We start from the raw sequence: 115,343 nt of genomic DNA, 5'->3' as shown, positions 1-115,343 counted from the left end.
AAAGAGCCGCGCGCTGGTGGATGTGTATGCGGAGCTGGGGCGCTCGGTGTTTTTGGAGGTGTTTGGGGACCCGGTGCGGAATGAGCGGGGTTGGGAGGTGGTGGAGTTGGAGGAAATTAGCAAGAAAATTACGGATGGCACTCATCAATCTCCAACGTTCCTCAGTGAAGGGATTCCTTTTCTATTTGTATCTAACGTTAAAAACAACTCAATTTCCTTCCAAACCTCTAAGTACATATCAATAGAAGAACATGAAGATTTGTACAAAAGAACGCCAATAGAGATTGGCGATATTTTAGTGACTACAGTTGGCTCTTACGGAAACGTCGCCGCTGTAGCATCCAATGAAAAGTTCATGTTTCAGCGACATGTAGGTTATGTGAAACCGGATCACAGTATAGTCAAATACGAGTTTTTAGTTAGTGCTCTACAGTCAGATTTTGTTCAAAACCAAATGCACAGAGTTGTCAAAGGAGTTGCTCAAAAAACCCTAAATCTAAAAGAACTAAAAAAACTCCAAATCCCACTCCCGCCCCTCCCCCTCCAAACCCGTTTTGCGGCCATGGTGGCCAACATAGAGGGCCAGCGGCGGTTGGCGGAGCGGCAGTTGGAGGCGGCGGAGGCGATGTTTGGTGGGGTGTTGCAGGGGACTTTTGAGGGGTAAGGTGGGCAAGGTTAAAGGGTAAAGCAGCCAAAATTCCAAAGTTAAAGTGGGGAAGGGTAAAGTTCTAAAGTCATCGTACTTAAGGGGAAAGCGAGAGCGGCGGAACAAAAATATAAGTTCAGGGGTTTCATAAATCCTGACAATTGTTATATTGCAGGTGATACCATAACAATAGGAGCAACAGGACATGAAGAAACCAGAAAAACAAACCAAGGTCGATAACCCTTTGGTTTTCAGCAACGAAAAAACAGAAGTGCTTCACGAAGCTTTCAGCCGTTTTTCTGAAGTCATGGATGAATACCTGGAGCAACACCCGGAATCACAACAGGAAATAGCCAGCCTGAAGGCAGCTTTAAAGAAGAAGTACACCGAGCAAAAATTAGCCTATTTTTTAGAAGACCGCCTATCTTATATGGGTGAATACCTCAATAAGGCACTCGGATATGCTTTGGACAGAGATCAGCTGCCTACCGCCGCAGCTGCTGATGAAACCCAACTATTCTATCTGAAAAGCTCAAAGCGATTTACGTTAAACCGCTAAACTTCTTCATAAATGAGCGATGAACCTAAACACCCCTCTGAGGAAAATGAGGGGCAACTTCCCCAGGCTCCTGAACGGAAAATGCAAACAATTTTGCAGGAGTTAGAGGTCATGGCCCTAAGAAAAGGAGGTACAGGCAATTCCGGATTAGACCTAAGCAACTTATCGGAGCAGCAGATGAACAGTTTGCTCAGCTTACTGGAAAAAAATGAGGACAACGCATTCAAATTCCACGATAAACGCCTTGACGTAGCCCGGGATATAGAGTTGAAAAAGATAGAATCAACAACTATCAATCAACGTACTATTCGGATTGCACTCATCATCATTCTGATTGCGGTACCCGTAATTTCTCTGCTCATTCTCTTTTTCAAGGATCAGTTCTTTATCCCCTGGCTTACATTTTTAACCGGCATTCTTGGCGGTTTAGGGTTAAGCAAAGTCCCAAGATTCCTGCTGAAGCAACCTGACAGCAACCCCATTATTGAAACAGGAGAGAAAGACAAATAAGGGTACTTCTCTTGATAGGCCATTCCTAATGCCGTAGTTTTCAAACCTGTTTGACTACCTGAAGGCAGGCGATACGCTGGAGGCGTTTTTGTATGACTTCCCCTCTGTCCGTAAGGAACAGATGGTAGAATTGCTTACTTTTTTTGAGAACTTTTTCCAGCTAAGCGTCAATAGCCATGACAACCATTTTGCTTGATGAGAACCTGCCTGCGCCGCTAAAAAAAGATTTTTCAGATGCGTTTCTGGTATTTACGGTTTACGACAAAGGTTGGCAATCCAAGAAGAACGGAGCGCTCTTGCAGGCGATAGATGAAGAAGGTATAGATTTTTTGATGAAGCTAGCGGGAGAGAAACTATAAGCCTACTCTACGGAATCAAACTGCTGGCGATTCTCCGCTTCCAGAAGCTGTCTTAACTCTACTAAATCTTGGTATTTAGTGTAATCAAATACCGATTTGGCATATTTGTAATAATCCTTTGGGGAGAAGCCTGGTAAATATTTGCACAGACTCTTCATAAAGTCTTTGCCTTGGAAGTAAACCAAAAACTGCTCCTCAGCAAAAAAGTGATCGTCAAAAAGCGCTAAAAATTCATCAAATATCCTGTCAAACTCCTCTTTTGTCCAGGCTTTTATTTTGCCTATGCTCTCCTGAATTTGTTCAAACCCCATTTCGCGGCAGAAGTCTTCTGATAAATCTTCCGGCAAGGTTCCACTTTTACCTGGAACGATATTTGTGCCGAAGTCAGTGGGTACGCGCATTTGGCCCAAGGTATGCCGGGCTGCTTGAAAAAACTTAATATCCTTGGCAGCATGCAGGTACTGATCTTTTAGGTCGTCACTGTTCCAAGACTTTCCCTCGGAGTAGGCTTTTATACAATCATAGGCCAGTAAATAGTTTTCTATCGTTGTCCTGTAACTGTAATAAACATAACTACCATCATTTTGGAGCGATTCTGTGTCTGGTACAGGTGCATCGAAGTCTCTATCGCGAAAGAAAATCTTAAACTTTGATTTAGCAACACCAGCTTCATATACCTGAATAGCACTTTTCGCTCCACGTTTACCTCCTATCGGCACTATTAAAACCCCTAACCCATCTACTACTTTTTCCAAGATATCAAAATCGTGGCTTCCTGCTTTTCCCTCGCAGTACACTTTGATAATATCACTCATGGCAGACGGATTATTTGCTCTTCTTCAAACATGGAGGTCACACTTTCAGAATGAGTGGTCAAGATAAACTGATTATTTTTTCCCAATTTACTTAATGACCTAACAAAAGCTTGCTGAAGTGGTGGATGCAGATGAAGTTCTACCTCATCAATAATTATGATAGAGTTATTGATATTCCAGCGTGCAAAATCAAGCAAAATGGGAAATATAGCTCGCTCACCAGCGGACATTTCTGATATCTCGTACTGATTAATACCATCGTACAAAAAAAAGTCAGGCGCACTAGCCTTCTCAAATGCGTCAAAGTTTGGTGCAGCCCCTACAAAGGATCGTTTCGGGAAAACAGTTTTATACAATTTGTGCAGCGCATCGTAAAAATCAAATTGCCCCCCCTTTAAATCGCGTTTACCTTCTTTAATAGCTATATGGAAAGAGTATGCACTCGCTAAAAAAGACCTCATCCAATCCAGCTGAGGCTTTTCAACATCAAACGTATTTGAGATACTGTACGAAGTTCGCTGTTCTGTATACCAATATATATCCCCGACCCGATTAAAGAGTTCGTTTTTCTGCTCCGCATACTTGGTTAGTCTTTTTGCAAACTGATAACCGCTAAACTGATAGTATGCATTTGACCCCAAATCAGTATTAACCTTTTGCCGATTGTGATCATAAGCTAAGGTGATTTCCAAATTTTCTGCGGGCACCCCTAGTTGCACTCCCTTTTCTATGAGCTCCTGAGCATAAGATTTCGTGGCCGCCACTTCCTCTTCGGTAAATTGGTAAGTACACTTGATATTTAGAGGAAATCTCCCTGACTGGATATGGCTATGATCAAAGCCTGGCCAATCAAGAGATTCGGCAGAAAAATGCTCCCTGGTCGCTGTTGCGGTCACAAGCACTATTGCCTGAAGCAATGAAGACTTACCTGATCCATTATTACCTACAATCAGCGTTACGTCCGAACCATCGTATTGATTATGATCCCAGAAATCAAAAGATTGCTGATTGACAAATTTTTTAAAACTACTTATTTCTACCTTGGATACTCTCATAAGCCAAATTTGGACACATAAAGATACAGACTCTTATCTCAAAACCCTAGATTAAAATCACCCAGAAAGGGTATAGCGCCAAACTTCCCTTTAATGTAGTTGCGCTCGTAGCTTTCATTTTCCCGGCTTTTATTCTGCAACCCATTACTTTTATTTATATTCCCGTCTCTAAACAGCAGGACATCTATGGACTCCAACTTCCAATTCCTCCGTGAGGGCTGGCCCGAAGTATTCCAAAACGCACAGCAGGCCGAAGCCCACGGCATCACCGCGCCCGTTACCTCTGTCTTCTACAGCCGCCTGACGCTGGAGCTGATGGTCAACTGGCTGTACGAAAATGACGAGGAGTTGGAAGCGCCTTATGATACGGCCCTCTCCTCCCGTATGTACGAGCGGACCTTCCGGGAGATTTTGCCACCGAGCATGTACAAAGAGCTGCACATCATCCGCAAGGAGGGTAATAATGCCGTGCATACCGGCAAAACCTCTCAGTACAAAGCGCTGGCCATGCTCAAGTACCTGCACCGCTTCCTGGGCTGGTGCGCCCGCCTGTACAGCGAAGAGCGGCCTGAGGTACCGACCTTCGAAGACCACTTTATACCCGCCAAAGGCACGGCAGAGAAAAGCAGGGCACAGTTGGAGCGCATGCAACTGCAGGTGGAGGAACGGGTGGAGGAGCTGCAAAAGGAACGCCGCCGCCGGCTGCAGGCCGAAGAGGAAGCCGCCCGCCTGAAAGCGCAGCTGGAAGCCCTGCAGGCCATCAAATCCCAGAATAAAGCCGCAGGCAACGTGCTGCCGCCACCGCCAATGAGCGAAAAGGAAACCCGTGAAATCTTCATCGATGTGTTGCTCCGGGAAGCCGGCTGGGATATTGATGCACCGAATGTGCGGGAGTACCCGGTAGAGGGCCTGCCCGTGGCGGTCAACAAAACAGGGCGGGGCAATGCCGACTATGTCCTCTGGGGCCAAAATGGTAAGCCACTGGCGGTCATTGAAGCCAAGCGCACGAGCAAAGAGGCCTATCAGGGGCAGCATCAGGCAGAACTCTATGCCAACTGCCTGGAGCGTATGCACGGGCAACGGCCGATTATCTTTTTCACCAATGGCTACGAAAACTGGATCTGGGATGACACCTTCTACAGTGCCCGCCCAATTTCCGGTTTTCTGACCCGGGAGGAACTGCAACTGCTTATAGACCGGCGGCAAAGCCGACAGGATATACGTACACTCAGGCCCAATACCGAAATTGCCGGGCGCCATTATCAGATGGAAGGCATTCAGCGCGTTATGGAAACCTTTGCGAAGGAAGCCGATGGCCAACTGCGGGGCGGCAAACGCGCTGCACTGATCGTGATGGCAACCGGAGCGGGCAAAACCAGGACGGCGGCGGCAATCGTAGAGCTGCTATCCAAAGCCAACTGGGTCAAACGGGTACTCTTCCTGGCCGACCGCAGTGCGCTGGTCAAACAGGCGAAGAAAGCTTTTAAACAACATACGCCTCACCTCAGCGCCATCGACCTTACGCAGGAAAAGGAAGAAACGGACACCCGTCTTGTTTTCTCCACCTACCCTACGATGATGAACCGTATAGATGGTGCCCGCAGCGGAGACGCCCGTTTGTTTACGCCCGGCCACTTCGACCTCATTATCGTGGACGAGGCCCACCGCTCGGTTTACCAGAAATACAATGCCATCTTTGAGTACTTCGACGCGCTGCTGCTGGGCCTGACCGCTACTCCCAAAGATCAGGCAGATAAAGACACCTACGAGCTGTTTGACTGCGAAGTGCGCAACCCCACCTTCTCCTACGATATCGAGGAAGCCGTCCGCGATGGCTATCTGGTGCCGCCCCGGGGCGAAAAGGTCAACCTTGGATTTGTCCGCCGGGGCATCCACTACAATGACCTTTCCGAAGAAGAGCAGGCTGAATACGAGTCCACTTTTCGGGATGAGGCCGGGGAAGTCCCGGAGCACATCGACGCTTCCGCCATCAACAGCTGGCTGTACAACCATGATACCATTGATAAAGTCATTGACCACCTCATGCAGAAGGGGCAACGGGTAGCCGGTGGGGACAAGATGGGCAAGAGTATCATTTTCGCCAAGAACCACAAACACGCCAAGCTCATCGAGCAGCGGTTTGACAAACTGTACCCACAGTACGGCAGCAAATTTTGCCGGGTGATCGACAATTACGACCGCTTTGCGCAGCAGCTTATCGAAGACCTCTCGGACATCAACAAGTACCCGCAAATTGCCGTTTCGGTGGATATGCTCGATACCGGCATCGACATCCCCGAGCTGCTCAATCTGGTCTTTTTCAAGCCGGTCTACTCCCGCGCCAAGTACTGGCAGATGGTGGGCCGAGGTACCCGCCTGTGTCCTGATTTGTTTGCGCCCGGTGAGGACAAGGCGTTTTTCTACATTTTCGACTTTTGTGGCAACCTGGAGTTCTTTGAGCACAATCCGGACGGGCTGCAAACCAAAGTGCCGCTGCGCCTCTCACACCGTATTTTCCAGGCCCGCTTGCAACTGGCACAGCTGATCAAACAGCAGGACCCTGCCGACACTTTCCGGCAGGAACAACTTGACTTTTGCCATAGTGCCGTCAGTGCCCTCTATGCGCAACGGGACCACTTCCGCATACAGATGAAGCTGGGCGAAATCGACCCACTGCGTGACCGCGCCCAATGGAATGATCTGGGCGACAGCGAGATTGAGCAGATTACTAACTCCCTTGGTCCGCTCATTGAACTGGACGACCCGGATGAAGCCGCCAAACGCTTTGACCTGCTGATGCATGAGCTTTATGCCCTGCGCATCAGTGGCGATGAGGCACAGGAACCCTACCTGCGCAAAATACAGCGCCTGGCCGGTCAACTGGCCGGCATGCACAATATCCCTGCCATACAAAAGGCCATGCCCCACATTCAGCGGGCGCAGGATGCTGCCTTTTTACAGGAAGCCACGCTGCCGGAGCTGGAAAGCATACGCAAAGCCCTGCGCGGGCTGCTGCACATCATCCCCCGGCGGGAACGGAAGGTCTACGAAACGAACTTTAAGGATCAGATCGACGGAACAGAGGCGGCAGAAGTGCTGCGGGGTATCGAATCCATGGACAACTACCGGCAGCGCGTGGAACGCTATGTCAGAGAAAACAGGGAACACATTGCCATCCAAAAACTCCGCACCAATCAACCGATCACAGCCGCTGAGCTACAGGAGCTGGAGCGCCTGCTCTTTGAAGACGACCCGGTGGCCCGGGAAGCCCTCGAAAAGGAACTGGGCGATCAACCCCTTGGCGCATTCATCCGCAGCCTCGTGGGGCTCGACACCAGGGCTGCCAAGGAAGCCTTCGCAGATTTGCTCCACCAAAGCCAACTCCGCGCGGATCAAATGACCTTCCTCAACCGCCTGATCGACTACCTGGCGGTCAACGGCACGATCCAAAAACGGATGCTGATGCAACCACCCTTTACCGACCTGCACGACATGGGCATCTTCGGCATTTTTGATGATGATGCGGAGCGGGCGAAAATCATCCGTATTATCGATGCGATCAACCGGAATGCGGAGGCGGGGTAAGCAGTATAAAAGAGCAGGCGCAGGCCACAGTTACTGCTGAGCAACCCACACCTACCCTCCACATCCTCCCTTAATGCCGGTGCCCCGGCTCATAAATCAGCCGGATAAACGTACTCAGCCGCTGGTTTTCCCGTTCTACGGGGATGCCGGCCACAATACCGACCAGCAAGTTGTCGGCCAGCCCAACCCGCATCTGCGGGCGGATGACCATATCGAAATCGCCCCGCTTAAATTCCTGATTGAACTCCACACCAATGAAATTCCGGGTGCCGGTAATCATGTAATGGAAGTTGAAGTTGGCTTGCCAGGATTGATGCATATCCATGCCATGAATCGCCTCCAGGACCGGGCCGGTATACAGCAGGGTGTGGTAGTGCGTCCCCCACCGCTTAGCCATCACCAAAAAGGGGTTAAAAATGTGCCCTTTGAGCATAGACGTGCTTCCGTACATCGAAAATTCCGGCAATTCGAATTCATGGATGTAGCCCAGGGCCATAGAGGTACTTTTCTCCTCACTGACCAAAAAGGTGTACTGGGCAGCCATTTTCAGGCTATTCAGGCGGCTGCCGGGCGCAGACATGCCCTCCTCTATCGGAAAATGAAAGGTGAAGGGCAATTCTACTTCCAGCCCAAGCCGGTCAACCGGGGCCCATTCGTACTCCACCAATGCTTCGTAGGTGTCAAAAACCTGATTATCGGTCAGGCCTAAGCCTACGTTCCATTCCTTTTCGCCCTTGCGCGCGCCCAGGTCTCTGATCAGATCGATGTAGAGGGGCTCAGCGTGCAGGACTTTGGGGCGCAAGCCGCCGCTTTCCACTTCGAGAACGTAAAGGCTGTCCTGCTCAGCAGGGGTTTGTGCAAAAAGTAGTACGGGCAGGCAGCATGCACTAAGTAGTGGGGCAAAAACAAAATGCACAACTTTCGGAAAGCTTTTGCCCCAACATCGTGCAAAACCCGTCCTTTGGCTGATTTTGCACGACCTTGGAACAAAATCAGTTGTGCATTTTGTTTTTCGAGAAGCCCTAAGTAGCGCCTGAGTTATCAAATATTTCATAATTGTATAGTTGGGGCATAGCACAGGCTGTCCAGCTTATGCTATACCAAATGGAGCAATATACCGACGACGAAGTAGTTTGGGACCAACCATGACTTCGTGTCGGCATATACTCGTGCGTCGGGTTTGTGCCTTACGCCCAAACCTCTCCGTTCCGAGTATAATTGAAAAGCCTTCAGTTGCTGCAAAGCAGAACTGAGGTAATGAGAATGAGTATACTTCGCTGCATATTACAGCGGCGTTCAGGCAGGAAAGTCCGGAGGAGGGGTCGGGGGCGTTTGCCAGATGTCCTTGGGCGGCTGCATCCTGAGCAAAGCCCATTGGTTAGAGGTGCATTGGTCAGGAAACGCCATGGCCAGGCTATCGGAAAACAGCAATACATCAAGGCTGCTATACTTTTTCAACAGCGTTTTACCAGCGTCATCATCATCGTACTCTTTGAAAAAATCTTCGTATTGCAGGACACGCTCCACGAAAACTTCCAGTACGCTCTCCATTTCATTATAAGAGAGGTCTTCCGCCACAGCATCAGAATAGAGGTCAGGCGGGTCTATCATCCCATTCAGGAAGACAGCTGCCAAAAAGACGATTAGCCCTCTGAGCAACCTGCTATTTCTAAGTTCTCTGATGATCATGGAATGTATTGATGCCGCAAAGATAACTGAATCCGGACAGTAATATTATCTGATTGGGAAATAAACACCCCTCCGACTTTCTTCACAACATCCAAAAGGCATACCCAAGAGCAGCCACAAGCATCACACCAAAACCTAATGTTGACTTTTTCCGCATCGTGCTATTCCCAAAAGCTAAGCAAAAGCCATACTTGACCAGTGTATTGGAAAACGCTGCCAGCACCGTGGCTACAGCTGCCACATCCAGGCGCTGCTGTCCATTTCCGTACTCCGACATAGATACGGTGATCGCATCCACATCCGCAAAACCGGAGACAGCAGCAGCCCAGTACACTCCGGTATCGCCAAGGTGAGTAGAAGCATAACCCACGCCCAGCTGAATAGCAGTATAGATCAGCGCAAAGACCGCGGCTTCCCGAAAATTGAGGGGGTTTCCCCGTTCAGGGGGGGCGGAGAGCGTTTCTTGCTGTGCTGTACGGAACAGGTATGCACTGATGAGCACTCCAATCAGGCCCAGCGCCAAAATCGGGGGAGCCAGTGCAAGGAACAACGTCCAATTCAACAAAGCGGGCCATACCAGCAGGCGCGGAAACATAATCGAGGATGCCAATACAACCGCCCCGGCTTCCCGGCTCCCGCTGCCTTTACCTTCCCCCACCCGGCGGGAGAAGTACCAGGCGGTTGCCGTGCTTGATGCTAGTCCACCCAGGACGCCTGTCAGGAAGGTGGAACGTTCCGCAAAGAACCGGCTCAGGAAATAGCCGGCAAAATTTAAAGTGAGAAAGATAGAGAGGATCAGTCCCGTCTTGTAGGCATTGAAAAAACCATAAGGTCCAATATTCTGATCCGGGAGCAGAGGCAACACCAGAGCGGTAACCAGTAAAAACTGAAGGATAGACAGGAACTCTTCCTTTGAAAGTGCTCCGGCGAGATTGTGGAGCCGGATTTTAAGCGTAAGCAGGGCTGTTACCGCAATCGCGATACCAACACTTAGATAGGCATGCCCTAATTGTACCATCCCTCCCAGTACAAATACCAATATCAGGGAGAACTCGGTGGTGGTGCCGCTTACAGTAGACTGTGCCCGCAGGAAAGAAATGGCGACAATTGTGAATACCCCCATCAGAACCCCGAAAAAAGCCCAAACAGAAAGGGCTGCTCCCATGAAAACACCAAGGTACCCTAATACTGCGACAATGGGAAAAGTACGGATACCGGCAAACAGGTGCTTTCCTTCCTTTAGCTGATAAGCCTGCTCACGTTCAAGCCCTAGTAACAGCCCAATTCCCAGGACGATTAGCAGGGATTGAAATTGCCGGAGCAGTTCAATATCTAAATTCAGTGGTTCCATTCGCATTTTTTTTGCCGGGAGTATCAATAGCCCAGGGTGCTCTGACCACCATAGTTTCAAACGGAGGTCAAACTCTTGAATGCAATCCGTTATCAGCTGCTGCGCAAACTTGAAAAAAAGCTTTCACACAGCCCAATTTAGCCGCCTCGTGTCACCGAAAGGAAAGGAATCATGCCCTCCGCCCTTACTCCCCCACCTCAATAGCCATCCCAAAAGTATCCTCCGCAAAGGTGCCCTCGTCGTACACCAGATTGCCATTGACGAAAGTCTTGAGGACCTTATTGTGGAAAGTGGTGCCTTCCAGAGGCGACCAGCCGCACTTGTACAGGATGTTGTCTTTAGCGACCGTCCAGGATTGGTTCAGGTCCACTAGCGTCAGGTCGGCGTAGTAGCCTTCGCGGATGTAGCCGCGCTTGTACATCCGGTAGAGGCGGGCCGGGCTGTGGCACATCTTCTCGGCGATTTTCTCCAGCGAAATCTTGCCCTGATAGTGGAACTCCAGCATGCAGTTGAGGGTGTGTTGTACCATGGGCGCACCTGACATAGACTGGAAGTAGGGCTTCTGCTTTTCTTCCAGGGTATGGGGTGCGTGGTCGGTGGTTATGAGGTCGATTCGGTCATCGAGCAGGGCCTGCAGCAGGCCTTCCTTATCTTTTTTGGTCTTGATGGCCGGGTTCCACTTGATGAGGACGCCCAGGCGCTCGTAGTCCTCATCGGAAAACCAGAGGTGGTGCACGGAGACTTCCGTGGTGATTTTCTTCTCTTCCAGCGGGATGTCGTTGCGGAACAGGTGGGTTTCTGCCTCGGTGGTCAGGTGCAGGATGTGCAGGCGGGCACCGTGCTTCTCCGCCAGGCCGATGGCGCGCTCGGTGGCTTCGTAGCAGGCTTGTGTGCTGCGGATGATGGGGTGGAACTTCACCGGTACGTCATCGCCGTACATTTCCCGGTACTTTTCCTCGTTTTGCTCCACGATCTGCTCCTTCTCTGAGTGGATAGCGATGATGGATTTGCAATTGGCGAAAAGCTTCTCCATCGTCTCCGGGTTGTCCGCCAGCAGGTTGCCCTTTTTGGTGAAGTACAGCCCGTCGTCGGAAACGCCCATCAGCTTGGTGGTATCGGTTTTGATCACTTCATCCAGGTTGTCACCATTGACACCGAGGAAAAAGGAGTAATTGGCCAGGGACTTTTTGGAAGCGATCTCGTACTTCTCATTCAGGCGCTCCATCGTCAGGGTATTGGGGATGGTGTTGGGCATGTCGATGAAGGAAGTGACGCCGCCGGCCACCGCCGCCTTGCTTTCGGTGTGCAGATCAGCTTTGTGGGTTGCGCCCGGGTCCCGGAAATGCACCTGCCCGTCGATAATGCCCGGGAAGAGGTGCTTGCCGGTGCCGTCGATGACTTTATCGTCCGGCTCTGCTTCTATCTTTCCTATTTTAGCAATGCGCCCCTCTGATAAGAGTACATCCGCAATAACTGTTTTTCCTTCGTTTACGATAGTTGAGCCCTTGATTAAAATCCGCTGGTTCATGGTTTATGTTTTGTTCGGTTCGATGATCTTTGAATTTTGGCACCCGCTTTTGAGGCTACCGCCTAAAACTACGAAAATACTAAACATTGGGACAAACCCCTCCCCTGCCAGTGTGTATGACAAAGGTTGCTGGGGTAGAGCTTCCCGCTCTGCTCCAGCTTATCCAAGATTTTTGGGCAATGCACCAAAGTAGGCTAACAGCAAATGCTGCCAGGCTAATCAAAAAGTGCAATTTGTTGTGCACACCCCTCTGCCTTTCCGGAAACAGTCCCCAAGCCCCGCCGGGCTACCGGCCAAAATGATCACAGTATTTTAGTAATTTTTAAAACCTAAGAAATTTCTGAATGAGTAAAATAAAAATTTAGACTTTAAAACTACATCTGCCACCAGATATACCCTCCTGCCACCAGCAAAATCAAGGCAAACCCGATAGAAGACTACTGGCGCAAACGGCCATTTCCAAAAGCCAGGCAGAAGCCATATTTAACGAATGTATTCGAAATGGTTACCAGGACGATGACCGCTCCGGCAACCCGAAAGTGATTACCTGCTGGCGGGTAGCATCTAGTTATTCCGTACTTTGCCTATTGTCCCTTTCCTGCAAATTGGAGGCGGAGGCAACAGGGCCGCTCCGTGCCATTCTTACCGGAAAGCACAGGACACCCCAACGGCGTTACAACCGTACTTTCAAATCATCCATTTATCGAAAACAGAAAAAACCTGAACATGACAGCCACCGATCAATTCTCCCATGTTGATTATCTGTGGGATGAACAAAAAGCCGCAGCGCTGGAAGGCGACGAAGTAGGCTTATTCCTCTACCGCTCTAATATTCTTGGTGCAGACTTGCGGATCACCAACTTCGGAGGGGGCAATACCAGCTGCAAAACCATCGAAAAAGACCCGCTGACCGGTGAAGAGGTAGAGGTGATGTGGGTAAAAGGTTCCGGTGGTGATATTGGCACCCTGACCCGCTCAGGCATTGCCGGCCTGTATACGAGCCGCCTGCGTGACTTAAAGAACGTTTACCGGGGCATTGAGCATGAAGATGAGATGGTCGGGCTGTTTTACCACTGCCTGTACGACCTCGATAGCCGGGCCCCGTCTATTGATACCCCTCTGCACGGGCTACTGCCTTTCAAGCACATCGACCACCTGCACCCCGATGCCCTGATCGCAGTAGCTGCTGCGGAAGACAGTGAAGCCGTCACCAAAGAAATATGGGGGGACACCATGGGCTGGGTGCCCTGGCAGCGCCCCGGGTTTGACCTCGGGCTGCAACTGGAAAAATGCCTGAATGAAAACCCCGGCATCCGGGGTATTGTACTGGGTAGCCACGGCTTATTCACCTGGGGAGACACCTCCTACGAGTGCTATATGAACAGCCTGGAAGTTATTGAACAGGCCTCCCGTTACATCGGCGAGCGCGAGGGCAAAGACCGCCAGGTATTTGGCGGGGCCCGTATGGAAAGCCTGCCTGATGCCGACCGTAAAAAGCAGGCCGCAAAAATGGCGCCCATCCTACGAGGGCTGTGCTCCAGCCATAAGCGCATGATTGGGCACTTCACCGATGATGAGCGGGTGCTGCAATTCATCAATAGCCACGACCTGGACAAGCTGGCACCGCTGGGCACCTCCTGCCCTGATCACTTCCTGCGCACCAAGATCAAACCACTGGTGCTGGAAATGCCATCAGATGCCGACCTCTCCAACCCGGAGGCCATCAAAACGCAACTGGAACCGGCCTTTGAGCAGTACCGCAAAGACTACGCTGAATACTACGAAAGCTGCAAACACCCCGACAGCCCTGCGATGCGCGACCCCAACCCGGTCGTCATCCTTTACCCGGGTGTGGGCATGTTCACCTTTGCCAAAAACAAACAGACCGCACGGGTGGCCAGCGAATTCTACATCAATGCCATCAATGTGATGCGGGGAGCGGAGGCGATTTCCTCCTACACCGCACTGCCCCGTCAGGAAGCCTTCAATATCGAATACTGGCTGCTTGAAGAGGATAAGCTAAAGCGGCAACCGCCGGAACAACCCCTTTCCCGCCGGGTAGCCCTCATCACCGGAGGCGGAGGTGGCATTGGCCGGGCCATTGCAGAGAAGCTGGCTGCTGAGGGTGCCAATGTAGTGCTGACTGACCTGAAAAAAGACCGTTTGGAAGAAGCCAATCAGGCCTTCGGGCGGGATATTTCCGCTATCGCAACCTGTGATGTAGCCGATGCCAATTCCGTAACGGAAGCCTTTAACAAGGCCTGCCTGGCCTTTGGCGGGGTAGACATCGTGGTACATAGTGCCGGGCTGGCAATTTCCAAATCTATAGAAGAAACAGAACTTGCAGACTGGGACCTGTTGCAAAATGTACTGGCCAAAGGACAGTTCCTCCTGACCAAAGCCGGGGCGAAGGTCATGAAAACCCAAGGCTTTGGCGGTGATATCATCAACATCGCCAGCAAGAACGGATTGGTCTCCGGGCCCAAAAACATCGCCTACGGCACTGCCAAAGCTGCACAACAGCACATGAGCCGCCTCGCCGCGGCAGAACTCGCCGCCGATGGCATCCGCGTCAATACGGTCAACCCCGATGGCGTCATCGTCGGCAGTAAAATATGGGAAGGCGACTGGGCAGAGGGCCGCGCCAAAGCCTACGGTATTAAGGTGGAAGACTTACCTGCCCACTACGCCAACCGCAACCTGCTGAAGCAGATTATCCGTCCGGAAGATATTGCCAACGGCGTGTTTGCTTTTGTGGGTATTCTGGATAAAAGTACCGGAAATACCTTAAATGTGGATGGAGGGATGCCAGGTGCTTTCACACGATAAAGGAAGAGGAAAAAGGAATTTTGAGTTACAATTTGGTTTTATTTGGCTAGGGCTGTGGGAGTGCACCTGTTTTCAAGGTGCATTCCCCACTTTTTCAAACGGACAAAGCAGGGAAGATGAAATTGGAAGCGACACAACTGGCAGCACAGAATGCCCCTTATCTGGACACACATGATCGATCATGGGATATCCTCAGGCAACAAATGGAAAGCAAGGGCCTGAATACCAAAGCCTTGCTACAGCAATTGAGTGATTTGCAAATTGCCATCCCCAGCTGGGCCCTGGGGGCAGGCGGCACCCGCTTTGGCCGATTTTCCTTCGGGGGCGAACCGGCAAACCTTGAGCAAAAAATAGCAGACGTGGGGCTTTTGCACGCCCTTAGCCGCTCGGCCGGGTCCATCTCCCTGCACATCCCCTGGGATATACCGGAAGATCCTGCCGCCATCCGCGAGCTGGCGGCTATTCACGAGTTAACCTTTGATGCCGTGAACTCCAATACCTTTCAGGATCAGCCCGGGCAGGCGCAGAGTTATAAATTTGGCTCCCTTTGCCACCACAGCGCGGAAGTACGGGCGCAGGCCATTGAGCACAACCTGGAAGTCATTCGCATAGGGCAAACCCTGGGCTCCAAAAGCATCACCGTATGGCTGGCTGATGGCGCTTCCTTCCCCGGGCAGCACAGCCTGAGGGGCGCCCTGCAACGCACGCAGGACAGCCTGCAGGCCATCTACCGGGACATGCCGGAGGACTGGCGCATGTTTATCGAATACAAGCCTTACGAGCCCAACTTTTACAGTACAGTGATCGCCGACTGGGGCACCTCCCTGATGCTGGCCGAAGGCTGCGGCCCAAACGCCTATACCCTGGTCGACCTCGGTCACCACCTGCCCAATACCAATATCGAGCAGATCGTCGCCACCCTGATGATGAAGGGCAAGCTGGGCGGCTTCCACTTCAACGACAGCAAGTACGGGGACGATGACCTGACAGTGGGCAGCATCAAGCCTTATCAGCTGTTCCTGATTTTCAACGAATTGGTCTATGGCATGGCCAACAATACTGTCAATAATCCGCCCCTGGCCTGGATGATCGATGCCAGCCACAACCTAAAAGACCCACTGGAAGACCTCCTGCAAAGCCTGGAGGCGATCCGGATCGCCTACGCACAAGCACTATTGGTGGATCAGGAGGCGCTGGCAGATGCGCAGGCGCGTCAGGACGTAACGGAAGCCCAGGAAATCCTGCAGGATGCCTTCCGGACTGACGTGCGCCCGCTGGTACGCGAGGCCCGCTGGCAGGATGGAGGTGCCCTCTACCCTATTCAGGCTTACCGCGAGCTGGGCATACGGGAGCAACTGATTGAGCAGCGCGGCATGCATACCATAGCTACCGGACTTTAACCCACTGCTATGGACGTCACTGCAATTTTCGACATCGGCAAGACCAATAAAAAATTCTTCCTTTTTGATTCGGCATTCCGGGAGGTCCACCGCGTCTATTCCCGTTTTGAAGAAACCAAAGATGACGACGGGGACGCCTGCGATGACCTGCAGCGCCTCACCGAATGGATGAGGGACACCTTCGCAGAAGCCCTGGCTGACCCCCGCTTCAACATCCGCCGCCTCAACTTCTCGACCTACGGGGCCAGCTTTGTCCATATTGATGAAGGCGGAAAGCCAGTCACCCCACTGTACAACTACCTCAAGCCTATGCCGGAAGGGATGCTGCAACCATTCATGGAGCAGTACGGCCCCTCAGCAGCCTGGCAGGCACAGACCGCCTCTCCCCTGATGGGCATGCTCAACTCCGGGCTGCAGCTGTACTGGCTGAAGTATCAAAAGCCGGAGGAGTTTGCCAGAATCCGCTGGTCCCTGCACTTTTCGCAGTACTGTGCCTACCTCTTTTCCGGAAAGGCGCTGACCGAATACACGAGCCTTGGCTGCCATACCGGACTGTGGCACTTTAAAGAAAAAGACTACCACCGCTGGGTGTACAAAGAAGACCTGGACCACCTGATGCCCCCCCTCTGCCCAACCACCACGGCCACGGCTGTACGCTTCGGCGAACAGGAGGTGATGGTCGGTGTTGGGATACACGACAGTTCAGCCGCCCTGCTGCCCTATATCCTAGCTAATGAGGAGCCTTTCCTGCTGTTGTCGACTGGCACCTGGAGTATTGCCCTCAATGCTTTCAGCACCCAATTGCCGGACGAGGACGACCTGGCCAATGACTGCCTGAACTTCCTCCGGGTGGATGGCATGCCGGTACGGGCAGCGCGCCTGTTTTTAGGCAATGAGTACAAAATCTGGGCCCATAAGCTGGCACAGCATTATGGCAAGCCCTACGAAACGCACCGGAATGTGGCCTTCGACCCGGGGATTCACCAACAGCTGCAAAGCCTTACCGAGCCGGTTTTCCAATGGGAAAGCATCCGCCGCCCCGGAGAAGCAACCCGACATTCAATGGAAACGCCCCTCTCTCGCTTCGGCTCCTACGAGGCCGCCTATCATCAGCTGATGCGGGAGCTGGCACAGGCCCAATGCCAAAGCCTGAAGCGGGCACAGGGCCAATCGGATATCCGAAAGTTGTATATTGACGGAGGGTTTGTGGATAATGCTATTTTCCTGAGGTATCTCGCAGAAGCGCTGCCGGGGTATTCCATAACAACAACCGAGTCGCCTTTGGGCTCTGCCCTGGGCGCCGCCATGGCCATACACAACCGGGTAGTAGATCCGGAATTTATCCTCGACCATTTTTCGCCACAGCTACAAAAGCCGATAACGACGTGAAGATCGCTTTATTCATCCCCTGCTACATTGATCAGTTCTACCCTCAGGTGGGCATTGCGACCCTGGAGCTGCTGGAAAAACTGGGCTGTACCGTACATTTCCCGGAAGGTCAGACCTGTTGCGGGCAACCGATGGCCAATACCGGTTGTGAGCGGGATGCCATTCCTACTTACGAGCATTATGTAAAGACCTTTAGCGGTTACGATTATGTGGTTACGCCCTCGGGCAGCTGCGCCTACCATGTGCGCAAGCATTATGACATCATTGAGCAAACCGGCGCGGTTCAGCACTTGCGAAAGCGTACCCTGGACCTGTCGGAATTCCTGCTCGATGTATTGAAAGTGGAACACCTGGACGCCTGTTTCCCGGCAAAAGTAGGGCTACACCAAAGTTGCCATGGGCTACGGGGGCTACGGCTGGGGCCGGGCAGTGAAAGAAACCTCAATGCCCCTTCCGCTCTGCACACTTTGCTAAGCATGGTGGACGGCGTGGAAATCGCCGAACTGGAACGGGCAGACGAGTGCTGTGGCTTCGGCGGCACCTTTGCCATCAATGAGCCCGACATCTCCGCTAAGATGGGTAAAGACCGCATTGCCGATCATGCCCGGGCGGGCGTGGAGGTAATCACCGCCGGCGATATGTCCTGCCTGATGCACCTCGAAGGCATCCTGAGGCGGCAGGGCAGCCCCATCCAAGTGAAGCATATTGCAGAAATCCTGAACACCAAAGCATGAAAGAACACGCGACCAAAGCCGCCGCATTTATCAAAGACGAAGCCCGTACCGACTGGCACGACGAGTCGCTCTGGTTTGTGCGCTCCAAGCGGGACAAAGCGGCCCACGGCATTCCGGAATGGGAACAGTTGCGGGAGCTGGCGTCTCAGATCAAGGACCACACCCTGTCCCGCCTCGATGAATACCTGGAGGCGTTTGAAGCCAAAGCAAAGGAAAATGGCGTGACGGTGCATTGGGCAGCCGATGCTGCGGAGCACAATCGAATCGTGCACTCCATTTTGCAGGAACATAACGCCCGCCGCATCGTCAAAAGTAAGTCTATGCTGACGGAAGAGTGCGGGCTGAATGAGTTCCTGGAAGAACAGGATATGGAGGTCATCGATACCGACCTGGGCGAGCGCATTATCCAACTGAAGGAAGAGCCGCCCAGCCACATTGTGATGCCCGCCATCCACTTGAAAAAGGAGGAGGTGGGCGAGCTTTTTCATCAAAAATTACAAACCAAAAAAGGCGCGACCGACCCTCAATACCTGACCGAAGCCGCCCGGCAACACCTGCGGCAATCTTTTCTGCAAGCCGACGCCGCCATCACAGGTGTCAACTTTGCCATAGCCGAAACCGGCGGGGTTGTGGTCTGCACCAATGAGGGCAATGCGGATATGGGCACCCACCTTGCCCCTCTGCAAATCCACTGCATGGGCATTGAGAAAATCCTGCCCAAAGCGGAGCACCTGGGAGTCTTCACACGTTTGCTGGCGCGCAGTGCCACGGGGCAGCCGTCGACGATTTTCACCTCCCACCACCACAAGGCCAAGGAAGGCGGCGCTATGCATATTGTTATTGTGGACAATGGCCGTACCACGCAGTTGGGCCGCCCCGACTTCCGTAATTCCCTGAAGTGCATCCGCTGCGGGGCCTGCATGAATACCTGCCCCATCTACCGGCGCAGCGGCGGGCACAGCTACGACTCCACCGTGCCCGGGCCGATCGGGTCTATTCTCACGCCCGGTATAGACCTGAAGAAATACAGCGGGCTGCCGTTTGCCTCTACGCTCTGCGGCTCCTGCTCCGATGTCTGCCCGGTCAAGATTGACATACACGAACAGCTTTACAAATGGCGGCAAATCATCGCCGAAGAGGGCCACCTGCCAACAGCTAAAAAGCAGAGCATGGTCATGGCAGGCAAAGTCCTCTCCCGACCCGGGTGGTATAAAATGGCAGGCAAGTCTGCCCGCTGGGTAACCCGGTGGCTGCCCCGCCCCCTGATTTACAACCCACTAAATACCTGGGGCAAGGCCAGAGAGCTGCCCGAAGCGCCCAAGGAAAGTTTCCAGGAGTGGTACCGCAAAAACCGATCTGCATCATGAGCAAAGCCCATATTCTAAAAGCGATACAAGCTGCCAAGCCTGTCCCCTGCCCCCTACCTGTTGTGCCGGTTTTTGAAGCTGAAACTCCACCAACAAGGGAGATTTTCGGGAGCGTTGCAGCACAGTCGGGTAGCCGGGTAGTAAGGGCCGAAGATTTCGTAGGACTGGCAACAGCCGTGCGGACCATATACCCCAAAGACATCAGTATTGCGACCCCATTACGAGCCATTCAAAGTGATATTGACTTACAGCAGGCATCCCCTGCGGACCTGAACGGTGTAGATGTCGCTGTCATCCCAGCTCAGCTGGGCGTAGCCGAAAACGGAGCCGTTTGGGTGACCGAAGCTGACTGTGTACACCGGGTGCTGCCTTTTATAGCCCAACACCTGGTATTGGTGCTGCCGGAAGACCGCATCGTCCGCAATATGCACGAGGCCTACGCTCAAATTAAGATTGACGATACGGGCTTTGGCGTCTTCATCGCCGGCCCTTCCAAAACTGCTGATATTGAACAATCGCTGGTCATCGGTGCGCAGGGCGCCCGCAGCCTGACCATTATCCTAATCTGAGACTTATGCTAAAACGATTTACGGCTAAACTAAAGAGCGTTCAGGAGTACGAACGGGAGTCCATCCCCGCCTCCAAGCTAAAATCCACCCGCAGTTTCCTCGGTATGTACGCCGGAGAGCATACGGCGGGTACGGAATTTGTGATCGGCCCGCTGTTTGTAGCCCACGGGGCGAGTGCAGTCGACCTGATCTGGGGGCTGTTGCTGGGCAATTTACTGGCGGTGCTGAGCTGGGCATTCCTCTGCGCCCCTATTGCTGTGAAGGAGCGGATTACCCTGTACTACAAGTTGGAAAAAATCTGCGGTAAAGGCCTGACTACCGTTTATAACCTCGTCAATGCCCTGATGTTCTGCTTCCTGGCTGGCTCTATGATTGCGGTGGCTGCTACTGCCGTCGGTATCCCCTTCGATATTCCCATGCCACAGCTCACCGACTGGATGCCGGGCAGTGTGTCCTGGGTCATTACCGTAGTGGCCGTTGGCATTGTCACCACCCTAATCGCTACCCTGGGTTACGAGCAGGTCAGCCGTTTTGCCAATATCGCTGCCCCCTGGATGATCCTGGTTTTCCTGGCTGCAGCACTGGCGGTGCTACCTGAGCTGGGCGTCAACAGTATCGGTGATTTCTGGCCGGTAGCGGAGACAAAAATATGGACAGGCATACCCATGGAAGGGCAGTCGAAATTTACGTTCTGGCACATTCTGTTCTTTGCCTGGTTTTGCAATATGGCTATGCACATCGGTATGGCAGATATGTCCATCTTCCGGTATGCACGCAGTTGGAAAGCGGGCTTCACTTCAGCAGCGGGCATGTACGTGGGGCACTACATCGCATGGCTGGCTTCCGGCATTTTGTACGCTGTGTTTCTGCAGCAAAGCCAAAACAGCCTGGAATTTGCGCCCGGGCCGGTGGCCTACTACGCAGTGGGCATCACCGGAGCCATTTGTGTGATTATCGCCGGCTGGACCACAGCCAATCCAACGATTTACCGGGCAGGGCTGGCGGTACAGGCGGTTATCCCCAAATCCCAGACCTGGAAGGTGACGATCATCGTGGGGCTGGTCACGACCACTGCGGCCTGCTTTCCGGCTTTGGTGATGAAGCTGCTCGATTTTGTTGCCCTCTACGGCCTGATCCTGATGCCGATGGGGGCGATTATTTTCATCGATTACCACCTCTTCCCCCGCCTGAAGCTCACAAGCGAACGGGCCCTGGCTACCGGACAAAACATCAACTGGGCGGCAGCGGGCACCTGGGGCATCACCCTTACCGCCTGCCTGCTGATTAATCAGTACTTCGGGGTGGAGATTTTCTTCCTCGGGCTGCCCGGGTGGTTTATCGCTGTGCTGCTGTACACCGGCTTCAGCTACCTGCTCAAACCCTCTGCTTCACTCCAACCTAAACTATCATGAAAAACCTTCTAATCCCAATTATTGCCGTTGCCGGGCTGGGGCTGACGCTCATCCCTGCCCTGCTCGTATTTGCCAATCAGATGGAGGCGCCGTTGCAAAAGCAGCTCATGGCACTGGGTATGGTGCTTTGGTTTACGGCCGGGCCGGTTTGGATGCGGAGGAGGCGGGGTTAAGGTTTCATCTCCCTTGGATCAACGGGTTGCAGAATGACAACAACGCTCCATTATAAGCTTTTCTGGCATTATTGAGTTAGAAATAGTAAATTAGGAATTCAAATGAATAGACTTGATGGGTCGAGCCCTACCATCTGGCAGAAATTGCATAAACGAACTTTCTTTTATTTAAAGAGGTTGCACACATAAAGCATAGAACATGGAACTTAAGCTCAATATTGATTATCAGGAGCTTGTAGAACTTATTAAACAACTCCCCGCTAATCAGATCAGGAAGCTAAAAAATGAGCTGACCCTAATCACGGAAGATCATCCGATAGAAGATAGAATGACTGATTTTCAGGAGTTCCTGATGAAGGGGCCAGTGATGGATGAAGATCAATTCCAGGTTTTTCTCTCTAACAGAAAACACTTCAACGCATGGCGAATGAAGTAATTTGCCTGGATTCATCAATATTAATTGACTACTTCAGAAAGAGCAAAAAAGAGAACTCTTTCTTCTTCGAATTGTCTAACCGATACTCTTCTTTTGCCGTTTCTGTAATCACAGAGTTTGAAATACTGAGCGGAAGCAATCATAAACAAAAAGACTTTTGGAATCGGTTTTTCCACCAAATTCTTGTGATCCCATTTGATCATAAATCGAATAAAGAAGCCATCAAAATTTTTCATGATCTAAAAAGACAACGTAAATTGATTGACCTCCCAGACCTATTCATTGGTGCCACCGCCAAAGCCCATAATTTAAAACTCGCTACCCTTAACGAAAAAGACTTTTCACGCATTTCTGGTCTGGAAATACTATCCAAAAAGAAAAAATAAGCCAGCTCGCCACAAATATTGACTTTTTTCTTTCATTATTTCACTCCCTTAAAAGCCCATCCTCCAAGGCCGGAATCCGATGCTTTTCCAAATGACTCGGGCGGTAAGCCCGATCAAACAGCTCCGCCAACTGCTGTACGACCTCAGGGTAATCCTTAGCCATATTTTGCTGCTCAGCAGGGTCTTTTCCGAGGTGGTAAAGCTCCAGCGTGGCCGGCTCTTCACCGATCAGGTGCCGGCGCAGCAGCTTCCAGTCACCCATGCGTACCGCCGCTTGTCCACCGTAACCGGGGAATGCCCAGATGAGGGCGTCGTGCGCTTTTTGGGTGCCTTGTTGCAGCAGGGTAGGCAGCAAGCTGATGCCATCGGTCCCGCCTTCCACTTCAAAACCCAGCAGATCGGCAACTGTAGCCAGAAAATCGTAGTGGGCAGAGGGATGCACAGTGGAAGTGCCAGCCGGAATATACCCGGGCCAGGTGGCAATCATGGGCACCCGGATGCCGCCCTCGTACAGATAGGCTTTGCCTCTGCCCTTCGTACCCTCAAAGGGCGCAGCACTATCGAAGAAAACCGGGTCGGCACCACCGGCGAAGGTCGGCCCGTTGTCAGAGGTAAAGACGATCAGGGTGTTGTCGTACTGCCCGGTGGCTTTCAGATGGGCTACGAGTTTCCCTACATTTTCGTCGAGGTAAGAAATCATGGCGGCGTAAGTCGCCCGCGGATAGCGGCTGGGGAAATAGCCTTTGCCTGTGTAGGGCTCCTCTTCTCCAAATTTATCGACGTAGTAGTCCACCCAACGCTGCGGGGCCTGCAGGGCCACGTGCGGAATAGGCGTTGCCCAGTACAAAAAGAAGGGTTGATCCTGCTGCTGCACAAACCCCATCATTTCCTCAAACATGACATCCGGTGCATAATCTGCAAGCTGATAAGGGGCGTAACTCGATGCATCATAAGGATCGGCACCTTGCGGTAAAGGCGTATGTGGCGCCACGGTGTCATTGCGCAGGTATACGCGCGACTCATTTTTGTACAAATGCACCGGATAGTAAGTATGCGCCTGCCGCTGACAATTGTAGCCGAAGAAGAAGTCAAACCCCATTTTGTTGGGTGTGCTGGCTGAACCGGGGTTGCCCAGCCCCCATTTGCCCACCATCCCGGTCGCATAACCCTCTGCTTTAAGGTAGTGGGCCAAAGTCCGGGTGTCCGCAGGCATCGCCCGTTGCCCTTCCAGTACGGAATCGCGGAGCATCGCCCGGTAATTCCATACATCGCCACGGGCTTTGCCTTCATCGTTATTGCGAATATAGGCATGGCCCGCATGCTGTCCCGTGAGCAGCATATAACGGGCGGGCGCACAAACCGGCGCACTGCTGTAGTGGTCGGTGAAACGCATGCCCTCCCGGGCCAAAGCGTCAATATTTGGGGTTTCGATTTTTTCCTGCCCGTAGGCGCCCAGCTCGCCGTAGCCGAGGTCGTCAGCGAGGATGTAGATGATGTTGGGAGGAGTGGGAGTCAGGGTATCTTGAGCACCGAGTACAGGTATCACACCCAGCAAAAGGGTCAATCCAATCAGGCAGGCTTTGAGCATAACAAACGGCTCTTTTTGATTTGCAGGAATCTACCCTCTAAAGTAACAGCGCCAGGCTAGTTTTGGGTAAAATCATCCGATCATGAAAAAATTAGCCACAAGGCTTTTGTTTTCGTCCTTTCCGCCCCTGCATTTTGCTGCACAGGCCATGTGGTTTTTTACATTGACGGATCAGCTGATCCAAACGGAAATGTACCGGGATATTGATACAGAGCCGCAGCTGCCCGATGATATTTTCAACCCTGATCAGCTGCAGGAAGCGACCTGGTACTGATCAGGGTTACCGCCCCCAATACGCCATCATCAAAATTGCCCCGGCCGTGCCATCCATCGTAGGCTCATTAGTGGAATAATCCCCGATATCATCGTGGTAAACGACATAAGGGTTTTGAAAAGCCGCAAACTCATCCGGCTCGTTGAGCTTCAGTCCACGCAGTGATCCGAAAATCGTTGCATAGACCGGCCCGTCCAGCAGCCCACCGGGCACTTCCTCCCGGGTGAGCGCCCAAACGCTTGTGTGCACATCCAAGGGATACTCTCCATGAGCAGGCAGACTGGTAAACATGGAAGTACCCCAGGGGTTCCGCCCCATCAGCCAGTCGCGCTGCTGCACGAGCAGGTCGTGGTAGCGGTAGTCGCCTGTCATGTCTTCGTACAGGATGATTTGGGTGATGAGGGCAGTCACCAGGTTGTTGGAGCACCAGATGAAAGGCACCCCTACCCCATAGGCATTGGATTGTGCCCGCTCCAGCGTATGCTCTATGCCACTACGGTAGTAGCCTGCCAGCGTATCCTGAAAGGCTTCATCCACCAGGTCGTAAAGCGCATAGTGCCCCATATTGACGAAAGGGTAATACCGGTAATGCGCCGCCGTATCCAGTGGCATCCAGGATACGGTACCAGCCTGCCGGGCGTAGGCTTTCGCTTCTTCCAAATAGGCTTTCTCGCCAGTCAGGCGATAGAGTTCAGCAGCCCCCCACTCCATGTCATCGGCCCAGGTATCTTCGCTGTAGCGGTAAGGGGCTCCGTAGGAATTACCCTGCTGAAAGCCTTCTTTTGACCGCCCCAGGGCGTAGAGCGACCGGGCGGCCTGAGCGCATTTGTCGGAATAGGCACTGTCTGCTGACACCTTGGGCCAGAGCCTTGCTGCCATCGCCATAGCTGCCGCGCTCCGCCCCGCCAGGTTGGCAACGCCAGTAGCCTGACTTTTGTACTCCCGCAGCCCCTGTGGCTCACCCGTGGCGAAATAGGCAACCCGGTAGCTATTGGCGCCCCAGCCGTAGTCGGAGTTGTCCTGATCGGGCATCTTCCAGCCCCGGTGGTCGCGGTCGTCCGCTACCTGATGGAACAGCTGATCGGGTGCAGGGTGTAGCTTGTGTATCCAGTCCAGGCCCCAGCGGGCTTCGTCCAACACATCCGGGATGTTGTTCGGGCCGGGCTGCCCATGGGCATTTACCTTATCGGCGAAAGCCTCCGGGTACAATTCCCAGGCTTTGAGCATGTGCGCGGTGGCGTAGCTCCCGGTGATGAGGTACTTCAGCTGATCACCGGCATCGTGCCAACCGCCGGATACATCTACGAAAGTGGAATCCGGCATGGGCCCGAACATCGCCCGCCCGTCGCGCTGATGGCAGACCATATCCAGATGGGGGTTGTAACCGCACCGCTGCTGCCGCATAAAAATCAGCAGGGTATCCGCGTAGCTTCCGTAAGCTTCCGCACTAATTTGAAAAGGTACGGACTGCGCCTTGCCGTCTGCTGTAGCGAGGTAGTACCAGCCGGGTTTTTCTACTTTCGTGAAATCGGCTTGCCAGTAGTAAGGGAAAGTGCCCCATCCGTCCGCTTCAACGGTCTCGGGAGCCAGCTCTGATATTACCGCTCCGGTCTGCTGCGCGATAAGCTGAAGTACGGGCGTCTTCATACTATGGCTAAACACAATCGCCTGCTTGGTTTCCGAAGGCAGATACCCCGTTTGGTTGATCCGGATATGATAATCCTGAGCAGAGGCAACCAGGCACAGGCACCACCCGGCCAAAAGGAGGAAAAGTCGGTACATGGGTCAGTCGTTTTGAAAGAGTTCCTGCAAAGTTACCAACCGGTAGCCACGCTCCCGCAGCTCACCAATCAGCGCCTCCAAATGTAGGTAAAATTTGTCAGCCCGGTCCGGATCAGTGCCAATGTGGAGGAGCAATAAAAAGCCATTTAATCCATTCGCCTGCGCTGCCTCATAGTCCAGAATACTTTGGAAAATCTGCGCACTGCTCCGGTAGTTAGGCATATCCGGCGTGGTGTAATCGGCATGCGAGAGGGTGCCATAGGTCATATTGATAAGTTGCAGGCCGGCATCCGCTGTCCACTGCACGATGCTGTCGTTGTACCACTCGTAGGGGGGCAGAAACCAGGGCGCTTCCAGGCGGGCGATGCCCAGCTTTTCCATTTTGACGTAGTTGGCATTCAGATCACGGAGGAAGCTATCACGGGTCACGAGCAGGCTGTCCTGCTCCGACCAGGGCGCATATAGCAAATGGTGATCAGAATGCGCACCGAGGTAATGCCTATCAGCTTTGAGCAGCTGCACCAATGGCGCGTACCGCTCGTAAAAGATACCTGTAAAGAAGAAACTGCCGGGCACCTCCTGCTCGCGTAGTACCTGCCGTATGTGGTCGCCACCATCGGCATATTCATGCCCGGTAAAGATCAGTGCCATTTGAGGCTTGGTGGTGTCGCCCCGGGTAAGGGCTGTGGGCTGCGCCTGCACAGGAACCAGCAAAAAAGAAAGCCCGATCCATAGGGCAGCAACGGGCAAAACATTCCAAAGCGTCCGGCAATTGAAGATTGGCATTTCAGGTCGCGGTTGGTCAGAGGCAGTAAGATAAGGCATCTTCCCCTACTCCACCAAAAAATGCCCCAAACAGTGGGAGACACCATTCAGGGCAAATTCCATCCAACCTTATTTCTTTTCCTTACCGGCTGGCCAGTTGCTGAGTGAGTGCTTTCAGCTCAGGGTACTGCGCCTGGGTAGATTTGGCTTTTTCAAGGTGTAGGCCAGCTTTTTGGGTGTTGCCCATACGGGTGTAAATTTTAGCCAGCACCCGGTTGACATCAATATTGGCGGGGCGCTTCTCATATTCGCCCAGCGCATAGGTCAGGGCTTTTTGGTGGTCCTCTGCCAGATCAGAATACAGGTTGGCGTACTCCAGGCTCATATCATGGCCACTATCCGTATCTTCCTGCAGCATCACCCATAGCTCGTCCATCGTTTGCTGATAGTCTGCTTCACGGCCAGTGGACTTGTAAATTTCCGCCAGCTGTTCGTAGAAGCCGAACTCGGGGATTGCGGTACAGGCTTCTTTCAGCAGCTGTTCAGCTTTTTCATAATGACCTGCTTCGGCTTCCAGGTTAGCCAGCGCGGCGATGGCAAAAGGATAATTCGGGCGCTCCGCCAGTATTTGCTGATAGGTCTGCCGGGCGGCAGTGGTTTTGTCGTAGCGCTCGTACATTTCGCCCAGCGTCAGCCTTGCCCAGGCGGTGGCTTCGTAACCGGGGTAGCCCGCTTCTACAGCCAGTTGCATGGCTTCAAATGCGCCCTCTACCTGACCATGGATTTCCCGCAGGTAAGCCACCCGGGCGTAAGAACGCATGTCCGGCCGGATGCTGACCATTTTGTCTGCCATAGCCACAGCGGCTTCGTATCGCCCCAGCTCCACGTTGGCATCTACGAGTGCTCCGTAAATCTGAGCATTATAAGGGTTAAGCTTTACAGCTGCTTCTGCTGTTTCCAACGCCTGCCGAAAATCATGCAGCGACAGCTCCACGCTTGCCCGAGTCGCAAGTTTCCGGAAACGGATATCCTTATCGGGATGGTCTGCCGGAATTTCAGCCAGGGTCGCCAGAGCCGCCGGATAGTAATGCCCATGCTCACCGGTTACCCGCGCTTCATTGATGAAAAGGTGAGCCATTTTAATCCGGGCTTCGGCTTCATTTTCTTTTTGGATGGCATTGCGCAGGCTGACATATTGATTCTGAACGGTTTCCCATTCCTTGCCATTACGCAGGGCTTCATTGCGGTCTAAGAGGCTAGGCACTTCTACAGTAGTAGCGTTTTTTTGATCTTCTTTAGGTTGGGGCGCTAGCTGGCAATTGGTGATTAGGAGGGCCAGCAGGGCTAAAATGAATAAGGAGTTGATAGATTTCATGTCATTGTATTTTTTTTGGAAAAGAGGTGTGCGGGGCTGTCCACCCCACACACGATCTCAAAATCAGAGTGGTCTTCGAAAAAATTCAAAGATCCCCCAGCTACTAATTCGTCTTCACCAGTTTGATAATCTGTAGCGTTTCACCACTACCGGAAACAGCTCTGGCGAAGTAGACGCCCTCAGGATACTGTCCGGCCTGCCAGTCCACCGTATAGGTACCTGCTTCCTGTGGCTGATCAACTAAAGTGGCCAGCTGCCTGCCGTTGACATCATACAGGCTGATGTTGATTTGCTGCGGAGCTTCCAGGCGGTACTGAAGGGTAGTTTGCCCCTGGAAAGGATTAGGCGCTGCCGCCATCATTTGCACCTGTCCGGTCGTATTTGTTGTAAGGTTCAGGGCAGAGGCCTGAGGCCCCGGGCTGGTCAGTCCGGCTATCGTACCACTACATTCTCCATCCCCTGCAAAAGGCATGGCGAGATAAGGGAATTCCGGACGGAAGGGCTTGTCGTTGGCTTCCACACCTGTAGTGTAGGTCAGCACGCCCAGCAGATCATCCGTTACCGGGTTGGGGTCGCCGGCAGTGTAGTCATCGTACCAAAGGCCAATAGCGGCCAGCACGACACCGGAAACCGCCTGCAGTTCGATGCGCGTCACATCATCCTCCAGTCGCCGTCCGTTGGGGAAGCCATCCATATTGGGGATGAATTCCAGGTCAGCGGTACCGTTGTAGGTGGGGTCGGTCAGCCCAAGAACGGCAGCCTGAATGAGCCCCAGTGAACTGAATGCCGGATTATCACGCGGGGTAGCCGGCACCGCCATATTCAACCGGAGCATATCTCCCCCATTGGGTAGGAAATTATTAACAAAAGGCTTGCCTGCTGCCAGCGGATTCCCCTCTTTGCCCGTAGCTAACTGATAGGGCGGGAAGTTGGGTACTCCGGTGTGAAAGGCCGGCCATAGGTCGACCGAGCGGGGCATACCAGGACCGGGCAGCAGCAAAGTACCAAAGATATCGTCGTCCAGTGCAGTCCCTTCTACCGCAGCGGTCCCCTTCAATGGGAACAGACCGTCCTGACCATTACCGAAGTCAAAAGACTGCAGGGCATTGCGCTGAATGCGCAGTGGGCCAAAGGCAGGTACGGCACCTCCAAACAGGCTATCATCCATATACAGCGCCAGTTCCGGATTGTAGAAGTAGTTGTCCAGCAGGGTATCTTCCAACTCCTGATAAGGAGTCAGTGCATTCCAGTAATCTTTCATACCTATTGGAATCACCGCTTCATTGGTCAGCGGCATACCCAGGCGGGAAACTTGCACCCAGTCGCCATCGTAAGATTCGCTGCCGGGTTCGAGTGTACGGATCTGCGGGCGGCTGGCCGAAGCCCACACGCCAATCACGTAGTTGGGGTCCAGGATATTCTCCGGGCTGCGGGGCGCACCTTTCTTAAGCAAGAACTGGATCGGGATCTCCAGCGCAATCGCACTGGTGTTCAAACAAGCCAGCCCATCGCGTGGATCGCCCATCTGCCGGGGCGCGTCACCGAGGTCGAAGATACCGCCAAGGTCTACAAAGAAAGGGTCATCCACTGGTCCGGCGAAAATTTTCTCCCCGGTGTGGGCAGAACGCACTGCGTCTTCGAAGAGCTCGGCGTAGTCGGCATTTAAGCCTACCGGAGAAGAGATGGACCGCTCACCAACATTATTAGGCGGCACCTTGCCATTCACAAGTATAGGAATGAAGCCGCCTCCGTTAATACTTTTCTCTACGGTATAGCGGGTCATGAGGTTTTCCTGCCCAAGCCGGATGTTGAAAAAAGTACTCGGGTCTTCATTCTTTTTCTCAAAGGTGAAGCGATAGACAATTTCATCACCTGGACGGCTGGCATCATTGTCGATGTGGATTTCGTACCGGATGTTTTCACCGAATTGATAGTAATTCGGCCCGCCGTGCGGCAATTGCATAGGTACATAGGTCGCAATCAGCACAATATTGCGCGGATTGTCGGGGCTTCGGAAAGCGTACACATCCACATTATCCGCTAGTGGGTCATTGGAGATGAGAGGAGCTTCCCGGTGGCTGGAAGCCTGCAATGCTTCGCTTCCGCAAAACAGGAGCAAAAGCACTGCCGTGAATATCAATTTGAATCTATGGTGTAACATAAAAGTTTTTTTGAATGAGTGAATGGGCTTTTACTGGTCCGTTTCCGTACCGCGCCAGGGCGCTGCCAGATAAGGGAAGGAATTGGTAAATGGCTTATCGTTTTCCTCCACCCCGGTCGAGTAGGTAAGCACGCCGAGCAAGTCGTCTGTCACGGGATTCGGGTCACCGGCCGTGTAGTCGTCGTACCAAAGGCCAATGGCAGCTAACGCAACGCCAGCAACAGCCTGCAGCTCAATGCGGGTCACATCGTCCTCCAGGCGGCGCCCGTTAGGGAAGCCATCCATATTGGGGATGAACTCCAGGTCAGCAGTGCCATTATAGGTTGGGTCGGTCAAACCGGCCACCGCAGCCGCTACGATTCCCATAGGGCTAAAGTCGGCACTCGCCCGGTCTGTCACCGGAACCGCCATATTCAGACGGAGCATATCGCCACCATTGGGCAGGAAGTTGTTGATAAAGGGCTTGCCCTCCGCCAATGGGTTGCCTTCCTTGCCTGTTGCCAGTTGGTAAGGCACCACGTTGGGCACTCCCGTATGGAAAATGGGCCAAAGGTCGACCGACCGGGGCAGGCCCGGGCCTGGGAGCAGCAGCTCACCAAAGACCTGATCATCCAGTGCAGTACCGGCTACTGCTGCCGTACCTTTAATGGAAAAGAGCCCATCCTGCCCGTTTCCAAAGTCAAATCGCTGGAGGGAGTTGCGCTGTATACGCAGGGGTGCAAAAGCTGGGACGGCTGGGCCAAACTGGTCATCATCCATGTACAATGCCAGTTCGGGATTGTAGAAAAACGGGTCCAAAATAGTATCGGTAATCTCTTCGTAAGGCGTCAGGGAATTCCAGTAATCCTTCATACCAATAGGAATGACCACCTCATTAGTGAGGGGCATGCCCAGGCGGGATACCTGAATCCAGTCACCGCTGTCCTCGGGCGCTTCGCCCATCATACCTAACGTACGTACGGCGGGGCGGCTCGCAGATGCCCATACACCAATCACGTAATTCGGGTCCAGAATATTGGCAGGGGTATCCGGTGCACCATCCTTCAGGAGCATTTCGATTGGCACCTGAATGGCAATGGTATGCACATTAAATTCGCCCAGCCCATCTCTGGACGGGCCGTTCTGGCGAGGGGCATTGCCCAGATCAAAAATACCGCCAAGGTCGACGAAGAAAGGATCGTCTACCGGACCGCAGAACACCTGTTCTCCGTCCGGTGTTTGAGTGATCGCCTCGCTCATCAGGCTGGCATAGGTAGCCCCCAGACCAACACCGCTTTCAATAGAGCGCGGTCCAATATCATTTGGCGGCACTACGCCTCCAGTCACGATGGCCTGAAAGGTGGCGCCCCCGTCCATACTCCGCTCCATGGTATAAGTGGTCTTGAGGTTTTGCTGCCCCAGCCGGATATTGAAGAACGTTGTCGGGTCTTCGTTGACCTTTTGGAAAGTAAACCGGTAGATGATCTCATCACCGGGCATGCCTGCATCATTATCGATATGGATTTCATACCGGATGTTCTCCCCAAAAGTATAGTAATTGGGGCCACCGTGGGGCAGTTCTGCCGGGATGTAGTTGGCAATGATGGTAATCGTGTTAGGGTTGTCGGGGCTTCTGAAAGCGTAAACGTCCGTATTATCTGCCAGCGGATCGTTTGCAATCAGCGGAGCTTCACGATGGCTCGATGCCAGCAGGTCGCTACCGAGCAGCAGGCACAGCAAAGCGCAAACCGCAAGTCTAAATACATTCATACTGTCTGATTTAGGTGAGAAAATTAAAGCATCACGAACCGGACAAGCAATACAGTGGCTAGCCGGAAGTTGCCATTATACCGGCACCCCGGTCAACCCAGGTGGGTCTGCAGCTGTCTTTTTATCGTGATTTCAGTAGTACTTACGGAAGGTGGTGCCGTACCGGATTGAAACCCTTAGGATTTTTTTAAGATTTCTTTCCGAGCTTTTGTAAATTGAAGTTCAACAACGCTAATCATGCCCGTAGAAATCACCGATATCTTCTACCCTAAAGACCGCCCGGAGTGGCGGCAGTGGCTGGAAGCTCACCACACCTCCAAAACCGAAATCTGGTTGCGACGATTCAAAAAAGCCACCGGAAAGCCCTGCATCACCTACGATGAGCTGGTGGAAGAATGCCTCTGCTTCGGCTGGATAGACGGAGTGGTGAAAAAGCTGGATGAGGAGAGCAACGTGCAGCGCATCACCCCCCGCCGTAAAAAGAAAACGTTTCTCTCAGAGCTCAACCGGCAGCGGGTATGGAAACTGCAACTGGAAGGCTTGATGACACCTGCCGGCATTGCCCCCATCGAAGACCAAATCGGCCACCCGGATGATCCCTGGGACATCCCAGATTGGGTGGAAGCCCAACTGCGCGAAGACGAGGAGGTCTGGGCCAACTTCCAGTCCTTTCCCCTACTCTATCAGCGCCTGAAAATCGGCTGGATCAAAGAGTGCGGGGAACGGCGGCGGGAGGAGGCGCAGAAGCGGCTGAACTGGCTGATCAAGAATACGAAAAAGGGGAAGAGGTATGGGACGGTGCCGATTGTGGAGTAATGCAATAGCCCGCCTGTCAGTTCGCCCCCGATAGCTATCAGGGATCAAAGTCGCCAACAAGCTTGAAGCAAAGAGCAACCTACGTAACATTGCTTTTGTGTTGCCAAAACACTTTCTTCAATCATCGCTGTGCCGTTTGCGCCTGTGGCGCCGTGCTCAACACATAGGGACATAGGATACGTAGCTTCACAATGACGCACACTATGTGGTCCTATGTGCCTTTGTGTTGCCAAAACACTTTCTTCAATCATCGCTGTGCCGTTGGCGTCTGTGGCGCCGTGCTTAACACATAAATACGTAGGTTCACAATGACGTACACTATGTGGTCCTTTGTGCCTTTGTGTTGCCAAAACACTTTCTTCAATCATCGCTGTGCCGTTGGCGTCTGTGGCGCCGTGCTTAACACATAGGGACATAGGACACATAGGCTTTGCTATTACTGTCCTCTTGGAACTGGGTACCTGGGTGTTGCCAAAAACCATTTTTCAACCATCCCTGTGCTGTTGGCGTCTGCGGCGCCGTGCTTAACACATAAATACGTAGGTTCACAATGACGCACACTATGTGGACCTATGTGCCTTTGTGTTGCCAAAACTCACTCCTATATGCTTTCACCTCCTTACTTTCACTCCTCCGGTAACAACCTAAAGTATTCATTCACAAAAGTCTTCTGCCCCTGACGGACTATGTTCTCACAAGTGAAGTTAATGAGTAACGACTTAGGCACTTTAAGCAGCCTGCTGTAGGTCATCACCTGAGCCTCGAATATGGGCAGCATCTCCAACACCGCCTTAAGCTCAACCACCAGGCAATCTTCCACCAGCAGATCGCACCTCAAATCCGCCTTCACAATTTTACCCTTATAGTTTACAGGAACCTGCTGTTGCTGAGTCACTTTAATACCTCTTAGCTGCAGCTCATGCACCATACAAGCCTCATAAACACTTTCCAGTAAGCCCGGCCCAATTTCCCGATGCACTTCAATAGCTGCTCCGATCACCTCATAAGTCAATTTATCGAGATAATCTTTGGTCAGTTGCTTTTTCATAGTCTCAGATTTATGGTTAATGAATTCGCATTTTTCATTTAACTCTATCTTACCTATGCACCCTACATCCTTCTGAATCTTCCTTTAGAAGACATAAGTACAAAGTTAGCATCCACTATGTGCCCTATGTGCCTATGTGTTTTCTAATCCACGCCACCCTCACTATGCGCCCCTATTTCCAGTCTGGCTTTACCCGGGAGCCTCAAGCCTCCAAACAATACCTATATTCTGCCAGCAGCCTGCAAGAATATAGCAACATGACGGACGGCTGGATAAAATCTCTCAAAACCACGATTGAGTGTCCTCTTAAAAATTTCTGCTGCCGTATAAAAATAAAAGAAATGAAGTAATAAGGTACCGGTTCCGCCTGGCAATCAGTAGTATTGAAACAGGAAAAGCCTAAGCTAAAAAAAGCACTGCCCCACCCCAAACGGGATGAGGCAGCCTTGACATTTTCGGAAGCTTACTTATCGTATGACGTTCAGCTTCCCGATTCCCCTTACTTCTTGATTGTTTTCCATTATGCGGTATACGTACAGCCCGGCCTGCAGGTGTGCAGGAAGGTTACAGGATACAATTTGCCCCTGCAGCCCGCTTACGGGCCAGATGGCGACCTGACGTCCGAGAGCGTCCACAAGCTCCAGCGCGCCATTTTGGATGGTGGTGGGTAACTCCACAGATAGCGCCTCCCCAGCAACTATGGGATTGGGAAATGCTTTCGCCTGCAGTGGTTCCGCCGTTGGCTCTGAGGTAGAACTGATCAACTGAGTAATGTCATCTGAGATGGTGAAGGAAGTGATTTCGCCATTGGCGTCCACCCCGATATTGGCAGCCGTACGGGGTAAGCCCTTGGCGTAAATGAAATAACGGGTGGTGATTTGACTTTCCCCCTGTGTGAGACCGAATGCATCAAGCATCAGTTGAGGAGCAGGCTGACCGCCTAATGTATAATTATTGACTGTAATCCGGTCCCGCTTAATCAACAACCCCTCGATACTAACCGGCTCCTGATCTGATCCTTCCGGATTAGGCAGGATAACGGTGCCATAACCGGCAACCTCATAACTAACGCTGTCCTGTATGGTCTGCCCGGCAGGTACGTTTTGCAGTCCGAAGCCCGCAACGGTCACCAAAAAGTCTACATTGTAAGTTTCTGAGTGGGTCCATGAATCCCCAAAATTAAGCGGAAATTTCAGGACATCCCTTCGTTGATTATACTGAATAACCAATTCAAGGATTGTAAGATTGTCCGTGTCCATTCCCGTAACAGTGCTCAGAGGAACGGTAACCTGCTCTCCAATACTTCCCCAACTACCATAACCACTATCATCAATCGAATTGTAGTTGAGCCCGGTCTGTACGCCCAGCCCGCCCAATAATGTGGCGAATGAAGGCTCAGTGATATTGGCCTGCGGAAATAGCGGGCTCGAAGGCTCTTCATAATCTGCTGTAAAACTCCCATCAAGCGACAGACCACTGAAATCCCAGACTACGCCTTCGCCTATTTCTGGTACAGATGCGCCGGTATGATCCAAATACCAGGCCTTCGTCTGCATACCCGCCTCCAGGGTGAAGTCCTGGCGCTCGATGGTGATCTGTGCGTGTGCCAGAGCACCCAAAAACAGTAGCGCAAATGTTGTAATAATTAGTCTCATCGGTAATATTTTTTTAGTGAGAAGACGGTTGTTTTGCAATCTGTCCTACTCCCACCTTAAGTAAACAAATAGGTCTTTTTGTGCAGTCCCAGACAAACGACTGGGGTAAAACAAGGTAGCTACCAAAATCAAAAAACTGATGAGACAAAGGTGAGGTAAAGTGCGGGAGGAGAGGTATCAAAAACCGATCATATCCTATCAAAAACCGATCAAAACCCTTTTGAATGCTAGCTTTTCGGCTGGTTCTTCGAAAAACTGCCAGGCGTTTCCCCGTATTTATCCTTAAAGCATTTGATGAAATAAGCAGTGCTGCTGAAGCCGGTTTGAAAGGCAATTTCGGCCACGGTCCCGCTCTGCTGCCGCAGCAGGTCGGCCGCGCGTTGCAATCGGATGGACTGAATGAATTGATTGGTGGACTGATTGACCAGCGCCCGAAGCTTTCGGTTGAGCTGAGGCCGGCTCAGACCAATTTCCCGGGAGAGGACATCCACACTGAACTGCTCATCATCAAGGTGGCTCTCCACAATGGCTAGCGCTTTTTCCAGAAACTCCTGATCGATGGAATTGACAGCGACTTCTTCCGGTTTAAGTTCCACAGCTGCGGCAAAGCGCTGCCGAAGCTGTTGCCGTAGCTGAATAAGGTTATGAATCCGTACCCGCAGCTCTTCGGCATCGAAGGGCTTAGCCAGGTAATCGTCCGCACCGGTGCGCAGCCCCTGTAGTTTTTCCTCCTGCTCGGCTTTAGCGGTCAGCAGGATAACAGGGATATGGCTCGTGCGCACATCCCCCTTTAAGGCAGCGCACACTTCATAACCATTTTTACGGGGCATCATCACATCGCTCACGATAAGGTCGGGCATATATTCCCGGGCTTTGTCAATGCCCAATTGCCCGTCCCCGGCTTCAATAATCTTAAACGCCGTATCCAAACGCTGCCGGATAAATGCCCGGACTTCATCATTGTCCTCGATCAGCAGTACAGTAGCCTCTGGTTGGGTGGAGGTGGAGGCGCGCAGGTTGGTCGGCTTTTCTGTTGTCTGTATAGAAGCCTTAAATGCAATGCCTGACTCCACAGGTGCCTCCACCCGCTCCTCTGCCCGCAAGTGCCCGCTTCCCAACGGCAGGAAAACCCGGAAAGTAGACCCCTCCCCTTCCCGGCTTTCCAGTTCGATGCGGCCCTGATGCAAACGGACAAGTTCGCGGCTAAGTGCCAGCCCCACACCGGTGCCCACTTCAGGGGACGCCGACACCTGGAAAAACCGGTCGAAGACTTTATCCTGCTGCAACCATGGTATGCCGGGCCCTGTATCCGACACACTGAGGCATAATTCCTGTCCAAGCTGAGATAAGGCTACACTAACGCTGCCTCCGGAAGGCGTAAATTTCAAGGCATTGGAAAGTAAATTATTGACCACCTTTTCCAGTTTGCCCGCTTCGTAGTACAAATGAACCGAAGGCTGTTCACTCTTGAAGGAAAGATGGATTTGCCGGTCCTCTGCCAGGGATTCAAAGGCGAAGACCAGGCTGTACACCAGAGGGACGACATCCTGTTGGCTGGCTCTCAGCTCCATTTTTCCTGCTTCCAGCCTGGATAACTCCAGGAGCTCATTTACCAGATGAAGCTGGTTATTGGCATTGCGTAAAGCAATCTCCATCAACTGTCGTTCCCTTGGCTCCGGATTCCCTTCCAGCAATTGCTGCAAAGGCCCCATCATGAGAGTCAGTGGCGTGCGGAACTCATGGGAAAGATTGGTAAAAAACCTGGTCTTCAGGGCGCTGAGCTCTTCAAACTGTTCTTTCTTTTTGCGTAGCGTAGTGACCCGTTCAAATAAAATGAAAAACAGGAATCCGGAAAAGAACAACAGTCCAACCTGAAAACTGTACCGCAGCCCAAACACCCCGGAAAGTATATTTGAATTGTCCAACAGGAACAACATTCCGCCGACAAACAGAATAACGAAAGGCCACATCAGAGTGCGGGCTGTGCTTTGACCTTTCCTGGCCAGGCGGGCGACTGGAAAGATGCTCAGCAGCGCCCAGAGCCCGAGACACATATCGGTGATCACCCGGGCAATCTGCAAGTCATTGAGTACTAAAATAAGCAGATAAGGCGATACCGCTGTCCATCCGGAAAACCAGGCGTACACTTTATAATACCGCGGCATTTGTTGTCGCATCTGGAGGAAATCAGTCGCAAACAGCCCGGCGAACACCACAATACCAGATAGCGCAAATAAGATCATGGGTAAAGGGTCCGTCAGTTTTGGAAATTGCGCCAACAGACCAAGGAGCCCATACCGGTCAGCAAAATAGAGCGCTGCACTCAGCATCAGACCAGAATAAAACAAAAAGACACGCTCCCGGAAAATCCACGCCATTAGCCCCCCCAGAATCGCAAGCAATACCAGCAAACCAGAATAGAATGCCTGCCAGGAGAGCCGGTCAATCATTTTATTCACCGTTGGCAATACCGGATAAACAGACAGATGACGGTAGTGAGCCTCTGGCGTCTCTTCATAAAAGTAGGCTTGAAAGAAAAGCGTTTGAGTTTCCCCGGGATCGATGCTAATCCATAAATAATGGTATGGGGAAGGCAGGCGATCCCTCCTATCCGTTACAAAACGGCTGTTGAACTGCTCATCAATAAGGGTGCTATCCTGTACCACAAAAAGGCGAACGGCATCTGCATACATACAAAAACTCAAAGCCGCACGTAGGGTATGATCGGTGGCATTCAACAGCCGGATAGCAGACCATGAGCCGTCAGCCGTAACTTCCTGCCCGCTGTTCAAATAGGGTTGCAGTAAAGCCAGTGCTTCCACCGCATCAGGGAAGCTATACAGGGTGTCTTTCAAATCCACCTCTGCTTCTACAGCTCTTTCCATCTGAAAAAGAGGGATATCCTGCCCTGCCAGCCCGTGGCCGAGGGCTACACAGGCGACAAGGACGGCCACAACTTTAATACGAAATGAGCCTGACAGAAATGCCTTGCTCTCTTTTTTTGCAACCATGGTGCAAAAGTACGGTTTTCAGGAGTAACTCTCCTTAATTTAACGCTCCTGCATTACGAGCAGATCCTGATTTTCAGCCTGTCTTCTTGCGCTGATGATAAGAACGGCGCAGAATCTGCCCCGCTACAGCAGGTATAAAACGATTGGCAAAACCATTCAGCTTTCCCAGCAGGGTAAAAATACGCCTGGCCTCGCGCCTTTCAATCATCCGGATGATACGGGCAGCAACTACCCCAACGGGTTCCTGCTTGACAAAATCGCGGGATGGTTGCGGTATAAGCACTCCATCTTTATCATAAATGGCTTTTTGAGGATCGTTTTCGGTGAACCCAACGAAGGCAATGCCTACATGAACACCATGCTGCTCCTCTTCCACCCTGAGGGCTTCGGATAATGTTTTGAGCGCAACTTTGGAAGCACTGTACACCGCATGCCCCGGAATACCCCGGAAAGCAGCAATGCTCGACACAAAGAAAACCGTACCCCGGCTTTCACGAAGGTGAGGTAAAGACTGCTGTGTCACATACACACTGCCCAGGTAATTCACTTCTGTCACTTTGCGAAAAACGTCAGACGAAAGCTCACTTACATCTCCTTCTGCTGAAATACCGGCATTGTTAACCACTACATCAAGCTGCCCAAAGTGGTTAAGCGTTTCGGCCACCAAACGGGCACAATCTTCGGGCTTGGAAACATCACCGGGAATACCTGCAAGCTCCTCATATCCCTGCTTCTGAAAAGCCTCTAGCGTTTGCGAAAGACGACCAGCATCACGCGCATTGAGCACCACACGGGCTCCTTCTGCAAGTAGTTGTGCAGCCAGCTCCCGCCCAATACCAATACTCGACCCGGTAATGAGAACGACTTTATTTTTCCAATCCATCAATGGTCCTTTTCTTACAACCCCAACTTACAAGATAGCTCGTTGTATTGACAAAAATAGGAAGATTCGTGAACTATGCGCCCTACTACTCCCTAAGCACCACCAAAGGCAACCGGACAACTTCTTCTTTATGCCGCACCTCCACCCAGTAAAAACCCTGTGGCAGCCCCTGCAGGGGCAATTGGCGCTCCCGGTCAGAACGCACTACAGACAGCGTTTGCAGGCACTGTCCCTGAGCCGTAAGGATACGGACTACCGCCGGGACTGCCGGGCCGGATAAGGTGCAAAAACTCCGGGCGGGATTGGGCGCCAGAGACCACCCACCGCTCTCTACGGTCTCCGACAGCTGCGTGAGGATACTGATTTCGTAGCGGACCAGGCTATCGCAACCGGCATGGCTGAGATAGGCCTCCGTTATGGCCGTATCGCCTTGTATAAGCACTCCTTCCCACCAGCCGGCCTCTGCCAGCCCGACTTCCACCACGGTGGTATCCTGTAGGGTCAATACATCGACATGATGCCAAACGACGCTATCCCGTAAGGGCGCCACAAAGCGCTCTTCCAGAATGGTATCTGCATATAGCGCCTGCCCCAGGTAAACCGCTCCCGGGCAAAGGCTGGCATACACCACGGAAGCCAATACCGGCTTTTCAATCTGATGGGTTACCGTGTTGGTAATGACGGGAGGGTTGAAATCGAAATAAATGCCCGCCCGGTTTTCAATGAGGGCAGCAGGAAGAATGCCGGCAAGAGGCTGAATGGAAAAGGCAAAAAATCCATGGCTCTCCGGCTCATTGCTGGTGCTGTCGGGCAGCAAAATCTCCGGATATTCGACCACCAATATCCGATCCGGCAATAAATGCCACTGATGCTCATGCGAACCACCCTCCGCCCGGAATGTGCTCAGATCAAGCTCAGGCGATAGGGTATCCCGAATGGTCACGTTCCGGGCCATATCGGTACCTACATTCTGAAAGTGAATGGTGTACTGCAGTTCTTGTTCTGCGGGGATGAGGTGGTCGGGGCCAAACCCTCGGGGATAGGCTTCTTTTACATTGGGGTCATAAGCTCCTATGACCGGTCGGCATTGCTCTGCTTCAAAGACACTCCCGTTGTCGTTGGGAAAGGCCGTTACCAGACCGGTATCCAGAGGCGCCAGGCAGCCTTGTGCTAAAAGTCGGATTGGTTCGGGTGAGGGGTGCCCTTCCGGCTGCGCAGCTTCCAACAGATAGGCGGTGGAATCGGCAGGCGCAGCAAGCAAGATGGATTCCCCCGGCAATACTTCAAGCCCTCCACTCTGCAAAAGCACAATATCATCATTAACGATGTTGAGCTCGTAAGGCACAGGGATGCTCACCGGGCCAAAGCCGGTATTTTCGATTTTCCACTTCAGGCTGTCCTGCTCACAGCGGTAAGTCGCCCGGAGATTGCCCCCTTCCCAATCGGTCAAGCCAGGCGCGCATAAGGTATCCGGGCTGATACGTGCCTGATAGCAGAGCACCTCGCCCAGAATCATTTGTTCGCAGTTCGGCTCCATTTGAACCACTACCTCACCTTCTGCCTCCACCTCAATAGTGCCCAGCTCAAAAGTCAGGGACGTATCGGTTTGCATACTCCAGGGCACAGAGGCAGATACCGGTGTCATCCGGCTATCAAAAAAAAGCTGAATCACCACGGAGTCCGCAGATATCGTGCCAGCGTTATTATAATGCAGCACTATATTGGAGTTGAAGCACTGCCGGACCGGACTTAGCGCCATATTCAGTTCCATGAGGGGGCAGGAAACGGTTGGTGACACGGCGAAATTTACCTCGTGCGGCCCGGTGCCTTGCAGCATAGTATCGGCCGGACAAGCCTGCCAGTAGTCATTGGGCAGTACCGGAGCAAGCGTGTAAGCAGTAGTGTCATCGGGCAGATAGCCGGCGTAGTAGCCCGTGGCGGTGGGTGTGAGCACCTGTTGGGGGCCGTCCTGTCCTTCCAACAGCAGTTGCCCATCGGGGAGCCCTGGCCAATCCGTACTGAAAGTACAGGTGAGGGCTGTATCCCAGACCATTTGCCCCTGTACCAGTTGCTGAGTGGAGAAGTTGGGCTGATAGGCCATAATCTCCTGACTACCGGTGATCAATTCAGGGGTGCCATCGCCATTTAGGTCTGCCCGGCAGGCATTCTGATATAAAGCCGGGGGCAGGTAATGATCAAAGGGCGATGGCAGGAAAGGGGTGGAGATAAAACCCGTTGCCCCTACATTAAAGGAGAAACCTTCCCCGGTCACATAATCCGGCAAGCTGTCTGTGTTGAGCCTTTCCTCAGTGATTATGTAAGTGTTTCCAGCATAACCACGCTCCAATGCGGGCGTAAATGCCTGCTGAACCGTATCATAAGACACCATTCCCAGCACCCCCTGAATGCCTTGAATAACGTACCGCCCACGCAAATCCTGCCGCCCATCCATGTCATAGTCCCCGGCAAACAAATGGTCTACGCCAAACATGCCCCCGATTTCCTGCAAATCGCTAAACTGACCACTCGCCCCCTGTTGGAGGGCAAAAAATGTCCCATCATTTAGACGGAGTACAAGGTCTGCATCCTCATCCTGATCAAGATCATCCATCAGAATGCCGGAATACACATAAGCGGCCCCGAATTGGCCCGGAATGACCACCTGAGGGGACAGGCTGCCTCCGTTGCTCCATCCATTCCATAGCACCACCACTCCACTCTCGCGCGTGAGCAGCGCTACATCCTGATCACCATCCCCATCGATATCAGCGACATCAAAATGATGCCCCTGTCGAAGTTCAAACTGTGGAAAAGACAGCGTATCCCCCGTGCTGCTGTTCCAAATCACCGGCAACCAATTCACAGCACCGGAGGAGACCGTTCCTATACCATCTGGCAAACCATCTGTATCAAAGGCTGTAAACTCAAAAAAACCAAGCCCGGCCGGAGCATCCCACAGTGAAACCGGCGTTTCAAAATTTTGACCTGCACCTTCGTTACGCAACCAGGCGATGCCTGTATCATCGCAAAACATTAGATCGGTTTGCCCATCTGAATCCCAATCCCAGGGCAGGATGTCCCGCAGGAACGACGTAGTACGGTTGAGCGAGGCGGGTGAAGTCTGGCTGTTTAAAGGGCCCGTTCTCCAAAAGATTGGAACAGAACCGGACAACAGGTCATTATCGTCGCCGTAGGTAAGCAAATCGGCTATGCCGTCTCCATTGAGATCAGCTGAAACCAGTTTAACGCCGGTTGGAGTATCATCAATCAGATTATTGGTGAAGCCAAGCTGACCGTTCGGCATGCGCTCCATCCAGACATAGCCCAGGTTTTGCTGATAGGCAATAAGGTCCGTGTCCCCATCTTGGTCTGCATCCGCCATCGTGTGGGCAATCATACCAGAAGTTTCTCCGCTTTGCCAAAAAATCTGGGCCTCCCCCCAGGGTGCTAATTGAAGGTAAGCCGTATACGCCCGGTCGTAGGCGCCGTGACCAGTGTGGGAATAGACCGCATCGGGGAAGCCATTACCTGTGACGTCCACGACTGACATATCACATTCAAACCAGGCATGTTTGTCAGGTTCAGACTCCAAAAAGCTCCGATACAGGGCGCTATACCCCTCTCCTGTCCATTCCAAAACATGCAGGGTCAGTTCCGTACTTTCTGAGGTGTGATAATTTTCCAACATTAAAATATCCAGGTCACCATCCTGATCGATATCTGCCAGCTCCATGTCCACTAAAGAAGGGTGATGTACCACATCGCTGTAAGCCAGTCCGGGTGAGAAAGGCTGACCACTGCCAGCACTGAGGTTTATCCATATCACATTCGCATCCAGCCCAACGACCACATCCGGCCAGCCATCTGCGTTGACATCACCGACTTTAAAACGCTCGTAAGGCTTTACCGGGCCGTACTCGTAAGACTCATTGCTGCCCGGCTGCAGATGCCCCGAGCCATCGTTGGCCCAATACGGTACCGTTTCCCGCGCGCGATAGGCATCCACGACGTCCAGGTCGCCATCCTGATCCATATCTACCAGCTCAAACTCCCCCTGAAAGTTGCGGTTGACGGCCCAAACCGAATCACCATACAAACGCGGCCAGGACAGGTGGCCTTGTCCGTCCAGATTCTCAAAAACGGCAATGTGCCCGTCCCAGCCATTACAGGTCGCTACCACATCCTCATCCCCGTCACCGTCCATATCCCCGGTTTTCACCACCAGGAGATCGAAGCGGTCCATTATTACCTGCACGTTCTCCCGCTCCAGTTGGGCGTGTAAATTCCAGCAGATCATCCCTGCCAAGAGGCTAAGTAAGGCTCTTTTTGTGTAGCGTACCATCATGATATTCTTTTTCATGCTGCTAAAATGCAGGTATTGAGAGGGTGCTGCAAGAACAATTTATACTATTTATACAAGCTTTAAATTATCTTTACAATTGATTTTCAATTTTTTAAACCATAAAAACTACAAATTGAAACGCCCGGTTGCCTTCCAGCTTTTGCAAAGTTTCCGTTCTTCAGAGATTCAGTTATTCCATGTTTTTCTGGAAAGCCCTGCCTTCAACCGCAGGCAGGAGATGCCCCTGCTGCTGGATTACTGGCGGCAAAACAAGGCCGAACCACCGGACGCCCAGGCCATTTTCAAAGCAGCATGCCCCGGGCAGCCCTTTCGGAAGCAAGATTACTATCTGCTGCTTAGCCGTTTTCACAAACTGGCCGAACAGTTCCTGGCCTGGCAGGCTTTTCAGCAAAATGAGCAGGCGCAGTACACCCACCTGCTGCAAGCGCTGCACCAACGGCAGCAACGGACTCTGTTTAAGCGCAGTTTGAAAAAGGCGCGCAGCCTCAAAAAACCTCAGGACAACCACGCTGCCGACAGTCTGCACTTCACCTACCATCTGGAGCGGGAGCAATATGACTTTGTCGACAGCCACGACCGTAGCAAGCCGACCAACTTGCAACAGGCCACTGATTTGCTCGATGCCTATTACTTTGCGGAGAAGCTGAGGCAAGCTTGCCTGGCACATGCCCGCTCGGTCATCAACCAGGAGACTTACAAAATCGGCATGATCCCTGCTATTGAAGCGGAAATTAAAAAACGGCCCAGCCTCTTGGAGCATCCGGCAGTACTACTCTACCATGCCTGCTACCAGGCCGTGGTGGTAACGGGCGCACAGCGTAGTTTCCAGTTGCTGCGGCAATACATCAGGGTGTATAAAAAAGGGTTTCCCAGACAGGAAATCCGGGATTTGTATTTACTGGCGATTAACTACTGCATCCGGGCCCTTAATTTTGGGGATACCGCCTTTGCACAGGAAGCCTTGCAGCTCTATAAGGAAAGCCTGAAGGAAGGTTACCTGCTAGAAGATGGTTACCTTCCCGAATCCACCTTCAGCAATATGGTGTCCCTGGCCCTTAAACTTGAGTATTATGAATGGGTGGAGGCGTTTATCGGTAACCATTCCGACAAACTAAAACCGGCTTTCCGGGAGTCTTTGCCCTGGTATACTTCTGCAAAACTGGCTTACGAACTTGGGGATACCGACCGTGTACTGCAGCTCTGCGCAAAAATCGAGGCCCGGCAGCCTTTCCTTTACCTGGGCACCAAAACCCTGCAACTTAAGGTACTTTGCGAACAGGAAGAGTGGGATGCCGTAGACAGCCTGCTGGAAAGTATGCGGGTGTACCTGCAACGGCATAAAGATGTGGGCTATCACAGGGAGCACTATCTGCTGCTGCTTCAGTTTACCCGCCGGTTGCTTGGCCTTATACCCGGCAACCTAAGCAAGATATTTGAGCTCGCTGCTGAGGTGGAAACTACCAAAAACTTCCGGGAAAAACCCTGGATGCTACGACAGATTAGTAAGAAAGTAAAGAGATAAAGTAGTATTACTATTAATTGAGTAGGGTAAAGTAGAAGGATGCATCCTTCTACTTTATCCCTCTCACAGAACCGTGCGTACGGGCCTCGTACACGGCTCCTGTTAAATCTTATTCATAGTATTGATGCAACGTGTTGGTTTTCACCCGCTCCATGTCGTACAAGTGCAGGTTATTAAACCACTCATTAGGCAGCGCCATGTGGACCAGTTTGCAGCTCGCGTTGCGCCAGCGGGCCATAGAGATTTTCTCAAAACTCCCTTTGTAACCCATCCGTCGTAACTGTTTATGCAAGCCTTTCCAGCTTTTCCACTCGCGCATTTGCTTCATCCGCAGGCGGCGGCGTATCCAGCTCATTAAATTACGGAACAGGCGCTTGACTTGCCCAATGCGGAAGTAGTTGGCAAAACCCCGCAATAGCATCGACAGCTCCCCTATCTGGTGCTCTAAGTTACGCCCGGAGTTGCGTGGGGTCAGCTTGCGGACTTTGTCCTTAAACCTCTTCACGCTCTTTGGGTGTATGCGCGCACCCCGCCGGCTGATGATAAAACCCAGGTACGCTATGCCTTCCCATATCGTTGTGAGGTGCGTCTTCTTTACGTTGACCGTAAGTTTTAGCTCCTCTTCCAGATATTGGGCGGCTATAGACCGATACCTCCCAGCTTCACTGCGCGTGTAGCCGAAGATCAGTATATCGTCTGCGTACCTTACTATCCGGATGCCTTGACTTTTCATGTACTGGTCAAAATTGTCCAAATAGATATTCATCAGCAGCGGGGAGATTACTCCGCCTTGCGGGCTGCCAGCTTCCGCAGGGTAATACGCACCTTCGTCCATAACTCCCGTTTCAAGTATTTGGCGGACCAGTGACAAAACACTGCCGTCGCTTACTTTAGCCCCCACCCCTGCCAGTATCAAGCCGTGGTCCAGCGTGTCGAAGCACTTCGACAAGTCCATGTCAACGACATGAGCCAGCCCCCACTTGTTACTGAAACGCTCTGCCTTCGCCACTGCATGGGCGCAGCTGCGCCCGGGGCGGTAGCCGTAGCTCGATGGGTGGAAGCCCGGCTCGAAAATGGGCTGTAGGATGTTGAGCAGTGCTTGCTGCACCACCCGGTCGCGTACCGTCGGTATGCCTAATGGGCGCTCGCTGCCGTCAGGCTTCGGGATATACACCCGTTTTACTGCCTGCGGGCGGTACGCCTTCGTCCTGAGTTCTTTTTCCAAACGGCGCAGCTCTGACACCCTCTTCTCATCGAAGTCGGTGATACGCACTCCGTCTACTCCGGCAGCACCCCGGTTCGCCTTTACCTTCTGGTAGGCTTCCATGAGGTTCTTCCAGCTGTACACTTTGTCGTATAGGCTGTACCATTTTCGCATAAAAAAAAACCTTTGTACGTTGCAGCTTCTCTGAGCTCCAGGAGGTGCAATTAAGGCAGGCTGTTTGTTCTGGCGGGAGGCAGGGCGTTTCTAGCTCTATGGCAATCTACCCTGTCTGGCTCCACCGTACTCAACGCTCGTGCGGATTATTGGTCAGGCTGGGCTCGTCACCGCCTTCCCATAATTCCTCATCGGGGTCCCACCGACGATTGTCTTCACTTGTACCTTAACGACCCCTTGGAGGGAGACGCTTTGATTTAACTTCGCCCCTTCGCAGCTTACCAGCACTTTTGGCGCTGATAAGTCAAGTTGACTAGCTTTGCGGTCAGCCATCGCAACTTGTCCTCCAAGTTTTATCCTCCACCCTGTTACCAGAGCTTCAAAGGCTCGGAGTTTAAAACTACTACGGGCTCATCTGCCACCTGCTGGCGTATGGCTGCTGCCTCGTCTTGCGACTTGTTAGCTGCTTGTCCAAAAAAAAAAATCCCGGACACCCCAACAGGCTTCCATGGTTAAGCAAACTTTCCTGTATGGGACCCCGTCCGTTTTAACGTGGCAGGTTATCCGGCTTTTGGGCTTTCCCACTTTTTGCAAGGTTACCCACCTGCCGCGCCACTCCCGGTTCGCTCCCGCTACGTGCCCCATACTTGCTAAGGCTTCCTTCCCACCCTACCGTTGCCAGTAACGCAGTTGCCTTCGCATTGGCTTCCCGCCGATTAGGCGCCAGGGCTTCTTTCAGCCCTTCGGAAATGTTTGCATGCCATGCAAACAAAAACCGGGTACCCAAATAATCGGGCACCCGGCGGCATTATCATTCACTAAATACTCTATCTTAGAACAGACCAAAACGGATGCCCAGGTTTAGGGCCAACCCATTAATGTCGCTGCTTTGAATGTTGACCAGCTCGTTGGCCGGGTTACTGTACTCGTAATCCAAACCTGAAGTAAAGCGGTAAGACGCACCTGCAAACAGGCGGGCATTTTTGATCAGGTTAACTTCAGCCTGTACGCCCGGCTCTATAAAAAAGAAGTAGTCCTCGCCAAAGGGATCCTCGCTGAAATCCAAGTCTCTCTTGTAGTCCATAGAGGCTTCTCCACCGCCAATCGTCAGCGGAAAGCTAAAGTGTACAAGGTTATCAGGATTGAGAATGTACTCTGCGCGCACACCACCGTAGCGCAGGTCGAGGTAAAGGCGGTCGTCCATTTCCATCTCAGGGGTAAACTCATTGAGGGTCGTATAGAAAGCCGCGCCCAGCGCAAAACGCTTGTTGAAAATCACTCCGGCACTGCCCTGAAAACTGTGCACCGTTTGACCGGCAGCCTGCGTGAGCTGATAGCCCGGCGCTACGTAAAACCCGATCTCAGCGCTACCGCCACCATTACCAAAGAGTGTCTTGGGAGCGTTATCTTGTGCGTTAACAACAAACAGGCTGCAGAGCAGCATAGCGAAAGTGAAAAACGTGTACTTCATTGCGTTTAACTAGTTTAGCTTTTGTTTATAATAGCAAAACTACTCCATAGACAACTCATACTTTGATTGGTTCAGGGGGCGATAAAAAAATTCAACTTTTTTTATCACCTTTCCGGCTTAGTGAGGGTGTTTTCGAAACGCCGGCCTTTTTTCGAGCTGATCTTCAGGGCTTTAACTTTATTGGTTTTGCCAGGGCGTTTATGTATCACAAAACCATCGTACAGCATCCCATCTACCGTATAGGCCCGGTACCGGATTTCCTTCTCCATGACCTCTATTACCTGAAAAAGCTGCGTATTCTCAGCCGCCCGGTCCATCCACGGCTGCTCGGTAATGGAATACATCTTTGGGCCACTTACAGAGACGACATAAACCACCTTTGAATCATTCTCATAGGGATTCGTACCAGTGATCAGCCCTTGTCCGCGGGCGTAGGAATGATCGTGTCCCTGCAGTACGAGGTCTACCTGATACTGATCAAGCAGGGGCTTCCAAAGCTGCTGTACCTCCTCACACTGCCGGTCACCGGAAGGAGAAATAACCGGATGGTGAAAGGTGACGATCGTCCACTGGTTGGAGTTATCTTCGAGCACGTCAGCGAGCCAGTCCGCTTGTCTTTCAAAATCGGCATTCGAATCCATGGAGATGATCCTTGCGCCCTGATAGTCCACATAGAAGCACCGGTCTTCCAGCCCTTCCGGCCCGTTGTCCGGGAAGTTGAACTGTGCGCCCCAAAACGGGGAGATGCCTACCTTGCGCTTTTCGGCATTTTTGATGTATTCGTGGTTGCCCGGAGGCACCACCACCGGCATAGAGCGGTGAATAAAGCCGCCCGCCTGAAACCATTCGCCCCACTCGTAGTCGTTTTGGCTGTGATTGATAAGGTCTCCGGCGTGCAGTACCCAATCCGCCTGTGGTGCTTCCCGGTAGGCGGCACGTATCGCTCTTGACCAATGCTCATGCAAATCGTTTTGAGCATCGCCCAGATATAAAAAGGTGAAAGGCTCCGGCCCCGCCGAGGCTGTGCGAAACTGCACCCACTCGCTCCAGTAATCGCCGGCACCTACCCGGTAAGCATACAGAGTGGCCGGTTGGAGGTCCGTAAAGGTGACCTTATGATAGGCCGCCCGGGCAAACTCGGAAACCAAGAGCTCAGTTGCTGCCTGATAATCCTTTTCATACTCGTCAAACTCCGGAGAAGGATCTGCCAGCGCGATTTCAGCGAAAGCAGTCCGCACCTCCGCCCGGGTACGCCAGGTGACCGTTACTGAGGTGGCAGGGTCGGTAGCAGGCGTGAGTAAGATACGGTCAGGCCACCACTGCGGCTCGTAGCGAATTTGCAAATGCTCAGGGGGCAGGTTCTTCTCCGGAGGCTGCGCAAGACTCAACAGGGAGAGCATAGATACCCAAACGAGGAGGATTACTTTCTTCATCAGTCTTTTTGTTTTGTCGCTTCGCAAAGGTGGGAAGCCCTGCCCATTTGCGTTGGCAATGAGGTTGCACATGCTGGTAGACAGGTTACCTGTTACCCGGAATTAGGTAAGCTGCTTAGCTCATTACCCTGTTTTAGGTAACCTCTACCTAAAATTTTCAATGCCGCATTTTGCCTAACAAACGGTATTGAACCCTTCCCGGGCATGCGCTTACTTTGCAGAAGTCAATTTATTTAAATCTAGTCTAAATAAAAGCCATGCGAATACCTTTACTCCTCTTCGGCCTGATCGCCGTTGCATCAAGCCTGAATGCACAGCAGTTTCGGGAAGTCACCTGTGGGCCGAATTATACCTTATCCACTTATTTTAAATTTGGGAATCAAGAGAGCATCAGCCTGGAGCACAATGCCTGGGACATTGCCTTTACCGCACAGGGCCTGCAGGATGCAGGCATCTTTCTCAATGAAGCGGCGGGGCTGGAAGGCACAGAGCTGGAATTATTCCTGATCCCCGGTGCTGAATTCGCCGACAATATCGACCTCACGCAGCTGGGCGAACGGCTCCTCAATGATGAAACCAACTGGACCAGCGGAGGTGCTTTCAACCAAATGCGCGACCCCGGCAATCCGCTGGACTATGGCTGGGGGCAATACGATCCGGCCACGCAGTCTGTCGAGGGGCAAGCCCTTTTTGTGCTCAAACTGCGCAATGAGACTTTCAAAAAACTGGAAATCAGCAGCCTGGATGGTACTACCTACCACTTCCGCTATGCGAATCTGAACGGCAGCGATGAACAGTCTCATACCCTTAACAAAGCAGACTTTCCGGATAACGATTTAGTATACTGGTCATTCAGCAGTAATGCTGTGGTGGACTTTATCCCTAAGGCAGGTGACTGGGACTTGCTTTTCACCCGCTACTCCACCCCATTGGATGATAATGAAGGGAGTACCCTCAACTATCTGCTCACCGGTACCCTTTCCGGTCCTGGCGTGGAGGTCGCTCAGGTCGATGGCATCGACCCTGCTACCGTTACCTTTGAAGGGTACGAAGATTCCCTGAGCACCGACCTCGACATCATCGGCCATGACTGGAAGAACTTTGACCTGGGCACCTTTTCCTGGGCACTGCCTGTCGACCGCGTTTACTTTGTCAAAGCGGCCAACGGCGAAGTCTGGAAACTGGTCTTCATCGACTTTGAAGGGTCGAGCACCGGCAATATCGTCTTCCAGGAAACCAATATGGGCGTCGTCAATACTGTTAATCATACCCTGTTTGAAGACATAAGTGTATTTCCTAATCCTGCCCGGGAGAGTGCTACCATTGCACTGACGCTAAAACAAGCGGCCCCGGTACAGCTAAATGTGTTCAATGCCACCGGACAGTCCGTTTGGTCGGCGGTAAGTGAAGAGCCTGCCGGTTTTCAAACGGTAAGCATTCCGGTAAGCCACCTGCCCGCCGGCACCTACTGGCTGCAGGTGCAAACGCCCGGCACGGCACCGATCTCCCAACCCTTAATCGTAGCCCCATGAACCGGTTTCTAATCCATTTTCTGGGTATACTTACCCTGGGGCTAAGCCTGAATGCTTGTCAAAACGCCCCGTCCGCGACCGAAGAAGCCACACAGGAGGCTTCCTATGAGCGCCTCGTCTCTCTTTCCGGCAGCGTGACAGAACTGCTGTACGAGCTGGAGCAGGGCGATAAAATCGTAGGCGTTGACGTGACGAGTACTTACCCGGCGGACAAGGTAACCGAACTGCCCAAACTGGGGCATGTGCGTCAGCTCAACGTGGAAGCGCTGCTTAGCCTGCAGCCCGACCTGGTACTGGCGGAACGGACGGATGAAGCCTCTGCCGCCCTGCAGCAACTGGAAGCGGCAGGCGTAGAAGTCCTTTGGCTCGACGGTTCATTTACGCTGGATAAACCCCTGGCGCAAGCTGAACAGATCAGCGAAAAGCTGGGGCTCAACGAGGAACTCGAAAGCCTGCGGAAAACCTACGAAACCGACAAAGCCAAGCTGCAGCAAGCCCGGAAGGCGATGGAGGGCATCCCCAAAGTGCTTTTCATCTACGCCCGCGGTAAGGGCAGCCTGATGGTGGCTGGGAAAAACACCGCCGCCTCCGCTATGATTGAACTGGCGGGTGGGCAGAATGCCGTGCAGTCCTTTGAAGGCTTCCGCGCCCTATCCGCAGAAGGCCTGATGGAGGCACAGCCCGAGGTATTGCTGCTGTTCGACAGCGGCTTGCAGAGCCTGGGCGGCGTGGAAGGCCTGCTGCAAATCCCCGGGCTTGCGCAAACACCGGCGGGGCAGAGGGGTCATATCATTGGCATGGATGGCTTATACCTGCTGGGCTTTACCCCACGGGCTGCCCGTGCAGCGGCGGATTTATCCGGGCGGCTGCAAGCGTTGCCGGATGCCTACACGCTGAATTAAGAAATCATGATACAAAGCCTACCCAAATACCGCTCGCTGTCCCGTTTGCTGTCGCCTTCTGTGCTGACGCTGTTGCTGGCCATTTCTGCGCTCTGCGCCCTGCTAATCGGGGCGTACAGCCTGCCGGTACAGCAGGTCGGGCTGGTGGTGGGCGAACGGTTGTTTGGTCTGGAAGCCGGCTTGCCACAGACCCTGAGCTATCTGGTCTGGGACATCCGCCTGCCGCGCATCCTGCTGAGTGTATTCGTAGGCGGCGGGCTCGCCATTGCCGGGGCAGCGGTGCAGGGGCTCTTCCGCAATCCACTGGCCGACCCGGCGCTGATTGGCGTGACGAGCGGGGCGATGGTGTTTGCGGTAGCAGGCATTCTCTTTTCTGCCTCCGTTTTGGGCGCGATTGGCAGCTGGCTGGGTTACGCTACAGTCACCGTGATGGCGTTCACCGGCAGCCTGCTGACCACCTTCCTGGTCTACTGGCTGGCGAGCAGCAAGGGCTACACCTCCGTAGTGACGATGCTGCTGGCGGGCGTGGCCATCACAGCCCTGGGCGGTGCCCTTACCGGGCTGATGACCTACTTCTCTGACGAGGATGAGCTGCGCGATATCACCTTCTGGACACTGGGCAGCCTGGGCGGGGCCAACTGGCAGATGGTCGCGCTGCTGGTGCCGCTGGTACTCCTGCCTGCCTTTATCCTCTGGCGGCAGTCGAGCCAACTCGACCTGCTGTTACTAGGCGAGCGGGAAGCGGCCTACACCGGCGTGAATACGCAGCGCACCAAATGGATCGTCATCGGCTGCGCCGCCCTGATTGTAGGGGCCTGCGTGGCGGTGAGTGGGGTGATTGCCTTTGTGGCGCTGGTCGTCCCTCACCTGGTAAGACTGATACAGGGGCCGCGCCACCGCAGTTTGCTCTTGGGCTCCGCCCTGCTCGGCGGGTTGTTGATGGTCTGGGCGGATACCGCAGCCCGCACGCTGATTGCACCCGCTGAATTGCCAATTGGTATCCTGACGGCTCTGCTCGGTGCGCCGTTTTTTATCTGGCTATTGCTCAAAACCAAACGCAGCTTATGATCGAAGCAAACCACATCGGAGTACGGAAGTCAGGCCGCTGGATTCTGCGGAAAGCAGGGGTACAGGTACGTGCCGGAGAACTCGTAGCGCTCATCGGTGCCAACGGGGCCGGCAAATCGACCCTGCTGAAAGCCGTGGCGGGAGAGGTTACGCCGGATGAAGGTGCGGTAAGCATCAACAGCAAAATTTTGGCAGACTGGCCGGCTGCCGGGTTGGCAAAAGTCCGGGCTGTGCTCAGCCAATCAGTCCAACTGCCCTTCTCCATGCCCGTGATCGACCTGGTGGAAATGGGGCGCTATCCGTATCAGGGGCAGGAACCGGGCGGGCGCACCCGGGAGATTGCCCGGCTTTGCCTCAAACAGGTGGGACTGAGCGGGTATGATGACCGGGACATCCGCACGCTTTCCGGTGGAGAACAACAGCGGGCGCAGCTGGCGCGGGTACTGGCGCAAGTGCACCGGGAGAGCGAGTCCGGTGAGCGTTTTTTACTGCTCGATGAGCCCACCGCCAGTCAGGATATTGCGCAAAAGCAGCAATTGCTCAGCCTTTTGCGAAAGCTGGCGGATGAGGCAGGCCTTGGCATACTCACGATCCTCCACGACCTCAACCTGGCGATGCAGTACGCCGACCGGGTAGTGCTGCTGCGCGGCGGGCATTTGCTGAAAAGCGGCCCACCCGAAACGGTGCTCACCCCCGAGGGGATTGCACAGGGGTTTGGGCTTAAAGCCCGGGTGGTGCGGACGCCGGGAGAAGCCTTGCCACATATTCTCACCTGCCCTACGGCGGTGGATCTTTTTCAAAATGAAGAAACAGCTATACCATGAAGACAACAACAAGCATTAATCCGGAACTACAGGCGCGATATGAAGCGCTGAAGTCAGAACAGCCCAAATTGCGCATCCGCAATGCAGCAGAGGCGCTGGGCGTAAGCGAAATGGAATTACTCGAGCTGCAATTGGGCAGCACCGCCACGCGCCTCAGCGGGGGCTGGCAGAGCCTGCTGCAGGAGGTGGAAAGCCTCGGCCATGTGATGGCACTTACGCGCAATGAATACGTTGTGCATGAACGTAAAGGCGTATACCACAACGTCTCCTTTATGCACGACGGCAAGATGGGCGTGGCAGTCAATCCCGATATCGACCTGCGGCTGTTCATGTGGGAATGGGAATACGGCTATGCGGTGGAAGTGCCTAGCCGGGGCAAAGTGCTGCACAGCTTGCAGTTTTTCAATCAACGCGGAGCGGCAGTCCATAAAATATACCTGACCAATAAGTCGGACAAAGCCGCCTACGATGCATTAGTCACCAAGTACCGGGCGGGAGACCAAGGTACGCCTGCAACCGTAGACCATAGCCCGCAAGCAGCGCCTACGGTGATCCCGGACTCGGAAATCGACGTGGCCGCTTTTCAGGAAGAATGGCGCAAGCTGCAGGACACGCATGATTTCTTCCCCCTGCTGAAAAAGTACGAGCTGCAACGGACACAGGCCCTGCGCCTGGCGCCGGAAGGCTTTACCCAAAAGGTGCCCAACGAAGCAGTGGTTAAAGTGCTGGAAGCGGCGGCAGAAAATGAAGTGCCGATTATGGTCTTCGTCAACAGCCCCGGCTGCATTCAAATCCATACCGGGCCGGTGAAAAAGCTGATCCCGATGGAGCAGTGGTTCAATGTGATGGACCCGGACTTCAACCTGCACCTCAACCTGGAGGGCATCGCGGAGAGCTGGGTGGTGAAAAAGCCGACCAAGGATGGCATCGTTACCGGCCTGGAAGTGTACGATGCACAGGGTGAGCTCATCGTGTACTTCTTTGGCAAGCGCAAGCCCGGTATTCCGGAGCTGGAAAGCTGGCGGGAGATTATAGATGAGAAGTTCGACCCTGCCTGCTTGCGCATGGCAGGCAGGTCCGCTGGAGTCGAAGCCACTATTTAAGTTTGAGTTACTATTGTACGACCCCAATGGGGTCGACTATCCGTAAAAACAGCTTTCATCTTTTAATTGACGCCGTAGGTGTCACACTTACCTGAAGAAAAGAAGAGCAAATGGATAATGTTCGATGGTCAAGCAATCGCGAAGTAACCTACAAGAGCACATGAGGACGATATTTTTTGTTTGTTGTTTCTTCATTACGATTGGTACTTGCACCCCGCTGCATAGCCAAGCTTCGCTGCCACCCGATTCATCGCTTTGGGCGCTGCAGTTGCATGATGTAATCGTGACGGCGCAGTACGCGCCCACCGACAGCCGCAACGCCGTGCACGATGTGATCACCATACGGGAGGAAGTGATTGAGCAGCGGGGCGCTACCAATCTGGAACAGCTGCTGCAGCAGGAAGCCAACATCCGCATCCGGCAGGATATGGTACTGGGCAGCAGTATGAGCCTGCTGGGTATCGACGGGCAGAACGTCAAAATTATGGTGGACGGCGTTCCCGTGATCGGCCGGCAGGATGGCAATATCGACCTGAGTCAGCTCAACCTCAACAACATCGAGCGGGTGGAGATCGTAGAGGGCCCGATGTCGGTCAGCTACGGTACGGATGCCCTGGGCGGCGTCATCAACCTGATCACCAAAAAATCGCAGCTCAACCGCTACGACCTGAACCTCACGAGTCAGGTGGAAGCCCGGGGCGAGAACCGCTACGCTGCTGCCTTCGGTGCCCGCCTGACCGATGATCTTACCCTGCGCCTCAACGGCGGCTACGATGTGTTCGGCGGCTTTAGTGAAAACGACAGCCTCCGCTCCGTGCTTTGGAACCCCAGGGAGCAGTGGTTTGCGGATGCCTACCTCGGCTACCGGCTGGACGACAAGCGCAAGCTGTTTTACACCGGCAGCTTCTTCGATGAGGAAGTGCAGAACTTGGGCAACATCCGCCGCCCGCAGTTCAAGCCCTACGCTTTTGACGACTTTTACCTGACCCGGCGCATCAACCACAGCCTGGCCTACGAAGGGCAAGTCGGGAAAAACTACTACCTGCAAGCCACCACCGGCTACAACCAATTCCGCCGCTACAAGCGCACCCTGCGCACTAATTTTGAGGAAAACGAGCAGCTTGAAGTACCCGGCATGCAGGACACCGCCCGCTTCTCCGGCGCCATGCTACGCGCCACCTTCGCCAGTCAGTACGCCGAAAGCCCACTGAATTTTCAGGTAGGCGTGGACCTGCGGTACGATGACGCGACGGGCCTACGCATACAAGACAGCCTGAGCAGCCGGGAAGGCTTTTCGCAAATTGGCGACTACGCGGCATTCGGCAGCCTGCGCTATCAGCCATGGGAAGCGCTGACCGCAGAAGCCGGGCTGCGCTACGCTTACAATACCCGCTACGAAGCCCCGCTCGTGCCTTCCTTCCACCTGAAGTACCGGCTGAATGAGCAGTGGGCCCTACGCGGCTCCTACAGCCAAGGCTTCCGCAGCCCGGACTTGAAGGAGTTGTTTTTCGAATTTATCGATATCAACCACTTCATCCTCGGCAACCCGAACCTACGGGCGGAGCGCTCGGACAATCTGCAGCTAGGCCTGTTCTACGAGCAGCGCGGGGACGACTGGCGCCTCAAGGGCAAAATCAAAGGCTTCTACAACGACATCCGCGATAAGATTGAGCTGTTTGAGTACATTGAGACCGACGAAGGCATCGCCCCGGCGATTGACACCTCTACACTACGCTTTGCTTACTTCAATCAGGCGGTGTACAAAACGCAGGGCGTCAACTTCTCGCTCAGCTACAGCACGCCCCGGCTGGAACTGTCTGCCAATGCCTCCACTATCGGCTACTACAATCCGGCGAGCGAGGACTTGCCGGAGCTGGATGCGTTCACCTACGCTATGGAGTACAGCGGCAGCGCCACCTACCGCTGGCTGAAGGCGGGCTTCAGTGCTTCTCTTTTCGTGCGCGTCAATGACCGGCAAGTCAATTTCTTCCCCACCACGGATGCGGAGGGCAACACCATTGCCGGGCAGCGCATACAAGATGGCTTTACGATGGCAGACTTTACCCTCACCAAATCCTTCTGGAAAGAGCGCATCGACCTGACGCTGGGTGCCCGCAACCTACTCGATGTACGGCGGGCCAACATACAGGGCGCAGCGAGCGGCGGGGCGCACAGCGGTGGCACCGGCAGCGCGCCGGTGAGCCCGGGCCGGAATGTGTTTGTGCGGATGATGGTGGATTTCGGGTGGAGGTAAAACAAACAGGAAACAGTATGAAATGCAAAACCGAGGTGCTGCTAATGAACGGCAGCATGAGCGTCGGGCAATGTACCGGCTGTAAACGGGTGGGCGTCCACTTCAACAACTTGCTGGCGGGCTTCAGCCAATCCGAGTTTAAGCGCTGGGCGGAATGGCTGCTGCATATTGAGTTTGCGCCCAACTCCAGCTTGTTTCACGACGGACAGTTCTGCATCATCCTGGATACGGGCAAGGCTAACTTACAATTTACATTTACGGAAAGTGAGTTTAATGTTTTTCGGGATGGAATTGCGGAGGCGCTGTTGCAGATGCGTGTGCGGGAGTTGATGGCGGGAGAGTAATAGACTCTGCCTATGAGAAAATGGGGGAATGAACAATCCGGTGTTTGGTAAAATATTCAGAAATATTTGGAACTCTGCGGGGGGGGGGTATGTTTATAAGTAATCCTTAAACAGGTCAACATATGATTTGACCTACTTGCGCCTTTTTTCAATTTATGGACTGGGCGGAAGGCTTGTATATCGTCACGATAAGCAAGAATAAAGAAATACTGCACCGCCGCAAAGTAATGCTTACTAAGTAAATTGTTTAACAGAGCACGTGTAATAGACTACATTATTGCACGTGCTTAATTTTTTCCATCATGCGCTTTTTCAATAGTCCGTGGGGAAAATGACGCATAGGCATAAAAAAGGGGAAAGTTGTAATTTGGGAGTTCCTACACACTCAAACCAACTTTGCCCCTATGAGCGTCAAAGCACTCACGGAACAAATATTACGAAAAATTTCTACAAATAACCGTTGGCAATACCGATTTATGCTGCACTTGTTTCCATTATGGCTAGCTGTGCGAGGCCGGTACAACTTCACCAACCTTTCGCGCTGGGGCGAATACGGGGAAGATACCTACCGTCAGAACTTCGCCCGCCCCTTCGGTTGGCTGGAGTTCAATGCTGAGCTGGCTTCGCAGCAGCTTGGGCAGCACTTGGCTATTGCTTTTGACCCTTGCTTTGTACCAAAGAGCGGCAAGCATACAGCGGGTATAGGCTACTTCTACTCTGGCTGCGCCGGCCGCGAGCTGCGCGGCCTGGAGTTTTCGGGTATAGCTGCTGTGGACCTGGCGGACAAAGCAGCCCTCCATCTCGAAGCCGTCCAGACAGTAGGCCTGAAAGAGGGGGAATCGCAGCTTGCTTTCTATGCCCGTATCCTTTGTGAGCGCAAAGAAGCCCTGTTGAGGCTTTCCAAGTATGTCACTGCGGATGCCTATTTCGCCAGGGAGCCTTTCGTGGATACGCTGCTTGGCGAAGGTTTCCAACTGATCACCCGCCTGCGCAAGGATGCAAGGCTGCGCTACCTTTATAATGGGCCAAGGCTGAAAAGAAGAAGGGGGCGCCCTAAAACATATGACGGCCGGATCAATCCTTATGCCCTTCGCGAAGACCATTTCACGCCATGCGCACAAGCAGAAGACGGTTCGTGGGTTGCTTACCAGGCCACTGTAAATGTACAGTCTTGGAAGCGCAACGCTAAAGTTGTCATCGTACATCACTTGGACGATCAGGGGCAAGTAAAATCCGCGAAGATTTATGCCTGCACCGATACGGGCATGGATGGCGCAGAGGTACTGCACGCTTATCAGTGCCGCTTTCAGATTGAGTTCCTGTACAGGGATGGCAAGCAACATGCAGGGCTGGCCCACTGCCAGGCACGCAGTCCGCAAAAGCTGCACTTCCATCTCAACACGGCCCTCACAGCCGTATCGCTTGCTAAAGCAGCATACTACCTCAGCGCCCCGCCGCAGGAACGCAAAGCGTTTTCTATGGCAGACGTTAAAACCCAGTATGCCAACGATTTATTGCTGGACCGATTTATTGCCACGTTCGGCATCGGCGCACAGCTTTCAAAAATTAATTCCATCCGCGAGCGCTTCAGGGCTATAGGCAAAATTGCAGCCTGATTTGCCACGGACTATTGGCTTTTTAATATCTCTTATTCTGATTTTGCTTTATACGGTTTTTGGAAAGGCTCAGGCTACTTTTAATCAATCGATAAACTTCGATAGTGGTTTTTGGAATAATGCGATAGATTTAGCTTTGTCAGAAGACGGAATTGTCGTCACTGGCGAATATGCTCAAATTATTGATAGCCAAACTATAAGAGTGCCTGGTAATGTTCTTTTCTTCGAAATTGGAGGTGCACTTGACGAAGTATTGCCTCTGGATTTAATATCAGCCCCGGGATTTAATATAAACCGTGCAAGGTTCCCCAGTGGCAACCTTGCAGTTTCAGATAGCGCAACCTTCATTGTAGGAAAGGTATATGGTGAAAATAATAAATTAGCCATATTCTCAATTCAATCCGGGATTAGTCCTGTCGATACTTTCTTGATCGATATGGCTGAAGACTATATCATACGACCAGAAGGTTTACTCTCTTATGATGGCAGTCTTTTTGTCCACGGAGGAATATGGAAAATCGGTGAGGCTACCTCTCGTGGGATCATCCTTAGAATCGATATTACCAACAAGGAAGTTGTCTGGCAGAAAGAATTTAGCTACTCTGATATTTCGCAAAATAGCTGCAATGATCTTCAGCCAACCATTGATGGACATTTGATTTTTTCAAACTATCATACATATGGAGCAGGCACAGCTACGGTTGAAGGTTATGAGCTTTATAAAATAAATTCATCTGGTGAAACTATAGGAGTGTATGAATATGTAGATAATAATGGGCTAGCGCCTGGTCGATTGTTAAGTTCGGCAGAGGGTGCAGTTTATTATCTCACTAAGTATCACCCAGAGGATGTTTGGGCGCCAAAAGACGGCTGGATTAACAAATTAAGCCCCAATATGGAGGAAGTGGAATGGCGTACCCCCTTGCCGTCAGAACCGTTTTCTAACAATTGGAAGTACAAAGCACTGGACTTTATCGAGGCTGCTAATGGTGATATTATTTTTTGTGGCGAGGCAACCGGCGGTGGCTGGCATCCGGACGATAGCCACAACGGCTTCATTGCCCGTATCAGCCCCGGTGGGGAATTAAAATGGACCAAGATATACCGACACCCCAATGTAGATGCACTACCAGTTGATGAATTTGGTCTTTACCGGCAGGGGAAGCTAAACAAAGTTATAGAGACCCCTACCGGTCAAATCATTGCCTGCGGACACGCCAGGTATTCCCCTTTCCAACTTAGTGCCATACAGGACTTGGAGCTGTCATCCAGGCTTTGGCTGCTTGCTGTAGATGCGAATGGTTGCTTAGCTGGAGAGGAGTGCCAGGATGTTATCGTATTGGACGGTGCCAATACAGCTTTACCGATATTTGATATCGGCACCCGCTGGACCTACGAAGTAGAGACTGCTTCTGGAGGCCCGGCGAAGAGCGTCAGCTTCGAAACTTATGAAATTGTGGATACCGCAACAGTAGGCGGGCAGACTGCTTTTGCAGTAGAAGAAGGCTCAACGGGCAATCTTCAGTACCTGCGGCAGGAGGGCAGCTTAGTCTACCTCTGGGACGCTGATCTGGAAATGTACCAATTGAATTATGACTTTTCAGTCAATAGTCAGTATGGTACGCAATGGACCAGTCAGTGCAGCAGCGGAGGGGGAATTGCGATGATAGAAGTGGATAGCGTCACGCAGGAAACCGTAATGGGGGATACGCTGCCGGTACAACATTTACGCATAGAAAATAATGGCACGATTGAAGGAGACCTGCTTACCAACGTATACGCTGGTATAGGGCAGCAATCGGGTGGGCTACGTCTGCCCCTGGGCTATGGATTGTGCGACCCGGTCCGGGAAGTCACTCAGCTTCGCTGCTTTGAAAATGACAGCTTGCAATATAACTTTGTTGGCTACTCTTGTGATAGTACTTTTGTCATCACTTCCACCTCAGAAGTCACGCAGGGCGCGATCAACATCTTTCCCAACCCATCCTCCGGTCTTATTAATATTGAAGGGGCTCCGCCTTCTGCACCCTACGAGCTGTACGCAGTCGATGGGCGGCTCGTACAAAGCGGAGTCATCAGCGGCAGGCAGCTATTTATAGAGCGCCCCGGTATATACTGGCTTAAAGTAAGCACTGGCAAACACTGGGAAATTGTAAGGGTGGCTGTATTGTAACCGGTCGCTTGGCAAATCAAAGTTGCCGGAGCGTGAATTTGGAGAGCAGGCGTTTTAACCCCTTTACTTTTTCCCACAGCAATGCTTATACTTTCGCCCACTTTGGCAGGGGCATGGCTCATTGCGCCCTATCTTAGTTTTGCTTTTTGAGGGGGATTGCACCGGGGGAGACAAAGGTTTATCTGCCGGCTCTTTTTCAGGAACCATGCCACCGGACTGCATTAGGATTTCCATCATTTTTCGAGCATACGGATCCTGAGCCATTTTTTCCAGCTCCATTCTGTCTTTCTGGCTGGGCTGCCGGAATTTTTTACGCTCATAATACGAGCCATCATAAGCCTCGGAGATATTTTTTGGCAATGGATTGAGGTCGGCCTCATCGCGAGGTGTATCGAATAACTCGATAATTTCCGCCCATTTGCCAACCACATCTTTCGATACGGCCCCTTCCTGATAGAGCGGTTCTATGACTGGCAACAGTTCTTTCAGGCTGAGTTCGCCGGCCGATGCTGTCATCCAGGCTATTAGGTCAGAATCAATGAGGGCTTTGTCGTCTATGTTAAGCTTGTAGTGCTCGAAGATGCTTCCGAACCAAGCGCTCACTTCCGCCAAACGCTCCATATTATGCCAGGCTATTTGAGCAACGGTAGCGTTCACCATTATTTTAGAGTGGGGGGAAACATATCTTTCCTGCATAAATTGCTGCAATTGGGGCAGCTGGCCAGAGGCGATGCGGAAAAGGCAAGGGAAAATGAAGGACTCTGCTTCTTCTCCAAACCAAAAATCCAGGAAATCTTCCTCCTGGCGCAAAACATCAAGCACGACCGGAAGGCAGTCTTCGTCGCCATATATCCCCAGGAAATGAAAGGCGTGGGGCATGAAACTGACTTGATCCTCTTGCCATACCTCCCATTTTCTGCTTTGCCGCTCAAAATACTTGTATCGCCGCAGGCCGTCTTCCAAAACCCGTTTCAGATCCTGCACCAGTGTAGTTTTCGGCAGTGCAGCTATGGCGCTTATGTTTGCCTTGGGTAATGCTTCCAGATCATAGCGGTAGAAAGCCTCCATTTCGGGGTGGTGAAATACCGGGGCTTCATTTACCTGCGGATAAGGGGCAGTAACGCGGGTTTTCGCTTTGCGCTTGTTGCGCTGCGCCTCCTTCATCTTTTGCATGTTTACCATCATCTTTTTACCCAAGATGTACTCGGTAACGCTTTCCGTAATGGAATGCTCAGGGTCTATTTCCAAAAGGATGCCATGCCGATCTTCCGCGCCTTCAATATCTCCTTCTTCGAGCAGCAACAGGACAGCAGACTGGTAATAATTCATCACTTCGCTAACATGGAAGACTTTGCGTTCAGGGTACAAATCCTGAAGCAGCAAGCGCTCCCCCATCAAATGCCGTGCGGCAGCCGTATCTTTTTTTTCTTGTACCAGACGGTTCGATTCATTGGTAATTCCAAACAGGTAGTTGGGGTGGTTTTTGCGGAGTTCACGGAGCAGGCGCCTGGCTCTAAGGCGCTTGCCACACATCATATATAGCGTGTAGAGGTGGTTTTGGGCCCGTGGTAAATGCGGGCATCTCCTTACAAGCTCTTTCAGCGGCTTGATTGCCTTCGGGTTACCCGCTACGACCTCTGGGTAGAGTGCATTCATTATTTCTGCCTCTTCGTCGGTGATGCTGGAGTCTCCCATGACGTCGTGCTCCACTGCATAAGGGATGAGTGGGTGGGGGTAAGTAAAGCGGGTCTTGTTCATTGGCATAGCGGATGGGTTGCGTATTCAGGCACAAATTTACAAAATGAGCATCGGTTATCATGCCGTACCGCCCCTTTTGTTCCGGGCAGAAAGCCTGCAACTGGTGCATGGGTTTCCTGGGTTTTGGGGGCGGGTGAGGTTACAGGGGGCAGGTGGACATAGAAATCTTTGACAAAACGGTTATCCCCATCAGAACCTAATGCTCCTGATCCGGATAAATCAGGAGGAAGCTGACTTCGCTAAAATGCCTGGACAGATACCTCGGCAGGCGTTTCATCCACGATTGATAGGAGATAGTACGTTCCCGGGCCTGCACAATGACGAAGAGGTCATCAGGGCCTACCTCCCTGCCTAAAATGAGGATATCCTCCCAATCGCTAAATACCTGCGTGTGGACCTCTACTACGGGTTTATCGTGTTGGGCAAGCTCGGTGATGCGGGCAATTGTATCTGCTGGACCTGCGAAGTGCAAGGTCCCGGTGGTTTGATTGGCAAGGGTCTTCAGCGTCTTCAGCCAATGCGGGAAATGCAGCTCCAGCTCAGCATTTTCAGGGACAATCACGAAGATTTTCTCCAGTGTATTCAGCGGAATAAGCAGGCGGGTAACCAGTACCTCCCTGAAACAATTGAGCAGGATGTAATCCAGCACCGTGCCAAACAGATGGTCTTTAGGATGGTAATCGCCATGCCAGCCTACGATGACCCGCGTGATCATCATCTCCTTGATGGTACGGACGATGCCGCTGCCCGGGCTGACATCTATGCGGGTAATAGGCTCTAGCAGGGTATCGGTAGCGGCAGCATACCTGACGGCTTTTTCCAGTTGTTTTTTGGTTTCCAGGATACGGCTGCTGGCAGAGGCATCGTCGTTGATCACGGATAAGGGGTAGACCGGCTGCCGGGAGCCGGGCGGGGTAATCATAACGGCAAGGTCAACCAGGGGCATGATGTTAGCCGGGTTGGCAACCGGAACGAGCAGGCGCTCCTCGGCCAATTCCTCTTCCGGGACTTCATCGGCCTGCAGCACGGCCAGTTTGCGGCCGGCCGATTCCACTACAAACGAGCTGACCATGCAGGTAACCAGGATCATGATGATGATTCCATTGAGCACATCATCATTGATGAACCCGAGCTCATAGCCTACTAATGCTGCCGCCAGCGTTGAAGCGGCCTGAGCTACACTTAGACCGAACATAACGCCCTGCTCTTCTTTGCGGTAACCGTAAATCCGGGCTGTAAGGTAGGCCGGCAACCACTTCAGAGATATGGAGAGCGCTGCAATAACCCCGACGGCAATCAGGGCAGTTTTGCCTTTGAGGAAGATGCTGAAATCGGAGAGCATCCCCACATGGATCAGGAAAAAGGGAATAAACAGTGCGCTGCCCACAAAGTCGATCCGGTTCATGAGCGGAGAGGTGCCGGGCACAAGGCGGTTGATAGCCAGCCCGGCGAGGAATGCACCGATAATTGGCTCTACGCCGGCAAGCTTCGCGCCGAAAGAAGCAGCAAAAACAAAAGAGAGCACAAAAATATACTGGGAAGCGCCCTCGCTTTCCACATTGCGGAAAAACCAACGCACCACCCGCGGGCCAATCTCCACGACCACATAAACAAAAATGGACAGCGATACCAGTAGCCCAAGCCAAAACCCTGCCCCCAGGTCGCCCTCCACCGAGCTGGCAATGACGGCCAGTACCAGAAGCGCCAGAATGTTGACCACCAGCGTGCCGCCCAGCGTGACCGTCACCACTTCATTCCTGACCAGGTCGAGCCGGCTGACAATAGAGTAAGCGACCAGGGTGTGAGAAGCAAACATGCTGGCCAGCAACAGCGCAGAGGGCCAGCTCAAGTCGAGCAGGTACCAAACGCCTATAGCGCCAAACACTTGTGGGATCGCAAAAGAAAGCAGGCCGAAAACCATCCCTTTCTTCCGGGTTTTCTTGAATTCGTTCAGGTCTACCTCTAAGCCTGCCTGAAACATGATATACAGCAGGCCTACCGTACCAAAGAGCTCTATCGCATAACTTTTTTCCAATACGTGGAAGCCATTGGGCCCCAGTAGCGCACCGGATAGGATCATCCCGATAATCCCCGGCACCTTAAACCGCTGCAACAGCCTGGGTGCCAAAAAGATAACAAACAGCACTATGGCAAATACCATTACCGGGTCGGTGATGGGCAGATGGAAATACTGCGTGAATTGTTCCATAGGCAGAATGGCTTTGTTTATCCTTCTCCAGGCAAATGCACCTGTCTAGAGCTTGTTCCTGCCACCATTTCTTTGGCTTTCAGAATAAACTTTGTTCGGGCATGCGCTCCGTTCCGTTTTTTCCAATGGAATGACCTGTCTGGAGGCGTATTTGTTGGGGCAAATTAGATCAGATTTTTCACTTTTTTGCTACTCAAGTCTGCCTGCCATAACCTTTGCGTTGTAAACCAGTACTTTATAGCTTGTTGGGACTTTAGCCCCGTTCCGGGGAGCGGGACTAAAATCCCAACAAACGCTTACTCCATGCTTTTCAAATATTTATAAAGATCACTATCGGTGGAGAGGATCACGGTGGTGGAGGTATCGAATGTATTCACGAAAGTTTCCATACTTTTTACGAAGCTGTACAGTTCTACTGACCGGCTGGATTTGTTGTAGGCCTCAGCATAGATGCGGGCAGCTCTCGTTACTCGATGCCCTCTTTACCTCCACGAGTGCGGTTTGTGTTACAGGCCTGATCGTAGTGGATACCGGCTCTTTCTTTGCGCCTTTCGGGCAATTTGTCATTGCTGCGCTGATTCAGATCGGAGGGATTGGCATCATGACCGTCACCAGTTATTTCAGCTATTTTTTTAAAGGCCGGGCAAGTTATGAAGACCAATTGCTGCTGAAAGCCCTGACTTATGCCGGAAAAATCAGCGATGTGTTCAATAGCCTGAAACGGGTACTCCTCCTCACCTTCACGATAGAGCTGGCTGGCATCATCATCATCTTTTTCACCATAGACAGCGATCATTTCGACAACTTGGGGCAGCAGCTCTTTTTTTCAGTCTTTCACGGTATTTCCGCTTTTTGCAATGCCGGTTTCTCGACTTTAGAAAACAACCTTTATGAACCCTTTGTCCGTTTCAACTACCCCCTGCAGCTCACTGTAGCGGCGTTGTTCATTCTTGGTGGGCTGGGCTTCCCTATCACGTCCAACTTCCTCAAGTTCCTGAGCTATAAAATGAAGCGCAACCTGCTGCGTTTAGAAACCGCCTATACCCCCTGGATGCTCAACATCAACTCCAGGATCGTACTGGCCACTACCGTCATTCTGCTTGCTGCCGGCACCCTGCTCTTTTATGCTTTTGAATACAACAACACCCTGGCCGAACATCAGGGCGCGGGGAAGTGGGTAGCGGCTTTCTTTGGCGCAGCCACCCCACGCACGGCAGGCTTCAATACGATTGACACCACCGCCCTAAACCTCAATACGATAATGATTGTATTTTTGCTCATGTGGATTGGCGCCTCCCCGGGCTCTACGGGCGGCGGTATCAAGACCACTACAGTTGCCGTCGGGGCCCTGAATTTAATGAGCCTGGCCAAGGGGAAAGAGCGTATTGAAATCTTTCGCCGGGAAATTTCCCCCCTCTCGGTCCGCCGTGCTTTCGCCATCATGCTTTTGTCACTAATCGTTATCGGGGCAGCCGTATTCCTGATTGCCTCCTTTGACCCGGACAAAGGGCTGCTGCCAATCGCTTTTGAGTGCTTTTCGGCCTACAGCACCGTAGGGCTTAGCCTTGGCATAACCGGCACGATGAGCGAGCAAAGCAAGATTGTGCTCATCGTACTGATGTTTGCCGGCCGTGTGGGCATGCTGACTATTCTCGCGGCCCTGATGCACAGGCACAGACATTATAAATACCGATATCCAACAGAAGACATCCTCATCAACTAAGCATAAATTAACTATGAAATACATTATTATAGGCTTAGGCTACTTTGGAGCCTCCCTGGCCGAGAAGCTCACCCGTACCGGCAATGAAGTGATAGGAGTAGACCACAAAATGGACAAGGTGGAGCTATTGAAAGAGAAAATCTCTCATACCATTTGCCTCGATGCCACCGATGAACAGGCGGTCTCCCACTTACCCCTGAAAGAGACGGACGTGGTCATGGTATGCATCGGTGAAAATGAAGGCGCTAATATCCTGGCTACGGCGATTATGAAACAAGCCAAAGTAAAACGCCTGATCAGCCGGGCCGTTTCTGCGCTTCATCAAACCGTCCTGCAGGCCATGCATGTAGACGAGATTATACACCCGGAAGAAGAAACCGCAGAACGCTGGGCGAAAAAACTCAATATGCACGGCGTAATCGACTCTTACGAACTGACCGGAGATTTTTCCATCGTGGAAGCCGAAGTCCCAAAAGCCCTTGATGGCCTAACCTTACAGGAGGCCGACCTCAATGACAAATACAGCGTGGTGGTGCTCACGCTAATCACAATGGAGGAAAAAGAAAACGACTTGGGCGTCAAAGCCCCCGTGCCCCATACCGAAGGGGTTGCGAACTCGAAAACACGACTGACGGCCGGCGCCATTATGGTCCTTTATGGCAAAAGTAAAGACATTGGGGCGTTTCTTGGGCAAAATTAGGCGCGTGTTGGGACTTTTGCCTTCTAGTCGAAAACTGACATTTTTTGGGGTAGACGACCTGCCTGCCAAACGGGTTTGCCAGGCAGGCAGGGGCACGAAAACCGGCGTTTAGCCTGAGTTAAATAGCCCTTCCCGCAGTTTGCGGGAAGGATTTTTGGGACGAAGTAGAAGCAAACCTGCCTGCGTGTCGAACACTTCGGTCTCCGGTGGCCTAAGCCCACAGGCGACGAGACACAGGCAGAGAAGTGTTCCGGTGCACCGGGACAGACCGATTACTAAAGTCCCAACACGCTCGTATGTTTGTGATATAGGACAAAGTTCAATGAAACGGCTCTTTCTATCAATATCAATACTGCTCTTAGCAACAAGCTTATGGTCACAAAGTGATTATGAAAATTCAGTGTTTGAGGGAGCGGGAATCAGGGGAATTGCTTACTCAGGAGTGATCAAGCAGCTGGAAGAATATGGGATAGTAGACGATATCAGGAAAATAGGAGAAACTTCAGCAGGAGCAATAACAGCTATGATGTTATCGATTGGTTACAATTCGGAAGAGATATATGAGATCATTTCAGAAACCCGCTTTCAAAAATTCAACAAAGGGGGGGTTGGGGTATTTGGTGGAATACACAGAATAAAAAAGAGGTACGGCTGGTATAAAAGTGAAAGATTTGAAAAATGGCTTGAAGAAATAATAGCGTCAAAAACAGGCAATCCGGATATAACGTTCGGAGAACTGAAGGAAAGAGGTTTTAAAGCGCTTTATGTAACAGGGACAAGTTTGAATAAGCAAGAACTCATCATATTCAGTCCTGCGACATATCCGCTAATGAAAATAAAAGACGCCATTTAAGTGTCAATGTCGATACCCCTATATTTTGAGGCGAACTTTATAGATGACGAAGGGCGGTTGTTTAAAAACCCGTATGATAAGAAAGGGTTAGACATAGTGGTGGATGGCGGAATCATAGGAAATTTCCCTATAGCCATATTTGATGAATATGCGATGGATTCTACGGGTGAGGAATACAGGGTTTACAATCCGCGAACACTAGCAGCCTGTCGGAGAGGCGCTCAATGGTCTGCGAACGGCAAATATTATTCTGCACTTCGTTGCTCATCAGTCACTTAGCTCAGGCTATGTTCCTTCTTCGTGCCTTGTTCAGAACAATATTTGCTCGCTCTCGCCGCATCAGCACATCTCCGACAGGCTGCTAGGGATAAGAATAGATTCAGATGATCAAATAAAGAATGATGAACAAGGGGTCGGGCTGATAGACCAGGAAATCAGTACTTTGAAAGAGTATATTGAAGCATTTTATGTGCTAACTCTAGAGAACCTGAACCGGAGCCAAATTTCTGCTGAAGATTGGGAAAGGACAATATCCGTGTCATCAGTAGGAATTAGCCCAAGAATAAAGAGATTGAAAACGGAAGAGAAAGAGCGGTTAATGAATAGTGGCGAAAAAGCAGTCATAAAATATTTTAACCGGCAAAAGGAATAGCTGCCCGCAAACATCTGCATGTTCAGGGAGCTGTTACACAACAAGCACCCGGCATTCGGATTTGCCCAATTCTTGTCATTTCCTCATTATAAATGGCGATCCGCCAACAAGTTGCTCACCGCAAAGTTGATTCGGTATCTACTCAGCTTGCTAAGCTGTAACCATTTTTTACCAAATCAATCCATTATGAACAACCCATTACTTTTTCCCAATCCGAACAAGACCCTAAGCCGGAGCTTACTGCTCTGGCTATTCGCTTTTTGGGGTGTGCTGTCCACCCCTTTGCTGGGTTCGGAGCTTAACCCATCCGCAAACAGCGCCAGCGATTGCCCGGCCGAAGCAGCACAGGTCGAAGCCGTAGAGGTCGGCTGTATTGCCGGAACGCTGGACCTGGAAGCAACGGTAATTGCAGAACCGGTGATCCCCCACCATTTTGAACAAATCTTTCTGCTGGCCAGTGGCGCCAATCGAACCATTATTGCGCTCAATGACCAACCCCAGTTTACCATCGATGAAGCAGGAGAATACAGCATTCATTCGCTGGTGTACCGCCCGTCTTCTTTCAATCCCAACAATATCAGTTTGGGCGATCTCCGGGTGGCCGAACTGGTGCTGTTCTTTGAACAAGGTGGAGGCGTACTCTGTGGCGCATTAGATACTCAGGGCGCTGGTTTTCACATTGGTGCCTGCCCTTGCGATGCAGAAGCAGGAACACTCAATGCTGCCGGCGTTTGTTTTGACAACAACCTCGCGGAAATTAAGTCGGCTCCGAGTGGCGATGCGGTCATCCCTGCTGGCTTTGAGATCATCTATGTCCTGACCTCAGGGAATGACCTGCTTATCGAAGGTGTCAATGAGACACCTGAATTCATTGTCAGCACCGATAAAAACTACCGCATTCACCCCCTGGTTTACGACCCTTCTACTTTGGATTTGAGTATTGTGGAGATCGGCGTCACCACCGGTTTTGAGGTCAATAGCCTTCTGCTGCAAGGCAATGGCAGCATTTGTGCTTCTCTGAATGTGGAAGGCACACAGTTTAACTTCAGGGGATGCGATGCCTGCCTGGCCAATGCAGGCACGCTCGTAGCTGATTCTGACAACTGCCTCGACGGAGCAGCTGAGCTGATTGCCTCAGAAGACACCGCACCGAATGTACCGGCCGGGTTCGAAGTCCTCTACGTCCTCACTTCCGGCAACGGCCTCGTTATTCAGGACGTTAACGATACGCCTCAGTTTACCGTGGCAGAGACCGGGCTGTTCACCATTCATACCCTTGTGTACGACCCGGCGACACTCGACCTCAGCATCGTAGAATTTGGTGTGACTACCGGCGTGGATGTCAACAACCTGCTCATTCAGGGCGGAGGCGATATTTGCGCTTCCCTGCTCGTGGCAGGCGCGCAGTTCCAAGTCGAAGAATGCCCCTGTACAGCGGACGCAGGCACCCTGACCGCCGACAGCGACAATTGCCTCGATGGAGACGCAGCGCTCGTAGCGGCTGAAGACACAGCGCCGAATGTACCGGCCGGTTACGAAGTGATCTACGTGCTCACCTCCGGCAACGGCCTCGTTATTCAGGACGTTAATGCTACTCCTGAGTTCACGGTGACGGATACCGGGCTGTATACAATCCACACCCTAGTGTACAACCCACTGACCCTCGACCTCAGCATCGTGGAATTCGGCGTGACCACTGGCGTGGATGTCAATAACCTGCTCATTCAGGGCGGCGGTGATATTTGCGCTTCCCTGCTCGTGGCTGGCGCACAGTTCCAGGTCGAAGCGTGCTGCACAGCGGACGCAGGCACCCTCTTGGCTGATTCTGACAACTGCCTCGACGGAGAAGCTGAGCTGATTGCCTCAGAAGACACCGCACCGAATGTACCGGCCGGGTTCGAAGTCCTCTACGTCCTCACTTCCGGCAACGACCTCGTTATCCAGGACGTTAACGATACGCCTCAGTTTACCGTGGCAGAGACCGGGCTGTTCACCATTCATACCCTTGTGTACGACCCGGCGACACTCGACCTCAGCATTGTGGAATTTGGCGTGACTACCGGCGTGGATGTCAACAACCTGCTCATTCAGGGCGGGGGCGATATTTGCGCTTCCCTGCTCGTGGCAGGCGCGCAGTTCCAGGTCGAAGAATGCCCCTGTACAGCGGACGCAGGCACCCTGACCGCCGACAGCGACAATTGCCTAGACGGGGACGCAGCGCTCGTAGCGGCTGAAGACACAGCGCCGAATGTACCGGCCGGTTATGAAGTGATCTACGTGCTCACCTCCGGCAACGGCCTCGTTATTCAGGACGTTAATGCTACTCCTGAGTTCACGGTGACGGATACCGGGCTGTATACCATCCACACACTTGTGTACAACCCACTGACCCTCGACCTCAGCATCGTGGAATTCGGCGTGACCACTGGCGTGGATGTCAATAACCTGCTCATTCAGGGTGGCGGTGATATTTGCGCTTCCCTGCTCGTGGCTGGCGCACAGTTCCAGGTCGAAGCGTGCTGCACAGCGGACGCAGGCTCCCTCTTGGCTGATTCTGACAACTGCCTCGACGGAGAAGCCGAACTGATTGCATCAGAAGACACCGCACCGAATGTACCGGCCGGGTTCGAAGTCCTCTACGTCCTCACTTCCGGCAACGGCCTCGTTATTCAGGACGTTAACGATACGCCTCAGTTTACCGTGGCAGAGACCGGGCTGTTCACCATTCATACCCTTGTGTACGACCCAGCGACACTCGACCTCAGCATTGTGGAATTTGGCGTGACTACCGGCGTGGATGTCAACAACCTGCTCATTCAGGGCGGGGGCGATATTTGCGCTTCCCTGCTCGTGGCGGGCGCGCAGTTCCAGGTCGAAGAATGCCCCTGTACAGCGGACGCAGGCACCCTGACCGCCGACAGCGACAATTGCCTAGACGGGGACGCAGCGCTCGTAGCGACTGAAGACACAACGCCGAATGTACCGGCCGGTTATGAAGTGATCTACGTGCTCACCTCCGGCAACGGCCTCGTTATTCAGGACGTTAACGCTACTCCTGAGTTCACGGTGACGGACACCGGGCTATATACCATTCACACACTTGTGTACAACCCACTGACCCTCGACCTAAGCATCGTGGAATTCGGCGTGACCACCGGCGTGGATGTCAATAACCTGCTCATTCAGGGCGGAGGTGATATTTGCGCTTCCCTGCTCGTGGCAGGCGCGCAGTTCCAGGTCGAAGAATGCCCCTGTACAGCGGAGGCAGGCACCCTGATTGCCGATTCTGATAATTGCCTGGATGGCACTGCGGAATTAACTGCGGTTGAAGGCCAAGCGCCGGTTATTCCTAATGGCTATGAGCGACTATTTGTGCTGACTTCAGGAACAGACCTTGTCATTGAGGCGGTCAATACCGATCCAACCTTTACGATTGAAGAAACAGGGCTGTTTACCATTCACACCCTGATCTACAATCCATTGACCCTCGACTTGTCGATCGTGGAATTTGGCGTGACGACCGGGGTTGACGTGAACGGCTTATTGGTGCAGGGCGGTGGTGATATTTGTGCCGCTCTGGACGTCGCCGGGGCAGCATTCCAGGTAGAGCCATGCCCCACCCTGTTGGAGAAAGCCCCCTACCCTAATCCGGTTTCCGATCAGCTGTATGTTCCCGTAGCCGACTGGATGATTGGTTCGGATTTGACCATTCACCTCAATGATGCCAATGGCAAGCTTGTACGTGAAATTAAGGTTGAGGAAGCCAATGCGTTGGAAGTGATTGATATGCGACAGATGACGCCGGGTGGATATACCCTTGTGGTTTACCATTCCGATGGTACCCGAGGCATGGTTCGCCGTATTATCAAAATGTAGTCGTGATTAAAAAGATGTTTCTTCAGCAGCCTCCGCTACGCAGCGGGGGCTGCTGTTTTTTGGGGGGAATGCACAAGCGTACAGGACGGCATCGCCGCTGATCATCTGGTTTCTAATTTCCCCAATGTTCTTTACGCGTTTTTCCTGTCTTTGAAGCATTTTCGATCTTCGGAAAAGCGATCTGATCAGGCATTAAGACCACCTGCTGCTTGACTATCTGTCCGGCAACCGGTATATTTAAGCGATGGCGAAGCGCAAAGAACAACATACCGGCATGCACCCCACATTGGAGCAGCCCAGGTACTTCCCTGATCTGCACGCATCTCTTAGTGTGTACACCCGTGATTGGCTGGCGCCCCGCCTTCCCGAGCGTTACACTATTTCTGTGGAGCGCGGGCTGTCCATGACGGATGAATCCGGAGCCGCTAAGCAATACCGCCCGGATGCCAGTATTGACCGGGCCGAATCGCCTGAAGCGCCCTACACAGATGCCATAGTGGTGCAACCACCTTCTTTCTCCGTAGAGGTTTTAGGCCAACCCCAACGGTATGTAGCCATACGGGACAAAGATGAAAGTTTGGTCACGACCATTGAAATCCTTTCTCCTGCCAATAAAACGGGGGACGGCTACGAGGATTTCCGCCGTAAGCAGGAGCAGCTTGCCGGGAAGTGCATTCATCTGGTGGAAATTGATTTACTGAAACAGGGGAAGCGCCGCTGGCGGGACGAGCGGGTGGATAAGTCCGATTATGTGATGACGGTGCAGCGCGCCGGTAACAGTATTGCCAACGTCTGGGCAACTGCTCTTGGAGAAACACTGCCTGCCATTCCCATCCCCCTGCTTGCTCCGGATGCGGATGTGCCGCTGCCGTTGGAGTATATCTTGCAGGAATACCTGAAGAAGAGTGGGCTGGGGGGGCGGCTGGGATAGTACAGTACGACATCACAAGTTGTTTCCAGATGAATACGATTAGTAATAAGTTTGGCAGTTAGCCATTCTGATTTTTTCAAAACACAACCTCTATCTAAACCCTTTTATTATGAATTTAAAGAAGTGCATCTCACTGTGTTTACTCCTTTCTCTTCTATTAATGGCCTGTGACCTCAATATTGATGATGAAAACGAGGAGCTGATCGTAATTCTGGATGAATTACCGGAAGCCCATATTGTGACCGAAAATGGATTTGATTGCAATGAATACAAGCTTATAGATTTTATCGAAAATGACGAGTCCGTGCGGTTCTTAGAGGTGGTCGGAGATATCATTTACTATACAAATTTCGATCATCAGATTAAAGCCTATTCAATACCTCTGGGAACTACTGAATTGCTTGCCGAGACTCAATATGTTGCAGAAATGAACAGACAGGAGAACAGCCTACACTTCTGTACCTGGTCTGGCATTTTCTCAGTAGAGAGCGATGATACAGATTCCTTTCAAAAAATATCAGAATACTCTTGCAGCAGCTTAGAGCAAACAGTAGACAACGGCCTATTCTTCACCGGGTTTAACAGCAGCCCGGAACTGTCAATGACGACGGCGAGCCACATTTATAAAGTGGTATCCATGGACAGCGTTGTACAAATTACAGTAGACAAGGAAGAGTGGATATCAATATTTAAAGTACTCAAAAACAACGAGATCATAGCATTTAATCGTAACAATACGGATGCAATATATCATTATAATAGCGCTGGTGAAATCATAAATATCTTTGATAGTTCTAATTCCGGACTAAATGCAGGACACCATGATTCCCATATATGGACAACTACTGAGGATGATCGATTGGTTGCAGTTTTAAAAAATGGAGTGGGCTTTCCCGATATACTTGAGTGGGATTACGGTTCATCCACATGGTACGATTACGTAAACAAAGAGGATTTTGAATTTGAAAGCGAGCGCCAATGGAAGTTGGCGGACTTCATGGCTCCCTTATACAGTGATGTGGAATTAAAGAATGGGGTTTTGTACGTAGCTACCACCCTTAGTGGCTGCAGAGGAATTCAAAAAATTGATTTAACCAGCGTAGGGCAAACCTTGACTATTGAGGATATTACAATCGTAAAGGATTCAAAGCTGAATGCTATTGGCCACTGTGTGCAGGGCATCAATTTTGATGTGGATAGGAACAGGTTCATTATCTACAGTCAAAAAGGGCTAATGATTGTCAGTAATTGCAACTAAAACCGATGGTTTACTCCCTGAGGATTAAGCGAAACCGGATACTTTACCTTTTCTTCATTATCTCTACGATCGCACTTGGGCTGGTATCAAGGGCTGCATTTATTCCTGAACTTATCTACTCCTATTTAGGGGATGTGTTTTATGCATTAATGATTTTCTGGATATTCGGCTTTCTATTTCCGAGAATGAGCTCGAAGAAAGTCGCGTTGATAAGCATACTGACCTGTTTTTTGATTGAATTCAGCCAGCTGTATCAGGCAGAATGGATCAATGAAATCAGAAAAACCAGGCTGGGAGGCCTAATCCTGGGCTTTGGGTTTCTGTGGAGTGATTTGGTCAGTTATGCGGTTGGGGGGATGATGGGTTTAGGCTTGGAGTATGTGTTGGAAAAGAGCGGGAGAACCGATTAGGGTGATAGCTTAAAAGGTGGATATGTTGAGAGCCGTTGTGAAATGAACGCAATATTGCAATATCACTTTCAAAGAAAGATTGAACTCAGAAAGCATTATTCCCCGCTGCACCATCCAGGCGAGGTTTGGCTATTCGGGCTCGATAAATACTTTGAGGCATAAATCATTGAAGTCGATAGCCTGCCACTTATATAGAAGCGGCAGGCTATGACCCGTTTCAGCAAAGTAGCCGTAAATATCGTCCACTTCGCTAAGAATCTAAAAACTAATATTTACAGAAACATACCCGTTCCGACCCCGGGCAAGGATAGGCGCATTCGTGCCCCGCACCGACCGGTTGAGGTGCTCATAGTAGGCTTCGTCCAGCAGGTTGTTAACACCGGCGCTCAGTCGGAAAGCCTCTGTGAACTGATAAGCCAGCTTGAGGTCAATCAAAGAAAACGCAGGGGTTCCCGTTTCTCCAAACTCCGAGGATACCCGGTTTTGCTCCAGCACATGCCGGAAAGAGACTTCTGGCTGTAGTTTCTCCCCGAAATAGGCGCCCTGAAGCGCGTAGCGGAAGTCCAGCGGTGCGATCTCGGGCAGCGGCTCGTCCCGTTCCATATCCTGCGCATAGGTATATGCGATAGACATCTGGTGCTGAAGCCCTGCCATCAGCTGCTGTGTCCAGTTGGCTTCAAAACCCGTTTTAAAGGCCTCTTCGATGTTGATGAATTGCCGTACACCCGGGCTCATGGGCAGCCGAGGGGAAAGCGTGGGGTCAATAACGGAGGAAATATAGTCCTGCAAATACCCGGCAAACACATCGACCTTAAGGGCCGTAACCTCCGTGTGCCACTCGAAGGTCAGGTCAGCCTGGTAGTTGACCTCCGGTGAAAGCTGTGGGTTGCCCAGCATTTCAAAGGGGTCTATTCCTACGGGGAAGTAGTTGATGAAGCGCTCGGTAAGGCTGCCGCTGCGCTGTGCCCGCCCGAGGAATAAGCCCATTTTTGCCTCCCCGCTGATTTGCCGGCTGGCTCCAAGGCTAAAATTGGAGTTGAACTGCGTGGTCTCTGTATCCGTATACACTTCCGTAAATTCCGGGCTGGCCTCTTCAACCGAAGCGGTATTCAGCTCCAGCCGGGTAGAGAGTACCAGTTGGTAGGCGCCCAGCCGCTGCTGGTATTCTCCAAACAGGCCTGCTTTGGCGATTTGGCCATCCTGCCAGGCATCGTCTTCGAAAGTCCGCCCTGCATTTGGCCCCATCAGGAATTCGCGCACCCGGATGCCAGAAGCACCTTCCACCCGCAGGTCAGCACCGGTATACAGCCTGGCATTTTTCAACTGCCACAGCCCCTCAGTGCGGCCGCCGTAATTATAGGTCGTAGCCGCAGTCTCCGCATTCAGCATTCTGGGATCAAGCGGTTTGAGGAGGTTGTCCATCAGGTGATCCACGAACGAGCCGAATACAGTGGTGTTCCAGGACTGCAGGGCACCCTCCTCAAAGCGGATATCGTGGCGGGCATTGAACATCCAGGTATCGTCTTCGCGCAAATCCATGGGCAGGGCCGGGAAGTCGGCATCCCGGGCGATATTGTACAGGCCCGAAATCCGCAATTGCTGATTGCCGGCAAGCTTCAGGCCCAGATTAGCGCCGAAACTACCTCGCTGGAAGTCAGACTGCACCGTAGATCCATCTCCGGCGGTGTAGTCATTACCCTGCGACCATGCGGCAAACAGCCCAAGGTCGTAGCGCTTCCCGGAAAACCCGAGCTGGCTTTCGCCCCGGAGCACTTCACCATTCCCCTCATAACCTGAGGAAAACCGCCCGTAAATATCTGCCTCCTCGGTAAAGCGGAGGTTGGTGGGCACAAAGTTGATGGTTGCTCCAAAACCCGTACCGTAGCGCAGGGCGTGCGGCCCCTTGAGGACTTCGATACGGTCCATCATATTGGGCGCCATTTGGCTGGTAGGCGGGTCCATGCGGTTGGGGCAGGCAGCGGTAGCGCTCTGAGCACCGTTGAGTACCACATTGAGCTGGTCGTACTTGAAACCACGCAGCACCGGGTCGAAGCCGTAGTTGCCGGCTTTTTGTATGCTGCTCATACCTGCCGTTTGCGACAGGATGGCAGCTGCGTCGTGCTGCATGTAGTCCTGATAGCCCAGGTCTACCTCATCAGCAGGCTGCTGCCCGGGGCGCACCGCAATGACGGTAACCGGGTAGAGTTGTTGCGATTCGCGGCGCCGGTAGTACGCACCAGCCTTGGCCATCTCCTGCACAGCAACAGGCGATAATTCCCAACGGCCGTAGCTGAGGTGGGACAGGTACATGGTCTCTCCCTCCCGCAGTGTAAAAGTGATGGCTCCGTTTTCATCAGAAGTGCCCGACTGCTGCCCGTACTCAAAAGTTAGCCCGGTAATGGGCTGAGAAGTGTCTTCGTCCAGAAAGCGGATCTTCTCGGTTGACTGAGCGTACACGCTGACACTGAGCATGAAACTAGCTGCCAGCAGTAAAACGAATTTATTTTGAATTTTCATGTTGTGTTGTTTTTTGCTTTTTAAGACCATGTTGGGACTTTAGTAATTGGTCTGCAAATGTCCCTTTTTTGCTAATACTTCGTTACAGAACCGGGCTTCATGGCGCTGCTATGATCCCGAACCTGTGCCTCGTCTAAGCAAAAAATGAATCATTTTCGACTAAAAGACCTAAATCCCAACATGGTCTAGGAATTATTCCTCCATGCAAGCGCCCACAATGCGATGGAATACCTCGTGCAGCGCATTGAGGCCTTTGGTGATGGCTTCATCGCTGCCGCCATTTTTAACCAGCTTATGCAATGCGGCACTGTCCTTGCGCAGTGCCTTTAGGTTGTCTTGGACACCTGTCTCATCAAATCTTGCAGGTATATGGCCTTTGGCCAGGCGCTTTGCCGCTGCTGCCAATTCACCAGACCGGGATTTGATGGGCTGTAAATCACCTTCCTCCAGAGGGTGAAAAGTTGCGGCCATGATATTGTGGAATTCATCCAGCGTCTCCCAAACGATAAAAGGGTGGCTTGAAATACCATATTGCTCGCTGACAGCTTCCCAATTGACAGCATTCCAAACGGCCTCCAGGTAATCGCCGCGCCTATTCTGGTATTTCAGGTAGTAGGCATGCTCCCATACGTCTATACCCAGGATGGGATAACCGGACTGATCGGCTACCTGCCTCATCATGGGGTTGTCCTGATTGGCGGTGGAGGTAACAAATAGCCGGCCTTCCGCATCAGCAGCCAGCCAGGCCCAACCGGAGCCAAAACGCGTTTTTGCAGCCTTCAGCATGGTTTCTTTTAGACCTTCCATGCTGCCAAAGTGCTTTTGAATGGCCTCCATTAAATTGGGAGATGGTTCAGTATCTGCTGAAGGGGCCAGGATTTTCCAAAATAAACTGTGATTGTAATGCCCTCCACCGTTATTACGCAGGGCAGTATCGGATGGAGCCAACCGCCGCATCAACTGCCGGAGGGGCAGTTCTGCGTACGGAGTCCCCTTTACTGCTGTGTTAAGCTTGCGGACATAGCCTGCGTGGTGCCTGGCATGGTGTATTTCCATTGTGCGGGCATCGATGTAAGGCTCAAGTGCATCGTAGGCATACCCTAGTTCAGGGAGTTTAAATGGGTCATCAGGTGAGAACAGCCTAGTCTGGGCAACAAGGCTTGCCCAACCTGAAGGGAAAAGAATCGCGGCACCGGCTAACAGCCCGCTTTGTTTGAGAAATGTTCTTTTATGCATGGTAATCATGTGTTTTAGTTTACAATAGGATCAAGGGCAGGGGCATACTCTTCCCTGAGCAGTTTGTCAATATCCTCCATAAATTGACCGACAGATGCAGCGTCGGTCCCATCGCAGTAAGCCCGGACGTGCCGGTTGGCATCCACGAGAATGATTAGGCCGCTGTGGTCAAAGCCGCCAGGGGCTTCAGCGTCGACCTTAGCCGTGCTAAAGTAGTCATCCGCCATCTCGTAGATTTCATCATGCAACCCCGTGACAAAGTGCCATTTTTCTGTTTTCACCCCCAGATTAGAAGCGTACCGCCTGAGATGCCCCACGGTATCCCTTCTGACATCTATGGAGTGTGAAAGCAGTAAGACCCGGGAGTCCTGCTCGTACTTATTATACAGCCGGAGCATCTGCTTTTTTACCTTGGGGCAAATAGTGGGGCAGGAAGTAAAGAAGAAGTCTGCCAGATAGACCTTGTCCTGAAAAGTCGCATTTGTCACCCATTGACTGTCCTGATTGACAAAACGGAAATCGGCGATCTCGTGAAAAACGGTATCTCCTCCTACCGTGTATTTATTGCCTAAGACAGGAAGAGGGCCCTCCTGCCCGCCTTCACAGGCAGACAGAAAGGGCCCGGTCACAAGTAGTATGAAAAGGCGCAATTGGTTCATTGTACTGTTGTTGAGGGTTGATAAGCTTCTGCCTCAGCTATACTTTTCAACATCAGCGCTTTTACAGCCTCGATGCGCTGAAGCTCTTTGGCCACGTAGGCTTTTGCTTTCGGCTCCGGCATTTTCATCACATCAGACTCATGCCGGAGGTTGTGCATCCATTCCCACATTGCATCTTCAGCTTTGGTTAGCTCCAATACCATTGAGCGGGCGGTGGTATCTCCTTTCAGCTGTTTTTTCAGGCGGGCGATGTTGCTCATTTTGGGCATGACCTCGTCGTGCACAGCCATCATCGCTGACCAGTCATCGGAAAGGCTGCTGCCTTCTTGCTGAGGCGCTTTTGCGCAGGCAGCGAGCATCGACAGGAGCATGATGCCCCACATCATTTGGAATGTTGTACGCATATTATTCAGTTTGATTGCCAAAAGGTTGATACGGCTTACCCTATGACATTTAGTTGTATAAAAAAATAGACAGCCAAGCTTGCCAAGCCAATGAAGGCATACAATGCCGCAAGCTGAAAACGGTCAAAATTTCGGTGTCCGAAAAGAAAGAACAGCGGGAAACCCAGAACCGCGTAAACAGCTCTGCCCAGCCGGCTGTACAAGTCCTGAGCCCATACTGCCCGGACCGGCTCAGGGTAAGGCTGATTGAGCATGGCATACCGATAACGGCGGGCTACGCTATACATTCGAACGGCCTGGTACAAAAGCAATAATTCGAGTATGATGCTCACCGCAATACCCGCTTTTGTGAGGAGCGGCAGCTCCATCAAGTAATTGATAAAACCCATTGTGTTTTAGTTTTTACCGCTTCACCACAGACTGCACAAACCTGCCTTGACAATAACATCAATGTTTACAATAGGAATACCATGGCATTACAGGACATCTGCCTGCTGCCGTGAGCGGTTCAGCGAAACCAATAAAAATTCAGGAGTGATGGTAAGGTCAGGCTCGGGGAGGCTTGAAGATTGAGGCTGCGTAGAGCCGGTGGTGAAGATTTTCGGTGAAGATAACAGGCAAGGGCTGCCCGTCCCGTACTGCAATTATTGCAGCGCAGCAGAAGCCTTCGGGAAAGAAAGGTGTAATTGGCCGCAGGTCTTCTACCACGGGCAGGGGAGCTTGAGCCCCGTCATCCGCAGAAGACTCTGCAATGATGTCATTGACATAGCATTTGCCGCTGCACATCAGTACAGGCTCGTCGATATTGACGCAATAGGTATTTGTGATGTGCTCTTTGTTGAGTTCATAACAGCCGTAAATGATGCTCAGCCGAAGTGCGGGCACAACGGCAAGGAGGCATAATATCGATATAAGGGCTATTCTGTACATCTTAATTACAAAAATAGGCATAAAGCTTTACACTGGCAAGCACAAGGATGGAAGAGTTTGTCAGGGGATTGTTATACCGATCGGGGCCCGCCGGGAACAAATTTGATACTGATTTTGACACCACAAAAATGGCCGTTATGAAATACATTTTGCGTTAGACGATACAGGCTCAAAAATCACTGGCTAACTTTAACTATCAAATAGCCATTATTAATAAAAATCCTTCTGCTCCATGACCCACATGAATTTCTGCTTATCCAGCCTGAAGTTCCGCTCGTTGCGCCGCAGCACCAATTCAAGGGAGTCTGCACCCGAGATCCCCTGCCATACAAACTGATGGTCTCCTCTCGGCTCAACCCGGCCTTCAAAAATAGCGGTAGTATCAAAGCTCGGCTTGATGGTCAAATTCATCGTGCTGTCTAATGAAAAATTGACCTTTCGGAAGTTGGAGGTACCACTCGTAATATGCCCGTAACCGAACCCTGCGGATCGCCTTGGGCTCACCACAATCCGGTTCCAGCGGGTGGTGTCTTCTCCGTTTCTTTTAAAGCTGTCCACGTCGAAAGCGCCTTCAATGGCTAATGATGGACGCTCTTTGCCGCTTTTGTAATAATCATAGTCTTGATAAAACCCATAAGCAAATGTGTATCCTAAAAAGGCGACTTTAAGCCCGATCCGAAGATACTTTTGCCAGGGTTTATCAAAATAGGGCGGTATTTCAACAGGCTCGGTTGGGCGGTTGGACAGGAAGTCAATCAGGCGCTTGCCGTACTCCAAAAGCAGGTACAAAATGATCAAAATCAGGAAAAAAGAGAACAGCTTGACCGGAACCCCGTAAAACAGGTTGAGCAGAAACACATTCCCCATCACGCCCAGCAATACGAATAACCCCAGTAGCAGAGTCCGGCGAAACACTATGAGCAGTCCGCCTAGAACCTCCATGAAACCTCCGAAAAACTGATAGGGCGCAGAATACCCCAAATACATCCAGGTGAAACGCATGGGCGTGAACTCCCCCAAGGGTGTCGAAAACTGCGCAAGGGAAGGATAGGGCATTTGCAGGACAAACAACTTTGAAATGCCATAGCTGAACATAATCATGGCCAGATAGTACCGTAATCCAATCTTCAGAACCGTATTGAGCTGCCGATAGCTCTGCCGTCTCCGGTCCAGTGCTGTCCAGATCAGCGTGATCAGCAAACTTACGCTGAGGTAAGCCACATTCAGCATCCAGTCATCGAGCGTATCGCCACTACCGGTTGGTGGATGTTCCCAACGGGGCGGATCATGCCATTTCAAGATGTTGTTTTGGACAAAGAAGGAGGGATAGTAGTAAAATTTATACAGATATCTGCCAAGAACGGGAATGAAAGACCAAAGGGCCATCTTTAGGACGAAGTATACGAAGATGAACCGGAAAGCAATGCGCTGACCGATCCCCCAGGGCTTGGCATCTTGTTGTTCTTGGTTTTTCATGTTTCTATAGTTTATGACTGTCAGATTTCAGATAGTAGTCCCTTAAAACTGCTCCCTTTCCTGCTTCTTAATAGCCAACTTGAGCCGGAATACCTTATAACCCCATCATCAGATCCAACCTTCTGATCAGCCCTCCCAGATGAGCGGTATAAAACACAATGAACGTATTGGAAACCAGCAGAACCAACAGCAGCGGAGAAAGGAACGAGGCGGGCTTTTCCTCTTGCAGGATACTGGACCATCCCATAATCCCCAGTAGCCCGGCAATCACCTGAATCACAAATGCGATCCTCCCCCAAAGTGCATGGTCCTCTACCTGATCCTGAGGGTAAGGCGCTAAAACCTGCTTCGCCCAGTCTGCCGTTTCCGGCCCCGTAAAGTAGGCTATTGCTGAAAGGGCAGCCAAAATGATCAGCCCGCTGTAGGAATCCTTCCACAACTTATCATCCGTGGGGCTTTTCCTGTGTAAAAAGACGCGATACGCCAGCCAGGGTGTCCCGATTACGGTAAGGTGCACAATAACGATATGTATCCAGTTGAAGATCATCTGCATTCCATATTTAGGGGCCGGTTCTCTTGCAAACAGCCTATTCAGCACCTGTCCTTATCGCTTCTTTAGGGTCGATTCCCTGATCCACCTTATCATAATCCAGTGTGGAACCGCCCATGCTATGAGGAATGAGATACACTACCGTCATCACCAGCGCAGCCCCTAATACTGCTGCCCGGCTGATGTTCTCCTTCTTTTTGGGCTTGAAACCAATAATGGCCAGCGCCAAAGCCCAGACCACCCACATAATGAGCATTTTATTATCCGTGAAGTCTCCTCCAAATGGGAAGCCCGTCCAGTATTCGCCAAATGCACTTTTTTGTACCAAAGGCCCCAGGATCATCCCCCCAACGGTCATAGCGGAGAACGCGACTACCGTCCATCGGCGCATGGTACCGGGATCCAGAACCGCACTTAGTCCGGCCCGGATACCAAAAATGATCACAATAATCATCAAGGTGACGTGAGGTACCAGAATAAAGTCAGAAACAGGGTCTTTATACCGCAGCACGATCCGGTCTTCTCCCTCTTCAGGAATAGTAAACGGCTTGCCATTAATGGAGCCGGTGATGAAGTATTCCATTTTACCGGCAGCAGGCTGTACCGGTAAGGGGGCCACGAACCGGCCGTCCTCCAACTGGAAATCCAGCTTAGTTATGGCATCCTCCGTCTGATAGCGCTTATAATTCAGCGTAGCTTCGTAATTCGCCCCTTCAAAGTAGGGCAGTTCAATCTTAGCCCCATCGGTGGTTTCGTGAGAACGCAGCAATTTGTATTTGTAGGCTTCCCCGGCATGCTCCAGGTATCCCTTATACTCGTAAGTAGGCCCGGTGCTCCTTTGGTAAATCATGGCAGCCAAGGCCAAAAAAATAGCTAATACCCAAATCAGTACTTTCTTTATCATCGCTTTCCGATGGTCTTTTTAATTTTTAAAATCTTATTATTCCATGGCTTTCAGAATAGGGATTTGGATTGAGCTATCACCATACCATTTTATCTCTAATGGCTCTATTGCATCCGCTATCGTTTCCTCGCTCACATCCTTTCCTGTCCCGTAATTAATCTGCCAGTAAGGGCTTTTATTCACCCCCAGGGTAATTACTAAGCGGCTTCCTTTGCTCATTTGCTTTGCAGTGATGTATGACGTATTTATCTTTACAGTTTCTTTTTCATCAGGAGTCAGCAATTGCCGTTGGGTACGGTCATTGGCATAGCTGGCTCTTTGCAAAGCACTAAACCCACTTTCTGTAAATAAGGCAAAGTACCGGCCGTCGGGCATCATTTCATACGCTCTGATCACTATATCAAAGTCTTTCTTGTTTATGGCGACCTGGAGAGAAGCTATAAAGGATCCACTCCATATCGTAGGCTCCTCAAGAGGGTCAGAGATGAAACTTATCGAAGTATTGAGGTCGGTATTAATGGAGTCCCGGATCACTTTAAACTCAAACTCGGTAGCATCGCTACGGTCGGCTAAATCTACTTCTTGCTCCACATACTCTGCACTAGGTTGTGGACTTAGGGTATAGGCATCATTAGATCTGGTAGGGTTAAAATAGAAGGTCAGGGTATCGGTAGCCATCCCGCTTAAGGTAGATGTGTGCTGCCATTGGTTGGTTCCCATTACCTGGTAATTTACTTTATCCCTAAGTATTTGAGGTTTTTCACCCTTTTTCAGCACATAGTCAAACCACTCAACGGACAGATTTCTGAAATTAAGGGAGGTGGCAACCGAATCAACCTGATATCCCCCCACTTCTTTATTTGGGTAAAGCTGCGCACCACCGTGGGTATAAGGTCCAATCACCAGATAATGGGTAGCATTGGGGTTGTGCATATGGTGCTGCTTGTAATAGTACATAGCGCCCATTTGGTCATCATCAAAATACCCGGTAGTGGTCAAAACGGGAATATCAATTTCTGAAAAATCCGTTTTGCAGGGGACCATACTTTGCCAGAAGGCATCATAAGAGGGGTGGTCCAGCCAGCGTTGAAAAATATCACTTGGTTGCCCTTCAAGGCTGTCCAGGGAACGGAAAGAGGTGCCTTGTTCATACCATGTTTTAAAGAGCGTATTCCATTTATTAGTGTTAGAAAAATCCGGATAATCAGTTGTGGGATTGTTGGTCACATAACGAATCCAGCGCAGCATGTAGCTCATAAACACATTGCCATTCATCGGATAATCGATACCAGGCCCTACAGCCACCTGCGGCATTATGGTTTTTAATGCAGGGTGTAGCCGCTTCGTTGCCGACCATTGCGCAAAGCCCAGATAACTGCCGCCGACCATGCCTACTTCTCCATTGCTCCATTCCTGCTTGCTGATCCAGTCGATGACATCATAGGCATCCTGCCCATCATGCTCAAAAGGCTCTGTTAGTGCCTCGCTTTTTCCCTTTCCCCGTGTATTGGCCACCGTACAAGCATAACCTTCCGCAGCGTATATTTTTGCTCTTCCCACATCGCGATTTGCATCTGCATAAATATTAAAAATAAAAATAGTGGGGAGGGGCCCTTCCGATGCTCTTTCTCTAACAACAAAGGCCTGTAATGGACTGCCGTCTTTCGTTTCAATCATCACGCTGTCCACCACAAACCTTTTTTCATCTTCTTCGGCTACCACTTGCTGCATGATATCCAGGGCCTGCATATACACCTGCTGAAAGTTGTAAACACGAATCAGCTGTATAGCCTCTATCAACTGCAGCGTATCCTTAGATCCATACTGTGCCTTGATCCCTTTTAGCGCCTCGTTAAACTGTTCAACGGAAAGACGCGTATTGGCTGAAACCACCTCCTGCGAGGCTATATTCAAATCCAGATATCCGGCTCTGAAAATAGCTTCAAAAATCTGGCGAAAGGGCCCTGAACTTTTGCTTTGCTGTTTTGCTTCTGCAAAAGCTTCAAATTGGAAGTAAATACCCCGGTTAAAATCCTCGTTAAAACTCAGTCTTAGAGAATCAATCAATGTGGTCGCCCTACCGTACTGTTCGGCTGCCAGGGGAAGATGAAACCTGTTGCCAAGCGATATCGCCACAGCTCCACTTTCATGAGCCTCATATACCTGCCTGGCTAATGCTGGTATTCCTGCAGCCAAGGCGATACTGTCTGAATAGGTCTGTTTTGGAAAGTAAAATTCCTGAGCAAATGTGGTGGTTACTGAGACAACAGTAATCAGTAATGCGATAATATTTTTCATACGCCTGCATTAATAGAGGTGCTAACATAGCATCTCCTAGAATTTAGTTTTTCCGGTTGTTTTTAAAGGACTTATCCGGATAGTCCGGAACAGGCGGGACTGCTCTTGGATCCTCGGCGATCTTCTCTTGCAACAGCTTGATAGCTGCGTCCAGCTGCGCATCTTTCCCGTTAAAAGTTTCGTGCGGCAGATTATCCACTTCAATATCAGGTTCAAACCCATGCCCCTCTACCAGCCACGTCCCTTCCGGGCCATAAACACCGTTCATAGGCGCAGTCATCACCCCCTTGTCGGTCAGTTTATTACGCTGATTCAGCCAGATTTGGCCACCCCAAGTTCGTTTACCGATTACCGTTCCCAATCCAAGTCGCCTGATGCCGATTAAGAAAGCTTCTCCACTAGAGCCTGTTCTTTCATTGGCCAGAACCACGATGTGCCCTCTGAAGGAGTTGTCCATCCTCCATTTGGGTTCACCTGTTCTGTCCTTTAGATACATGAAGGGCTGCCTGAGTAATTTCTCCAGAATAATCGCATCGGTATAGCCTCCGTCATTGAAGCGTGCATCAATGATTAAGCCTTTTTTATCAATGATGGGGAAAAACTCCCGGTAGAAATGTCCAATATCCCAGTCGGTCATTGCATTCATATGTAGGTACCCAATTTGGTCATCGCTTACTTTTTCCACCTTCAGGCGGTTGCTGTATTCCCAGTCCATGGTCCTTAACCAGTAAGCGCTACCTCTGGGCTTGACGATGACATCTTGGCTTGTATTTCCTCTTTTGATGGTCAACCTGACTTGCTTTCCGGCCTGGTTGCGCAGCAATGCCCCCAAATCAACCGCCGATAAGGCCTCTCTTCCGTTTACCTTTGTAATGATATCGCCCTCCTGAATATCAAGATAGGGGCCTTTCAATGGAGACCTCCAATCGCCAAAATCATAGTAGTCCGGGTCGCCCTGATAGATGTAGTCAATTCGGTATCCTCCATTGGCCTCGTCCCGGCTTGTATGCGCGCCCAAACTGGCCACGCCAATATATTGATCATCGCTGGGCATATCGCCGCCACTTGCCCCTGCATGTAATACCGATAACTCCCCAACTAAGCGCGCCAATACTTGATTCAATTCATTCCTGGTGGTCACACGATCGACTAATGGCAGGTACTTTTCATACATAGCCTCCCAATCTACGCCGTGCATATTCTTGTCATAGAAGTAATCCCGCTCCATCCGCCAGGCATCTTTGTACAATTGTTTCCAGTCTTCCCTCGGGTCGATAGAAAATTTACACCCGCTAAAATCAATCTTGCCCTCTTTTAAATTTACGCTCCCCGTTCCGGCATCAACCATATAGTAAGAACCTCCTTTCGCAATGAGTATTTTCTCCCCATTCTGGCTCAATTCAAACCCACTGATTTCCGAAGCCATATCTGCCAGCTTGGCGTCTTCGTTCGTAATTTTGACCACTTTGAGGTGAGATTTGGCGTTGGAACCGGTTTCTTCCGTCAACAGATAGAGGGCCTTATCATTGACTTCCAGATTCTTATAGTTGCCTTCAGGTACAGGCACCTTAATGTTCCTAGATTGAATACTTTCTTTGTCGATTGAAACGACCAACGTGTCCGTGGCAGCCTCATCCTCCTTGTTTTCATCCATCAGCTCGTCCTTTTCCCGGAAGGGAGACCGGTAGCTTTTCTTCAAAGGGACATGATAAACACTTTCGCTTTTGTCCCAGTAAACGCCACCCAGTCTTGCATCCCGGGGAGACCCCATCAGGGTTTGAAAGCCCCGGTCAGAAAGGAAATAAATGAATTTACCGTCCGGGCTCCACGCTACGCTATAGTTGTTAGACCTATCGGTGGTCAGGTCGAAAAGAGAACCATCATTCACGTTATACACCTTGATTTGGTACATCCGATTGGAAGCCCTTTGCACAAATGCCAGCCATTGATTATCCGGTGACCACGAAAAATCCCGGATGCCTTGCTGATTGGTGGATATTAATTTGCTGGCTCCGGTACTTACGTTGAGCACGTACATGTTATTTTCGAGATCGTCATAAGCGATCCATTTGCCATCCGAAGAGGGCTCGCCCTTGTATCGCAGGCGTTTACCGTCCATGGTTAATTCTTCAACCTCACCAGTTCCATCGGCTGAAAGCTGAACAAACTCCAACTCCCCACTTTCGTCAGACAAGGAGATAATATGCGCTCCATCGTGGGAAAAGACGGCATCACGGTATCTGATAACGGCCTCCTCTTCAGTAAGAGGAATGGTCCTCCCCACTTCAAGGGGGACAGTAAAGAGCCGGCCTCTTGCGGTAACTATAACTTTGTCACCCTTTGGGCTAGGATGCACTGATGCGATATAAGAAGAGGGGGCTTCCACCCAGGTTTCTCCCAAGTGTTCCAAATCAGAAGCTAAGCGGATGTCAATTTTATCGTATTCGCCGGAAGCAATATCCAGTAGCCAAAGGTCAGCAGCATGTTGGTAGACAATCTTCCCATTGTCCAGATTAGCAGACCGTACATCAAACTCGGCATGCTTGGTATGCTGTTTCAGGTTTTTCCCGTCAGCATCCATCGACCAGATATTCTGTATGCCATCCCGGTCGGTGATGAAATAAACCCTGCCCTCGTGCCACATAGGGTTGAAACTTTCACCCAAGTGGCCTGTGGTTAGTTTTACCGCCTCATGTTGCCCGTCAAATTTCCATATTTGCTGCGCTGTACCGCCTTCGTATCGTTTGATATTTTCATTATAGCCGGGAAGATGCGTAAAGAACCAAGTGCCGGCTTCATTTTGTATACCGTGGTAAGCGGAGGCCAATGGCACTACAGCCTTCTGTTTTGTATCCAAATCAAGTGTTACCAACTGCGATTGCCCATTGGGTAGCTTGCTAAATTCGCCTGAGCTGTAAATGATGTTCCCGCCTGGTGTCCAGCCTACCACTTTTGAGCCTTCCGAATAGGTCCATCGCGTAGGCACCCCACCCTCCAAAGGCAGGGTGTATACTTCCATAGGCCCCTCGTAAGTAGCAGAATAGGCAATGGTTTTCCCATCCGGAGATATTACGGGATTGTGCTCTTCCTCTGCATGGGTGGTCAGGCGCTGAGCCAGCCCGCCGCTGCTGGAAACTTTCCAAACGTCTCCTTCGGCAACAAAGACGATGGTATTTTGATGGATATCAGGATGTTGGTAGTACCCCTTAACCCCCTGGGCTTGCAAGCGAGCTAAACCAATGAATAGAACCAGTATCGTGGTAAAAAGTAGCTTCAATTGCATGCTTGTGTATTTTAAAATCAGTATTTTGAAACTTATCCTTTCCGCAACCGCCAAACACCAATCCCACCAATAAGCACCGTGTACAGCACCAGCACCAGCCAGCTTCTGCCCGGTACCTGCCCGGCGTAATTCGGATTAGGGCCTACCGTCTGACGGAGTACCTGGAATTTTTCGGCATCCACCGGTTCTTTTGCCAAAGCGAACGCCAATAACTGCACCACCTTAGCCTTTACAGCTGCACTGATATCCGCATTGAAAGCCAGGTAAGCAGCCGAGCTATTGCCGGCAACTGCATCCAGCCCCATCTGCATGGCATAGGCCGGATTGTACCAGGCTGACTGCCGTGCCAGGCGCTCCCGGCCCGCTTCGGTGGCAACCGCCTCCGCCGCCGCTGCTTCGTTGAGCAGGAGCCCGGCCGCATCGTAGTAGTGACGGTCAATGAGGGGGTCACGCACGGTATCCTGAACGTAGGCACTGTGGCGGGCTTCCGGAAAGACCTCAAAAAGCTGAGGCTCCAGTTCTTCCGCTTCTTTTTCGTAGAGGGCATAGCGGTCTGCCCGCTGTGCATCGGTTATTTCGGTGCTGTAATCGTGCGGGTACTGCGCCTGCCCCCACAAATTGGCGGCAGCCGGCAGTAAAATGCTGACCACCATCCATAAAACGGCGAGGGTGAGGGCGTTGAAAGAAAGGCCTTGCCGCATGGACAGGACAAGCAATATTATCCCGCTCCAGAACAGCAGGTACAACCCGCTCAGCAACAATCCGAGCCAAAGCGACAGCCCCCAGCTGCCGGCTGCCCAGGCTGCCATTAGCCACAAAACCGCCGTTGCAGCGAATGCAAGGCTCCATTGAAAACCCACACGAAGACCTGCCCAGGCAGCCAGGCTACCCGCTTGCAGGCGTATTAGCGGCAACATGCCTTCGTCCCGCTCGTAGCCCAGGATGTCGAAACTCAGTAGCAGCAACAGCAAGGGGCTGAGGAAGACCAGCACAAAGGCCAGGTCGAAATGCCCCGCCATCAGCTGCTCCGGATTGATTAGCTCGGGTTTGTTGCGGGTATCGAAAGGGCTGCTGAAGCGGGAAATGCGGGCGTAATTGGAACGCGTGTCTGAAACGCCAAGGCTCACCACCGCCAAAGGGGCTGGGGTTTTGCAGAAGTAACTGCCGGTATACCAGGAAGCCCAGAGGGGCTGTTGTATATCCACCCATGCACGGTCTTCCGGCCCTTTGACACCCTCTGCATACCAAGCCAGCGCTTGTTCTGCCATCTCTTTTTCTTCCAACTCCACTTTATCTATTGCAACAGCCCACTTTTGTACGTATTGCTGGCCGGAAAAAACGGCATAAGCACCCAGTGCGAGGTAGACGATAATAGCCGACCAGCGCATTGGAGAACGCCGCAGCTGCACCCATTCCATGGTCAAAATACCTTTGATATTCATAGGTCCGAGGGTTTTAGTTCTGGTCTAATACAGATAGGTTTCGGGAAAAGGCGACTAAGCCTACGGCTCCCAACAGCCAGGCCAAAAGCACGACGATCTCCGGCCAGCGGTTGGCAAGCGACCAGCTGAGCCCGGGGCGCTCGTAGGTATAGTCCTCCATGGATTGGAAAAACGCGGCTTCTGCTTTCCAACTCCATTCGCCGGTTTTTGAGCCTCCGTAGGCGTGTTCATCATTCAGCGCTTTGACCCAGCCCCGCCGGTAATCTTCTACCGACTGCTGAAAGTGGAGGTGATCGTACAGGCTTGTGCCGGCTAGTGCCATGCTCAGGTTGCGTACGGCCAGGAAGGGTGCCAGAGCGGAGGCCCACTGAATGACCCTGTTTTGTTGTTGTACAGTCTGGTAATAATCGCCGAAGTGCTTATCCCACACCTGATTGCCGTACTCCTCATCCGCCTGCATGACGATGCCGTCAAAATTGATGGGCAATTGTTCTATGGAATCTACTTCGTATTCTAACAACACCTTTTCCTCCAGTGCCTTGCGGCGCTCATCGGAAGGGTTGTGCCCATCCAGCCCTTTTTTGCGGTCTTCCCGCATCTGCTCTTCAAATACAATCCGGCTGGGCAGGGGGTACAGGCTTTGGCCCAGTTGTGCCGCCAATTTGGGCAAGATAAAAACCCAAAGCAGCCAGCCGCCAAGCAATACCGCCAATGCGCTACTGCTCCGCCTTGCTCTGGCGGAAACATAAACCGAGAGCAGAGCGGCCAGCAGGTAATACAGCGCATAGGCGAGCATGAACAGCGCAAAGGTATCCCACGCCATCTGCCCGCCGTAGAGGATTGCCATGATCAACACCGTTACCAGCAACAAGCCCAGGCTAATGATCCAGTAAGCCAGGGCTTTGCCGGCCATCAATTGCCGGAAGGATGCGCCCTGAAGCACCAGCATTTTTAGTGTGCCGGTTTCCCGCTCCCGGGCGATGCTGCCAAAAGCCAGAAAGATCAGCAGCAGAGGCACAATAGCCTGCAAGACCAGGGCGGGCTGAAATGCACTGAACCGCACCAGAGAAGAGCTGCGGGAAGCTTCCGCGTAGAGAGCTTCATTGGCCACGTGGCCTTCCACTTTCAGTACATCGCCAGTAAAGGGCTGTACGCCGGCATCCAGCATGCGGAGCAGCCCGAGCGGTCGGTAGGCGTAGGTGCCAAAGTGAGCAGCACTGTGGGGGTTGTAGGCGCCCAGGCTGTCCCACTCCGCCCCTGCTTTTGCAGCAGCCTGCTCACGGGCATCCGCCAGATGCGTGTAAGTCCCCTGGCCTGACCAGGCAGAAAGCAGCAAGAGCAAGGCAGTAAAACCCGCCAGCAATTGTACCCGGCGGTCGCGCAGGCTCCCTTTTAACTCATTACTAAGGATCAGTCGTACCATGGGTTAGGACATTTGTTGGAGGTAAAGGGATTCCAAATCGGTGTGGCCAATTTCAGAAGGCTGTAATTCCTGCAGTAGCTGACCCGACCGCATAATTCCAATCCGGGTAGCTGTCTCTTTAGCCCGGAACAGGTCGTGGGTAGCCATCAGTACCGCCATGCCCTGCTCGCTGAGCTGCGTCAGCAGCCGGGCAAATTCATTACTGGCTTTGGGGTCCAGCCCGGAGGTTGGCTCATCGAGCAGCATCGCTTTGGCTTCTTTGGCCAGCGCAATGGCAATACCGGTTTTCTGCCGCATGCCTTTGGAGTAGTGGCGGGCGTGTTTGTGGAAAGCTTCCGGCTCCAGCCCGGCCTGCGCCAGGAATTGCTCCAGGGCGGCTGTGCTATACTTCTGCCCGGACAGCGCTGAAAAATATGCCAGGTTTTCTATGCCGCTCAGGTGTGGGTAGAGCTGTATATTCTCCGGTATATAGGCGATACCGGCGCGTGCTGCCTGTGGATCTCCAGATACGGGCTTTCCGTTGATGCGGGCTTCTCCCTCGTCCGGCGCCAGAAAGTGGAGGAACAGGTTGATCGTGGTGGTTTTCCCGGCGCCGTTGGCACCCAACAGGGCGTAAATTTCACCGGGTGCCACGGACAGGTTCAGCTGCCGAAGGGCGGGCTGGCCGTTGAAGGATTTGCTGAGGTTGAAGGCTTCTATCATAGCAGTTGATTATTAATAGTACTGGAATTCGCCTTTAGTTGGTGACGTTTATTTGAAAATCCACTGGCTCAGCCACATTCCGAACGCCATCGTGAGCACGTACGGTGCGTTTTTCAATCCACGACTTCTGCATCTTCCAGGATATAGTTTAGGTAATCAAAATCATCACGATTCAGCTTCAGCCGTCCCCGGAAAACCGTTGTTTCATCCATATCGAAATGGCGCTTTTCTCCGTCTTTAAGTAAAACGTCCATCACGGTTTCCGGACCGGCGCCTCCGCAAAAGAAGCATTGTTTGTAGGGATTGGCTGACAGTACAGTAAAGGGAGCGTCGGGGTCACCCATCGGGATAACGTAGCCCTTAATCTGTACCGGCTGCCCTTCCAGCGCCTGCACTGCTTCGCTGAAATTGGGTATAGGCACTTCCGCTTGTAATTCCCCACTGAATTCCCAGTCAAAAGTGACCTGAGCCAAAATTTTCCAGCTTAGCAGCAGATAGCCATCTTCCCAGTTGGAGGCTATACTGTCTTTCGGCGTTTTGGCGGCAACTTTTGGCGTTTCATTTAATTCGGAAACCGGCCAGGCATCTAAGCCACGCCTTACATTGGTCTTATCTCTTTCCGGTCGGGAGCAAGCCACAATCAAAGGCAGCAATAACCAACAATAATCAGATGTGCTAATACTCATCTGTCGTACTTTCCACTTGGCAAAGGCGGCACTGCCGGTGGTTGTACAAGTGCAGCCCAATCAACGTAAAAGCCCCCACGTACATAAAGGCGTGGCTCAGGATATGAAGGTCAAGGGTTTCCGAAAGGATTACTGCAGCGATAACAGACCAGGCTGCCCACATCCCCCACTTTACCCAGTTAGCAACCACCTGCTTCGAGGTGTAGCGTATGGCTACGAAGGCCAACAACAAAAACAGCCAGTCCAAAACAGCCCAATACCAGGGCAATCCTGACTCGCCGACCGCGTGATGCCCATAGTGGGCAGAGGCCTGGGCGGCAAAAAGTAATGGCGTTACCGCGCAATGTACTGCGCATAAGCTGCTTGCCCATACGCCAATGATATCTGAATTTATTTTTTGAAGCGATAACGCCATATTGATACTAGTTTTTGAAAGCAATGACTAAAAATTCCGCTGTGGTTTCACCTGTATTGGACAGGCTGTGCGTACAGGCTTCGTGCCAGTGGGCTTGCCCGGCCTCAATTACCAGACCGGCCAGTTATCCTCAAATGCTTTTCCCATTTCCCAATCTTTTACCTCCTCATCCGTTAACAGGCATTCGGAAAGCGCCGAGCGGATTTGCTGCTCATCCATGTCCTGCCCAATCAGTACCAACTCTGTTTTGCGATCACCCCAGTCTGCATCCCAGCGGCTTTCGATAAATTCCTTGTTCTCCACAAAAACCGGGTGATTGATCCTCTGGCTGTAGGGCATGCTCGACCACCATACCCCGGCCTTTTCAGCGCGTAGTGAGCCCCCGGCCTGGCTCCAGTTCATGGCATCATCCGGGCGGGAGGCGATCCAGAACAAGCCTTTGCTCCGAACGACCGTGGCGGGCCAGTCGCGGTTGAGGTATTGCCAGAAGCGCTCCGGGTGGAAGGGGCGGCGCTCCCGGAAGACAAAAGAGGAGATCCCGTACTCTTCGGTTTCGGGGGTATGTTCCTCGTACAGCTCTTTGATCCAGCCGGCAGACTGACTGGTGCGCTCGTAGTCAAAAAGCCTGGTATTCAGGATTTCTGAGGGGGCGACTTTACTGTGCTGCGTGCGGATGATTTTGGCATCCGCGTTGAACTTACGGATGAGCGCCTCAAGCTCCTGCGCTTGCTCTTCCGTTACCAAATCCGTCTTGTTGAGCAAAATGACGTTGGCAAACTCAAGCTGATCTACCAAAAGATTGACGATGGTGCGCTGATCAGATGGGTCATCATTGAGCTCGCGGGAGAATATGGTATCTACACTGCCAAAGTCCCGATGGAAGTTGAAAGCATCTACCACGGTAACCAACGTATCCAGCTCACTAACTTCTGACAAATTGACCTTTAGCTCTTCACTATCGAAGAAGAAGGTCTGTGCGACGGGCAGCGGCTCAGAAATCCCCGTGCTTTCAATCAGCAAATAATCAAAACGCCCTTCCTGTGCCAGCTTGGCGACCTCCTCAATCAGGTCTTCCCGCAGGGTGCAGCAAATGCAGCCGTTGCTCATTTCCACCAGCTTCTCCTCGGTGCGGGAGAGGGTATTGCCTTCCTCTACCAGGCGGGCATCCACGTTTACCTCGCTCATATCATTGACGATCACCGCGACTTTTAGTCCTTCCTTATTGTGAAGGACATGATTGAGCAGGGTGGTTTTGCCTGCGCCCAGGAAGCCGCTGAGAACTGTAACTGGTAATTTTTGCATAATCCGTTTTTAAGAAAAGTTAAATGCTCCTCCGGTGTCGATACGCAGCAGCAAGCGGGACTCCCCGGATTGCTGCACTGCCGGGCTGCGGTGGAGGGCTGCACCGTATTGGCTTTGCTCATGCAGCGCCCCTTTGATCAGTAAAACCTCGCCGGTACCTGCCTGAAACACTCCATCGGGATCTTTGACCATTTCTTCGTTTGTCCCCTTTGCCACTTTCTGGTGGTCAATCGCATCGGGGCGTACCCATAGCGTCCCCGGGCCGTGATAAGTGCACAGCAACCGCAGGGTATTGATGTCGGTGTGAAAGCGGCGGCACATGTCTTTCTGTACTTTTCCGAAGAAGAGCCGCAAAGGCTGGTTCTCCATCAATTCAGCAAACCAGGTAGCCTGACTCAGCACCTCTGCCTTGAGCAAGGGGTGGATATCAGCCTGTTCTACCTGTGCGGGAAGCTCTTCCACCGGCCCCGAGAAACGGAAGCTCTCCCAACTGCTGTTGAGCAGATCAAGTGAAGCTTCGCTCAGTGCTGCAGGGAGCGCCCTGCGCCAGATGCCAGCCTGGTATTCCGGTTGATGGATGGACTGCAATTCAGCACGGTTTTCGCTCTGCAGGCAGCCTGTAATTGACACGGTTTCATTGAGCATGGACAATAGGTTTAATTAATGCAACGTTGTTGCAAAAGTAGAAATCAATTCCCATATTTGCAACGATGTTGCATAAAAGAACGAGAGCATGCTAAATCGCTACTGCTTTACACTGCTGATTTGCCTAACCGTCTTTTTGGCGAATGCACAGGAAAATATCGACTGGAAACTGCTGTCAAAGGTGAAGTTCAGGACTGACTACATTGAAGATTTGGGGGCTTACTACATGAAGCCCAAATTCAGCAAAGAGGTAGAGGCTTACCAAGGAAAGGAGGTCATACTTTCGGGCTATTTCATCCCGTTCAATGAGCAGAAAATGTTTTTCATATTGTCCCGTTATCCATTATCTTCCTGCTACTTTTGCGGGGCAGCCGGGCCGGAGTCAGTGGTGGAGCTGCAACTTAAACCCGAGGCGGTGCAACGTTTCCGCATGGATGAGCAACTGGCCTTTAAAGGCACACTTGATTTGAACATACACGATCTCGACCATTGCAATTATATATTAAAAAACGCAGAACCTTACGAGCCATGAGGAACACCATATTTTTCTTTCTACTCCTGACTTTAGCTGCCTGCGCATCCGGTGAGCCAACTGACCCGAAGCTCGAAGAAGCGGCCAGCCTTCATGAACAAGGGATGAAAGCGGAGGAGGCTCTGCGTCCAATGATCGAAAGCCTGGAGCAGCAAGCTAACCAGATTAATATTCAAGGCCGTGAACTGACCGATCAGGAGCAGGCATTTGCTAAATCCGTAAGTACGCTTAAGCAGCGCTATGAACAGTGGAAAGAGGAGCGGATAGAAGTACCCGGCTATGAACACGCTCACCATGATCACGACCACGACCATGGTCACGACCACACCCACGGTAAAAAAATGCCGGAAGCCACCCCGGACCATATGCTGAATATTCAGCGGGAGAGTTTGGACAGTATTTTGGTGCTGAAGGAAGAGGCAGAAGCTTTGCTTAAACCTTAAGTTAAAGGCCATTTAGCATACTAAGTTTTACCACTCCACACGCCACCCCATCATCAAACCCATAGCTTCCGGGCGAAAAAGACTGCCCTGTACCAACCCACCCGGCTGAGTCATAAAACGGCGGTAGCCGCCCCGGACAAACAACCGCCCGAATCGCGCAGGTGGCAAAAGCACTTGCCCCTCCAGGCGTACCGCCCATCCTGTCTGGTATTGGGTGTTGGCGTCCACCAGTTCATAGCCCTCGACCAGGTAGCCGCCCGAATGCCAGGAAGACAAATTGAAGTCGACTCCGGCTTTACCTTCCAGTTGCCAGCCGGCTGCTGACCAGGTCCTGCCGAGTAGTACAGGTATCGACCAGGAGCGGAAGGTACTGTGCTGCTGTATATTGACCCGCCGGATGCCGGGTATGGAATCAGTGGTGGAAGTAAATTCTTCTCCGGTGATGGTATTCCGGAAAATGGTATCCACGGTATTGGGCTGATACAGCTGTATGGGGAAAGCTTCCTGCAAACGCTCCCGCTGTACCAGTTCTTCCATTTCGATGCCGGCCCAAAGGATGTAAGGGCGTTGCGGAAGTGCGTACCCTATCCGAAGGCTTGCGGCAAGCCCGCTTAGTGGGTCAATGGTGGTATTGGGCAATTTCGCACTGTAAATATCCGGGTTCAGATTGAAGGTAACCCCTATCCCGGCTTCCACGATCCAGGGGTGGCGAGCAGCCTGTATTTTCCGCACTTCCGGATATGGGGTAGTTGAATCGAGGCTGATTACCGCTTGCGGGGGTAACACTTCAATTTGACTTAACAGCTCTGGTTCGGACAGGTTATTCCGTATTTTTTCAGTTGAGGCCACCCCACTATCTTTGATTTCGTTCGAAGGACCGCTTGTTGTTGAGGCTGCCTGTGACTTGGATGGCTCTGTGGCCTTTATCTCAGTGCTTCCCGGTAAAGCAACCGGTATATTTGTATCAGCTTTAACTTTCGGGTTATTCATTGGGGAGAGAGTACCCATATCTTTGGCTACCGGCATTTCCTCCGGCACCTCCGCCGCAGTTTCAGCTATAGCTGAATTTCCACCTACGGACTGCCCGGGCACCGGGAAATAGCCCAACTCAGTTGTACCACCAAACAGGCTAAAGTAGCCGATAGTCAACATCGCTAATAAACCAACCGGCAGCCACCACCAGAAAAGCAGTCGCCGGCGTTTCTTCTGCTCCAGACCTGCCCTGATGTTTGGCCCCATCTGCTCCCAGCTCAGTCCCGCAGGGATTTCTGTTGCTTTGTGCCGGCCCAGCTTGTCGTTAAGCCCGCCTTTTTGATCAAATGTTTCCATAATGACCCTTTATTTTTTGTGCTTCCAACGCTTCTCTCAATAGTTTTTTAGCGCGTGACAATTGCGACCGTGACCCTACCGGGCTAATATCCAGCATCTTACCAATCTCCTCGTGGCTGTACCCGTCTACCACATAAAGGTTGAACACCGTGCGGGCGCCTGCCGGCAATTGGGCAATTAGTTCAAGCAGATACTCCGCATCAAAGTGCGATAGGTCGATGGTCGTCGTGCGGTCTGTTCGTTCCGAAATCATAAGTTCTTCCGCCCGAAGCCGCTGTTGTTTGCGTTGGAAAGCTATAGTTTTATGAATCGCTAATCCTCGAATCCAGTGGTGTAAATCCCCTTTCTTGGGGTCAAATCGTTCCAGCCCCTGAAATACCGCGATGAAAACATCCTGAATAAGGTCACTTTCTTCAGCCTGCCTCACACCAAACCTGCGCACGATAGACAGCACGTACGGCAGATATTGCTCGTAGAGCTGCTGCTGTGCCCGGGCATTGCCCTTCCGGCATTTTTTGATGAGGCTGTCGGTATTCATGGGCGCTCCTTATTCGCAGTCTTCGTAGGGCATGCTGAAGGAAGCCGTGTACTCTCCGACATAGATATGCCCACCACAGGGCAAATGGTTACCCATAGGTCCGTCTATTCTAAAAAAGTCCCCAGTAAAGGTCCCACTGATTTCCGTCTCGGTAATTTCCGTAATCGTTAATTCTGCATTTTGGTACTCACAACCACTACCAGCAGGTACTTGGCTGAGTAATACCGTAGGTTGCCCATCGACCTCCGCAACAAGACCGACCTGCCAGAGGTATGGCTCATCTTCAAAGATGTAAAACTCTACCATGAAAAAGTTATCACCATCGGAACTTATACTATATGCACCTCCCCCATTACACGTAATTGTGCCGGAGGTTAATGCATAGTAGGTAAAGCTATCTACCCCAATGAAGCGCCTTGCCATTCCCTCAGAAACAAAGATTTCTTCTTCCTGAGCTTTCAGAGCAAGGCCTTGTTGGAACTCTACCTCAGCGGGCATAACCTCCTCGGGGATATCAATGGTTTCATTGAAATTTTCCCGCTCGCAGTTGGTCAGCGTAAAAAATGCCACTAAGCAAAAACAGATTGTAATTCGTTGCATGATCATTGTTTTTGCTTATCTATTGTGATGTGGTGATGGAAACGTTGCAACCGTACTTAACTTTTTTTCAATTCTTTTTAAGCCAGGGCTGTAAAGGCACTGACTATCAAACAATTACGGCATCAATCATTTCCGTGAATTTTAAAGGGCAAAATGGAATTCCAGCTCTTTTGTTGCAGGAAAATCGATATTTCACCACTGCCCGCACAAGAAAGTTGGGTATATATTTTGAAAAATGATTTTTACATAGCAATATTGCAATGTTAAAAAATTGAAACACTATGGGGCTTACCAAAACTGAGGGCTACACACAAGCGCAAATCGAGCTGGCCACCGTTGCCAAAGTGCTGGGCCACCCGGCGCGTGTTGCCATCGTGCAGCATTTGCTGGAAATCAACGCCTGTATCGGCAACGATCTGATGGACGTACTGCCCCTCTCCCAGCCTACCATCTCCCGCCACTTATCGGAGCTGAAAAAAGTCGGCATCATACAGGGCACCATCGAAGGCTCAAGCATGAACTACTGCATCAATGCCCACCGCTGGCGCGAAATCCGTCAGATGCTGGGCGGGCTGCTAGGCATGGAGCCGGGTGAGCAGTGCTGCTGAAACAAGTACCCGTTTTGCCAAGATGAATAAATAACCCTAAAAATTAATATTGCAATATTGCAATAAAGTTATCTTTAAATCACCAATTCCTTTTCACTATGACCGTTTCTGAATTTAAAACACACCTTCAATCCGTTGACCAACTGATTTTCCAACAGCCTAACGGGCAGGTCGTACCGCTGCATTTTCACATCACAGAGATGGGGCTGACCACCAAGCACTTTGTTGACTGCGGCGGCACTACCCGCACGGAGGCGCACGCCAGCCTGCAAATTTGGGTGGCCGAGGACTATGACCACCGGTTAAGCCCGGATAAGCTGATCGGCATTATCGATATGGCCACTCCCCTGCTACAGGCTCAAAACCCGGAGGTAGAGGTTGAATACCAAACCGACACCATCGGCCGGTATGCGCTGGACTTCAAACAGGGGAAATTTGTGCTGATGCCAAAGCAGACCGACTGCCTGGCAAAGGAAACGTGCGGGATAAGCATGGAGGCTTTACCGTTGGCCATAAATACATCGGATTGTGCACCGGGCAGTGGCTGCTGCTAAAATTCAAAATTGAAGACGACCATGGGTTTATTACCAAAACTGAAGGCTTACGCCGAATCGCTGTTGCAGGAAGCTCAACAGGTACCGGACGAACGGAAAGCGCTGCTACAACAACTTGCGGATTATCTGGTGCAGTCAAAAGGTACGCCGGTGAAACTAAATTTCATCTGCACCCATAATTCCCGCCGCAGCCATATCGCTCAGATTTGGGCGGCCGCCGGAGCAGCGTACTTTGGTATCCCGGGCGTAGAGACCTACTCAGGCGGCACAGAGGCCACGGCTTTCAATCCAAGGGCGGTGGCGGCGCTGCAACGGACTGGCTTCAAAATTGACAGCCCCGGCGGGGAGAATCCGCATTATCAGGTTGCTTTCGCGGAAACGCAGGCCCCACTGATCTGCTACTCCAAGACTTTTGATGCGCCGGTCAATCCTCAATCCGGGTTTGCAGCCATCATGACCTGCTCGGATGCCGACCAGAACTGTCCTTTTATCCCGGGAGCAGCTTTCCGCCTGCCGCTAACCTACGATGACCCTAAGGCTGCCGATGGCACACCGGAGGAAACGGCCCGATACGACGAGCGCGTCCGGCAGATTGGACGGGAAATCCTGCACGCTATGCAATTGGCAGCTCAAAAAATGAAATCCGCATGACTTCAAAAAGCATCACCAAGCCCCGCAAAAGCCTTTCCTTCCTTGACCGCTACCTGACGCTTTGGATTTTTCTGGCCATGGCAGTGGGTGTCGGGTTGGGCTACTTTTTGCCTGGTACAGCCGATTTAGTCAATTCCTTTTCCCGGGGTAGCACCAATATCCCAATCGCCATCGGCCTCATTTTGATGATGTACCCGCCTTTAGCGAAAGTCAACTACCGCATGCTGCCAAAGGTCTTCCGCAATGTGAAGATACTGGGTTTGTCCTTGTTCCTCAACTGGATCGTGGGACCTATACTCATGTTCATACTGGCCATCATCTTCCTACGCGACTATCCGGAGTATATGACCGGGCTCATCCTCATCGGGCTGGCGCGCTGCATTGCGATGGTGATTGTTTGGAACGACCTGGCGGAAGGCAGCCGGGAATATGGGGCCGGGCTGGTTGCATTGAACAGCATTTTCCAGGTCTTCTTCTACAGCTTTTACGCCTGGCTGTTCATTACGGTTTTGCCTCCGGTATTGGGCTTTGAAGGGGCGATTGTGAATATCTCCATCGCCACTGTAGCGAAAAGCGTAGCCATCTACCTGGGCATCCCCTTCCTGGCGGGGCTGCTGAGCCGCGTGCTGCTGGTACGAGCCAAAGGGGAAGAATGGTACCAACATCAGTTTGTGCCCGTGATTTCGCCCATAACCCTCATCGCCCTGCTGTTTACGATTGTAGTCATGTTCAGCCTCAAGGGCGAACTGATCGTGGAGATACCCATGGACGTAGTACGCATTGCAATTCCACTGCTGATTTACTTCGCCCTGATTTTCCTCATCAGTTTTTTTGTAGGAAAATGGCTGGGCGCGGACTACCCCCGCAACGCTGCGGTCGCCTTTACTGCAGCAGGCAACAACTTTGAGCTGGCGATTGCCGTAGCGATCGCGGTCTTCGGGCTGAATTCCGGGCAGGCCTTTGCCGGGGTGATCGGTCCGCTGGTGGAAGTGCCGGCTTTGATTGGATTGGTGAATGTGGCGTTTTGGCTGCGGCGGCGGTATTACACTACCTGAGTGCGCCGGGCATCAAAACTTTTGAAAAGAAGCAAGCGCCGTCATTAAACCAAATCCCACTTCGTTCACTTAATTGCGTGAGTACCAACCTAATCCTCACCCGAAAAACCCAACGGCCATGCATTTCCCCTTATTGCAAGACCTGCTCATCTTCATGGGCTTCTCGGCAATTGTTGTTTATGCACTGCAGCGCATTCGGCTGCCTTCCATACTGGGCTTTTTGGTGACCGGAATACTGATCGGGCCGCATGGGTTGGGGCTGGTGAGCGAATCCGAGCAGATTGAGCTTATTTCGGAGATTGGGGTCATCCTGCTGCTCTTTGTCATCGGTATGGAATTGTCCATCAAGCATCTGGTATCCATTAAAAATACCGTTTTCATTGGAGGTTCCTTACAGGTTGGACTCACGGTACTGGTGGCAGGCTCCGGGTACTACTTTTTAGGTAATAGCTGGGAAGAATCGCTTTTTGTTGGGTTTCTGTTCTCGCTTTCCAGTACTGCTATTGTTCTAAAAGTGCTGCAGGACCGCAACGAAATGTCGGCTCCACAGGGTCGGAATGCCCTTGCTATCCTCATCTTCCAGGATATCATCGTGGTGCCAATGATGCTGTTCACTCCAATTATTGCCGGTCAGGGGGGCGATGTCACTGGAAGTATCTTAATGCTTCTGCTCAAGACCGCCGTGGTCATCCTGATTACGATTTTGAGCGCCCGCTACCTGGTCCCCCGGCTGATGCACGGTATTGCGAAAACGGACAGTCAGGAACTATTCCTGATTACCACGATCACCATCTGTTTTGCGGTGGCTTTCCTGACCGCTGAAGCCGGGCTCTCACTGGCGCTGGGGGCGTTTCTGGCCGGACTGGTCATCTCGGAGTCCGAGTACAGCCATCAAGCTACAAGTGTGATCCTGCCTTTCCGGGAGCTGTTTACGAGTTTCTTTTTCATCTCCGTGGGCATGTTGCTCGATCTGCAGTTCTTCTGGGCTAATATCGGCATCGTAATGCTGATTGTAGTTGCCGTATTTTTCATCAAGTCTATCATCGCTGCTTTGGCGATTGCAGTGCTGAAGTATCCACCCCGGACTTTTCTGCTTACGGGCTTAGCGCTATTCCAGGTTGGCGAATTTGCCTTTATCCTTTCAAAAGTGGGTATTCAATATGACTTGCTGGACCCCGAAACCAATCAGTACTTCCTGGCCGTCTCCATCGTCTCCATGCTGCTAACGCCATTCGTCATCATTTTCTCTGAGCGCATCGCCTTTGGCGTGATGAAGTTCCGCCCGATTGAGGCATGGGACAGAAAGATGGTGGCTTCAAAGGAGCAGGATCATTCCGTAGCCACAGACCAACTCCACAACCACCTGGTTATCATCGGCTACGGCATAAATGGAAGCAACCTGGCGAGGGCAGCCGAATTCAGCGATATTCCCTACGTAGCTGTGGAAATGAACGCGGAAACCGTCAAAGCAGAACAGAAAAAAGGCGTACCCATACTCTATGGAGACGCCCGGCAGGACCATATCATGGAGGCGGTGAATATCCCTAAAGCCCGAGTTGTCGTTATCGCGATTTCAGATCCCGAGGGAACAAAAGTGGTCGTCCAAAATATCCGGATGGTCAGCCAGTCTGTACACCTTATCGTCAGGACGCGCTTCGTCAAGGAAATCCCCGAGCTCATCGCCCTGGGCGCAGATGATGTTATACCCGAAGAATTTGAGACTTCAATCGAAATCTTCTCCCGTACCCTCCATTACTTCCTCATCCCGGAGGACGATATCGGGCACTTTGCCGAGATTACCCGCTCGAATAACTACGGTCTTTTTCAGAATAAGAAAAGTATCCCCCGGACCTTCCGCCCCGGCAAATACCCGGAATTTGATATTACCTGCCTGAAGGTACGGACAGACAACCGGCGGATCGTAGGTAAAACGTTAAGTGAACTTGACGTAAGGAACCAATATGGTATTAACATCCTTGGGTTATCCCGAAAAGACAAGCTCATTACCAATAGCGGGCCGGATGAAATCCTGTTGCAACGGGATATCCTGTATGTAACTGGTAAACAGGAGAGTATCGATCAGTTTAGGAAGGTGATCGAGTAAAAAATTAATACATTCAGTGTTTTTCCGCTTCAGTCCTTGCAAAAATCTATCGTTTATCGTAGTTTTACGATGAAACGAATTAAAGAGCATGAAAGTACTAGCAGAGCAGCCCATTTCTGAAAATGCCAACCAGGAGCTGGCCCGGTTTGCCAAGGCATTAGGGCACCCTACCCGGCTGCAAATCCTGCAATTGCTGGATTCTCAGGCCTGCTGCTTTACCGGTGACCTGGTTGAAGTTATTCCCGCGGCACAGTCTACCATTTCCCAGCATCTGCGGGAGCTTAAAAATGCAGGACTGATACAGGGCGAGATCAATCCGCCACGGGTGAAGTACTGCATCAACAAGGAGAATTGGCGGAAAGCCAAACTGCTTTTCACCCATTTCTTTGAAGAATAAAACTTTTTTTACCTCCATTTATCGTCAATCGACGATAAACTATAAACAATAAAAAACATGAAAACCATCAAAATTTTGGGTACCGGCTGTCCCAAGTGCAAACAAACTGAAGCTATCGTCCGCAAAGCAGTCTCCGATCTGGGCGCTGATGCTGACATTCAAAAAGTGGAAGACATTCAGGATATTATGCAGTACAATATCCTGAGCACCCCTGCGGTGGTAATCGACGAGGTGGTGCAAATTAAAGGGCGTGTACCCACGGCTGCTGAATTAGAAGCACTTTTAAAGGCCTAATCTATGTTCACCTGGATAGAATGGCTGGCAGATCGGCTGATTTTTGGCCTGCTGGGGCTCGCACCGGACACTCATCTGGGAGAAGCCCTGCATTTTTTCGTGTACGACACCGTCAAAATTCTGCTGCTGCTATTCCTCATCACCTTCATTATGGGCATTGTGAATGCCTACTTTCCGGTAGAGCGGCTACGTAGCTTTCTGCAGCGCAACCGCCTGTTCGGACTAGAGTACCTGTTAGCCTCCATTTTTGGAGCGGTGACACCGTTTTGCTCCTGTTCGTCCGTCCCTCTGTTCATCGGATTTGTACGGGGTGGCATACCGATTGGCGTCACCTTTGCCTTTCTCATCACCTCTCCCTTGGTCAATGAAGTTGCCCTGGCGTTATTCCTGGGCATGTTCGGGCTCGAAACGACGCTGATTTACGCCGGCTCCGGTATTTTGCTGGGTGCGGTCGGTGGATGGGTACTCGGAAGGCTGGGCGTAGAACGCTACCTCAGTGACTGGGTGCAAAAAATGGCAGAGCAGCCGGTGCTGACAGGGGATTTCGAAGAAAACGGGCAGACTTTCCGACAGCGCCTGCCTGGCATCACACAGGAGGCCCTGAGCATCGTACGCGGAGTCCTCCTTTACGTTATTGTTGGTATTGGCATCGGTGCAGCTATGCATGGTTATGTCCCGGAAGGCTTCTTTGAGCAATACCTGGGCGGAGGGCAATGGTGGACGGTACCATTGGCTGTCATTCTTGCTGTGCCTATGTACGCAAATGCTGCCGGTATTGTACCCGTTATTCAGGTCTTCGTAGCCAAAGGGATACCCTTAGGCACGGCGATAGCCTTCATGATGGGCACAATCGGGCTTTCACTGCCGGAAGCCACCTTGCTCAAAAAGGTAATGACCATGAAACTGATCCTGATCTTTTTCGGGGTGGTGACCACCTTTATCATCTTATCCGGACTCTTATTCAATCTGATTCTATAAACAAACAAAAGTTAAATCCGACATGAAGTACTTATCTAATCTATTCGCCATTACACTACTTTTTGGTTTCTCAGCCTGCAACAGCAACGCACAGACCAATTCCGAGGCCAATACCCAAAAGGCCGCCGTTGTGGAAGTCATCGACTTTCATAACACCCACCGTTGCATGACCTGTCAAACCATCGAAGACAAAACCAAAGCGGCTTTACAGGAAAAATTCCCCGAAGCTATAGCGGAAGGTAAGCTGGTCTTCAAAACCGTAAATGTTGACCTGGAAGAAAACTATGACATCGCTGCCGACTTTGAAGCGGCTGGCACTGCCTTATTTGTCCACACCCGTAAAAACGCAACAAGCCAAAAAACGGACCTGACCAATTTCGCTTTCATGAATGCCACGAGTGACAATGGCAAATTTGAGACGGGGCTAATCGAAGAGGTAGAAAAAGCACTGCAAAAACTGTAAACAAACTCAAATCCCCAATTTATGGAATGGCTCAATGAGCTGGCACAGCATAGTGAAGCCCCTTTTTGGGCAGCCTTCGCGCTGGGGCTGCTGACTGCAGTAAGCCCTTGTCCGTTAGCTACCAACATCACGGCTACGGCTTATATCTCCAAAAACTTAGAAAGTAAACGAGCCGTACTCTGGAGCGGTGTGTTATATACCCTGGGGCGTGGCATCAGCTATACGGCTATCGGCCTGGCGCTGTTTTGGGGCGCAAGCAAGTTTCACCTGGCCCGCTTCTTTCAGTCCAACGGAGAACTGTACCTTGCGCCTATCCTGATTATTGTCGGCTTGGTCATGCTTGGGGTCATCAAACTGGACTTCCTTGGCAAAACCAATTTTACCGAGCGGTTCACCGAGCGGTTCAAAGACAAGGGCGCGCTTGGCGCGTTGGTGCTCGGCATTCTGTTTGCGCTGGCATTCTGCCCCTATAGCGGTGCGCTATACTTCGGCATGCTTGTACCTATGAGCATTAGTCAGGCTTCCGGGCTATACTTACCCATCGTATTCGCTATTGGCACCGGGTTGCCGGTCCTGCTATTTGCCTACCTGCTGGCCTACAGTGCTTCGGCCATTGGCAAAACCTTCAATATCATACGGAAGGTAGAGCTTGGCATGCGCTATGTGGCGGGCGTGGTTTTCGTTGGGATAGGGGTTTATTATCTAGCTATTTTTACAAATCTAGTTTAATTTATGCGTTGGTTTCTCGTATTCTTTTTTGCAACTGCAATCAGCTTTTCGGTACAGGCTCAGCAGGTCTTTACCGCCGGGGCCGCCCGTAATGTGATGATGGGCACCGATCTTTCGCCCCATGTTCAACTCGATACACTTTTAGAGCATCCCCACCTTTTCGCACTGGGCCCGGTAGAAGACCTGCAGGGCGAAATCACCGTATTCGACGGGCAGGCATTTACCGCATCTACTCCCTCCTCTGGCATCATAACTCAGGTCAGGCCCGGTATACGGGCGCCATTTCTGGTGTACGCCTACGTCCCACGTTGGGCTGCCTACGAGACAGACCGCCACATTGACGGGCCCAAAGCGCTGGAAACGCTGATCGACAGTCTGGGGCAAGTCCATGGTTATGGGGCAGAGGAAGCGTTCCCCTTCCGCTTATCCGGTCAATGGAACCAGGTGGATTACCACATTATCATGCGGGACAAGACAGAAAAGCAACACAGCCATGCTGCTCATGACCGTGCCAAACGGCGCTTTACTTTGGAGCAGGTAACGGGCGATATTGTAGGATTCTTCTCCCGTAATCATCAAGGTGTATTCACCCACAAAGGCCAATTTATCCATCCGCACTTCCTGGCAGCCGACCGCAGTACCACCGGACACCTCGATGGGCTAAAGCACCATGGCCGCTACACCGTGTACCTGCCGGCCACAGGTAACCGGGCACCGTTGAGCGTGCTCGATACCGACTTTTCCAAAGGAAAACTGCGGCATCATCAATTGGTAAGCCTCGAAGATCTCACCCGTTTCCATGGGCACCGCTGCGATGGATTAGCAGTTGGTTTCGTCGGATTAAAAACAGCCCTCTACGAACTCTTTCCTGATTCCGTCATTGACCGCACCAGCCTGCGGGCAGTCAGTAAGCCGGCGCCCTGCCTTGTGGATGCCGCCACGTATATGACTGGCGCACGCTATCCCTTCAACACCTTCTATACCACCCGGGACATACCTTACCTGTTCATCGTTCAGCGTACAGACAATGGCCAAACGCTGGGCATTCAGCTGAAACCTGGCGTGAAGCCCGCTGAAATCATCCGCCTGTCGGCGCTCGCAGAGCAACGGAAGTTATCAGATGGTGATTTATTAGAGCTTAAACGACTGGAAGATAGGTTTACAGACTTTATCCTGCGCACGCCCCCGGAGCAACTCTTCGAAGTCACTCCACTGCCAGACTTCGATTGGCAACCGGTACTGCGCAATGATTTTATCAAAACGGATGTGCTGAATAAATAAAGTCGAAGAAGAGATAAGGTTCTGAGCACAGAGGGGACTTGACATTAAACCTACACCCCCACCCCCTGATACACCTCCCCCAGCTTCAGCTCTAAATCCAGTGTGATGAAGGAAAAGGCATTATCCTGCCCAGCCACCGGATCCCGGATGATCCACTCGCCCGCATCGTTCCGGTAGAAGCCCTCTATCTGGCATTGGTCCTGTGCGACCAGTACATACTCCCGCAGACTGTTGATAGCCCGATAGGCTTCGAATTTGGGCCCGCGGTCACGGGCTGCTGTGGAATCGGATAGCACTTCGATTAACAGGAGGGGATTGAGCAGGGTGTCGGGGGCATTTTCCAAATAATGCTCCTCTCCTTCCGTGAGCACGAGATCCGGGTAATAATATTTATCATCTATACCAGATTTTACGCGTAGTTCGGATGGATACAATTCATACCTGTCTAAAGGTCCGAGATAATTCCAAAGAATGGTCGTTAAATTCCTGACTAATCGATTATGCTCTTTACTACTTCCGCCCATAGCAATCAGTTTTCCATTTTCGTATTCATGGCGTTCTTCCTGTTCTGCTTCCCACTCCAGGTAGGCGGATGGGGATAGTACGGTGGTTGCCTCTGCCATTGGTTATTTTTTTTCTTGCAGATTAAATTATACGCAATACGAAGTGGTTTGCGACATCGGAGCAAGCCACTTCCCAGCGTAAATGCTGACATTGAGTAGGTTTGCTGTGGCAAACCACTTAATCGTCAGTATACGATTTTCCCGGGAAAGAGGCAAGGCGGGTGTGGCCTGCCCATCTTGCCAAAAAACCTACACACCCAACACGGCCGAAACCTCTACCGCTTTCATAAAATCCGTAGCTATTTCATCACCCGGCAGGAAGATATGGATATCGGTATAACCCTTTGGGCCAGGGCTGCGGTAACGCTCTATCTGCTTATCCTGCAGATTGACGATCCAAACCTCTGGAATGCCATGGCTGGCGTAAAGGGGCAGCTTAATGTCCCGGTCTTTTTCCAGGCTGCTGTCAGCAACTTCAATGAGCAAATGAATATCTTCAGCAACAGGATGTGCATTAACATAAAAGTCCGACCGATAACTCAGCAAGCTTAAATCTGGTTCCGGCTCAGAATAATCATCGAGTTGTATAGGATCTTGCACACCAAGGATGATAGATGAGGGCAACAGCTGGCTAAAAAGCCTAATCAAACGTTTCACTGTCCCCGCATGATTACTTTTTATCGGGCTCATATCCACAATTTTGCCATAGAGCAGTTCGACGCGCTGCTCCCCGAAGACGCCAGCCTCCCCCATACGATGGTAGGCTTCTGCGGAGAAGCGGTGGGTATCGGTTATTTCTGTGGTCCGGGAAGTCATAGTTTTGTCTTTGTTGCAAAATACAGAAATCAGGACTGGAATGCAAGGCGCCCTACAACGCCCGCAAATTATCAATCATCTGCCGGGCATTCTTCGCATTGCGGTAGCCCTTCATTACAGCTTGCCGCAGTAGCGCATCCGCTTCATCGAAAAACCCCAGAGAAGCTTTAGCTATCGCCATATTGGCGTAAGCAATGGCCTGGCCCGGATCGAGCGCTATAGCCTTTTCGAGATAGTGAACGGCTTGCTCAAACTGCATAGTGTGGGTCAGATGGAGCGCCCCAAGGCTAGTGTAGGTTTCTGCATAGCCCGGGTCCAGGCTTATGGCTTTTTCGTAACAGGAAGCAGCTTTATCATACTGCCCGGTCAGCCGGTAACAGATCCCCAGATTGGTCCAGTAAGAGGCCGTATCCGGACGGATTTCCAATGCCTGCTGATGCGCATCGATGGCTTCCTGATAGTAACCGAGCTGATTGTAAGTATTGCCGAGTACAGCATAGGCTTGCGCCAAATCCCCTTTTTGAATTCCCGGGTGGGCTATCGCCTGCTGAAGCGTAACTACCGCCTGTTGGTATTCCCCATCCTGATGCTGTTGGCGGCCTTTTTCGAGCAGCCGCTCCGGCCCATCCGGAGACTGAGAAGGTTCTGGTACCGGGGCATCCCCTGCTTTCCTGAGCTGAGTAACGGTTTGAATGAGAATCTGCCGCAGCTGGTTTTTCTCGATCCCGTAGCGCTCTGCTGTGATGATGCCCAGCTTCCACTCCCGCTCCACGGCATTCAGACGGGCGGCGTATTGCAGCAGCTCTTCTTCGGTGACCTGCCCCCTGAGTTCCGGCAGGTGCGCCCGCAGCCGGTCAATCACTTCCTTTAGCTCATCGTTGAGCAGCATGTTTTTGAGTTCTTCAGGTAGGTCTTGTTGGCTCATGGTACTTGGTTTTCGTTGATGGCCCAACAATTTAGGTATAAATGTACACAATGCCCGAAGTGCCTCCAAAAAGGCGTTCAAAACTCCCCGGTCAGTGATATAACGCACTGACTTCCATGCTCAAAAATTGCAATTTGTAGACATCAACAGCGGCTAAGCCATGACGTGCTCCACCGCTGACAACCGTTAATTCATCACAAAAAAGTCAACATGACCAATACCTTAAGCCGCATCGGCCTCGATCAGGAACAATCACAAGTGCTGTCCAACAAACTCAACACCCTGCTGGCCAATTACCAGCTCTTCTACATGAACGCCCGTGGCTTTCACTGGAACATCAAAGGCAATAAGTTCTTCGAGCTCCACCTGAAATTTGAAGAGCTGTACAACGACTCCCTAATCAAAATCGATGAGATTGCTGAGCGCATCCTTACCCTTGGGTTCACCCCGCTGCATACCTATGAAGACTACACCCAAATTTCGGCTATCCGTCAGGCCAAAAACATCTCAGACGGTGTGGAAGCCGTGAAAGAAATCCTCAAAGGCTACGAAGTCCTCCTGCCACTGGAGCGGGAGCTGCTGGATCTGGCCGGTGAATCCGGAGACGAAGGCACCAATGCCCTCATGAGCGACTACATCCGCGAACAGGAAAAACTGGTTTGGATGTATTCGGCTTATCTGGGATAACAGAATCGACAGACTCTGATATGGATGGCACCGTAATCTTCCTTGGCGAAGATTACGGTGCCGCGGTTTTATACACCGGTATTTACCCTGGAAAGCAATGCTGGCAACTCCCCTTTTCGGGTTACCTTAGCGAAATCTGCCCGGGGCTACCTGCAGTTGCCACTCCGGTAAAGTATAAAACCCTATGAAAAAACAGCAACTTGGGCTCCTGCTAGGCCCTTTACTTTTTGTCACCACCCTGATTTTTGTCCATCCGGAAGGGTTGAGCCGTGAAGCCAATGCGGTTCTTGCCTCTACCCTGTGGATTGCCACCTGGTGGATACTGGAGGTGATCCCTATTGCCGCTACCGCTCTGCTGCCCATCGTACTTTTTCCACTTACCGGCGCACTGGACCTAAAAGCCACTACCGCTTCCTTTGGGCACCGGTACATCTTCCTGTACGCCGGCGGGTTTATCCTGGCGATTGCTATCGAGCGGTGGAACCTGCACCGGCGCATAGCCCTTCATATTATCCGTTATATCGGCACGAATGTCAGAAGTATTATCCTGGGCTTTATGGTTGCTACTGCATTTCTATCCATGTGGATTTCCAATACCGCTACAGCCGTCATGATGCTGCCCATCGGGCTTGCTGTTGTCACACAGCTTAAAGATAACCCCAATACCCGGGCGGATGAAAACCGAATCTTTGGCAAGATACTTATGCTGGCCATTGCCTACAGCGCTTCCATTGGAGGCGTAGCCACCCTGATTGGCACACCGCCCAACCTGGTCCTGGCAGGGATTGTACAGGAGATTTATGGCATAGAGATCACCTTTTCCCAATGGATACTTATCGGGCTGCCTATTTCCATCATCATGCTGATCATTTGTTGGTACTACCTCACCCATTTTGCCGCCTCTTTTGAACAAAAGTCTTTCCCGGGCGGCAAACAGGAAATACAACGGCAGATGAATCAGCTCGGCCCTGTCTCGTATGAGGAAAAACTGGTCCTGGGGGTTTTCGTGCTTACCGCAGTAGCCTGGATTACCCGCTCTTTCCTTCTGAATCAATTCTTGCCGGCTCTGGACGATACAATAATTGCGATCATGGCGGCTACCACCCTCTTTATTTTACCGGCAGGCAAGGCTCACAAGCGCCCCTTGGTGGAATGGGAGGAAGCCGTCAGGCTGCCCTGGGGCGTGTTGTTGCTATTCGGCGGAGGGCTTGCACTGGCGGAAGGGTTCAAAACCACAGGGCTCGCAGGATGGATCGGGGGGCAATTGTCTTTGCTTGAAGGGCTACCGCTTTTTCTACTGCTGCTTATCCTGGTGGCTGCAGTCAACTTCCTGACCGAAATCACCTCCAACCTGGCCACCACTGCCATGCTCCTTCCCATACTGGCCCCTCTGGCCATGGCCATCGGCGTGCACCCCTACGTACTGATGGTGGGCGCGACCCTGGCGGCTTCCTGCGCGTTTATGCTGCCGGTTGCCACTCCGCCCAATGCGATCGTTTTTGGCTCGGGGTACCTCAAAATACCGGATATGGTCAAAACAGGCGTATGGCTGAATTTAATCTCTATCCTTCTGCTCAGCCTGATGGTTTACCTGCTTTTGCCCTACGCGTGGGGCTTCGATCCGTTTGTATTTCCAGACGAGCTCAAATAATTGCTCCCAAAGGTTTTTTGAAACCAAACTTCATACTGAATCCTCGTAATGCTTTGCCCAATGACAAATCAGCTGACCCCGCCCCAATACACCCTGCCCGTTATCATCTTCGCCCAGTTCACCGGCACTTCCCTGTGGTTTGCAGGCAACGCAGTCCTCCCGGATCTGCAGATGGCATACGGGCTGCCCGGTGGCGCGCTCGGCGGGCTGACCTCTGCGGTGCAACTTGGCTTTATCGCTGGCACACTGCTTTACGCCATCCTAATGCTGGCAGACCGTTTTTCTCCCTCACGGGTCTTCCTGTTCTCTGCGATGCTGGGCGCTTTATTCAACCTGGGCATTGGGGCGGTGACAGAAGGTTATGCCAGTATTCTGGCGCTCCGTTTTCTTACGGGCTTATTCCTGGCTGGGATTTATCCGGTAGGCATGAAAATAGCCGCTGACTGGTACGCAGCCGACCTGGGCAAAGCATTGGGATATCTGGTTGGCGCGTTGGTGTTGGGTACCGCTTTTCCGCATTTGCTGCGCTTTACCGCTGCGGAAGTGCCCTGGCAGCGCGTCATGCAGGGCACTTCTTTACTGGCTGTTATGGGTGGGCTGTTAATTTGGTGGCTGATCCCTGACGGCCCCTACCGGCGATCTGGTACCGCTTTTAAGCCGGCTGCCATCTTTGCCATCTTTCGCATCCCGGATTTCCGGGCGGCAGCCCTGGGCTACTTCGGGCACATGTGGGAACTGTATGCCTTTTGGGCGTTTGTCCCGGTTATCTTGCTAGCCAGGTTTCCGGAACTCTCCCCCGCCTCAACGGCTCTTTTTGCCTTTGGGGTCATTGGTATGGGCGCACTTGGCTGTATCCTGGGTGGGTATTGGTCACTGCGCACTGGCAGCGCCAAGGTAGCTTACGCCATGCTGCTGATCTCCGGGCTCCTTTGCCTGGCCTCTCCCCTGCTCTTTCAGCTGCCGGGATGGGCTTTCATGGCCCTGCTTTTCCTTTGGGGCTTCGCGGTAGTTGGCGATTCCC

General features: G+C 51.8%; 97 protein-coding genes (2 of these 97 running past the window's edge). 51 read left to right on the top strand and 46 right to left on the bottom strand.

The window, feature by feature from the left end; translation table 11 throughout:
* The 5 genes from ACO08I_RS26865 to ACO08I_RS26845 all read left to right on the top strand — a co-directional run.
* Nucleotides 1-664 carry the 3' portion of a restriction endonuclease subunit S gene (locus ACO08I_RS26865; RefSeq protein ID WP_421947657.1) on the top strand. Its footprint begins 497 nt before the window's first position, so the window shows 664 of its 1,161 coding nt (coding positions 498-1,161); its start codon lies beyond the left edge, outside the window; its stop codon occupies nt 662-664.
* Nucleotides 665-851: 187 nt separating this feature from the next.
* Nucleotides 852-1,205 carry a hypothetical protein gene (locus tag ACO08I_RS26860; RefSeq protein ID WP_282776876.1) on the top strand — a complete coding sequence of 118 codons (354 nt, stop codon included), beginning with the start codon at nt 852-854 and terminating at the stop codon, nt 1,203-1,205.
* A gap of 12 nt (nt 1,206-1,217) precedes the next feature.
* Nucleotides 1,218-1,715: a hypothetical protein gene (locus ACO08I_RS26855; RefSeq protein WP_282776874.1), complete on the top strand. Its 498-nt coding sequence runs from the start codon at nt 1,218-1,220 to the stop codon at nt 1,713-1,715.
* A 46-nt stretch (nt 1,716-1,761) separates the two neighbouring features.
* On the top strand, nt 1,762-1,911 hold the full coding sequence (locus tag ACO08I_RS26850; RefSeq protein ID WP_345894614.1) for a hypothetical protein: 150 nt from the start codon (nt 1,762-1,764) through the stop codon (nt 1,909-1,911).
* Nucleotides 1,892-2,074: a hypothetical protein gene (locus ACO08I_RS26845; RefSeq protein WP_282776872.1), complete on the top strand. Its 183-nt coding sequence runs from the start codon at nt 1,892-1,894 to the stop codon at nt 2,072-2,074. The genes ACO08I_RS26850 and ACO08I_RS26845 overlap by 20 nt, the downstream gene beginning before the upstream one ends.
* Before the next feature lie 2 nt (nt 2,075-2,076).
* On the opposite strand, the gene ACO08I_RS26840 is transcribed toward ACO08I_RS26845, so the two are convergent.
* Together ACO08I_RS26840 and ACO08I_RS26835 are read right to left on the bottom strand one after the other, a co-directional pair.
* Complete coding sequence (locus ACO08I_RS26840; protein WP_282776871.1) at nt 2,077-2,889, bottom strand: hypothetical protein; 813 nt, start codon at nt 2,887-2,889, stop codon at nt 2,077-2,079.
* Entirely contained in the window at nt 2,886-3,944 is a 1,059-nt protein-coding gene (locus tag ACO08I_RS26835) for an AAA family ATPase (protein ID WP_282776869.1), read from the bottom strand. The genes ACO08I_RS26840 and ACO08I_RS26835 overlap by 4 nt, the downstream gene beginning before the upstream one ends.
* Before the next feature lie 186 nt (nt 3,945-4,130).
* On the opposite strand from ACO08I_RS26835, the gene ACO08I_RS26830 reads away from it, so the two are divergent.
* Nucleotides 4,131-7,529, top strand: a complete 3,399-nt coding sequence (locus ACO08I_RS26830) for a DEAD/DEAH box helicase family protein (protein WP_421947656.1) — start codon at nt 4,131-4,133, stop codon at nt 7,527-7,529.
* A gap of 70 nt (nt 7,530-7,599) precedes the next feature.
* On the opposite strand, the gene ACO08I_RS26825 is transcribed toward ACO08I_RS26830, so the two are convergent.
* The 4 genes from ACO08I_RS26825 to ACO08I_RS26810 all read right to left on the bottom strand — a co-directional run bounded on the left by ACO08I_RS26825 (nt 7,600) and on the right by ACO08I_RS26810 (nt 12,097).
* Nucleotides 7,600-8,406, bottom strand: coding sequence for an HAEPLYID family protein (locus tag ACO08I_RS26825; RefSeq protein WP_421949734.1), 807 nt, complete (start codon nt 8,404-8,406; stop codon nt 7,600-7,602).
* 419 nt (nt 8,407-8,825) lie between these two features.
* Nucleotides 8,826-9,218, bottom strand: a complete 393-nt coding sequence (locus ACO08I_RS26820; protein WP_421947655.1) for a hypothetical protein — start codon at nt 9,216-9,218, stop codon at nt 8,826-8,828.
* Nucleotides 9,219-9,300: 82 nt separating this feature from the next.
* Entirely contained in the window at nt 9,301-10,569 is a 1,269-nt protein-coding gene (locus ACO08I_RS26815; protein ID WP_044223682.1) for an MgtC/SapB family protein, read from the bottom strand.
* A 184-nt stretch (nt 10,570-10,753) separates the two neighbouring features.
* Nucleotides 10,754-12,097 (bottom strand): dihydroorotase, encoded by a 1,344-nt coding sequence (locus tag ACO08I_RS26810; RefSeq protein ID WP_421947654.1) that lies wholly within the window; start codon nt 12,095-12,097, stop codon nt 10,754-10,756.
* Nucleotides 12,098-12,823: 726 nt separating this feature from the next.
* Here ACO08I_RS26810 and ACO08I_RS26805 point away from each other — a divergent pair.
* The 10 genes from ACO08I_RS26805 to ACO08I_RS26760 all read left to right on the top strand — a co-directional run bounded on the left by ACO08I_RS26805 (nt 12,824) and on the right by ACO08I_RS26760 (nt 22,792).
* On the top strand, nt 12,824-14,926 hold the full coding sequence (locus ACO08I_RS26805) for a bifunctional aldolase/short-chain dehydrogenase (RefSeq protein WP_421947653.1): 2,103 nt from the start codon (nt 12,824-12,826) through the stop codon (nt 14,924-14,926).
* 116 nt (nt 14,927-15,042) lie between these two features.
* Complete coding sequence (locus ACO08I_RS26800; RefSeq protein ID WP_421947652.1) at nt 15,043-16,326, top strand: TIM barrel protein; 1,284 nt, start codon at nt 15,043-15,045, stop codon at nt 16,324-16,326.
* Between the two features lie 9 nt (nt 16,327-16,335).
* Nucleotides 16,336-17,715: an FGGY-family carbohydrate kinase gene (locus ACO08I_RS26795; protein WP_421947651.1), complete on the top strand. Its 1,380-nt coding sequence runs from the start codon at nt 16,336-16,338 to the stop codon at nt 17,713-17,715.
* Nucleotides 17,712-18,449 (top strand): (Fe-S)-binding protein, encoded by a 738-nt coding sequence (locus ACO08I_RS26790; RefSeq protein WP_421947650.1) that lies wholly within the window; start codon nt 17,712-17,714, stop codon nt 18,447-18,449. The genes ACO08I_RS26795 and ACO08I_RS26790 overlap by 4 nt, the downstream gene beginning before the upstream one ends.
* Nucleotides 18,446-19,816, top strand: a complete 1,371-nt coding sequence (locus tag ACO08I_RS26785; protein ID WP_421947649.1) for a lactate utilization protein B — start codon at nt 18,446-18,448, stop codon at nt 19,814-19,816. The genes ACO08I_RS26790 and ACO08I_RS26785 overlap by 4 nt, the downstream gene beginning before the upstream one ends.
* Nucleotides 19,813-20,385 carry a LutC/YkgG family protein gene (locus ACO08I_RS26780; RefSeq protein ID WP_081968818.1) on the top strand — a complete coding sequence of 191 codons (573 nt, stop codon included), beginning with the start codon at nt 19,813-19,815 and terminating at the stop codon, nt 20,383-20,385. Before ACO08I_RS26785 ends, ACO08I_RS26780 begins: the two co-directional genes overlap by 4 nt.
* Before the next feature lie 5 nt (nt 20,386-20,390).
* Nucleotides 20,391-21,797: a purine-cytosine permease family protein gene (locus ACO08I_RS26775; protein WP_421947648.1), complete on the top strand. Its 1,407-nt coding sequence runs from the start codon at nt 20,391-20,393 to the stop codon at nt 21,795-21,797.
* Nucleotides 21,794-21,970, top strand: a complete 177-nt coding sequence (locus ACO08I_RS26770; protein ID WP_173426312.1) for a hypothetical protein — start codon at nt 21,794-21,796, stop codon at nt 21,968-21,970. The genes ACO08I_RS26775 and ACO08I_RS26770 overlap by 4 nt, the downstream gene beginning before the upstream one ends.
* A gap of 199 nt (nt 21,971-22,169) precedes the next feature.
* The gene (locus tag ACO08I_RS26765) at nt 22,170-22,406 is read left to right on the top strand and encodes a hypothetical protein (RefSeq protein ID WP_044223665.1); all 237 of its coding nucleotides are present in this window, start codon (nt 22,170-22,172) and stop codon (nt 22,404-22,406) included.
* Nucleotides 22,391-22,792: a type II toxin-antitoxin system VapC family toxin gene (locus ACO08I_RS26760; protein ID WP_421947647.1), complete on the top strand. Its 402-nt coding sequence runs from the start codon at nt 22,391-22,393 to the stop codon at nt 22,790-22,792. Before ACO08I_RS26765 ends, ACO08I_RS26760 begins: the two co-directional genes overlap by 16 nt.
* A gap of 40 nt (nt 22,793-22,832) precedes the next feature.
* On the opposite strand, the gene ACO08I_RS26755 is transcribed toward ACO08I_RS26760, so the two are convergent.
* Nucleotides 22,833-24,380, bottom strand: a complete 1,548-nt coding sequence (locus tag ACO08I_RS26755; protein ID WP_421947646.1) for an arylsulfatase — start codon at nt 24,378-24,380, stop codon at nt 22,833-22,835.
* Between the two features lie 82 nt (nt 24,381-24,462).
* Between ACO08I_RS26755 and ACO08I_RS26750 the strand changes: the two genes are divergently transcribed.
* On the top strand, nt 24,463-24,654 hold the full coding sequence (locus tag ACO08I_RS26750; RefSeq protein WP_421947645.1) for a hypothetical protein: 192 nt from the start codon (nt 24,463-24,465) through the stop codon (nt 24,652-24,654).
* Nucleotides 24,655-24,660: 6 nt separating this feature from the next.
* Here ACO08I_RS26750 and ACO08I_RS26745 read toward each other — a convergent pair whose 3' ends face one another.
* The 5 genes from ACO08I_RS26745 to ACO08I_RS26725 form a co-directional block, all read right to left on the bottom strand.
* Nucleotides 24,661-26,436: a glycoside hydrolase family 9 protein gene (locus ACO08I_RS26745; RefSeq protein WP_044223660.1), complete on the bottom strand. Its 1,776-nt coding sequence runs from the start codon at nt 26,434-26,436 to the stop codon at nt 24,661-24,663.
* Between the two features lie 3 nt (nt 26,437-26,439).
* A complete protein-coding gene (locus ACO08I_RS26740; RefSeq protein WP_421947644.1) occupies nt 26,440-27,222 on the bottom strand; it encodes a polysaccharide deacetylase family protein in 783 nt (260 codons plus the stop codon).
* A 121-nt stretch (nt 27,223-27,343) separates the two neighbouring features.
* Nucleotides 27,344-28,576: a tetratricopeptide repeat protein gene (locus ACO08I_RS26735; protein WP_421947643.1), complete on the bottom strand. Its 1,233-nt coding sequence runs from the start codon at nt 28,574-28,576 to the stop codon at nt 27,344-27,346.
* Between the two features lie 103 nt (nt 28,577-28,679).
* Nucleotides 28,680-30,737 (bottom strand): DUF4331 family protein, encoded by a 2,058-nt coding sequence (locus ACO08I_RS26730; protein WP_421947642.1) that lies wholly within the window; start codon nt 30,735-30,737, stop codon nt 28,680-28,682.
* Between the two features lie 30 nt (nt 30,738-30,767).
* Complete coding sequence (locus tag ACO08I_RS26725; protein WP_421947641.1) at nt 30,768-32,486, bottom strand: DUF4331 domain-containing protein; 1,719 nt, start codon at nt 32,484-32,486, stop codon at nt 30,768-30,770.
* Nucleotides 32,487-32,723: 237 nt separating this feature from the next.
* On the opposite strand from ACO08I_RS26725, the gene ACO08I_RS26720 reads away from it, so the two are divergent.
* Nucleotides 32,724-33,302: a YdeI/OmpD-associated family protein gene (locus ACO08I_RS26720; protein WP_421947640.1), complete on the top strand. Its 579-nt coding sequence runs from the start codon at nt 32,724-32,726 to the stop codon at nt 33,300-33,302.
* A 625-nt stretch (nt 33,303-33,927) separates the two neighbouring features.
* Here ACO08I_RS26720 and ACO08I_RS26715 read toward each other — a convergent pair.
* The 5 genes from ACO08I_RS26715 to ACO08I_RS26695 all read right to left on the bottom strand — a co-directional run bounded on the left by ACO08I_RS26715 (nt 33,928) and on the right by ACO08I_RS26695 (nt 44,259).
* Entirely contained in the window at nt 33,928-34,350 is a 423-nt protein-coding gene (locus ACO08I_RS26715; RefSeq protein WP_044223656.1) for a GxxExxY protein, read from the bottom strand.
* A 467-nt stretch (nt 34,351-34,817) separates the two neighbouring features.
* Nucleotides 34,818-36,005, bottom strand: coding sequence for a T9SS type A sorting domain-containing protein (locus ACO08I_RS26710; RefSeq protein WP_421947639.1), 1,188 nt, complete (start codon nt 36,003-36,005; stop codon nt 34,818-34,820).
* A 227-nt stretch (nt 36,006-36,232) separates the two neighbouring features.
* Entirely contained in the window at nt 36,233-39,016 is a 2,784-nt protein-coding gene (locus tag ACO08I_RS26705; protein ID WP_421947638.1) for an ATP-binding protein, read from the bottom strand.
* A 73-nt stretch (nt 39,017-39,089) separates the two neighbouring features.
* Entirely contained in the window at nt 39,090-39,899 is an 810-nt protein-coding gene (locus ACO08I_RS26700) for an SDR family oxidoreductase (RefSeq protein WP_421947637.1), read from the bottom strand.
* An 85-nt stretch (nt 39,900-39,984) separates the two neighbouring features.
* Complete coding sequence (locus ACO08I_RS26695) at nt 39,985-44,259, bottom strand: FG-GAP repeat domain-containing protein (protein WP_421947636.1); 4,275 nt, start codon at nt 44,257-44,259, stop codon at nt 39,985-39,987.
* Between the two features lie 115 nt (nt 44,260-44,374).
* Here ACO08I_RS26695 and ACO08I_RS26690 point away from each other — a divergent pair, with 115 nt between their 5' ends.
* Nucleotides 44,375-45,784 carry a hypothetical protein gene (locus ACO08I_RS26690; RefSeq protein ID WP_421947635.1) on the top strand — a complete coding sequence of 470 codons (1,410 nt, stop codon included), beginning with the start codon at nt 44,375-44,377 and terminating at the stop codon, nt 45,782-45,784.
* 109 nt (nt 45,785-45,893) lie between these two features.
* On the opposite strand, the gene ltrA is transcribed toward ACO08I_RS26690, so the two are convergent.
* The 3 genes from ltrA to ACO08I_RS26675 form a co-directional block, all read right to left on the bottom strand.
* Nucleotides 45,894-47,162, bottom strand: a complete 1,269-nt coding sequence (ltrA, locus tag ACO08I_RS26685) for a group II intron reverse transcriptase/maturase (RefSeq protein ID WP_421947634.1) — start codon at nt 47,160-47,162, stop codon at nt 45,894-45,896.
* Nucleotides 47,163-47,994: 832 nt separating this feature from the next.
* A complete protein-coding gene (locus ACO08I_RS26680) occupies nt 47,995-48,633 on the bottom strand; it encodes a hypothetical protein (protein WP_282782764.1) in 639 nt (212 codons plus the stop codon).
* Between the two features lie 104 nt (nt 48,634-48,737).
* Nucleotides 48,738-50,066, bottom strand: coding sequence for a metallophosphoesterase (locus tag ACO08I_RS26675; protein WP_421947633.1), 1,329 nt, complete (start codon nt 50,064-50,066; stop codon nt 48,738-48,740).
* Nucleotides 50,067-50,323: 257 nt separating this feature from the next.
* Between ACO08I_RS26675 and ACO08I_RS26670 the strand changes: the two genes are divergently transcribed.
* From ACO08I_RS26670 to ACO08I_RS26630, 9 genes are all read left to right on the top strand, one after another.
* Nucleotides 50,324-51,598: a T9SS type A sorting domain-containing protein gene (locus ACO08I_RS26670; RefSeq protein WP_421947632.1), complete on the top strand. Its 1,275-nt coding sequence runs from the start codon at nt 50,324-50,326 to the stop codon at nt 51,596-51,598.
* Nucleotides 51,595-52,500, top strand: coding sequence for a heme/hemin ABC transporter substrate-binding protein (locus tag ACO08I_RS26665; RefSeq protein WP_421947631.1), 906 nt, complete (start codon nt 51,595-51,597; stop codon nt 52,498-52,500). Before ACO08I_RS26670 ends, ACO08I_RS26665 begins: the two co-directional genes overlap by 4 nt.
* Nucleotides 52,501-52,506: 6 nt before the next feature.
* On the top strand, nt 52,507-53,568 hold the full coding sequence (locus tag ACO08I_RS26660) for a FecCD family ABC transporter permease (RefSeq protein WP_421947630.1): 1,062 nt from the start codon (nt 52,507-52,509) through the stop codon (nt 53,566-53,568).
* A complete protein-coding gene (locus ACO08I_RS26655; RefSeq protein ID WP_052516142.1) occupies nt 53,565-54,392 on the top strand; it encodes a heme ABC transporter ATP-binding protein in 828 nt (275 codons plus the stop codon). The genes ACO08I_RS26660 and ACO08I_RS26655 overlap by 4 nt, the downstream gene beginning before the upstream one ends.
* On the top strand, nt 54,389-55,495 hold the full coding sequence (locus ACO08I_RS26650) for a hemin-degrading factor (RefSeq protein WP_421947629.1): 1,107 nt from the start codon (nt 54,389-54,391) through the stop codon (nt 55,493-55,495). Before ACO08I_RS26655 ends, ACO08I_RS26650 begins: the two co-directional genes overlap by 4 nt.
* 160 nt (nt 55,496-55,655) lie before the next feature.
* Nucleotides 55,656-57,749 (top strand): TonB-dependent receptor plug domain-containing protein, encoded by a 2,094-nt coding sequence (locus tag ACO08I_RS26645; RefSeq protein ID WP_421947628.1) that lies wholly within the window; start codon nt 55,656-55,658, stop codon nt 57,747-57,749.
* Between the two features lie 17 nt (nt 57,750-57,766).
* Nucleotides 57,767-58,093, top strand: a complete 327-nt coding sequence (locus ACO08I_RS26640; protein WP_421947627.1) for a DUF6686 family protein — start codon at nt 57,767-57,769, stop codon at nt 58,091-58,093.
* Between the two features lie 476 nt (nt 58,094-58,569).
* The gene (locus ACO08I_RS26635; protein WP_421947288.1) at nt 58,570-59,709 is read left to right on the top strand and encodes a transposase; all 1,140 of its coding nucleotides are present in this window, start codon (nt 58,570-58,572) and stop codon (nt 59,707-59,709) included.
* A gap of 1 nt (nt 59,710) precedes the next feature.
* Entirely contained in the window at nt 59,711-61,882 is a 2,172-nt protein-coding gene (locus tag ACO08I_RS26630) for a T9SS type A sorting domain-containing protein (protein ID WP_421947626.1), read from the top strand.
* A 63-nt stretch (nt 61,883-61,945) separates the two neighbouring features.
* Here the strand turns inward: ACO08I_RS26630 and ACO08I_RS26625 are convergent, their stop codons facing one another.
* A complete protein-coding gene (locus tag ACO08I_RS26625; protein WP_421947625.1) occupies nt 61,946-63,646 on the bottom strand; it encodes a YecA family protein in 1,701 nt (566 codons plus the stop codon).
* Nucleotides 63,647-63,836: 190 nt separating this feature from the next.
* Nucleotides 63,837-65,849: a cation:proton antiporter gene (locus ACO08I_RS26620; protein ID WP_282782677.1), complete on the bottom strand. Its 2,013-nt coding sequence runs from the start codon at nt 65,847-65,849 to the stop codon at nt 63,837-63,839.
* Nucleotides 65,850-66,264: 415 nt separating this feature from the next.
* Here ACO08I_RS26620 and ACO08I_RS26615 point away from each other — a divergent pair, with 415 nt between their 5' ends.
* From ACO08I_RS26615 to ACO08I_RS26585, 7 genes are all read left to right on the top strand, one after another.
* A complete protein-coding gene (locus ACO08I_RS26615) occupies nt 66,265-67,572 on the top strand; it encodes a TrkH family potassium uptake protein (RefSeq protein WP_421949733.1) in 1,308 nt (435 codons plus the stop codon).
* Between the two features lie 13 nt (nt 67,573-67,585).
* A complete protein-coding gene (locus ACO08I_RS26610; protein WP_282783975.1) occupies nt 67,586-68,272 on the top strand; it encodes a potassium channel family protein in 687 nt (228 codons plus the stop codon).
* A gap of 322 nt (nt 68,273-68,594) precedes the next feature.
* A complete protein-coding gene (locus ACO08I_RS26605) occupies nt 68,595-69,125 on the top strand; it encodes a patatin-like phospholipase family protein (protein WP_282783973.1) in 531 nt (176 codons plus the stop codon).
* 838 nt (nt 69,126-69,963) lie between these two features.
* Nucleotides 69,964-73,653, top strand: coding sequence for a T9SS type A sorting domain-containing protein (locus ACO08I_RS26600; protein WP_421947624.1), 3,690 nt, complete (start codon nt 69,964-69,966; stop codon nt 73,651-73,653).
* Between the two features lie 244 nt (nt 73,654-73,897).
* Complete coding sequence (locus ACO08I_RS26595; RefSeq protein WP_421947623.1) at nt 73,898-74,584, top strand: DUF4058 family protein; 687 nt, start codon at nt 73,898-73,900, stop codon at nt 74,582-74,584.
* Between the two features lie 109 nt (nt 74,585-74,693).
* On the top strand, nt 74,694-75,842 hold the full coding sequence (locus ACO08I_RS26590; RefSeq protein ID WP_421947622.1) for a hypothetical protein: 1,149 nt from the start codon (nt 74,694-74,696) through the stop codon (nt 75,840-75,842).
* Between the two features lie 17 nt (nt 75,843-75,859).
* A complete protein-coding gene (locus ACO08I_RS26585; RefSeq protein WP_421949732.1) occupies nt 75,860-76,252 on the top strand; it encodes a DUF2809 domain-containing protein in 393 nt (130 codons plus the stop codon).
* Nucleotides 76,253-76,510: 258 nt separating this feature from the next.
* On the opposite strand, the gene ACO08I_RS26580 is transcribed toward ACO08I_RS26585, so the two are convergent.
* The 18 genes from ACO08I_RS26580 to ACO08I_RS26495 all read right to left on the bottom strand — a co-directional run bounded on the left by ACO08I_RS26580 (nt 76,511) and on the right by ACO08I_RS26495 (nt 97,124).
* On the bottom strand, nt 76,511-78,769 hold the full coding sequence (locus tag ACO08I_RS26580; RefSeq protein ID WP_421947621.1) for a TonB-dependent receptor domain-containing protein: 2,259 nt from the start codon (nt 78,767-78,769) through the stop codon (nt 76,511-76,513).
* A 192-nt stretch (nt 78,770-78,961) separates the two neighbouring features.
* Nucleotides 78,962-80,005 (bottom strand): superoxide dismutase, encoded by a 1,044-nt coding sequence (locus ACO08I_RS26575; RefSeq protein ID WP_345894652.1) that lies wholly within the window; start codon nt 80,003-80,005, stop codon nt 78,962-78,964.
* 14 nt (nt 80,006-80,019) lie between these two features.
* The gene (locus tag ACO08I_RS26570) at nt 80,020-80,664 is read right to left on the bottom strand and encodes an SCO family protein (protein ID WP_282781564.1); all 645 of its coding nucleotides are present in this window, start codon (nt 80,662-80,664) and stop codon (nt 80,020-80,022) included.
* Complete coding sequence (locus tag ACO08I_RS26565) at nt 80,661-81,068, bottom strand: hypothetical protein (RefSeq protein ID WP_282781563.1); 408 nt, start codon at nt 81,066-81,068, stop codon at nt 80,661-80,663. The genes ACO08I_RS26570 and ACO08I_RS26565 overlap by 4 nt, the downstream gene beginning before the upstream one ends.
* Before the next feature lie 35 nt (nt 81,069-81,103).
* The gene (locus ACO08I_RS26560) at nt 81,104-81,457 is read right to left on the bottom strand and encodes a hypothetical protein (protein ID WP_282781561.1); all 354 of its coding nucleotides are present in this window, start codon (nt 81,455-81,457) and stop codon (nt 81,104-81,106) included.
* A gap of 157 nt (nt 81,458-81,614) precedes the next feature.
* Nucleotides 81,615-82,019, bottom strand: a complete 405-nt coding sequence (locus ACO08I_RS26555; RefSeq protein WP_421947620.1) for a hypothetical protein — start codon at nt 82,017-82,019, stop codon at nt 81,615-81,617.
* 189 nt (nt 82,020-82,208) lie between these two features.
* Entirely contained in the window at nt 82,209-83,474 is a 1,266-nt protein-coding gene (locus tag ACO08I_RS26550; protein WP_282781557.1) for a hypothetical protein, read from the bottom strand.
* Nucleotides 83,475-83,568: 94 nt separating this feature from the next.
* Nucleotides 83,569-84,021, bottom strand: coding sequence for a hypothetical protein (locus ACO08I_RS26545; RefSeq protein ID WP_282781555.1), 453 nt, complete (start codon nt 84,019-84,021; stop codon nt 83,569-83,571).
* 40 nt (nt 84,022-84,061) lie between these two features.
* Nucleotides 84,062-84,928 (bottom strand): hypothetical protein, encoded by an 867-nt coding sequence (locus ACO08I_RS26540; RefSeq protein ID WP_282781553.1) that lies wholly within the window; start codon nt 84,926-84,928, stop codon nt 84,062-84,064.
* Between the two features lie 36 nt (nt 84,929-84,964).
* The gene (locus tag ACO08I_RS26535; RefSeq protein ID WP_421947619.1) at nt 84,965-87,226 is read right to left on the bottom strand and encodes a CocE/NonD family hydrolase; all 2,262 of its coding nucleotides are present in this window, start codon (nt 87,224-87,226) and stop codon (nt 84,965-84,967) included.
* A gap of 43 nt (nt 87,227-87,269) precedes the next feature.
* Nucleotides 87,270-90,509 carry a S41 family peptidase gene (locus ACO08I_RS26530; protein ID WP_282781550.1) on the bottom strand — a complete coding sequence of 1,080 codons (3,240 nt, stop codon included), beginning with the start codon at nt 90,507-90,509 and terminating at the stop codon, nt 87,270-87,272.
* A gap of 32 nt (nt 90,510-90,541) precedes the next feature.
* The gene (locus ACO08I_RS26525) at nt 90,542-91,951 is read right to left on the bottom strand and encodes a hypothetical protein (RefSeq protein ID WP_421947618.1); all 1,410 of its coding nucleotides are present in this window, start codon (nt 91,949-91,951) and stop codon (nt 90,542-90,544) included.
* Nucleotides 91,952-91,964: 13 nt separating this feature from the next.
* Entirely contained in the window at nt 91,965-93,374 is a 1,410-nt protein-coding gene (locus ACO08I_RS26520) for an ABC transporter permease (protein ID WP_421947617.1), read from the bottom strand.
* A gap of 3 nt (nt 93,375-93,377) precedes the next feature.
* Nucleotides 93,378-94,076 carry an ABC transporter ATP-binding protein gene (locus tag ACO08I_RS26515; protein WP_282781543.1) on the bottom strand — a complete coding sequence of 233 codons (699 nt, stop codon included), beginning with the start codon at nt 94,074-94,076 and terminating at the stop codon, nt 93,378-93,380.
* A gap of 113 nt (nt 94,077-94,189) precedes the next feature.
* On the bottom strand, nt 94,190-94,762 hold the full coding sequence (locus ACO08I_RS26510) for a DUF3299 domain-containing protein (RefSeq protein ID WP_421947616.1): 573 nt from the start codon (nt 94,760-94,762) through the stop codon (nt 94,190-94,192).
* Nucleotides 94,752-95,177, bottom strand: a complete 426-nt coding sequence (locus ACO08I_RS26505; protein ID WP_421947615.1) for a MerC domain-containing protein — start codon at nt 95,175-95,177, stop codon at nt 94,752-94,754. Before ACO08I_RS26505 ends, ACO08I_RS26510 begins: the two co-directional genes overlap by 11 nt.
* Nucleotides 95,178-95,285: 108 nt before the next feature.
* On the bottom strand, nt 95,286-96,479 hold the full coding sequence (locus ACO08I_RS26500) for a GTP-binding protein (RefSeq protein ID WP_421947614.1): 1,194 nt from the start codon (nt 96,477-96,479) through the stop codon (nt 95,286-95,288).
* A 9-nt stretch (nt 96,480-96,488) separates the two neighbouring features.
* On the bottom strand, nt 96,489-97,124 hold the full coding sequence (locus ACO08I_RS26495) for a DUF1826 domain-containing protein (protein ID WP_282781533.1): 636 nt from the start codon (nt 97,122-97,124) through the stop codon (nt 96,489-96,491).
* An 88-nt stretch (nt 97,125-97,212) separates the two neighbouring features.
* Between ACO08I_RS26495 and ACO08I_RS26490 the strand changes: the two genes are divergently transcribed.
* Complete coding sequence (locus ACO08I_RS26490) at nt 97,213-97,656, top strand: DUF3299 domain-containing protein (RefSeq protein ID WP_421947613.1); 444 nt, start codon at nt 97,213-97,215, stop codon at nt 97,654-97,656.
* Entirely contained in the window at nt 97,653-98,099 is a 447-nt protein-coding gene (locus ACO08I_RS26485; RefSeq protein ID WP_421947612.1) for a hypothetical protein, read from the top strand. Before ACO08I_RS26490 ends, ACO08I_RS26485 begins: the two co-directional genes overlap by 4 nt.
* Nucleotides 98,100-98,126: 27 nt before the next feature.
* On the opposite strand, the gene ACO08I_RS26480 is transcribed toward ACO08I_RS26485, so the two are convergent.
* From ACO08I_RS26480 to ACO08I_RS26470, 3 genes are read right to left on the bottom strand one after another with little or no spacing between them, the layout of a single operon-like run.
* Nucleotides 98,127-99,428 carry a hypothetical protein gene (locus ACO08I_RS26480; RefSeq protein WP_421947611.1) on the bottom strand — a complete coding sequence of 434 codons (1,302 nt, stop codon included), beginning with the start codon at nt 99,426-99,428 and terminating at the stop codon, nt 98,127-98,129.
* Complete coding sequence (locus ACO08I_RS26475) at nt 99,415-99,966, bottom strand: RNA polymerase sigma factor (RefSeq protein ID WP_421947610.1); 552 nt, start codon at nt 99,964-99,966, stop codon at nt 99,415-99,417. The genes ACO08I_RS26480 and ACO08I_RS26475 overlap by 14 nt, the downstream gene beginning before the upstream one ends.
* Nucleotides 99,967-99,975: 9 nt before the next feature.
* On the bottom strand, nt 99,976-100,566 hold the full coding sequence (locus tag ACO08I_RS26470) for a hypothetical protein (protein ID WP_421947609.1): 591 nt from the start codon (nt 100,564-100,566) through the stop codon (nt 99,976-99,978).
* A gap of 281 nt (nt 100,567-100,847) precedes the next feature.
* Here ACO08I_RS26470 and ACO08I_RS26465 point away from each other — a divergent pair, with 281 nt between their 5' ends.
* From ACO08I_RS26465 to ACO08I_RS26415, 11 genes are all read left to right on the top strand, one after another.
* Nucleotides 100,848-101,174 carry an ArsR/SmtB family transcription factor gene (locus ACO08I_RS26465; protein WP_421947608.1) on the top strand — a complete coding sequence of 109 codons (327 nt, stop codon included), beginning with the start codon at nt 100,848-100,850 and terminating at the stop codon, nt 101,172-101,174.
* A gap of 98 nt (nt 101,175-101,272) precedes the next feature.
* Entirely contained in the window at nt 101,273-101,728 is a 456-nt protein-coding gene (locus ACO08I_RS26460; RefSeq protein WP_421947607.1) for a DUF6428 family protein, read from the top strand.
* A gap of 21 nt (nt 101,729-101,749) precedes the next feature.
* Nucleotides 101,750-102,379 carry a protein-tyrosine-phosphatase gene (locus tag ACO08I_RS26455; protein ID WP_421947606.1) on the top strand — a complete coding sequence of 210 codons (630 nt, stop codon included), beginning with the start codon at nt 101,750-101,752 and terminating at the stop codon, nt 102,377-102,379.
* On the top strand, nt 102,376-103,434 hold the full coding sequence (arsB, locus tag ACO08I_RS26450) for an ACR3 family arsenite efflux transporter (RefSeq protein WP_421947605.1): 1,059 nt from the start codon (nt 102,376-102,378) through the stop codon (nt 103,432-103,434). The genes ACO08I_RS26455 and arsB overlap by 4 nt, the downstream gene beginning before the upstream one ends.
* 118 nt (nt 103,435-103,552) lie before the next feature.
* Nucleotides 103,553-105,538 (top strand): monovalent cation:proton antiporter-2 (CPA2) family protein, encoded by a 1,986-nt coding sequence (locus ACO08I_RS26445; protein ID WP_421947604.1) that lies wholly within the window; start codon nt 103,553-103,555, stop codon nt 105,536-105,538.
* Between the two features lie 88 nt (nt 105,539-105,626).
* Nucleotides 105,627-105,935: an ArsR/SmtB family transcription factor gene (locus tag ACO08I_RS26440; RefSeq protein WP_044223563.1), complete on the top strand. Its 309-nt coding sequence runs from the start codon at nt 105,627-105,629 to the stop codon at nt 105,933-105,935.
* A gap of 57 nt (nt 105,936-105,992) precedes the next feature.
* A complete protein-coding gene (locus tag ACO08I_RS26435) occupies nt 105,993-106,229 on the top strand; it encodes a thioredoxin family protein (protein WP_421947603.1) in 237 nt (78 codons plus the stop codon).
* A 3-nt stretch (nt 106,230-106,232) separates the two neighbouring features.
* Nucleotides 106,233-107,207 carry a permease gene (locus tag ACO08I_RS26430; protein WP_421947602.1) on the top strand — a complete coding sequence of 325 codons (975 nt, stop codon included), beginning with the start codon at nt 106,233-106,235 and terminating at the stop codon, nt 107,205-107,207.
* Nucleotides 107,208-107,229: 22 nt separating this feature from the next.
* Nucleotides 107,230-107,670 carry a nitrophenyl compound nitroreductase subunit ArsF family protein gene (locus ACO08I_RS26425; RefSeq protein ID WP_421947601.1) on the top strand — a complete coding sequence of 147 codons (441 nt, stop codon included), beginning with the start codon at nt 107,230-107,232 and terminating at the stop codon, nt 107,668-107,670.
* A 21-nt stretch (nt 107,671-107,691) separates the two neighbouring features.
* Nucleotides 107,692-108,399: an aromatic aminobenezylarsenical efflux permease ArsG family transporter gene (locus ACO08I_RS26420; RefSeq protein WP_421947600.1), complete on the top strand. Its 708-nt coding sequence runs from the start codon at nt 107,692-107,694 to the stop codon at nt 108,397-108,399.
* A 3-nt stretch (nt 108,400-108,402) separates the two neighbouring features.
* Nucleotides 108,403-109,680, top strand: coding sequence for an acetolactate decarboxylase (locus tag ACO08I_RS26415; RefSeq protein ID WP_421947599.1), 1,278 nt, complete (start codon nt 108,403-108,405; stop codon nt 109,678-109,680).
* Between the two features lie 50 nt (nt 109,681-109,730).
* Here the strand turns inward: ACO08I_RS26415 and ACO08I_RS26410 are convergent, their stop codons facing one another.
* From ACO08I_RS26410 to ACO08I_RS26400, 3 genes are all read right to left on the bottom strand, one after another.
* The gene (locus ACO08I_RS26410) at nt 109,731-110,303 is read right to left on the bottom strand and encodes a Uma2 family endonuclease (protein ID WP_282780258.1); all 573 of its coding nucleotides are present in this window, start codon (nt 110,301-110,303) and stop codon (nt 109,731-109,733) included.
* Between the two features lie 189 nt (nt 110,304-110,492).
* Entirely contained in the window at nt 110,493-111,059 is a 567-nt protein-coding gene (locus tag ACO08I_RS26405) for a Uma2 family endonuclease (RefSeq protein WP_421947598.1), read from the bottom strand.
* Between the two features lie 52 nt (nt 111,060-111,111).
* The gene (locus ACO08I_RS26400; protein ID WP_421947597.1) at nt 111,112-111,984 is read right to left on the bottom strand and encodes a tetratricopeptide repeat protein; all 873 of its coding nucleotides are present in this window, start codon (nt 111,982-111,984) and stop codon (nt 111,112-111,114) included.
* Nucleotides 111,985-112,194: 210 nt separating this feature from the next.
* Here ACO08I_RS26400 and ACO08I_RS26395 point away from each other — a divergent pair, with 210 nt between their 5' ends.
* The 3 genes from ACO08I_RS26395 to ACO08I_RS26385 all read left to right on the top strand — a co-directional run.
* Nucleotides 112,195-112,671, top strand: a complete 477-nt coding sequence (locus ACO08I_RS26395) for a Dps family protein (RefSeq protein WP_421947596.1) — start codon at nt 112,195-112,197, stop codon at nt 112,669-112,671.
* Nucleotides 112,672-112,855: 184 nt separating this feature from the next.
* Nucleotides 112,856-114,322, top strand: a complete 1,467-nt coding sequence (locus tag ACO08I_RS26390; RefSeq protein WP_421947595.1) for an SLC13 family permease — start codon at nt 112,856-112,858, stop codon at nt 114,320-114,322.
* 60 nt (nt 114,323-114,382) lie between these two features.
* Nucleotides 114,383-115,343 carry the 5' portion of an MFS transporter gene (locus ACO08I_RS26385; protein ID WP_421947594.1) on the top strand. Its footprint extends 218 nt past the window's final position, so only the first 961 of its 1,179 coding nucleotides appear in the window; its start codon is at nt 114,383-114,385; the stop codon falls past the right edge of the window.

Origin of the sequence: Phaeodactylibacter xiamenensis, assembly GCF_965229835.1 — a bacterium.
Classification (GTDB): domain Bacteria; phylum Bacteroidota; class Bacteroidia; order Chitinophagales; family Saprospiraceae; genus Phaeodactylibacter; species Phaeodactylibacter xiamenensis.
The sequence above is the reverse complement of the archived record's forward strand: the minus strand, read 5'-3'. Positions and strand labels throughout refer to the sequence as shown.

Coding starts and splice junctions, on each gene's coding strand:
- ACO08I_RS26860 (WP_282776876.1), top strand. CDS start 852: ATGAAGAAACCAGAAAAACAAACCAAGGTCGATAACCCTTTGGTTTTC.
- ACO08I_RS26855 (WP_282776874.1), top strand. CDS start 1,218: ATGAGCGATGAACCTAAACACCCCTCTGAGGAAAATGAGGGGCAACTT.
- ACO08I_RS26845 (WP_282776872.1), top strand. CDS start 1,892: ATGACAACCATTTTGCTTGATGAGAACCTGCCTGCGCCGCTAAAAAAA.
- ACO08I_RS26840 (WP_282776871.1), bottom strand. CDS start 2,889: ATGAGTGATATTATCAAAGTGTACTGCGAGGGAAAAGCAGGAAGCCAC.
- ACO08I_RS26835 (WP_282776869.1), bottom strand. CDS start 3,944: ATGAGAGTATCCAAGGTAGAAATAAGTAGTTTTAAAAAATTTGTCAAT.
- ACO08I_RS26830 (WP_421947656.1), top strand. CDS start 4,131: ATGGACTCCAACTTCCAATTCCTCCGTGAGGGCTGGCCCGAAGTATTC.
- ACO08I_RS26820 (WP_421947655.1), bottom strand. CDS start 9,218: ATGATCATCAGAGAACTTAGAAATAGCAGGTTGCTCAGAGGGCTAATC.
- ACO08I_RS26815 (WP_044223682.1), bottom strand. CDS start 10,569: ATGGAACCACTGAATTTAGATATTGAACTGCTCCGGCAATTTCAATCC.
- ACO08I_RS26810 (WP_421947654.1), bottom strand. CDS start 12,097: ATGAACCAGCGGATTTTAATCAAGGGCTCAACTATCGTAAACGAAGGA.
- ACO08I_RS26805 (WP_421947653.1), top strand. CDS start 12,824: ATGACAGCCACCGATCAATTCTCCCATGTTGATTATCTGTGGGATGAA.
- ACO08I_RS26800 (WP_421947652.1), top strand. CDS start 15,043: ATGAAATTGGAAGCGACACAACTGGCAGCACAGAATGCCCCTTATCTG.
- ACO08I_RS26795 (WP_421947651.1), top strand. CDS start 16,336: ATGGACGTCACTGCAATTTTCGACATCGGCAAGACCAATAAAAAATTC.
- ACO08I_RS26785 (WP_421947649.1), top strand. CDS start 18,446: ATGAAAGAACACGCGACCAAAGCCGCCGCATTTATCAAAGACGAAGCC.
- ACO08I_RS26780 (WP_081968818.1), top strand. CDS start 19,813: ATGAGCAAAGCCCATATTCTAAAAGCGATACAAGCTGCCAAGCCTGTC.
- ACO08I_RS26775 (WP_421947648.1), top strand. CDS start 20,391: ATGCTAAAACGATTTACGGCTAAACTAAAGAGCGTTCAGGAGTACGAA.
- ACO08I_RS26770 (WP_173426312.1), top strand. CDS start 21,794: ATGAAAAACCTTCTAATCCCAATTATTGCCGTTGCCGGGCTGGGGCTG.
- ACO08I_RS26765 (WP_044223665.1), top strand. CDS start 22,170: ATGGAACTTAAGCTCAATATTGATTATCAGGAGCTTGTAGAACTTATT.
- ACO08I_RS26760 (WP_421947647.1), top strand. CDS start 22,391: ATGGCGAATGAAGTAATTTGCCTGGATTCATCAATATTAATTGACTAC.
- ACO08I_RS26755 (WP_421947646.1), bottom strand. CDS start 24,380: ATGCTCAAAGCCTGCCTGATTGGATTGACCCTTTTGCTGGGTGTGATA.
- ACO08I_RS26750 (WP_421947645.1), top strand. CDS start 24,463: ATGAAAAAATTAGCCACAAGGCTTTTGTTTTCGTCCTTTCCGCCCCTG.
- ACO08I_RS26745 (WP_044223660.1), bottom strand. CDS start 26,436: ATGTACCGACTTTTCCTCCTTTTGGCCGGGTGGTGCCTGTGCCTGGTT.
- ACO08I_RS26740 (WP_421947644.1), bottom strand. CDS start 27,222: ATGCCAATCTTCAATTGCCGGACGCTTTGGAATGTTTTGCCCGTTGCT.
- ACO08I_RS26735 (WP_421947643.1), bottom strand. CDS start 28,576: ATGAAATCTATCAACTCCTTATTCATTTTAGCCCTGCTGGCCCTCCTA.
- ACO08I_RS26730 (WP_421947642.1), bottom strand. CDS start 30,737: ATGTTACACCATAGATTCAAATTGATATTCACGGCAGTGCTTTTGCTC.
- ACO08I_RS26725 (WP_421947641.1), bottom strand. CDS start 32,486: ATGAATGTATTTAGACTTGCGGTTTGCGCTTTGCTGTGCCTGCTGCTC.
- ACO08I_RS26720 (WP_421947640.1), top strand. CDS start 32,724: ATGCCCGTAGAAATCACCGATATCTTCTACCCTAAAGACCGCCCGGAG.
- ACO08I_RS26715 (WP_044223656.1), bottom strand. CDS start 34,350: ATGAAAAAGCAACTGACCAAAGATTATCTCGATAAATTGACTTATGAG.
- ACO08I_RS26710 (WP_421947639.1), bottom strand. CDS start 36,005: ATGAGACTAATTATTACAACATTTGCGCTACTGTTTTTGGGTGCTCTG.
- ACO08I_RS26705 (WP_421947638.1), bottom strand. CDS start 39,016: ATGGTTGCAAAAAAAGAGAGCAAGGCATTTCTGTCAGGCTCATTTCGT.
- ACO08I_RS26700 (WP_421947637.1), bottom strand. CDS start 39,899: ATGGATTGGAAAAATAAAGTCGTTCTCATTACCGGGTCGAGTATTGGT.
- ACO08I_RS26695 (WP_421947636.1), bottom strand. CDS start 44,259: ATGAAAAAGAATATCATGATGGTACGCTACACAAAAAGAGCCTTACTT.
- ltrA (WP_421947634.1), bottom strand. CDS start 47,162: ATGCGAAAATGGTACAGCCTATACGACAAAGTGTACAGCTGGAAGAAC.
- ACO08I_RS26680 (WP_282782764.1), bottom strand. CDS start 48,633: ATGAAGTACACGTTTTTCACTTTCGCTATGCTGCTCTGCAGCCTGTTT.
- ACO08I_RS26675 (WP_421947633.1), bottom strand. CDS start 50,066: ATGAAGAAAGTAATCCTCCTCGTTTGGGTATCTATGCTCTCCCTGTTG.
- ACO08I_RS26670 (WP_421947632.1), top strand. CDS start 50,324: ATGCGAATACCTTTACTCCTCTTCGGCCTGATCGCCGTTGCATCAAGC.
- ACO08I_RS26665 (WP_421947631.1), top strand. CDS start 51,595: ATGAACCGGTTTCTAATCCATTTTCTGGGTATACTTACCCTGGGGCTA.
- ACO08I_RS26660 (WP_421947630.1), top strand. CDS start 52,507: ATGATACAAAGCCTACCCAAATACCGCTCGCTGTCCCGTTTGCTGTCG.
- ACO08I_RS26655 (WP_052516142.1), top strand. CDS start 53,565: ATGATCGAAGCAAACCACATCGGAGTACGGAAGTCAGGCCGCTGGATT.
- ACO08I_RS26650 (WP_421947629.1), top strand. CDS start 54,389: ATGAAGACAACAACAAGCATTAATCCGGAACTACAGGCGCGATATGAA.
- ACO08I_RS26645 (WP_421947628.1), top strand. CDS start 55,656: ATGAGGACGATATTTTTTGTTTGTTGTTTCTTCATTACGATTGGTACT.
- ACO08I_RS26640 (WP_421947627.1), top strand. CDS start 57,767: ATGAAATGCAAAACCGAGGTGCTGCTAATGAACGGCAGCATGAGCGTC.
- ACO08I_RS26635 (WP_421947288.1), top strand. CDS start 58,570: ATGCTGCACTTGTTTCCATTATGGCTAGCTGTGCGAGGCCGGTACAAC.
- ACO08I_RS26625 (WP_421947625.1), bottom strand. CDS start 63,646: ATGCCAATGAACAAGACCCGCTTTACTTACCCCCACCCACTCATCCCT.
- ACO08I_RS26620 (WP_282782677.1), bottom strand. CDS start 65,849: ATGGAACAATTCACGCAGTATTTCCATCTGCCCATCACCGACCCGGTA.
- ACO08I_RS26610 (WP_282783975.1), top strand. CDS start 67,586: ATGAAATACATTATTATAGGCTTAGGCTACTTTGGAGCCTCCCTGGCC.
- ACO08I_RS26605 (WP_282783973.1), top strand. CDS start 68,595: ATGAAACGGCTCTTTCTATCAATATCAATACTGCTCTTAGCAACAAGC.
- ACO08I_RS26600 (WP_421947624.1), top strand. CDS start 69,964: ATGAACAACCCATTACTTTTTCCCAATCCGAACAAGACCCTAAGCCGG.
- ACO08I_RS26595 (WP_421947623.1), top strand. CDS start 73,898: ATGGCGAAGCGCAAAGAACAACATACCGGCATGCACCCCACATTGGAG.
- ACO08I_RS26590 (WP_421947622.1), top strand. CDS start 74,694: ATGAATTTAAAGAAGTGCATCTCACTGTGTTTACTCCTTTCTCTTCTA.
- ACO08I_RS26580 (WP_421947621.1), bottom strand. CDS start 78,769: ATGAAAATTCAAAATAAATTCGTTTTACTGCTGGCAGCTAGTTTCATG.
- ACO08I_RS26575 (WP_345894652.1), bottom strand. CDS start 80,005: ATGCATAAAAGAACATTTCTCAAACAAAGCGGGCTGTTAGCCGGTGCC.
- ACO08I_RS26570 (WP_282781564.1), bottom strand. CDS start 80,664: ATGAACCAATTGCGCCTTTTCATACTACTTGTGACCGGGCCCTTTCTG.
- ACO08I_RS26565 (WP_282781563.1), bottom strand. CDS start 81,068: ATGCGTACAACATTCCAAATGATGTGGGGCATCATGCTCCTGTCGATG.
- ACO08I_RS26560 (WP_282781561.1), bottom strand. CDS start 81,457: ATGGGTTTTATCAATTACTTGATGGAGCTGCCGCTCCTCACAAAAGCG.
- ACO08I_RS26555 (WP_421947620.1), bottom strand. CDS start 82,019: ATGCCTATTTTTGTAATTAAGATGTACAGAATAGCCCTTATATCGATA.
- ACO08I_RS26550 (WP_282781557.1), bottom strand. CDS start 83,474: ATGAAAAACCAAGAACAACAAGATGCCAAGCCCTGGGGGATCGGTCAG.
- ACO08I_RS26545 (WP_282781555.1), bottom strand. CDS start 84,021: ATGATCTTCAACTGGATACATATCGTTATTGTGCACCTTACCGTAATC.
- ACO08I_RS26540 (WP_282781553.1), bottom strand. CDS start 84,928: ATGATAAAGAAAGTACTGATTTGGGTATTAGCTATTTTTTTGGCCTTG.
- ACO08I_RS26535 (WP_421947619.1), bottom strand. CDS start 87,226: ATGAAAAATATTATCGCATTACTGATTACTGTTGTCTCAGTAACCACC.
- ACO08I_RS26530 (WP_282781550.1), bottom strand. CDS start 90,509: ATGCAATTGAAGCTACTTTTTACCACGATACTGGTTCTATTCATTGGT.
- ACO08I_RS26525 (WP_421947618.1), bottom strand. CDS start 91,951: ATGAATATCAAAGGTATTTTGACCATGGAATGGGTGCAGCTGCGGCGT.
- ACO08I_RS26520 (WP_421947617.1), bottom strand. CDS start 93,374: ATGGTACGACTGATCCTTAGTAATGAGTTAAAAGGGAGCCTGCGCGAC.
- ACO08I_RS26515 (WP_282781543.1), bottom strand. CDS start 94,076: ATGATAGAAGCCTTCAACCTCAGCAAATCCTTCAACGGCCAGCCCGCC.
- ACO08I_RS26510 (WP_421947616.1), bottom strand. CDS start 94,762: ATGAGTATTAGCACATCTGATTATTGTTGGTTATTGCTGCCTTTGATT.
- ACO08I_RS26505 (WP_421947615.1), bottom strand. CDS start 95,177: ATGGCGTTATCGCTTCAAAAAATAAATTCAGATATCATTGGCGTATGG.
- ACO08I_RS26500 (WP_421947614.1), bottom strand. CDS start 96,479: ATGCAAAAATTACCAGTTACAGTTCTCAGCGGCTTCCTGGGCGCAGGC.
- ACO08I_RS26495 (WP_282781533.1), bottom strand. CDS start 97,124: ATGCTCAATGAAACCGTGTCAATTACAGGCTGCCTGCAGAGCGAAAAC.
- ACO08I_RS26490 (WP_421947613.1), top strand. CDS start 97,213: ATGCTAAATCGCTACTGCTTTACACTGCTGATTTGCCTAACCGTCTTT.
- ACO08I_RS26485 (WP_421947612.1), top strand. CDS start 97,653: ATGAGGAACACCATATTTTTCTTTCTACTCCTGACTTTAGCTGCCTGC.
- ACO08I_RS26480 (WP_421947611.1), bottom strand. CDS start 99,428: ATGGAAACATTTGATCAAAAAGGCGGGCTTAACGACAAGCTGGGCCGG.
- ACO08I_RS26475 (WP_421947610.1), bottom strand. CDS start 99,966: ATGAATACCGACAGCCTCATCAAAAAATGCCGGAAGGGCAATGCCCGG.
- ACO08I_RS26470 (WP_421947609.1), bottom strand. CDS start 100,566: ATGCAACGAATTACAATCTGTTTTTGCTTAGTGGCATTTTTTACGCTG.
- ACO08I_RS26465 (WP_421947608.1), top strand. CDS start 100,848: ATGGGGCTTACCAAAACTGAGGGCTACACACAAGCGCAAATCGAGCTG.
- ACO08I_RS26460 (WP_421947607.1), top strand. CDS start 101,273: ATGACCGTTTCTGAATTTAAAACACACCTTCAATCCGTTGACCAACTG.
- ACO08I_RS26455 (WP_421947606.1), top strand. CDS start 101,750: ATGGGTTTATTACCAAAACTGAAGGCTTACGCCGAATCGCTGTTGCAG.
- arsB (WP_421947605.1), top strand. CDS start 102,376: ATGACTTCAAAAAGCATCACCAAGCCCCGCAAAAGCCTTTCCTTCCTT.
- ACO08I_RS26445 (WP_421947604.1), top strand. CDS start 103,553: ATGCATTTCCCCTTATTGCAAGACCTGCTCATCTTCATGGGCTTCTCG.
- ACO08I_RS26440 (WP_044223563.1), top strand. CDS start 105,627: ATGAAAGTACTAGCAGAGCAGCCCATTTCTGAAAATGCCAACCAGGAG.
- ACO08I_RS26435 (WP_421947603.1), top strand. CDS start 105,993: ATGAAAACCATCAAAATTTTGGGTACCGGCTGTCCCAAGTGCAAACAA.
- ACO08I_RS26430 (WP_421947602.1), top strand. CDS start 106,233: ATGTTCACCTGGATAGAATGGCTGGCAGATCGGCTGATTTTTGGCCTG.
- ACO08I_RS26425 (WP_421947601.1), top strand. CDS start 107,230: ATGAAGTACTTATCTAATCTATTCGCCATTACACTACTTTTTGGTTTC.
- ACO08I_RS26420 (WP_421947600.1), top strand. CDS start 107,692: ATGGAATGGCTCAATGAGCTGGCACAGCATAGTGAAGCCCCTTTTTGG.
- ACO08I_RS26415 (WP_421947599.1), top strand. CDS start 108,403: ATGCGTTGGTTTCTCGTATTCTTTTTTGCAACTGCAATCAGCTTTTCG.
- ACO08I_RS26410 (WP_282780258.1), bottom strand. CDS start 110,303: ATGGCAGAGGCAACCACCGTACTATCCCCATCCGCCTACCTGGAGTGG.
- ACO08I_RS26405 (WP_421947598.1), bottom strand. CDS start 111,059: ATGACTTCCCGGACCACAGAAATAACCGATACCCACCGCTTCTCCGCA.
- ACO08I_RS26400 (WP_421947597.1), bottom strand. CDS start 111,984: ATGAGCCAACAAGACCTACCTGAAGAACTCAAAAACATGCTGCTCAAC.
- ACO08I_RS26395 (WP_421947596.1), top strand. CDS start 112,195: ATGACCAATACCTTAAGCCGCATCGGCCTCGATCAGGAACAATCACAA.
- ACO08I_RS26390 (WP_421947595.1), top strand. CDS start 112,856: ATGAAAAAACAGCAACTTGGGCTCCTGCTAGGCCCTTTACTTTTTGTC.